The organism is Collinsella sp. AF39-11AT, from assembly GCF_003474585.1.
Classification (GTDB): Bacteria; Actinomycetota; Coriobacteriia; order Coriobacteriales; family Coriobacteriaceae; genus Collinsella.
In genome coordinates this window covers 1-107,365 of the sequence record NZ_QROG01000008.1, presented here as the reverse complement: position 1 = coordinate 107,365, position 107,365 = coordinate 1, and the positions used below count along the sequence as shown (strand labels likewise).

87 protein-coding genes, 4 tRNA genes, 1 other RNA gene, 2 pseudogenes and 1 riboswitch are annotated in these 107,365 nt (G+C 60.8%); of the genes and pseudogenes, 77 read left to right on the top strand and 17 right to left on the bottom strand.

The window, feature by feature from the left end:
- The first annotated feature begins 151 nt into the window (after positions 1–151).
- From argF to DW037_RS04915, 29 genes are all read left to right on the top strand, one after another.
- Positions 152–1,147, top strand: coding sequence for an ornithine carbamoyltransferase (gene argF / locus DW037_RS05055; RefSeq protein WP_117584234.1), 996 nt, complete (start codon positions 152–154; stop codon positions 1,145–1,147).
- 138 nt (positions 1,148–1,285) lie between these two features.
- A complete protein-coding gene (locus tag DW037_RS05050; protein ID WP_369831459.1) occupies positions 1,286–2,773 on the top strand; it encodes a YfcC family protein in 1,488 nt (495 codons plus the stop codon).
- Between the two features lie 714 nt (positions 2,774–3,487).
- Complete coding sequence (locus tag DW037_RS05045) at positions 3,488–4,969, top strand: DUF1846 domain-containing protein (RefSeq protein WP_117630079.1); 1,482 nt, start codon at positions 3,488–3,490, stop codon at positions 4,967–4,969.
- A gap of 256 nt (positions 4,970–5,225) precedes the next feature.
- The gene (locus tag DW037_RS05040) at positions 5,226–5,564 is read left to right on the top strand and encodes a hypothetical protein (protein WP_040358312.1); all 339 of its coding nucleotides are present in this window, start codon (positions 5,226–5,228) and stop codon (positions 5,562–5,564) included.
- Between the two features lie 178 nt (positions 5,565–5,742).
- Positions 5,743–7,404: a CTP synthase gene (locus tag DW037_RS05035; RefSeq protein WP_117584233.1), complete on the top strand. Its 1,662-nt coding sequence runs from the start codon at positions 5,743–5,745 to the stop codon at positions 7,402–7,404.
- 2 nt (positions 7,405–7,406) lie between these two features.
- Positions 7,407–8,348, top strand: coding sequence for a site-specific tyrosine recombinase XerD (gene xerD, locus DW037_RS05030; RefSeq protein WP_117584232.1), 942 nt, complete (start codon positions 7,407–7,409; stop codon positions 8,346–8,348).
- Positions 8,349–8,810: 462 nt separating this feature from the next.
- Positions 8,811–9,245, top strand: a complete 435-nt coding sequence (locus tag DW037_RS05025; RefSeq protein ID WP_006234269.1) for a division/cell wall cluster transcriptional repressor MraZ — start codon at positions 8,811–8,813, stop codon at positions 9,243–9,245.
- A 20-nt stretch (positions 9,246–9,265) separates the two neighbouring features.
- Positions 9,266–10,231, top strand: a complete 966-nt coding sequence (gene rsmH / locus DW037_RS05020; RefSeq protein WP_117584231.1) for a 16S rRNA (cytosine(1402)-N(4))-methyltransferase RsmH — start codon at positions 9,266–9,268, stop codon at positions 10,229–10,231.
- A 90-nt stretch (positions 10,232–10,321) separates the two neighbouring features.
- The gene (locus tag DW037_RS05015) at positions 10,322–10,792 is read left to right on the top strand and encodes a hypothetical protein (protein WP_117584230.1); all 471 of its coding nucleotides are present in this window, start codon (positions 10,322–10,324) and stop codon (positions 10,790–10,792) included.
- Positions 10,793–10,974: 182 nt separating this feature from the next.
- Positions 10,975–12,675, top strand: a complete 1,701-nt coding sequence (locus DW037_RS05010) for a penicillin-binding protein 2 (protein WP_338134613.1) — start codon at positions 10,975–10,977, stop codon at positions 12,673–12,675.
- A gap of 128 nt (positions 12,676–12,803) precedes the next feature.
- A complete protein-coding gene (murF, locus tag DW037_RS05005) occupies positions 12,804–14,228 on the top strand; it encodes a UDP-N-acetylmuramoyl-tripeptide--D-alanyl-D-alanine ligase (protein ID WP_117584228.1) in 1,425 nt (474 codons plus the stop codon).
- Positions 14,229–14,231: 3 nt separating this feature from the next.
- Entirely contained in the window at positions 14,232–15,251 is a 1,020-nt protein-coding gene (gene mraY / locus DW037_RS05000; protein WP_006234262.1) for a phospho-N-acetylmuramoyl-pentapeptide-transferase, read from the top strand.
- A gap of 9 nt (positions 15,252–15,260) precedes the next feature.
- Complete coding sequence (gene murD / locus DW037_RS04995) at positions 15,261–16,667, top strand: UDP-N-acetylmuramoyl-L-alanine--D-glutamate ligase (RefSeq protein WP_089571580.1); 1,407 nt, start codon at positions 15,261–15,263, stop codon at positions 16,665–16,667.
- A 36-nt stretch (positions 16,668–16,703) separates the two neighbouring features.
- A complete protein-coding gene (gene ftsW, locus DW037_RS04990; RefSeq protein ID WP_055251664.1) occupies positions 16,704–18,197 on the top strand; it encodes a putative lipid II flippase FtsW in 1,494 nt (497 codons plus the stop codon).
- Positions 18,187–19,302, top strand: coding sequence for an undecaprenyldiphospho-muramoylpentapeptide beta-N-acetylglucosaminyltransferase (gene murG / locus DW037_RS04985; protein ID WP_117584227.1), 1,116 nt, complete (start codon positions 18,187–18,189; stop codon positions 19,300–19,302). The genes ftsW and murG overlap by 11 nt, the downstream gene beginning before the upstream one ends.
- Positions 19,303–19,399: 97 nt before the next feature.
- Positions 19,400–20,818 (top strand): UDP-N-acetylmuramate--L-alanine ligase, encoded by a 1,419-nt coding sequence (gene murC, locus DW037_RS04980; protein ID WP_117584226.1) that lies wholly within the window; start codon positions 19,400–19,402, stop codon positions 20,816–20,818.
- A 5-nt stretch (positions 20,819–20,823) separates the two neighbouring features.
- The gene (gene murB / locus DW037_RS04975; protein ID WP_117584225.1) at positions 20,824–21,735 is read left to right on the top strand and encodes a UDP-N-acetylmuramate dehydrogenase; all 912 of its coding nucleotides are present in this window, start codon (positions 20,824–20,826) and stop codon (positions 21,733–21,735) included.
- Positions 21,736–22,159: 424 nt separating this feature from the next.
- Positions 22,160–22,948: a cell division protein FtsQ/DivIB gene (locus DW037_RS04970; protein ID WP_231501570.1), complete on the top strand. Its 789-nt coding sequence runs from the start codon at positions 22,160–22,162 to the stop codon at positions 22,946–22,948.
- 199 nt (positions 22,949–23,147) lie between these two features.
- The gene (gene ftsZ, locus DW037_RS04965) at positions 23,148–24,302 is read left to right on the top strand and encodes a cell division protein FtsZ (protein WP_055251674.1); all 1,155 of its coding nucleotides are present in this window, start codon (positions 23,148–23,150) and stop codon (positions 24,300–24,302) included.
- A 210-nt stretch (positions 24,303–24,512) separates the two neighbouring features.
- On the top strand, positions 24,513–25,313 hold the full coding sequence (locus DW037_RS04960; RefSeq protein ID WP_117584224.1) for a polyphenol oxidase family protein: 801 nt from the start codon (positions 24,513–24,515) through the stop codon (positions 25,311–25,313).
- Positions 25,310–26,146: a phosphate ABC transporter substrate-binding protein gene (locus DW037_RS04955; protein WP_099431531.1), complete on the top strand. Its 837-nt coding sequence runs from the start codon at positions 25,310–25,312 to the stop codon at positions 26,144–26,146. The genes DW037_RS04960 and DW037_RS04955 overlap by 4 nt, the downstream gene beginning before the upstream one ends.
- Before the next feature lies 1 nt (position 26,147).
- Positions 26,148–27,074, top strand: a complete 927-nt coding sequence (pstC, locus tag DW037_RS04950; protein WP_117584223.1) for a phosphate ABC transporter permease subunit PstC — start codon at positions 26,148–26,150, stop codon at positions 27,072–27,074.
- A gap of 3 nt (positions 27,075–27,077) precedes the next feature.
- Complete coding sequence (gene pstA / locus DW037_RS04945; protein WP_055251684.1) at positions 27,078–27,983, top strand: phosphate ABC transporter permease PstA; 906 nt, start codon at positions 27,078–27,080, stop codon at positions 27,981–27,983.
- Positions 27,984–27,995: 12 nt separating this feature from the next.
- Positions 27,996–28,799: a phosphate ABC transporter ATP-binding protein PstB gene (gene pstB / locus DW037_RS04940; protein WP_089571588.1), complete on the top strand. Its 804-nt coding sequence runs from the start codon at positions 27,996–27,998 to the stop codon at positions 28,797–28,799.
- 92 nt (positions 28,800–28,891) lie between these two features.
- The gene (locus tag DW037_RS04935) at positions 28,892–29,749 is read left to right on the top strand and encodes a PhoU domain-containing protein (RefSeq protein ID WP_117584222.1); all 858 of its coding nucleotides are present in this window, start codon (positions 28,892–28,894) and stop codon (positions 29,747–29,749) included.
- A 119-nt stretch (positions 29,750–29,868) separates the two neighbouring features.
- Positions 29,869–30,606, top strand: coding sequence for a YggS family pyridoxal phosphate-dependent enzyme (locus DW037_RS04930; protein ID WP_117584221.1), 738 nt, complete (start codon positions 29,869–29,871; stop codon positions 30,604–30,606).
- Positions 30,607–30,666: 60 nt separating this feature from the next.
- Positions 30,667–31,389 carry a cell division protein SepF gene (locus DW037_RS04925; RefSeq protein ID WP_089571591.1) on the top strand — a complete coding sequence of 241 codons (723 nt, stop codon included), beginning with the start codon at positions 30,667–30,669 and terminating at the stop codon, positions 31,387–31,389.
- A 15-nt stretch (positions 31,390–31,404) separates the two neighbouring features.
- Entirely contained in the window at positions 31,405–31,692 is a 288-nt protein-coding gene (locus DW037_RS04920; protein WP_040358293.1) for a YggT family protein, read from the top strand.
- A gap of 61 nt (positions 31,693–31,753) precedes the next feature.
- Complete coding sequence (locus DW037_RS04915) at positions 31,754–32,428, top strand: DivIVA domain-containing protein (RefSeq protein ID WP_006234242.1); 675 nt, start codon at positions 31,754–31,756, stop codon at positions 32,426–32,428.
- Between the two features lie 165 nt (positions 32,429–32,593).
- On the opposite strand, the gene DW037_RS04910 is transcribed toward DW037_RS04915, so the two are convergent.
- The 3 genes from DW037_RS04910 to DW037_RS04900 all read right to left on the bottom strand — a co-directional run bounded on the left by DW037_RS04910 (position 32,594) and on the right by DW037_RS04900 (position 35,148).
- Positions 32,594–33,124 carry a nitroreductase family protein gene (locus DW037_RS04910; RefSeq protein WP_117584220.1) on the bottom strand — a complete coding sequence of 177 codons (531 nt, stop codon included), beginning with the start codon at positions 33,122–33,124 and terminating at the stop codon, positions 32,594–32,596.
- Between the two features lie 283 nt (positions 33,125–33,407).
- Positions 33,408–34,031 carry a DUF47 domain-containing protein gene (locus tag DW037_RS04905; RefSeq protein ID WP_117584219.1) on the bottom strand — a complete coding sequence of 208 codons (624 nt, stop codon included), beginning with the start codon at positions 34,029–34,031 and terminating at the stop codon, positions 33,408–33,410.
- 67 nt (positions 34,032–34,098) lie between these two features.
- Entirely contained in the window at positions 34,099–35,148 is a 1,050-nt protein-coding gene (locus tag DW037_RS04900) for an inorganic phosphate transporter (RefSeq protein ID WP_117584218.1), read from the bottom strand.
- Positions 35,149–35,398: 250 nt separating this feature from the next.
- On the opposite strand from DW037_RS04900, the gene DW037_RS04895 reads away from it, so the two are divergent.
- The 4 genes from DW037_RS04895 (at position 35,399) to DW037_RS04880 (ending at position 38,536) form a co-directional block, all read left to right on the top strand.
- A complete protein-coding gene (locus DW037_RS04895) occupies positions 35,399–35,737 on the top strand; it encodes a hypothetical protein (protein WP_117715971.1) in 339 nt (112 codons plus the stop codon).
- 84 nt (positions 35,738–35,821) lie between these two features.
- Positions 35,822–36,517, top strand: a complete 696-nt coding sequence (locus DW037_RS04890; RefSeq protein ID WP_117584216.1) for a Bax inhibitor-1 family protein — start codon at positions 35,822–35,824, stop codon at positions 36,515–36,517.
- A 141-nt stretch (positions 36,518–36,658) separates the two neighbouring features.
- Positions 36,659–37,798 (top strand): TIGR02452 family protein, encoded by a 1,140-nt coding sequence (locus tag DW037_RS04885; protein WP_117584215.1) that lies wholly within the window; start codon positions 36,659–36,661, stop codon positions 37,796–37,798.
- Between the two features lie 78 nt (positions 37,799–37,876).
- On the top strand, positions 37,877–38,536 hold the full coding sequence (locus DW037_RS04880; protein ID WP_117584214.1) for an SGNH/GDSL hydrolase family protein: 660 nt from the start codon (positions 37,877–37,879) through the stop codon (positions 38,534–38,536).
- A gap of 252 nt (positions 38,537–38,788) precedes the next feature.
- Here the strand turns inward: DW037_RS04880 and thiD are convergent, their stop codons facing one another.
- Complete coding sequence (thiD, locus tag DW037_RS04875; protein ID WP_117584213.1) at positions 38,789–39,619, bottom strand: bifunctional hydroxymethylpyrimidine kinase/phosphomethylpyrimidine kinase; 831 nt, start codon at positions 39,617–39,619, stop codon at positions 38,789–38,791.
- Positions 39,620–39,797: 178 nt separating this feature from the next.
- Positions 39,798–41,132: a phosphomethylpyrimidine synthase ThiC gene (gene thiC / locus DW037_RS04870; protein ID WP_099431544.1), complete on the bottom strand. Its 1,335-nt coding sequence runs from the start codon at positions 41,130–41,132 to the stop codon at positions 39,798–39,800.
- A riboswitch (TPP riboswitch) is annotated at positions 41,125–41,240 on the bottom strand. (Overlaps the previous gene by 8 nt.)
- 63 nt (positions 41,241–41,303) lie before the next feature.
- Between thiC and DW037_RS04865 the strand changes: the two genes are divergently transcribed.
- Positions 41,304–41,825: a hypothetical protein gene (locus DW037_RS04865; RefSeq protein WP_117584211.1), complete on the top strand. Its 522-nt coding sequence runs from the start codon at positions 41,304–41,306 to the stop codon at positions 41,823–41,825.
- A 23-nt stretch (positions 41,826–41,848) separates the two neighbouring features.
- On the opposite strand, the gene DW037_RS04860 is transcribed toward DW037_RS04865, so the two are convergent.
- Entirely contained in the window at positions 41,849–42,658 is an 810-nt protein-coding gene (locus DW037_RS04860) for a YaaA family protein (protein WP_117584210.1), read from the bottom strand.
- A 103-nt stretch (positions 42,659–42,761) separates the two neighbouring features.
- Positions 42,762–44,159 (bottom strand): aminopeptidase, encoded by a 1,398-nt coding sequence (locus DW037_RS04855; protein WP_117584209.1) that lies wholly within the window; start codon positions 44,157–44,159, stop codon positions 42,762–42,764.
- 166 nt (positions 44,160–44,325) lie between these two features.
- On the opposite strand from DW037_RS04855, the gene polA reads away from it, so the two are divergent.
- The gene (gene polA / locus DW037_RS04850; RefSeq protein ID WP_117584208.1) at positions 44,326–47,076 is read left to right on the top strand and encodes a DNA polymerase I; all 2,751 of its coding nucleotides are present in this window, start codon (positions 44,326–44,328) and stop codon (positions 47,074–47,076) included.
- 211 nt (positions 47,077–47,287) lie between these two features.
- Here the strand turns inward: polA and DW037_RS04845 are convergent, their stop codons facing one another.
- Positions 47,288–48,115, bottom strand: a complete 828-nt coding sequence (locus DW037_RS04845; protein WP_117629407.1) for a Cof-type HAD-IIB family hydrolase — start codon at positions 48,113–48,115, stop codon at positions 47,288–47,290.
- A 554-nt stretch (positions 48,116–48,669) separates the two neighbouring features.
- On the opposite strand from DW037_RS04845, the gene DW037_RS04840 reads away from it, so the two are divergent.
- The 4 genes from DW037_RS04840 (at position 48,670) to ndk (ending at position 52,638) form a co-directional block, all read left to right on the top strand.
- Positions 48,670–49,896: an argininosuccinate synthase gene (locus DW037_RS04840; RefSeq protein WP_055251721.1), complete on the top strand. Its 1,227-nt coding sequence runs from the start codon at positions 48,670–48,672 to the stop codon at positions 49,894–49,896.
- A gap of 233 nt (positions 49,897–50,129) precedes the next feature.
- A complete protein-coding gene (locus DW037_RS10610) occupies positions 50,130–50,300 on the top strand; it encodes a hypothetical protein (protein WP_158551645.1) in 171 nt (56 codons plus the stop codon).
- 118 nt (positions 50,301–50,418) lie between these two features.
- Positions 50,419–51,849 carry an argininosuccinate lyase gene (argH, locus tag DW037_RS04835; RefSeq protein WP_117629408.1) on the top strand — a complete coding sequence of 477 codons (1,431 nt, stop codon included), beginning with the start codon at positions 50,419–50,421 and terminating at the stop codon, positions 51,847–51,849.
- A 384-nt stretch (positions 51,850–52,233) separates the two neighbouring features.
- The gene (gene ndk / locus DW037_RS04830; RefSeq protein WP_055251725.1) at positions 52,234–52,638 is read left to right on the top strand and encodes a nucleoside-diphosphate kinase; all 405 of its coding nucleotides are present in this window, start codon (positions 52,234–52,236) and stop codon (positions 52,636–52,638) included.
- A 175-nt stretch (positions 52,639–52,813) separates the two neighbouring features.
- Here the strand turns inward: ndk and rpiB are convergent, their stop codons facing one another.
- Positions 52,814–53,281 (bottom strand): ribose 5-phosphate isomerase B, encoded by a 468-nt coding sequence (rpiB, locus tag DW037_RS04825; RefSeq protein WP_117629409.1) that lies wholly within the window; start codon positions 53,279–53,281, stop codon positions 52,814–52,816.
- A 270-nt stretch (positions 53,282–53,551) separates the two neighbouring features.
- On the opposite strand from rpiB, the gene DW037_RS04820 reads away from it, so the two are divergent.
- Complete coding sequence (locus DW037_RS04820; RefSeq protein ID WP_118372922.1) at positions 53,552–54,871, top strand: serine dehydratase subunit alpha family protein; 1,320 nt, start codon at positions 53,552–53,554, stop codon at positions 54,869–54,871.
- On the opposite strand, the gene DW037_RS04815 is transcribed toward DW037_RS04820, so the two are convergent.
- Entirely contained in the window at positions 54,868–55,626 is a 759-nt protein-coding gene (locus DW037_RS04815; protein WP_118372921.1) for an HAD family hydrolase, read from the bottom strand. The genes DW037_RS04820 and DW037_RS04815 overlap by 4 nt on opposite strands.
- A 315-nt stretch (positions 55,627–55,941) precedes the next feature.
- Here DW037_RS04815 and rpsA point away from each other — a divergent pair, with 315 nt between their 5' ends.
- The 3 genes from rpsA (at position 55,942) to DW037_RS04800 (ending at position 58,514) form a co-directional block, all read left to right on the top strand.
- Complete coding sequence (gene rpsA / locus DW037_RS04810; protein WP_022095232.1) at positions 55,942–57,108, top strand: 30S ribosomal protein S1; 1,167 nt, start codon at positions 55,942–55,944, stop codon at positions 57,106–57,108.
- 324 nt (positions 57,109–57,432) lie between these two features.
- An RNA gene (rnpB, locus tag DW037_RS04805) (RNase P RNA component class A) lies at positions 57,433–57,794 on the top strand.
- 81 nt (positions 57,795–57,875) lie between these two features.
- Positions 57,876–58,514, top strand: coding sequence for a YigZ family protein (locus DW037_RS04800; RefSeq protein WP_199578320.1), 639 nt, complete (start codon positions 57,876–57,878; stop codon positions 58,512–58,514).
- Positions 58,515–58,581: 67 nt separating this feature from the next.
- Here DW037_RS04800 and DW037_RS04795 read toward each other — a convergent pair whose 3' ends face one another.
- Complete coding sequence (locus DW037_RS04795; protein WP_055251626.1) at positions 58,582–59,028, bottom strand: C-GCAxxG-C-C family protein; 447 nt, start codon at positions 59,026–59,028, stop codon at positions 58,582–58,584.
- Positions 59,029–59,258: 230 nt separating this feature from the next.
- On the opposite strand from DW037_RS04795, the gene DW037_RS04790 reads away from it, so the two are divergent.
- The 4 genes and pseudogenes from DW037_RS04790 to DW037_RS04775 all read left to right on the top strand — a co-directional run.
- Positions 59,259–60,542, top strand: a complete 1,284-nt coding sequence (locus tag DW037_RS04790; RefSeq protein WP_118372919.1) for an O-acetylhomoserine aminocarboxypropyltransferase/cysteine synthase family protein — start codon at positions 59,259–59,261, stop codon at positions 60,540–60,542.
- Positions 60,543–60,683: 141 nt separating this feature from the next.
- Entirely contained in the window at positions 60,684–61,988 is a 1,305-nt protein-coding gene (locus tag DW037_RS04785; RefSeq protein WP_118372918.1) for an MFS transporter, read from the top strand.
- Between the two features lie 157 nt (positions 61,989–62,145).
- Complete coding sequence (locus DW037_RS04780) at positions 62,146–62,724, top strand: xanthine phosphoribosyltransferase (RefSeq protein ID WP_117765859.1); 579 nt, start codon at positions 62,146–62,148, stop codon at positions 62,722–62,724.
- Positions 62,725–62,877: 153 nt separating this feature from the next.
- Positions 62,878–63,186 (top strand): annotated as a pseudogene (locus DW037_RS04775) (peptide chain release factor-like protein); the annotation flags it as partial.
- Positions 63,187–63,300: 114 nt separating this feature from the next.
- Here DW037_RS04775 and DW037_RS04770 read toward each other — a convergent pair.
- Together DW037_RS04770 and DW037_RS04765 are read right to left on the bottom strand one after the other, a co-directional pair.
- A pseudogene (locus DW037_RS04770) lies at positions 63,301–64,236 on the bottom strand (diacylglycerol kinase family protein); the annotation flags it as partial.
- Between the two features lie 86 nt (positions 64,237–64,322).
- On the bottom strand, positions 64,323–65,744 hold the full coding sequence (locus DW037_RS04765; protein ID WP_199578318.1) for a chloride channel protein: 1,422 nt from the start codon (positions 65,742–65,744) through the stop codon (positions 64,323–64,325).
- A 210-nt stretch (positions 65,745–65,954) separates the two neighbouring features.
- Here DW037_RS04765 and glp point away from each other — a divergent pair, with 210 nt between their 5' ends.
- From glp to DW037_RS04630, 28 genes are all read left to right on the top strand, one after another.
- Positions 65,955–67,217: a gephyrin-like molybdotransferase Glp gene (gene glp / locus DW037_RS04760; protein WP_118372917.1), complete on the top strand. Its 1,263-nt coding sequence runs from the start codon at positions 65,955–65,957 to the stop codon at positions 67,215–67,217.
- A gap of 10 nt (positions 67,218–67,227) precedes the next feature.
- Positions 67,228–67,707: a molybdenum cofactor biosynthesis protein B gene (locus DW037_RS04755; protein ID WP_117629420.1), complete on the top strand. Its 480-nt coding sequence runs from the start codon at positions 67,228–67,230 to the stop codon at positions 67,705–67,707.
- A 205-nt stretch (positions 67,708–67,912) separates the two neighbouring features.
- Entirely contained in the window at positions 67,913–68,785 is an 873-nt protein-coding gene (gene modA, locus DW037_RS04750) for a molybdate ABC transporter substrate-binding protein (protein WP_117629421.1), read from the top strand.
- A gap of 68 nt (positions 68,786–68,853) precedes the next feature.
- Positions 68,854–70,296 (top strand): molybdate ABC transporter permease subunit, encoded by a 1,443-nt coding sequence (gene modB / locus DW037_RS04745; protein WP_233505672.1) that lies wholly within the window; start codon positions 68,854–68,856, stop codon positions 70,294–70,296.
- Positions 70,297–70,299: 3 nt separating this feature from the next.
- Positions 70,300–71,370 carry a sulfate/molybdate ABC transporter ATP-binding protein gene (locus DW037_RS04740; RefSeq protein WP_117629423.1) on the top strand — a complete coding sequence of 357 codons (1,071 nt, stop codon included), beginning with the start codon at positions 70,300–70,302 and terminating at the stop codon, positions 71,368–71,370.
- A 429-nt stretch (positions 71,371–71,799) separates the two neighbouring features.
- On the top strand, positions 71,800–73,083 hold the full coding sequence (locus DW037_RS04735) for a double-cubane-cluster-containing anaerobic reductase (RefSeq protein ID WP_118372916.1): 1,284 nt from the start codon (positions 71,800–71,802) through the stop codon (positions 73,081–73,083).
- A 155-nt stretch (positions 73,084–73,238) separates the two neighbouring features.
- Positions 73,239–74,402 (top strand): double-cubane-cluster-containing anaerobic reductase, encoded by a 1,164-nt coding sequence (locus tag DW037_RS04730; RefSeq protein ID WP_117629425.1) that lies wholly within the window; start codon positions 73,239–73,241, stop codon positions 74,400–74,402.
- A gap of 154 nt (positions 74,403–74,556) precedes the next feature.
- Positions 74,557–75,321 (top strand): acyl-CoA dehydratase activase, encoded by a 765-nt coding sequence (locus tag DW037_RS04725; RefSeq protein WP_117629426.1) that lies wholly within the window; start codon positions 74,557–74,559, stop codon positions 75,319–75,321.
- Positions 75,322–75,391: 70 nt separating this feature from the next.
- The gene (selD, locus tag DW037_RS04720; protein WP_117629427.1) at positions 75,392–76,441 is read left to right on the top strand and encodes a selenide, water dikinase SelD; all 1,050 of its coding nucleotides are present in this window, start codon (positions 75,392–75,394) and stop codon (positions 76,439–76,441) included.
- A 59-nt stretch (positions 76,442–76,500) separates the two neighbouring features.
- Entirely contained in the window at positions 76,501–77,127 is a 627-nt protein-coding gene (gene yedF, locus DW037_RS04715) for a sulfurtransferase-like selenium metabolism protein YedF (protein ID WP_117629428.1), read from the top strand.
- A gap of 18 nt (positions 77,128–77,145) precedes the next feature.
- The gene (locus DW037_RS04710; protein ID WP_117629429.1) at positions 77,146–77,397 is read left to right on the top strand and encodes a DUF3343 domain-containing protein; all 252 of its coding nucleotides are present in this window, start codon (positions 77,146–77,148) and stop codon (positions 77,395–77,397) included.
- On the top strand, positions 77,394–78,533 hold the full coding sequence (locus DW037_RS04705) for an aminotransferase class V-fold PLP-dependent enzyme (protein WP_117629430.1): 1,140 nt from the start codon (positions 77,394–77,396) through the stop codon (positions 78,531–78,533). Before DW037_RS04710 ends, DW037_RS04705 begins: the two co-directional genes overlap by 4 nt.
- Before the next feature lie 66 nt (positions 78,534–78,599).
- Positions 78,600–79,958 carry a branched-chain amino acid transport system II carrier protein gene (brnQ, locus tag DW037_RS04700; protein WP_117629431.1) on the top strand — a complete coding sequence of 453 codons (1,359 nt, stop codon included), beginning with the start codon at positions 78,600–78,602 and terminating at the stop codon, positions 79,956–79,958.
- 91 nt (positions 79,959–80,049) lie between these two features.
- Positions 80,050–80,126 (top strand) — tRNA-Pro (locus DW037_RS04695).
- 6 nt (positions 80,127–80,132) lie between these two features.
- Positions 80,133–80,206 (top strand) — tRNA-Gly (locus tag DW037_RS04690).
- A gap of 116 nt (positions 80,207–80,322) precedes the next feature.
- Complete coding sequence (locus tag DW037_RS04685) at positions 80,323–81,159, top strand: formate/nitrite transporter family protein (RefSeq protein ID WP_117629432.1); 837 nt, start codon at positions 80,323–80,325, stop codon at positions 81,157–81,159.
- A gap of 186 nt (positions 81,160–81,345) precedes the next feature.
- A complete protein-coding gene (selA, locus tag DW037_RS04680) occupies positions 81,346–82,803 on the top strand; it encodes an L-seryl-tRNA(Sec) selenium transferase (RefSeq protein ID WP_158571938.1) in 1,458 nt (485 codons plus the stop codon).
- Entirely contained in the window at positions 82,800–84,764 is a 1,965-nt protein-coding gene (gene selB / locus DW037_RS04675) for a selenocysteine-specific translation elongation factor (protein ID WP_117629434.1), read from the top strand. The genes selA and selB overlap by 4 nt, the downstream gene beginning before the upstream one ends.
- 62 nt (positions 84,765–84,826) lie before the next feature.
- Positions 84,827–84,923 (top strand) — tRNA-Sec (locus tag DW037_RS10605).
- Between the two features lie 263 nt (positions 84,924–85,186).
- Positions 85,187–86,542 (top strand): NADP-specific glutamate dehydrogenase, encoded by a 1,356-nt coding sequence (gene gdhA / locus DW037_RS04670; RefSeq protein ID WP_117629435.1) that lies wholly within the window; start codon positions 85,187–85,189, stop codon positions 86,540–86,542.
- Positions 86,543–86,674: 132 nt separating this feature from the next.
- Positions 86,675–87,577: a xanthine dehydrogenase family protein subunit M gene (locus DW037_RS04665; RefSeq protein ID WP_199408869.1), complete on the top strand. Its 903-nt coding sequence runs from the start codon at positions 86,675–86,677 to the stop codon at positions 87,575–87,577.
- Entirely contained in the window at positions 87,577–90,408 is a 2,832-nt protein-coding gene (locus tag DW037_RS04660; protein WP_117629437.1) for a molybdopterin cofactor-binding domain-containing protein, read from the top strand. The genes DW037_RS04665 and DW037_RS04660 overlap by 1 nt, the downstream gene beginning before the upstream one ends.
- Before the next feature lie 140 nt (positions 90,409–90,548).
- A tRNA-Leu gene (locus tag DW037_RS04655) sits at positions 90,549–90,632 on the top strand.
- Between the two features lie 88 nt (positions 90,633–90,720).
- Positions 90,721–92,022 carry a trigger factor gene (gene tig, locus DW037_RS04650; RefSeq protein ID WP_233505673.1) on the top strand — a complete coding sequence of 434 codons (1,302 nt, stop codon included), beginning with the start codon at positions 90,721–90,723 and terminating at the stop codon, positions 92,020–92,022.
- Between the two features lie 163 nt (positions 92,023–92,185).
- Positions 92,186–92,806 carry an ATP-dependent Clp protease proteolytic subunit gene (locus DW037_RS04645; RefSeq protein ID WP_022095182.1) on the top strand — a complete coding sequence of 207 codons (621 nt, stop codon included), beginning with the start codon at positions 92,186–92,188 and terminating at the stop codon, positions 92,804–92,806.
- A 1-nt stretch (position 92,807) separates the two neighbouring features.
- Positions 92,808–94,214, top strand: coding sequence for an ATP-dependent Clp protease ATP-binding subunit ClpX (gene clpX / locus DW037_RS04640; protein ID WP_117629438.1), 1,407 nt, complete (start codon positions 92,808–92,810; stop codon positions 94,212–94,214).
- Positions 94,215–94,498: 284 nt separating this feature from the next.
- The gene (locus DW037_RS04635; protein WP_117629439.1) at positions 94,499–97,195 is read left to right on the top strand and encodes a valine--tRNA ligase; all 2,697 of its coding nucleotides are present in this window, start codon (positions 94,499–94,501) and stop codon (positions 97,193–97,195) included.
- Between the two features lie 280 nt (positions 97,196–97,475).
- Complete coding sequence (locus tag DW037_RS04630) at positions 97,476–98,819, top strand: folylpolyglutamate synthase/dihydrofolate synthase family protein (protein WP_117629440.1); 1,344 nt, start codon at positions 97,476–97,478, stop codon at positions 98,817–98,819.
- Positions 98,820–99,168: 349 nt separating this feature from the next.
- Here the strand turns inward: DW037_RS04630 and DW037_RS04625 are convergent, their stop codons facing one another.
- From DW037_RS04625 to DW037_RS04610, 4 genes are all read right to left on the bottom strand, one after another.
- Positions 99,169–100,257: a Xaa-Pro peptidase family protein gene (locus DW037_RS04625; RefSeq protein ID WP_117629441.1), complete on the bottom strand. Its 1,089-nt coding sequence runs from the start codon at positions 100,255–100,257 to the stop codon at positions 99,169–99,171.
- 467 nt (positions 100,258–100,724) lie between these two features.
- Complete coding sequence (locus DW037_RS04620; RefSeq protein ID WP_117629442.1) at positions 100,725–101,123, bottom strand: DUF1667 domain-containing protein; 399 nt, start codon at positions 101,121–101,123, stop codon at positions 100,725–100,727.
- A gap of 4 nt (positions 101,124–101,127) precedes the next feature.
- Complete coding sequence (locus DW037_RS04615) at positions 101,128–102,417, bottom strand: NAD(P)/FAD-dependent oxidoreductase (RefSeq protein WP_255413690.1); 1,290 nt, start codon at positions 102,415–102,417, stop codon at positions 101,128–101,130.
- A 76-nt stretch (positions 102,418–102,493) separates the two neighbouring features.
- Positions 102,494–103,957 carry an NAD(P)/FAD-dependent oxidoreductase gene (locus DW037_RS04610; RefSeq protein ID WP_117716001.1) on the bottom strand — a complete coding sequence of 488 codons (1,464 nt, stop codon included), beginning with the start codon at positions 103,955–103,957 and terminating at the stop codon, positions 102,494–102,496.
- Between the two features lie 786 nt (positions 103,958–104,743).
- On the opposite strand from DW037_RS04610, the gene DW037_RS04605 reads away from it, so the two are divergent.
- Both DW037_RS04605 and thrS read left to right on the top strand, forming a co-directional pair.
- On the top strand, positions 104,744–105,175 hold the full coding sequence (locus DW037_RS04605; RefSeq protein ID WP_118288965.1) for a zinc ribbon domain-containing protein: 432 nt from the start codon (positions 104,744–104,746) through the stop codon (positions 105,173–105,175).
- 229 nt (positions 105,176–105,404) lie between these two features.
- Positions 105,405–107,168, top strand: coding sequence for a threonine--tRNA ligase (gene thrS, locus DW037_RS04600; RefSeq protein WP_118372914.1), 1,764 nt, complete (start codon positions 105,405–105,407; stop codon positions 107,166–107,168).
- The last annotated feature ends 197 nt before the right edge of the window (positions 107,169–107,365 follow it).

The window sequence follows — 107,365 nt, the reverse complement described above, 5'->3', positions numbered from 1 at the left end:
CGGCCCGCGCTGCATGAGCATGCCCTTCTGGCGCGAGGACCTCTAAGTCTTTCCGTTTCCGGTGCGGTCCCCCTACAACCGCACCGGTTTCGCCCGTCAAACGGGCAACACTAATACTTACGTAATTCATTTCTTCGAAAGGATTTGAACCATGGGTGTTAACCTCTCCGGCCGTAGCTTCCTCAAGCTCCTCGACCTCACCACCGAGGAGATCGAGTACCTGCTCAAGCTCTCCAAGAACTTCAAGGACATGAAGCGCGCCGGCGTTCCTCACCGCTATCTCGAGGGCAAGAACATCGTTCTGCTCTTCCAGAAGACCTCCACTCGTACCCGCTGCGCCTTCGAGGTCGGCGGCATGGATCTTGGCATGGGCGTCACCTACCTCGATCCCGGTTCGTCCCAGATGGGCAAGAAGGAGTCCATCGAGGACACCGCCCGCGTTCTCGGCCGCATGTATGACGGCATCGAGTTCCGTGGCTTTGCCCAGGACGACGTCGAGGAGCTCGCTGCTAAGTCTGGCGTGCCCGTATGGAATGGCCTGACCACCGAGTGGCACCCCACCCAGATGCTCGCCGATATCCTGACCGTCCAGGAGAACTTCAACTACGACATCAAGGGCAAGACCCTCGTCTTCATGGGCGACTGCAAGAACAACGTCGCTCGCTCCCTCATGGTCGTCTGCTCCAAGCTCGGCATGAACTTCGTGGCCTGCGGCCCCGAGGAGTGCATGCCCGCTGACGACGTCATCGAGGCCTGCAAGCCCATCGCTGAGGCTAACGGCTGCACCATCAAGCTGACCACCGACGTCAAGGACGGCGTCACCGGTGCCGACGTTCTCTACACCGACGTGTGGGTCTCCATGGGCGAGCCCGACGAGGTCTGGGCCGAGCGCATCGCTCAGCTCACTCCGTATCGCGTTACCTCCGAGGTCATGGCTATGGCCAACCCGGGTGCCATCTTCCTGCACTGCCTGCCCAGCTTCCACGACACCAACACCACGATTGGCGCCGAGAAGTGCGAGCAGTTCGGCATCACCGAGCAGGAGGTCACCGACGAGGTCTTCGAGAGCCCCGCTTCCAAGGTCTTCGACGAGGCCGAGAACCGCATGCACACCATCAAGGCTGTCATGTACGCTACGCTCAAGTAAGAGCATCTAGCATCTCGCTCGGGGTGCATTGCTGCGCACCCCGAGCGCTTTTGTCTGGTAAAAATCTCGCACCGAGCGACATGCACGGCACGGAAGAGCCGCTTCGGGCGAGATCAGTAAATGATTTATGAAGGGGGGATGAGAACTATGACTGAGACCGCTAAGAAAAAGCGCGGTATGCCTTCATCGTTCACCATTCTTCTTGCTCTGCTGGCAATCGTCGCGGTTGTTACCGTTATCGTCTCCGGTACGTCCGGTGGCGCGGTTACCGCTGCCCGCTTGAGCGATTTCTGCACCGCCCCGGTCAAGGGCTTCGCTGACGCTCTGCCCGTCTGCCTCTTCGTTATGATCCTCGGCGGCTTCCTCGGCATGATGACCGAGACCGGCGCCCTGGACAACGGCATTGCTGTTCTGGTGCAGAAGCTTAAGGGCAATGAGATCATGCTCATTCCCGTGCTGATGTTCATCTTCTCCCTCGGTGGTACCACCTATGGTATGTGCGAGGAGACCGTTCCCTTCTACGCCCTGCTCGCCGCCACCATGATGGCTGCTGGCTTCGACCCCATGGTCGGCGCTGCCACCGTCCTGCTCGGCGCTGGCTGCGGCTGCCTCGGCTCCACGGTTAACCCGTTTGCCGTCGGTGCTGCCGTTGACGCTCTGACTGGCGTTGGCATTGAGGTCAACCAGTCCATCATCATCGGCCTCGGTGCCGTCCTGTGGATTGTTACCACTGTTATGTCCATCCTCTTCGTCATGAGCTATGCCAAGAAGGTCAAGGCTGACAAGGGTTCCACCATCCTTTCGATGCAGGAGCTCAAGGACGCCGAAGAGGCTCACGGCAAGGCTGCTTCCGAGGTTCACAAGGAGGTCAAGCTCACCGGTCGTCAGAAGGGTGTTCTGATCGCCTTTGCCTTCACCTTCGTCGTCATGATCGTCGGCTTCATCCCGCTGGCCGACCTTAACGAGGGCGTCGCCAACTTCTTCGATGCTGGCGCTGTCTATGACGCCGACGGTAACGCCATCGTTCAGGGCTGGTCTGCCCTGATCACCGGCCTGCCCATTGGTCAGTGGTACTTCGACGAGGCTTCCACCTGGTTCTTCCTCATGGCTGTCCTGATCGGTATTATCGGCGGCCTGTCCGAGAAGCAGATCGTCAACACCTTCATCACCGGCGCTGCCGACATGATGTCCGTTGTCCTCGTCATCGCCCTCGCCCGTGGTATCTCCGTCCTCATGGCTAGCACCGGCCTCGACGTCTACGTCCTCGACGCTGCCGCCAATGCTCTGGCTGGCCTGTCCGGCGTGATCTTCGCTCCCATGAGCTTCCTGGTCTACTTCGGCCTGTCCTTCCTGATCCCCTCGACCTCCGGTATGGCTACTGTCTCCATGCCCATCATGGGACCGCTGGCTGTTAAGCTCGGCTTCTCGCCCGAGGTCATGGTCATGATCTTCTCCGCCGCCATCGGTGTCGTGAACCTGTTCACCCCGACCTCCGGCGCCATCATGGGCGGTCTTGCTCTGGCCAAGATCGAGTGGACGACCTGGCTCAAGTTTGCTCTTAAGCTCATCGTCGCTCTCTCCGTCGTCTGCGCCATCATCCTGACCGTCGCTTGCGTGATGCTCTAAGTACCCCTTGGGTACCCCACGGAAACCATGACGATCCTGTAAAGGATCACCTGGTCATCGTCTGTCCGGTGGGGTAACCCCACCGGTAGACTCCTACCTTTAGCCTCCTCCCGTTCCGTGCGCGGGAGGGGGCGACTTGCGTTCCGGCGTTTTACCAAACGCCGGAACCGGTCGACGCTGCGCGCCGCCCAGGACGACAATTTGTCATTCAAAAGGCAAGGCATGACCAAAAGGTCTATGCCTTGCCTTTTTCATGCCAACTTGTACGTCCTGGACGGCGCTCGCTGACTTATGCTCATCCTGCGGCGCTGCCTTTGTTGGTGTAAAGGTGTCAGATTGCTTTGCGCCATGCCCTCCTCTTTCACGTCACCTTGCTCGCTCTGGTGGGCTTTCGCTGACTTATGCTCAACCTGCGGCGCTGCCATTGTTGGCGCAGGGGGCGGCTTGCTCGCTCTGGTGCCTGTTCGCTGTCCGTTCTCTGCCCGCGACGTTTCTGCTGTTGGTGCAAAGGGGTCAGGTTACTTTGCGCCAAAAGGGGAAGTTGCGGTGGAATAGTTCCCGTTTGGCCGTCTTGAGGGGTTAAACAGGAGCTATTTCACCGCAACTTATCGATGGCGTGTTTGGTTGGTGCCTGTTGATGGCCTGGGCATCGGGGAGGGCAGGCTCCGTTATAATCGCCTAAGACATTAAATGGAAACGGGACGGGAGCCATATATGCGCCAGGGTTTCGACAACGCGAAGTATATCGAGCTGCAGGCCGCTCATATTAAGGAGCGCATCTCGCAGTTTGGCGGCAAGCTGTATTTGGAGTTTGGCGGCAAGCTGTTTGACGACTATCACGCGAGCCGCGTGCTGCCGGGTTTTGAGCCGGACAGCAAGTTTCGCATGCTCAAGAGCATAGCCGACGACGTCGAGGTCATCATCGCCATTAACGCGAACCACATCGAGAAGAACAAGGCTCGTGGTGACCTTGGCATTACCTATGACGAGGATGTGCTGCGCCTGGTTGACCTGTTCCGCGGCAACGGCTTTGCTGTCGCGGCCGTGGTCATCACCCAGTACGCCGGCCAGCCCGCTGCCGATGTGTTCCGCAACCGCCTGAACGCGCTCGGCATTCCCGCCAAGCTCCACTATCCCATCGAGGGCTATCCGCACGACGTCGACCTGATCGTGTCCGACGACGGCTATGGCAAGAACGAGTTTGTCGAGACCACCCGTCCGCTCGTCGTCGTGACGGCGCCCGGTCCTGGCTCGGGCAAGCTCGCCACTTGCCTCTCGCAGCTGTATCACGAGCATAAGCACGGTACCGCCGCCGGCTATGCCAAATTCGAGACCTTCCCGGTCTGGAATCTTCCTCTGACGCATCCGGTCAATATTGCCTACGAGGCCGCCACGGCTGACCTCGACGACGCCAATATCATCGATTCGTTCCACCTTGAGGCCTACAACAAGACCACGGTCAACTACAACCGCGACGTCGAGGCCTTCCCGGTAGTTCGTGCCCTGATGGAAAAGATCCTGGGCAAGAGCCCCTACCAGAGCCCTACGGACATGGGCGTCAATATGGTCGGCTTTGCCATCACCGATGACGATGCCTGCCGCGACGCTTCCAAGATGGAGATCGTCCGCCGCTACTTTACCGCGGTCGAAAATGTGCGCCGTACCGGCGTGGGCGATGAGCAAGTCGACCGTCTCAAGATTATTATGAAGAAAGCCGGCATCGATAAGAACTACTCACCGGCGCGCTCGGCGGCCCTCACCAGGGAGCAGCTGACGGGTGGTCCCGTGGGTGCCATGGTCATGCCCGATGGCTCCGTGGTGACCGGTAAGACCTCCACGCGCCTGGGCGCCGCAAGTTCGCTCATTATGAACGCCCTCAAGCATGTCTCGAGCGTCGACCTTGAGCTCGAGGTCATTAGCGATGAGGCGATCGAGCCCATCAGCAAGCTCAAGACGCATTTCCTGGGCAGCAAAAACCCGCGCCTCCACACCGACGAGACGCTTATGGCGCTGTCGATCACCTCGGCCACGAGTGAGACGGCCGCTCGCGTCCTTTCGGGCCTGGAGCAGCTGCGCGGTTGCGATGCCTTCTTTAGCGTGATTATCTCGCCGACGGACGAGACGGTACTGCGCAAACTGGGTATCAACGTGTGCTGCGAGCCCAAGTTTGAGCGCCGCGGTTTCTTCCATCGCTAAGTTTGAAGCACCGCGGTAATTGCATTGCATTTTGGCCGTATCGGGTTAGCGCCCGGTACGGCTTTTTGATCAATAAAGCGTCTATTTCGGCGAAAAATAGCTGTTTACCTGCCTAGAAACAATTTGAGCGGTATACAATAACCGTAACTGTTTCATCCTTAGCGGGATGCCGCATGATGGATATTACCTGCCATCGTGAGGTGTGTCGGTCGCGCACGGCGCGTTAGATGCTCGTGCTCGGTTTGAGGAGGCTGCTATGGCGGGCAAGGGTCGTGCGAGTGTCAACGATATGAAGCGTGTCGAGGTGCTGGTGTTGATGGAGATCGACCAGCAAACCGAAGACAATGGCGGGCCGTATGGTTTCTCGCGCAAAACGCTTGCCGAGCGCGTGGGGGTTTCGCCGTATCGTGCCCGCGCGGCAATCGATCGCTTGGATTCCGAAGGCATGATTGATGTCGTCTCGCGTTATAGCGACGACGGCGGTCAGCTTGCAAATGGCATTTGCCTCACCGAACGTGGCGAGTGGTATCTTGAGGGCGTCCGTACCGGCATGCTCGTTCAAGAAATGCTTGAGGACGAGGTTGCTGATCGATAGCAGCATGTAACCCTTGCCATAGCGACGCCGCCTGGGAAACCGGGCGGCGTTTTGTTTCAAGATTGAGAAATGCAATCGCACGCGAGAAAAATTGCGGACGGTCCGCGGCGCGAGTATTACAATGAAGACCCGTAAGATGTGGATAAACAACTTCTACGGGAAGCGCAGGTAACTCAATATGACCAAGCATGTGTTCGTAACCGGTGGCGTGGTTTCGTCCCTGGGCAAGGGTATCACCGCGGCCTCGCTGGGCCGTCTGCTCAAGTCGCGTGGCTACAAAGTAACGATGCAGAAGGCCGACCCGTATCTGAACGTCGACCCCGGTACCATGAGCCCGTTCCAGCATGGTGAGGTCTTTGTAACCGAGGATGGTTACGAGTCCGACCTGGACCTGGGTCATTACGAGCGCTTTATTGATGAGAACCTGACCCGCGATTCCAACTTTACGACCGGTGCCATCTACAAAAGCCTAATCGCCCGCGAGCGTCGCGGCGACTTTTTGGGCGGTACCGTGCAGGTGATTCCTCACGTCACCAATGCCATTAAGGACAAGTTTCGCCGCATCGAGGAGCAGACCGGCTCCGATGTAGTCATCACCGAGCTGGGCGGCACGATCGGCGACATCGAGTCCCAACCGTTTGTCGAGGCCATCCGTCAGTACCGCAAGGAGGCCGGCTCCGAGAACGTCTGCTACATCCACGTGTCGCTCGTTCCCTATATTGCCGCCGCCCACGAGGTCAAGACCAAGCCCACGCAGCATTCCGTCAAGGAGCTCCGCAGCTTTGGCATCCAGCCCGATATCATCGTGCTGCGCTCCGACCACCATATCGATGACGCTATCCGCGGAAAGATCGCAAGCTTCTGCGACGTCGACACCGATTGCGTCTTTACCAATGAGGACTGCGCGAGCATCTACGACGTGCCGCAGCTGCTTGCCGAGCAGGACTTTGACCTGCGTATTTGCGAGCGCCTGGGCCTGGACCCGCGTGAGCGCGACATGAGCGAGTGGAATGAGTTCCTGCGTAAGCAGAACCATGCCAACCATCACGCCGATAAGGTTAAGATTGCCGTCGTGGGTAAGTACACGCAGCTGCCCGATGCGTACCTGTCGGTTATCGAGGCCCTGCACCATGCGGGCGTCTTCTACGATCGCCATGTGGACGTCCAGCTGGTCGACGGCGAGAGCCTCGACGAGCAGAATGTCTCCGAGGTTCTGGGCGACGCCTCGGGCATCCTGGTCCCCGGCGGCTTTGGCAAGCGCGCCCTGGAGGGCAAGATCCTCGCGGCCGAGTTTGCCCGTGAGCACAAGATTCCGTATCTGGGCATTTGCCTGGGTATGCAGGTGGCCGTGTGCGAGTTCGCCCGCAACGTCGTCGGCCTTGCCGGCGCCAGCTCCTCCGAGTTCGATCCGGACGGCCCGTTTAGCGTCATCGATCTGATGAGCTCGCAGGAGGACGTGACCGAGAAGGGCGGCACCATGCGTCTGGGCGCCTATCCGTGCAAGCTCGCCGCCGATACCCTCGCTCGCGAGGCATATGGCGAGGATCTCGTCTACGAGCGTCACCGTCACCGCTTTGAGTTTAACAACGCCTTCCGCGACCAGCTTGAGGACGCCGGTTTGGTTATCTCGGGTCTGTCGCCCGACGAGCGCCTAGTCGAGATGGTCGAGCTGCCGCGCGACGTGCATCCTTGGTATGTGGCAACCCAGGCTCACCCCGAGTTCAAGAGCCGTCCGACCAACCCGCAGCCGCTGTTCCGAGAGTTCGTGCGTGCCTCGATCGGTCAGCACGAGGGTGTCGATCGCCTGCAGGTGACGCCCATGAACCTCGCTACGGACTAAGGGTGCCGGCGAACAAAGAACATACCGAAGCTACTCCCTCGTCGCTCGCCGTGGCGGCGGGGGAGTATCTCGATTACCTCGCGGTCGAGCGGGGTTTGGCGCGCAACACGATTGCGGCCTATCGTCGTGACCTGACGACGTACTGCGCGTATCTGGAGCGGGCGGGCATCATGTCTTTTGATGAGGTGACTCGTCAGGTCGTGGAGGGCTTTGTCGCCGACCGTCGCGATGGGGGCTATTCCGATGCCTCGGTGGAGCGTGCGCTTGCGGCCGTGAAGGGCCTGCATGCCTTTTTGGTGCGCGATGGGATTGTGGCCCAAAATCCAACGGCGGCGTTGCGCCTGCCTAAAAAGGCTGAGCGTTTGCCGGAGTATCTATCGGTGGAGGATGTCTCGGCGCTGCTCGATCAAGACTTCCCCGAGGGCGAGATGGGCTTGCGCGACCATGCCATCTTGGAAGTGCTCTACGGATGCGGCTTGCGTGTGAGTGAGTTGGTGGGGCTCGATGTGGGCGATATCCATATCGACGATGGCTTTGTGCTCGTTCGCGGTAAGGGCTCAAAGGAACGCCTGTCCCCGTTGGTGGGAAGCGCGGCGCGAGCTCTGACGCGCTATATAACTAAGGGGCGTTCTCGCTTGGCGGCCCATGCCCACGGAACCGAGACCTCGGCGGTCTTTTTAAATAAGAACGGCCGCCGTCTGTCGCGCCAGGGCATCCATGCCATCTGTGAGCGCTACGGGCGCCAGGTGGGGCTGGTGGGACTCCATCCCCATACGCTGCGTCACTCCTTTGCCACCCATATGCTTGCGGGCGGTGCGGACCTCCGTGTGCTACAGGAGATCTTGGGACATGCCGATATATCGACCACGCAGGTCTACACGCATGTCGATCGTACGCAACTGACCGAGGTCTATCTGGCGGCGCACCCGCTGGCACATCGTTAACACATCGCTGGCCTGCATATCTATAGGTATTTGGGGACGGGCCCCAGATTGCCGCGGCGTGCTTTTGCGCGCGCATGGGCAATCTGGGGCTCGTCCCATTTTTCGCTAGACACCGACGCGGCGGTGGGCCGTGTGTACCGTGGGTGGGGGAGTTTGGGGGCGATGTGAACGGCGTGTAAAGGGACGTAAAAATCGCCTCAAGGTCAACTTGAAGGTTGAGGTTCGCGGGCGTGGTTCTACAGGTGGCATCCCGCCTTTGCTGCAAACACAACATATTGTGTTTTCGAACATATGCTCGGGGGTGTTTTACAACATATTGGGGGTGGAATGGTGGGGAGGGGTGGGGGAAGGGGTGGGGAAAGGTGTTGAAAAATGGGGCGGTTCCCCATATTATTGATGACGTCGACAGGCGGGGGGGTTCCCCGCGTACGTGCCATCTGAGTAACCGAGGGGAGGGCGCACATGGGAATGACTGGTGCATATGAGCGCAATCTCGATGCAAAAGGTCGTCTGTCCCTGCCTGCACCCCTTCGCGAGGAGCTTGGAGAGCACGTTCGCGTGTTCAAAGCCCTGGATGTCGATGCTCTGTACGTGTTCTCTGCCGAGGCCTTCGATAAGTGGGTCGAAGGACTCTTCGCGGGTCGTGAGGGCCACGAGGGTTTTAACCCGCGCGACATCAACGACCAGAAGCTCATGAGGGCGATCAACAAGCGCACCACGTCGATGGACGTGGACAGCGCCGGTCGTATCGGTCTTTCTGAGTCTCTCCGCAAGCAGGCGAACCTCGACCGCGAGGTCACGGTTGTGGGCAACTACGACCACCTTGAGGTTTGGGATCGCGCCGCGGCCGATGAGGACGATGACGATGAGGCCCTGCTGGACCTCTTCTTCTCGTAAGGGCAAGGCACGGGTAACGGATGGAGCGTGGGATCTTGACACAAGAATATCGGCATGAACCTGTCATGCTCGGCGAAGTGCTTGAGTCGCTGCAGCTAAAGAGCGGCTCCGTCGTCTGCGACTGCACCCTTGGCGGTGCCGGCCATTCGGTAAAGATGGCCGCGCAGGTGGGGGAGACCGGCCTTTTGCTCGGCGTCGATCAGGACGACATGGCCCTCGAGGCCGCTGGCGCCCGTCTGGACCGCGAGGTTCCCGGCGTACCGCACCAGCTGCTGAAGGGCAACTTCGGCGACTTGGACGAGCTGCTTTGCTCGGCCGAGGTGCCCGGGGTCGATGGCTTCCTGTTCGATTTGGGCGTTTCGTCACCGCAACTCGATATCCCTGGCAGGGGCTTTTCGTATAACGAGGACGCCCCATTGGACATGCGGATGGATCCGGGCAATAACACCTTAAACGCAGCTGAGGTCATCAACACCTATAACGAACACGACCTCGCCCGGATTCTACGCGTCTACGGCGAAGAGAAGTTCGCCTCGCAGATCGCGCGCGAGATCGTGCGCCGCCGCGAGCAAGAACCGATCGAAACCACCGGCCAATTTGTCGAGATCATCAAGGCGGGTATCCCAGCTGCCGCTCGTCGGCATGGTGGACACCCGGCCAAGAAAAGTTTCCAGGCCATTCGCATCGAGGTCAATCACGAGCTCGATGTGCTCGAACGAGGGCTTGATGCCGCCACCAGGTGGCTCAACCCGGGCGGACGTATCTGCGTCATTTCGTATCACTCGCTCGAGGACCGTATCGTAAAGAACCACTTTAAGGAGATGAGCCAGGGGTGCACGTGTCCGCCGGAGATTCCGGTGTGCGTGTGCGGCAACGTGCCGATACTCAAGGTCATCACCCGCAAACCCCTGGTTGCCCAGCCTGATGAGGTTGAGCGCAACCCTCGGGCGAGATCAGCCAAAATCCGCGTGGCGCAGCGTCTGTAGGCGCGACCGCGCGATATTGGACCTCCCGCTCGCACCATAAACGAAGCTTAAACACACTACCAACGTACTCGGGATGGGAGGCGGCATATCATGGGCTACAACACTTCAAACGCAGCACTCGCCTATGATATGAACGCCATGCCCGCCTATCGTGAGACGCCGCAGGCCCCCGTTGCTCCCCGTGAGCAGCGCACGCCGCGCTTTGATGTCTACACGGGCGCGGGCCGTCAGGCAAACCAGGCGGTAAGCCCGGTTTTCATGAGCGTTCTTAAAACGTTTTGCATCATTGCGGCTATCTTCATGACGATCGGCGTCGCCCGCGTGGCGCTCGCCGGCGTTACGGCCCAGGTGCTCAACAGCAACGCCGAGCTTACCAACACGCTCGAAAAGGCGACCGATGAGAGCTCCGACCTGGAGGTCATGCATTCGGTCTATGGCGCCGACACGCGCATTCGCGACCTTGCGGGCGCTTATGGCATGGTGGAGCCCAGCGAGAGCGTTACACTTGACTTTTCGCAGGATGCAGCCGCGGGCGCCAACGCGACCGCGACCGCTCAGTAGCAAGACGGTAGCTGAGTATGACAAATGACTATCGCCGCGGTTCCGATGGGGGCCGCGGTTCTGGACGTCCCTCGTCGCGGGGACGTTCTGGTTATCAAGGAACGGGTCGGCAATCTTACAACGCCGGGCAGTCCCGTGGCAACGACCCGGCGTCGCGACTTCGCGGCTCGGGCGGCCCTCAAGTGCATAACACTAGGTCGCGCAAGAGTTCGTCGACCGAATGGCTCACAGGCACGCCGCTGCCTCGCCGCAAAGCCGTCATGGGATTCATTGGGCTTGGCTTGGGCTTGGGCGTCTTTCGCCTTGCCGACTATCAAATTGTCGAAGCCGATAAACTGCGCGAGCGTGCCGATGCGCGTCGCCTGCTTGCGCAGACCCTCTATGCCAAACGTGGCACCATCTACGACCGCAACGGTAACGTGCTGGCGTCGTCGGTCGAATGTCGCAACATCGCTGTGAACCCGCAGCTTGTCGAGGATGTTGACAAGACGGTGTCGGCGCTGGTCAAGGCAACTGGAATCGATAAAAAGACCTGCCGCAAGCTCGTTGAGTCCGATGGAACCTGGGTGTATATCAAGCGCCAGGTGGACGAAGACGATGCTGTGGCGCTGGAGAAGAAGAACCTGCCCGGCGTGCTTTTTGAGCAGGCCATGAAGCGCGTATATCCATACGGCAATCTGGCATCGCAGGTGCTGGGTGTAGTGAATGTAGACAACGACGGCTTGACTGGTCTCGAAAAGCAATACAACAAGCTTCTAACCGGCACGAACGGTTCTCTCGTACGCGAGCGCGCGAGGGACGGCAGCTATATCGCGGGCGGTGCCTATAAAAAGGTGGCTGCGGTCGACGGCGTTGATCTCGTGACGACGCTCGACGTCAATATCCAGCGTGCGGCCGAGGATGCCCTGGCAGAGGCTGTCGAGAAGACAAAGGCCAAGAACGGCTCGGCGCTGGTCACCGATCCTACGACAGGCGAGATCTTGGCAGCCTGCTCGTATCCGACCTACGACCAGACCAATTTGGAAAACGCCAAGACCGAGGATATGAACCTGCGCCTGGTCACCGACGCCTACGAGCCCGGCTCGGTCTTTAAGACGCTCGTGGCGGGCGCCGGCTTCGACTTGGGTGTCGTGCGGTCGAGTACGTCGTTTGAGGTGCCGGCGAGCATCAAGGTGGGCGACGATACCGTCACCGATGCCGACAAGCGCGACTACGCCATGACCATGGATGTGCGCGAGATGATGCGCCGTTCGTCCAACGTGGGATTTGTCCTGGTGGGGCGCAAGATCGGTGCCGACGACTTTGCCGCCTATGTGGACAAGTGGGGCATCGGTCACAGCTCTGGTGTCGATTTTCCGGGCGAGAGCCTGGGCATCGTCAAGGAGCGTGACCAGTATGACGGCGCCACGCTGGGCTCGATGAGCTTTGGACAGGCGCTGTCTGTCTCACCGATTGAGATCGCACGTGCCGTGGGCGGCATCGCCAACGGCGGCGTGATGATGACCCCGCACTTCTATAAGTCCAGCAAAGGCGACGAGAAGGACTGGGGCGAAGGCGAGCGCGCGATTTCGGAGGACGCCGCATCCCAGGTGACATCGTGCATGCAGACGGTCGTGTCGGAGGGAACGGGCGTTGGCGGCGCGGTTGACGGCTATGACGTGGCGGGTAAGACCGGTACGGCCGAACGTGCCGACGAGAACGGCGGCTACCTCAAGGAGAACTACATGTCGTCCTTTATGGGCTTTGCACCGGCACAATCGCCCAAGGTGCTGTGCTATATCACGCTCGACGGAACGCCGAGCGGCTCAGATGCCGCTGCGGTGCCGTTCCAGTCCATTATGGCCAACGCGCTCGACGTGCTGGGTATCCCACACACGAAGTAGGGGGTTACAATCTTTGGGGCGTGGTTTGTTGTCCCATATGAGGGGTGTTCACATGCCCTGCACCACGCATGCGCGGCGCTGGGATACAATACGCCGATAGCATTATTTAGGTTTACAGGGGAGCTGCAATGATAGAGATCGCCGTCAACAACCTCGCGGCCGCAACAGGGGCCCGAACCGTGACGGGAGAAGTCGATCGGGTATGCCGCGGGTGCGTTATCGACTCGCGCCAGGTCGAGGAAGGGACGATTTTCGTCGCCTTTCCCGGTGAAAACGTCGACGGCAATGATTTTGCTTCCCGTGCCGTCCAGTCGGGTGCCGGCGCCGTCGTGATGACGCGTGAGCCCGAGGCCGAGCTGGTCTCGCTGGCGCAGGACAAGGGCTGTGCCATCTTGCTGACCGATGATCCCGAGGAGTTTCTGCTGCGTTTGGCGCACGCGTATCGCCTGGAGCTTGGCTGCCTGGTCGTTGGCATTACCGGTTCCATCGGCAAGACGACGACCAAGGACGTTCTCGCCGCTGTGCTCGCCAAGCGCTATCGTGTCTGGGCCACCAAGGGCAATTTCAATAACCTGATCGGCATGCCGCTCACGGTGCTTTCCGCTCCGGCCGATACCGAGGTCCTGGTGCTCGAGATGGGCATGAATCATTTCCACGAGATCGAGCGCCTGTCCCAGTCCGCCAATCCCAACCTTGCCATCGTGAGCAAGATCGGCACCTCTCATATCGGCATTTTGGGCAGCCGCGAGAACATCGCCCGCGCTAAGGCCGAGATTGTCCAGGGCATGTGCGCCGCCGGCGACTATTTGCCGCTGCTGGTTTTGGGCGGCGAGGACGATTTTACGCCGTTCATTCGCGATACGTTCGCCCAGCCTGCTGGTATCGACGTGATGCTGGCCGGTGTCTCTGACGATGATGAGGTCCGCGCCCGCGACGTTCGCGTTGATGACGAGGGCCGTCCGGTCTTTACGCTCGATTTTGGTCAGGGCGAGACAATCGATACCATGCTTGCCATCCCCGGCGTGCAGTCCGTTCCTAATGCCGTTAAGGCCGCCGCGGTTGCCTATCGCCTGGGCGTGACGCCCGAGCAGATCGATGCTGCCTTTAGGGGTCTTACGATCACCGGGCACCGCCAGGAGATCAAGCGCGCCAAGAGCGGTGCACGCATCATCGACGATTCCTATAACGCCAGCGCCGAATCGATGGCAGCCGGCCTCGATCTGCTGTGCTCGCTTTCATGCACGGGGTCTCGCATGGCGATCCTGGGCGAGATGGGCGAGATGGGCGATGAGGCTCCTCGCATGCATGAGCTCGTGGGCGCCTATGCCGCCGCCAAGAAGCTCGACATGCTGGCGTGCGTGGGTGGTGAGCTGGCCCAGCTTATGGCCGATGCCGCGCGCATGATGGGCATGGACGAGGACCGCATCCAGGTGTTCTCCGATTATCAGCAGGTGCTCGACCGCATGGGCGGCGCGCTTGAAAAACATGATGTTGTACTGGTCAAGGGTTCCCGCTTTGTTGAGCTCGACCGCTTTGTGGAAGGTGTGTGCTAGCCCATGTTCGGCAATCCCTCGTATCCAACGTATCAGGCTTTTTTGGGGCTTGGCATCGCCGCAGCCATTGCGCTGCTGCTCATGCCGTGGTGGATTAAGCTGCTCAAGGTCGAGGGTATCGGCCAGCAGGTTCGTGCCGACGGCCCCAAGCGTCATTTGGTTAAGCAGGGAACGCCCACCATGGGTGGCGTTGTCATCCTCGTCGCGATCTCGCTGACCTGCCTGCTGATGGGCAAGCTCACCACCGAGCTCGTGCTCGTGCTGCTCGCCACGCTGGCGACCGGCGTGCTGGGCCTGATCGACGATCTGACCTCCGTTACGCATGGGCGCTCGCTCGGTCTGACGCCGCATGCCAAGATGATCGGCCTAACCATTATCTGTGTCACCTTTACGGTGCTTGCCGTCAACTGGTGCGGCGTCGCCCCCGAGATTCGTTTTCCCGGCGGCCTGACGATCGACCTTGGCGTGCTTTCGACCACCATCTGCGGCCTTTCGTTCCCGTGGCTCTATATTGTCTTTTGCTGGCTGATGATCGCTGGTCTTTCCAATGCCGTGAACCTGACCGATGGCCTTGACGGTCTTGCTGGCGGCACCTCCATGATTGCCATGCTCGCCATGGCTGCCATGGCGTTTTTGCACGGAGACGTGAACCTGTCCATCTTCTGCACCGCGTGTGCCGGTGCCTGCTTGGGCTTTCTGTGGTTCAACTGCTATCCGGCGAGCATCTTTATGGGCGATACCGGCTCGCTTGCTCTGGGCGCCGCGTTTGCCTGTACGTCCATCATGACTAACACCGAGGTCGTCTCCCTCATCATCGGCGGCCTGTTTATCGTTGAGACTCTGTCGGTCATGATTCAGGTTGTCTACTTCCACTTTACGCACAAGCGCGTCTTCCTTATGGCGCCCATCCATCATCATTTCGAAAAGAAGGGCTGGGCCGAGACCAAGGTCGTCATCCGTTTTTGGATTATCGCTGCGGCCTTTGGTGCCGTTGGCCTTGCTCTGTTCTTCCAGTTGGGATAGTGGTCTTTCATGCCTCTTGCTGATGTCTTTAGCCTGCTCGTTTTGGGTCAGGGCAAATCCGGTCTCGATGTCGCCCGCTGGGCGCTGGCACATCCAGAGCGCGTAAGCGCCGTTACCGTGTATGGCGGCGGCACCTCTGAGCCCAATGACGCCACGCGTGCGCTCGAGGCTGCTGGCGCGTCGTTTGTCTATGGGACCGAACAGGTCGAGGGCGCCTATGACGTATGCGTGACGTGCCCGGGCATCTCGGAGTTCTCGGGCTTCTTTAAGGCCGGGCGCGAGCATGCCGCCCAGATTATGGGTGAGCCCGAGTTTGCCTATCGCCTGTCGCCCGATAACTGGATTGCCATCACGGGCACCAACGGCAAGACGACCACCACGTCGCTGACTGATTATCTGCTCAAGGCTGCCGGCGAGGCCAGCGTAGCCGTCGGCAACATCGGCGAGCCGCCGGTCAACGAGATTGACGGACGAGCCCACAACGAGTGGTTTGTGGCTGAGCTCTCGAGCTATCAGATTGCTACGACCACCGAGCTCCACCCTCGCGTGGCGGTGCTGCTCAACATCACTCCCGACCACTTGGGCTGGCATAAGAGCCATAAGAACTATGCGCTTGCCAAGATCAAGCTGTTTGACAATATGGTCGATGACGATCTGGTGGTTGTCGACGTCGAAGACGCCGGCATTCACGAGTTCGATGAGTACATCTATACGCCGGGTCGCCGCATCTGCAAGGTCGCTTTTGACGAGCCCGAGGGTGCAGATGCCGCCTTTGTGCGCGACGGCAAAATGGTCGTGCGCCTAAAGGGCGTCGAGACTCAGCTTGTCGCCACGTCCGAGCTCAAGATCTCGGGCCATCACAATGTCATCAATGCCTTATGTGCCGCCACGGCTGCTCTGGCCGTCGGTGCCGATGTCGATGGTGTCCGCCGCGGTCTGGCCTCGTTCCAGCCGCTCGAGCATCGCGTGGAGCCGTGCGGCGAGATTGACGGTGTGCGCTACGTCAACGATTCCAAGGCGACCAACACCGACGCGGTCGAGAAGGCGCTGACGGCATTTCCCGATGACGACGTGATCTTGCTGCTCGGCGGCCACGATAAGGGCACGCCGCTCACGGACTTCGCGCGCGTTGTTATGGATAACGTGCGCTCGGTCGTCTGCTTTGGCGATGCGCGCGAGCGCTTCACCGCCGCTATGGACGAGGCCGATGTCGATGGCGATGTGGATATCGCCCAGGCGGATGACCTACGCGATGCCGTGGACGTTGCTCGTTCGCTGTCGAGCCGTGGCGACGTGATCTTACTTTCTCCTGCCTGCTCTTCGTTCGATGAGTTCTCGGGCTATGAGGAGCGCGGCCGCGTGTTTAAGGACTATGTGGCCCAGCTTGCCGCTGCAGCGAAATCGCAAATGGAATAGGGGTTGCCGGTGAGAGAGGAGAGCCCCCGACAAGGTATGAGGAGGCCCGACTCGGACCGTGCTTCCTCGCGGCGTAGCACACCGCGTTCCGGTCGCGGCGGGCAGTCGTTTAGCGAACGCTATATTGCCGGCGTTCCCGCCCGCATCATGCGCCCCCGTCTGATATTCATGGCCTGTCTGTTTATCTTGGTGTGTTTTGGCCTGCTGATGGTGTACTCGGCGTCTTCGGTCGAGGCGCTGCACGAGAATGGCTCAGCGACGTTTTTTCTGGGTCGACAGGCTGCGTTTGCCGTGGTCGGTGTTCTGGCGCTGATTGCCATCGTGCGCGTTTTGCCGGACAGCTGGTTTGGGGAGGATGTGCTCAGGATCTTCCTCATAGGCATGATAGGGCTACTGTTTCTGGTGTTCTTGGTGGGCAGCGGCAGCCGTGGCGCCACGCGCTGGCTCAACATCGCCGGCATTCAGTTCCAGCCTTCCGAGTTTTTAAAGCCATTTGCCATTGCGTATTCGGCCATCATGCTTGATCGCTTTTTTTCGCCCGGTGGCAACATCAACGAATTCCTTCGCAAGATGGGCATCTACCTGGGCATTCCGCTCTTTCTGATCTTTATCCAGCCCGATTTCGGTACCGTCCTGATCATCCTGCTGACCCTCATGTGCATGGCGTTGTTTGCGGGTCTCGACCCCAAATTTATCATCGGCGTGATAATCTTCGGCATTCTCGTGATCGTGATTGCGCTTGTTGCAGAGCCGTACCGTATGGTGCGTATTCAGGTTGCCTTGAACCCTTGGGCCGACGAGTATGGTGACGGCTATCAGGCCACGCTTGCCATCATGGCCTTTGCCTCGGGCGGTCTGTTCGGCCGTGGCATCGGCAACTCAACCATGAAGTACTCGTATCTGCCCGAGGCGCACAATGACTACATCCTGGCCATCATTGGCGAGGAAGTCGGTTTTGTCGGAACCGTGCTGTTCTTCTTGGTGTTTGCGATGCTGATCTACTCGGCGTTTCGCATTGCCGAGCAGGCGACCGATCGTCGGGGCGCGCTCATGGCGTCTGGCTCCGCGGTCATTCTCGCGGTGCAGTTTTTGATCAATGCGCTGGGCATCCTCAACGTGTTTCCCATGACGGGCAAACCGTTGCCGTTTATTAGCTACGGCGGTTCGTCGATTATTGTGTCGCTTATGCTTGCCGGTCTGATCCTGCGCGTTTCGTACGAGAGCGCCCGTCGCGATGAGTACGACCGTCGCCGCGAGAGCTTTGCCGTTATGGATGAGAGTACCGCCGGCGTGCCCCACGTACGCGGCGAGCGATCTTCGCGTAACGGCTTTACCGTTCTGGATGGCTCTGCGACCGAGCCGGCAGCCCGTCCGCGTCAGCGAACGGCGCCGCAAGGTCGTCCGCAGCGCCCCAGCCCTCGCAGCGCGGGCGGCGGATATAATCGAATCGATTTGAACTCGGACCCGTCGGCGCGTTTGCGCACCGACGACCAGGGACCGCGTGTACGAAGGGACTACCATGACCGATAAGATGACCGTTGCTATTGCAGCCGGCGGCACGGCAGGACACATTAACCCCGCGCTCGCTTTGGCCGAGGAGCTGCATGACCGTGGCCACCACGTTGTGTTCGTGGGCCAGTCGCGCAAGCTCGAGGGTCGTCTGGTCCCCGAGGCTGGGTTTGATTTTGTGCCCATTACGGTCACGGGCTTCGACCGCTCCCGTCCCTGGACGGCGCTGACCTCGCTGTGGCGTGTCAACAAGGCCAAGCGTGCGCTCGCCAGTCATTTCTCAAAGGTCGGCAAGCCCGATGCTGCCATCGGTTTTGGTGCCTATGTCGAGGTTCCGCTGCTGGGGTGGTGCAAGGGCGCAGGCGTTCCGTATCTGCTACATGAGCAGAACTCTGTTCCGGGCCTGGCCAACAAGATGATGAACTCCCACGCCGCTCGCGTGTGCATCTCGGTGCCGGCAGCGCGCTCGGTCTTTGAGCGCGAAGGTGACCCTGACCACGTGCTCATGACCGGCAACCCCGTACGTCGCTCGGTGATCGAGGGCGATCGCGCTCGCGGCCGCAAGGCACTTGGCGTTCCCGAGGACGCTACGCTGCTGCTCGTCTTTGGCGGTTCACTCGGCGCCCAGCACCTCAACGAGCGCGTGGCTTCGCTCAAAAACGAGCTGCTTTCGCGCAAGAACCTCTATGTGTTGCATTCGACGGGTGCCGACGGCTTTGAGGAGACCGAGCGCGCTTTGGCGCTGACGCTCGAGGAGGCGAAGCGTTACCGCGTCCAGCCTTACATCGACAACATGGGCGACATGCTGGCTGCTGCCGATTTGGTGCTATCGCGTTCGGGAGCATCGAGCGTGGCCGAGATCGCTGCGCTCGCCGTGCCTTCGGTGCTCGTGCCGTACCCGCATGCGACGGCCGACCACCAAACCACCAATGCCCGTTATCTGGTCGACGCCGGGGCCGGCGTGCTCTGCGCCGATGCCGATATCGACGGTTCTGCCTTTGCCGATGAGCTGCTGCACCTGGTCGATGACGCGGCGGCGCGCGACGCCATGCGTCAGGCGGCGCGTGGTCTGGCTCAGGATAGAGCCGCCGCTCTTCTGGCGGATGCAGTAGAGGGTTTGCGTTAGTTAGACGGGATATCTTCGGTCGCCCTCGCGCTGATGCGGTAGGTGCGGTACAGTTAACGGGTTACAGGCAGTGTTTACGCAAGGAGTACACGAGCACATGGCTGATTCCCAGACTGCAACCTCCGCGCCCGAGTTTAAGAGCGCCCACTTTATCGGTATCGGCGGCGCCGGCATGAGCGGCATCGCCCTCGTTCTGCACGAGCGCGGTTATGCCGTTACCGGCTCCGACCTTAAGACGTCACGTTATATCCGCCAGCTTACCCGCGCTGGTGTGAAGGTGCATGTGGGCCATGAGGCCGCCACGATCGACGAGGTCAAGCCCGACGTGGTTGTTGTCTCCACCGCTATTCCGGAGTCCAACCCTGAACTCGTGCGCGCTCGCGAGCTTGGTATTCCCGTGTGGCCCCGTGCCAAGATGCTCTCTGCTTTGGGTCACGGCTACACCACCGTCGCTGTTGCCGGCACGCATGGCAAGACCACCACGTCTTCGATGTGTGCCACCATGCTCGACCGCATGGGTCTGGATCCGAGCTTCCTGATCGGTGGCATCGTCGAGGGCTATGACACGAACGGCAAGAACGGCTCGGGCGACTACTTTGTCGCCGAGGCCGACGAGTCCGACAGCTCCTTCCTGTTCCTGAACCCCAACGTAGTCATTGTGACCAACGTCGAGGCCGACCACCTCGATCACTACTCGGGTATCGAGGAGATCGAGGCAACTTTCGCCAAATTCATGAGCCTGGTGGGCGAGGACGGCACCGTCATCGTCTGCGGTGAGGACCCGCATCTGGTCGAGCTCGCCAAGTCGACGGGCCGTCACGTGCTTTCCTACGGCTTTGCCGAGAGCAACGACATCGTCTGCATGCACCCGGATGTCAAGGGCATCCAGAGTGACTTTATCGTTCGCTTTGAGGACGGCACTGAGCGCGCTGTGGAGATCAAGAGCAATCCCGGTCGCCACAACATGCTCAACGCCACGGCGGTGCTCACCGTCGCCCATGTCCTGGGCCTTGACATCGACGCCGCCGCCAAGGCGCTCTCGAGCTTTGAGGGCGTCCGCCGTCGCTTTACCCACGTGGGCGATATCAATGGCATCACCGTGGTCGATGATTACGGCCATCACCCCACCGAGATCAAGGCGACGCTTGCTGCCGCTTCGTCGCTGGGTTACAAGCACGTCGACGTCGTGTTCCAGCCGCACCGCTATTCGCGCCTGCAGGCCCTGTGCGAGGACTTTGCCGATGCATTTGCCAATGCCGATAAACTGCTGCTGATTGATGTGTTCTCGGCTGGCGAGATGCCCATTCCGGGTGTCACCTCTAAGATGCTCGCCGATACCGTGCGCGCCAAGCATCCTGGCAAGGAGGTCGTGTACTGCTCCAGCCGTCTTGAGCTCAATCAGGAGCTCGAGCAGATGGTGGGCGAGGGCGACCTGCTGCTCACCATGGGTGCCGGCGACGTTACGACCGTCGGTCCCGAGTTCATTGAGTATCTGACTGCCAAGAAAGACGCTTAAGTCTAATGGGTCTGTTTAACGCCGTCATGGCGCTCTCGGGCATGATCGACACGGATGTGATCGAGGACGAGCGCCTTGCGCGTCATACGAGCTATCGTATCGGCGGCAAGGCCGACCTCTTTGTGACGTGCCATAGCTATCATGCCCTCCGCCGCGCCGTGGCGGTGCTCGATCGCGAGCAGGTGCCGTGGGTCATCATCGGCAAGGGCTCCAATCTGCTGGTTGCCGATGGCGGTTATCGCGGTGCCGTCATTTCGCTCGGACGTGAGTTCCAGCGCACGGTTGTTGCCGATGACGGTTGTACGCTGACGGTCGGTGCGGGCGTGATGTTTGCGCGCCTGGTCAACGATGCCCTGTCGCGTAGCCTCTCGGGCCTTGAGTTTGCCGTTGGCATTCCTGGTTCGGTCGGCGGTGCGATATCTATGAATGCCGGCACGCGGACCGAGTGGATTGGCTCGCTGGTTGAGGATGTCGTAACGTTTGACCCGGCATCCGGTATCAAGCATTATGCGGGGTCCGAGATCTCTTGGGGCTACCGCGAATGTAGCCTTCCCCGCAATGAGATCATCCTCGAGTGCGTGCTCAAGCTTAAACCGGCGCCCAAGGCCGACATTCGCGAGCGCATGGAGCGGTACCTTACAAGGCGCAAGCGTACGCAGCCCATGGGTCGCGCATCCTGCGGGTCTGTCTTTCGCAACCCGCCCGATGCGAGTGTGGGCAAGCTTATCGAGGATTGTGGATTAAAGGGTTTTTCGATTGGCGGCGCGGAAGTTTCGCCCGTTCACGCTAATTTTATCGTTAATAACGGAACTGCCACGGCCGATGACGTTGCCGCGGTTATCAGACATGTGCACGGAAAGGTGAGGGAGGCGTATGGCATCGAGCTCAGACCGGAAGTTAAATTCCTCGGCTTCTAGAGCATCGAAACCCACCTTCCGCCGCGCCGGAGGGCGTTCCGGCGCGCCTGCCAAACCTCAACGCAATACCGTCGCGCACTCTAAGTCTGTCAGGCATGCTCGACAGACCAGTCGTCCGGTCGTCGGCTCGCAGCTCGGTAATCGTCCGGCCGCAAAAAAGTCCTCGCGTCCCTCGGTGACGTCAAAGCCTGTTATGGGCGCCAAGCCTGCCCGTCCCATGGCAGCTCCCAAGCCCTCGACGGGAACTAAAGCGGCGCGTCCAGGTCTCACGCTGGGCGCATCGAAACCGCGCTCGCTGACATCGGTGCCGGCTACCGCCAAGAAGCCTTCGAGTAAAAAAGGTTTCAACCCGTTATCTTCACTTGGAGCGATGGCAAATAAAACATCAGATGCCGCTTCTGTCGTTACAGGCAAAGGCAAAATCGTGGGCGGCGTTCTGGCCGTCTTGGCCGTGCTCGTCGTCGTTGCCATCGTGGTGATCAACTCTGGACTGTTTACTGCCACTGATATTCAGATTCAAGGCAGCGAGCATGTGACGAAGCACGATGCTATCCAGCTGATCGACTTGCCCGAGGGAACGTCGCTTTTTAACGTCGATCCCGACCAGATTACCGAGGATCTCAAGCAGAACCCGTGGGTTTCGGGCGTGGATGTCCAGCGCCAGTTTCCCCATACGCTTATCATCACGCCGACGGAGCGTAAAGTTATCGCCATTGCGTATATCAGCTCCGACGACCTTGCCTGGGCTATCGGAGACGATGACACCTGGATCGCCCCGCTGTCGACGTCGGTCGAAGTGGACGACCAGGGCAACGTCATCACGACAGGGCAGGGCTCAAATACCTTGACCGGAATCGATGCCGCGCTGGCGCTCGCCAAGCATTATGGCGCGGTGTTATTGACTGATGTCTCGGCGGATGTCGCTCCGGTTTCCGGCCAGGCGGTGAACTCCAAAGCCGTTAAGGCCGGCCTGGATTATGTGCGTGGTTTTTCGAGCGAGTTCTTGGGACAAGTCAAGGATATTTCCACGCCTTCGGTCGAAGCCATCTCGGCAAACCTCAATAACGGCATTGAGGTGTCGCTGGGCGATTCGGACGATATCGCCAAGAAGGAACGCGTAGTCACCAAGTTGCTTTCGCAGGTAGAGGGCGTAACGTATATCAATGTGCGCTCTCCGGGCAACTACACATTTAGGAATGCTCCGACCTCGTAGCGCTGGTTGATGCTTTGTTGAGGGGCCATACCACGCCGTTTATCTGGTTTGTTTGGTTTTCACGGTCAATTATTTGACTGATACGTTCATAATGTGCAAACATAATACGGTTTACCTTTGCATTTACTTTCAACCTGAAGGTTAATGTGCGCAGGGGTCGACCCATGCTATGGCTATAACCTTTGTTCGGAGGACCGACATGCACGAGACAGAGATCAACAACTACCTTGCCGTCATTAAGGTGGTCGGCGTCGGCGGCGGCGGTACCAACGCGGTCAATCGAATGATCGAAGAGGGCATCCGCGGCGTCGAGTTTGTTGCCATCAACACCGATGCTCAGGCACTCGCGATCTCTGATGCCGATATCAAGGTGCACATCGGCACCGACCTTACCCGCGGCCTGGGCGCCGGCGCCAATCCCGAGGTTGGCCGCAAGGCTGCCGATGAGTCCCGCGACGACATCGCCGAGGCGCTCGCTGGCGCCGACATGGTGTTTATCACCTGCGGCGAGGGCGGCGGCACCGGTACCGGCGCTGCTCCCATCGTTGCCGATATCGCGATGAACGAGGTCGGCGCACTGACCGTCGCCGTCGTGACCAAGCCCTTCACCTTCGAGGGCCGCAAGCGTAAGAAGAGCGCCGAGGAGGGCATCAAGACCCTCTCCGATTGCGTCGACACCATGATCGTCATTCCTAACGATAAGCTGCTCGACATCGCCGAGAAGAAGACCACCATGCTCGAGGCCTTCGCGATTGCCGATGGCGTCCTTTCCCAGGGCACCCAGGGCATCACCGACCTCATCACCGTCCCCGGTATCATTAACCTGGACTTCGCCGATGTTAAGACCATCATGAAGCAGGCCGGTACCGCCATGATGGGTATCGGTACCTCTTCTGGGGATACTCGTGCCGTCGACGCTGCCCAGCAGGCCATCTCCAGCCCGCTGCTCGAGAGCTCCATCGATGGTGCCACGCGCGTGCTGCTCTCCATCGCCGGTTCCAAGGACCTGGGCATCCAGGAGATCAGCGACGCCGCCGACGTTGTCGCCAACGCCGTCGACCCCGAGGCCAACATCATCTTCGGTACCGTTGTCGACGAGTCCCTGGGCGATCAGGTGCGTATCACCGTCATCGCTACGGGCTTCTCCGACTCCAACGTCAACCGTCAGGATGAGCTCTTTGCTGCTCAGCAGTCTCAGAGCAAGGCCGCTGCCTCCGCTGAGCCGCAGCGCACCGCCCCGGCTGCCAGCCCGGCTCAGGCAGCTCCGACCCGCAACGTCGGTGGTACCGAGCTGCCCAACTTTGGCAACGACCAGTTCGAGCTTCCCGACTTCCTGAAGCGCGGTAGCTTCTAGTTCGTTTTTCTCAACGACCTGCACGGGGTGTGTCCATTTGGATGCACCCCGTTTTGTTTCTCGTTTGTAAACGAAAGCCTCCAATCTCCTTACGTTCCCTTTACGTTTGGTCCCTACCGCTGCGGGTATCCTTTTAAGGAAGTATGACAGCCGTATAAACGCGGACTGCGCGGCGACGCCGCGGTACTTGTGTTATTAGGAGGCTTTAGTATGGCAGCACGTGCGGACAACGTTTCGCGTGTCGACCATGATGGAGTTACGTTGGTGGAGGGCGCGACATCCGATGTCCGCTTTGCCTTTACCGAGCGCACCGGTGGCGTTTCTGAAGATGCGTACTCCTCGCTCAACCTGGGCTCGCATGTAGGCGATGACCCCTTTGCTGTTCAAGAAAATCGTCGTCGAGCGCTCGAAGCTATGGGCGCCACTGAGTGTGAGCATAATCTGCTCGTGCCCAATCAGGTACATGGTGACCATATCGTTACGGTGACTTCGAACGGTGCCGACGATCTTGAGGCTGTTCGCGAGCAGATTGCCGAGGGCTGCGATGCCATCGTCTGTACGGCTCATGACGTGCCCGTGCTGCTCTGCTTTGCCGACTGCGTTCCCGTGGTGCTGGTGGCCCCTGGCGGATTTGCCGTGGTGCACTCCGGTTGGAAGGGCACGATTGCACGTATTTCTGCCAAGGCGTGCCAGGCGCTTTGCGATGCTGCCGGCTGCGATGCGAGCGACGTTTCCGCCTATATCGGCCCCCATATCTTGGCTGACGAATATGAGGTATCCCAGGAACTCATGGACCGCTTTGCCGCCGAGTTTTCGTGCATCGATGCGGGCGCTTCTCGCATGCTCGATCTATCTGCCGCCATTCGTGAGGCGTTGGTAGATATCGGTGTGGACGCGGATAATATCGTGGATACCCAGCTTTCGACTGTGCGTCAGAACGACCGCTTTTATTCCTACCGTAACGAGGACGGCACCTGTGGGCGCCATGCTGCGATCGGCGTGATGCTATGAGAAAGATCGTATCGGTCCTGAGCGCCGCTGTGCTTACGCTTACGCTGTGCGCCTGTTCTTCGGGATCTTCTACCTCTTCCATTACCGTGGCCGGCTCCACGACCTGCCTTCCTATCGCCGAGATTGCGGCAGAGGGCTTTAAGGAGGAGACCGGCATCGACGTGCTCGTTTCCGGTTTGGGCTCTTCCGCTGGCATCGAAGCCGTCAGCGCTGGCACGGCCGATATCGCCAGCTCCTCCCGTGGACTCAATGCCGACGAACAGGATCTGGGCCTGACTCCCATCGTCATTGCCCACGACGGTATCGCGGTCATCGTGAACGACGATAACCCGGTCGATAACCTCTCGACCGAGCAGCTCCGCGATATCTATGCCGGCAAGATTACTAATTGGAAAGAGGTCGGTGGCGAGGACCTGAAGATTCAGGTCATCAACCGAGACGAGGCGTCTGGCACGCGTGAAGCATTCCGCACCATCGTGATGGACGGCACCCCGTTCGATCGCCGCTCCGCCGTTCTTTCGGGCACGGGCCAGGTGCGCGACGTGGTATCTCGTTCGCGCGGTGCCATTGGCTACATTTCGCTGGGCTTTGTCGATAGCCTCAACGCCAAGACCTCGGTCAAGGCCGTCTCGGTCAATCATGTTGAGGCGTCCGAGAAGACGGTCGCGAGCGGCGGCTATCCCATCTCACGCGACCTTTACTTCTTTGTGAAGGGTGCGCCTTCGCAGCAGGCGCAGGATTACATCGACTATGTGACGTCCGAAAAGATGGACAAGCAGATTCGCGAGGCGGGCTTTATCCCCGTCACCAACGACGAGAAGGGGAGTGAGTAGCATGGAAGCACAGGAAAACTCCCAGACTGAGCGGAATGTTCAGACGCCCAAGAAGCGCGAGCTGGCGCTCGTATCGCGCAGTACCTATATCAAGGAGAAGGCGCTGCAGTGGATCTTCTTTGCCTGCGCGTTCTTGGCGGTCGTTACCGTCATCCTGATTTTTGTCTTTACCACGTACTCGGCGCTGCCCGTCTTTACCGACATCGGTCTGGCGGACTTCTTTAGCTTTACGTGGGCGCCCTCTGAGGGTCACTACGGCATCGTGTCGCTGCTTGCCGGCTCGGGTCTGGTGACCGTCGGTGCACTCGCCATGGGTGTGCCCCTAGGCGTGGGCACGGCCGTGTATCTGGTCGAGATCGCCAGCAAGCGCGTGCGCAAGCTCATCAGCCCTGCCGTTGACCTGTTGGCCGGCATCCCTTCTATCATCTATGGCTTCTTTGGCATGATCATCATCCGCCCGTTTATCGCACAACTGACCGGCGGTCTTGGTTTTGGCGCGCTGACGGCGTGGTTCGTGCTCGCCATTATGATCGTGCCCACCATCACGACGCTTACCATCGATGCTCTCAATTCCATTCCCATGGGCATTCGCGAGGCATCGTATGCCATGGGCGCCACCAAGTGGCAGACTATCTATAAGGTCGTGTTACCTGCCGCCAAGCTGGGTATCGTGGATGCCATCGTGCTGGGTATGGGCCGTGCCATCGGCGAGACCATGGCCGTGCTCATGGTCGTGGGTAACGCCCCGGTTATTCCCGACAGCATTGCGAGCCCCATCTCGACGCTCACGAGCCAGATTGCGCTCGACATGAGCTATTCCTCGGGTCTGCATCGCTCGGCGCTGTTCGGCATGGGCGTGGTCCTGTTTATCATTTCCGCCACGCTGGTGGGCATCGTCCGCCTGGTTTCCAAGAAGAAGAGGGGGTAGGCTATGTCCGATTCCGTTGACACGACGGTCGATACGACCTCGTCGCGCGAGCGCATCAAGCGTGCCCTTTCCCACGGCAAGAAGGGTCGCATCAACAAGGACCTGTCCAACAAGATCATGCTCGGCGTATTCCGCGCGGCTGCCTACATCACCACGCTGGTGCTGGTCGCTATCATTGCCTATGTGGTCATTAACGGCCTGCCGCATATCTCGCTCGACTTTATCTTCGGTTGGCCCCAGGGCGTCAACGCCGAGGGCGGTATTTGGCCCACGATCGTCTCGACCGTCTATGTGACGGCGCTCGCCATGCTTATCTGCACGCCGATCGCTGTGCTGGCAGCCGTCTATCTGGCCGAGTACGCCAAGCAGGGCAAGATCGTCGAGCTCATTCGCTACGCTGCTGACGCTTTGGCCTCGGTGCCCTCCATCGTTATGGGCCTGTTTGGCTACGCCTTGTTTGTCGAGGCTATGGGTCTGGGCCTTTCGATGGTCTCGGCCGCTCTGGCGCTTGCGCTCTTGATGCTTCCCATCGTCATGCGCACCACCGAAGAGGCCATTCGCGCCGTTCCGCGCTATATCCGTTGGGGCGCGTATGGCCTGGGCGCCACCAAGTGGCAGGTTGTCTCCAAGATCGTGCTTCCTTCTGCCTTTGGCCGTATTGCCACGGGCATTGTCCTTGCCATCGGCCGTGCCATTGGCGAGACCGCCGTGGTGCTCTACACCATGGGCCAGGCCATCAATCTACCTATCTCGCCGCTCGATTCCGGCCGCCCCATGACCGTTCACCTGTACCTGCTTGCCAACGACGGCATCAACATGAACGCAGCCTACGGCACCGCGCTCTTGCTGATGGTGATCATTCTGGCCTTCAACCTGTTTGCGCGCTTCCTGTCGCGCAAGCGTCGCTAGTTAAGGAGTCCCATGTCCGTTTATCAGTCCGCTCCCACGCTGGAGCAAGCGGCCATTACGGCCAAGGATTTCAACTTTTGGTACGGTGACTTTCATGCGCTGACGGGGCTCGACCTCAACATCGCCAAAAACGCCATCACCTCCTTCATTGGCCCTTCGGGCTGCGGCAAGTCGACGTTTTTGCGCTGCATCAACCGCATGAATGACCTGATCGAGGGTACGCGCGTCGAGGGCACCATGACGCTCGACGGCAACGATATCTATGCCGAGGGCGTCGACCCGGTCGACCTCCGTCGCCGCGTGGGCATGATTTTTCAGCAGCCCAACCCGTTTCCCAAATCCATCTACGAGAATGTCGCCTTTGGCCCTCGTCTGCAGGGCGTGACTAGCAAAAGCGACCTCGATGACATCGTGGAAGAATCGCTCAAGCGCGCCAACCTCTGGAAAGAGGTATCCAATCAGCTCAACAAGGATGGTTTGGCGCTCTCGGGCGGTCAGCAGCAGCGTCTGTGCATCGCGCGCGTGCTTGCGGTGCAACCCGATGTCCTCCTGATGGACGAGCCCTGCTCCGCCATCGACCCCACGTCCGTCTCTAAGGTCGAGGATTTGATGGCCGAGCTGGCGCCCGAGATGACGATCATCATCGTCACGCATTCAATGCAGCAGGCAGCTCGTATCAGCGACTACACCGCATTCTTCTTGCAGGAAGTTGCCGGTGAGCCTGCCACGCTCATCGAGTATGGTCAAACCGACGCGATCTTCACCAGCCCGGTGGACTCGCGGACGGAAGACTATATCACCGGCCGCTTTGGCTGATCGGTGCGACTAGTCCCAAGCCGATCGGACCTGGTCCGGTGCGTATTCACTGTGCGGGCGGCATGACCGCACCCAACTGATTGGAGTGAACCATGCGTAAACTGTTTTCCCGTCAGCTCATCGAGGCCCGCCACGAGATGCTGAGCATCTACGAGGCCGTCGATCTGGCCCTCCACGATGCCGTTAAGGCCTATGTGACCGACGACCGCAAGCTCGCCACCAAGACCAAGAAGCGCACGCTTTCGATTGACGCACGCTGCGCCAACCTGGAGGCCGTCTGCTACAACCTGATTGCCACGCAGTCACCGGTCGCCTCCGACTTCCGCCTGCTTCAGACGATCATCTACGTCGACTTTAACCTGCAACGCATGACCGATAAGGTCCGTCAGATCTGCCGTGCCACGCGTCATATGATCAAGGCCGACATCTCGCTGCCCAAGGAGCTTGTCGGCACGGTCGAGGCCGAGGCTGAGGCCGTCTACCAGGTGCTGGGCTCTTCGCTTTCTGCGCTCGTCACCAACGACATGTCCATCATCTGCAACTTGGCCGTCGAGGACGAGCCAGTGCACGCCGCCTACGAGAAGTTCTTCCGCACCTTTAACCGTATGGATACGGGCGACTTTATGGACGACGACAGCAACTATGACGACCTGCGCCGCGCCATCATGGTTTCGCGCTACCTCGATCGCATCGCCTCGATTTCCATCGATGCCGCCTGCCGCCTGACCTTCCTGCTGACTGGTCAGCGCATGAATGCCGGCGATATCGCCCGCACGGACGAGGACGAGCTCGAGAGCATGCGCGTGCCTTCGGGCGAGGGCGTCATCATGAGGCCCGCCGTCGATGCGCGCTACGTTGCCAAGGTGCCCGTTAACGAGGTCAGCGAGGGACTTCGCTACCTGCTCGATCATCTTGAGGACGAGGACGATGACGAGGACGACGAGGAGTAAGTAATCCCGTTCGTCGAAAGATTGTAAATACCTAAGTGAGCGCGGCCTTGCACATGCGGGGCCGCGCTCTTGCGTTAGCATGGGACTACTTGTTTGGCCGTCAGCGGAGGCGATTGGCAATGGATAACTATTTGGACTTGATGCGCGCTCGCCGCGAGCAGATTCTGGAACGTTTTTATGCGGCGCTCGATCGCGCAGGCCGTCCCCACGACGCCGCGAGCCTCATTGCCGTGTCCAAGACCGTTGGTGTCGATGAGACCGTTGCCGCCATCCAGGCGGGGTATCGCCATTTTGCCGAGAACCGCCCGCAGGAGCTGGTTCGCAAGCTCACGGGTCTGGCGGAGCATCCGGAGCTGCCCGAGGTGCGCTTCGATATGATCGGCAACCTGCAGACCAATAAGATCAATGCGGTGCTGGGCTCAGCCGAGCTGATTCACTCGGTGGGTTCGCTGCATCTGGCGCAGGCGATCTCGAGCCGTGCTGTCCGCAAGATTGAGGCAGGCGAGCTCGCCGGCCCCCAGCGTGTGCTCATTGAGGTCAATGTGAGTGGTGAGGAGTCGAAGGGAGGCTTTTCGCCCGATGAGATTCGCGCCGCCGCGGGTGAGCTTGCGGAACTTGAGGGAATTTGCGTGCAGGGGCTTATGACTATGGCGCCCCGGGGGAATAAGGATGTGGCACGCCGCACCTTTGCGGGGCTTCGTGAGCTGAGGGATGAGCTGGAGGCGGCGCATCCCGATTTGAACCTGCCTGAGCTTTCCTGCGGCATGAGCGAGGACTTTGAGCCTGCCCTTGAGGAGGGCTCTACGCTCGTTCGCCTGGGCAGGGTAGTATTTAGCCCGGAGTTTGCAGTAAAATAAGGCTCTGAAGTGCGCACTGATTATCGGGGCGCCTGCACTAAACCGCGAGAGGACACAACCATGGGCTTCCTTGACGAGATTAAAAATAAGATGCACCTGGGCGGCCAGCAGGGTTACGACCAGGGTTATGGCCAGGACGACGACTACGGCTACGATGACGGCTATGACGATAGTTATCAGGGCAACGGCTACGGCGGTGCTTCGGGCGAGGGCTTCTACACCCAAGACGAGCCGAGCAACGGCCTGCTTGGTCAGACGCGCCGCGGTGAAGCTGAGTCGGTTGCCGTGTATACGCGCTCCGGTCAGCTGGTCGGCGATGACTCCCGCCATGCCACGACGTATAACCCGCCTTCGCGCTCGCAGGACAGCGTTGCGAGCGGTTATCGTCCTGGTGCCTATGACACGCCGTCGAGCTACGCCGAGAACACCCGCGCCCGTGCCGCCGCTGCACCCGCGCCTGCACCGAGCGATGCCTCGGCCTATGCGAGCAATATCATCAACGCCACGCCGCAGCTGCCGGCCTATGTCCTGCGCCCCGAGAGCTATGACGACGTGGAGACCGTGGTGCGCCGCGTTCGCACCAAGCAGCCTGTCGCACTGATTTTTGTGGGCGTACGCACCGAAGTTGCCAAGCGCGTCTTGGACTTCTCTTACGGCTTTGCCTGCGGTCTGGGCGCCACGGTCAAGGAGGTGGGCGACCGCGTGTTCATGGTGCTGCCCGCCGGTTGCGAGGTCAAAGATTCCGATCTCAAGAAGCTTCGTGCCGACGGCTACCTTAAGTAAAGACAAGACGAGGAGATTCCCATCAACATCTACACTATCGTCCAGCTGGTCAACACGCTGTTCAACTTCTATTCCACGCTCATTGTCGTCTACTGCTTTATGACGTGGATTCCCATGAAGCAGGGTGGTTTGCTTCAGGATATTGCTGCGGTGCTCGATAGCGTGTGCGGTCCGTGGCTCAACCTGTTCCGTCGTTTCATCCCGCCGATGGGCGGTATCGATTTTTCGCCGGTCGTTGCGATTATTGCGTTGCAGTTGGTGCAGAGGCTGGTTCTGCAGCTTCTTATAGGTATACTCGTATAGAACTGACTTAGTAACTTACGTCGGGCGTGTAGCGCCGAGGCGATGAAAAAGGAGACTTGTTATGGCTATTACCCCTGCAGACATCCAGGCTCAGACTTTCTCTGAGGCCAAGCGTGGCTACGATCCCGCCGAGGTCGACGTCTTCTTGGAGACGCTGTCCTCCGAGGTTGACGCTATGCTCGCTAAGATCGTCGACCTTAAGGGTCGCCTGACTGCTACCGAGCAGCAGCTTGCCGATGCGCAGGCTCAGCTTGCCCAGGCTCAGGATGCCACCGCCCAAGCCGTTCCTGCCGCCCCCGTGGCTGCTCCCGCCCCTGACTTCTCCGCTCAGGAGCGCCAGATTTCCGCTGCCCTGATCGCTGCCCAGCAGACCGCTGAGACCATCGTCAACGATGCCAACGAGAACGCTGAGCGTATCCGCAACGAGGCTGACGCTAAGGCCCGCGAGGTTATCCGCCAGGCTCTGACCGAGAAGCAGGCCGAGCTCGAGGAAATCGATCGTCTCAAGGCTTCCCGCGAGGAGTTCAAGGCCGAGTACCTCAAGCTCATCCAGCACTTCATGGACGATGCCCAGAACTCCTTCCCGGCCGACCTCATGGCCTCCACGCCGGTCGGTTCTGCCGCTTCTCCTGCGGTGACTGTTCCCGCTGAGCCGCTGCCCGTCGCTGACCCGGTTGTCCCCGTGGCCGATCCCTTTGCCCCGATCGACAACTTTGCTGCCGACGACCTGGACTAACATTCGGCCTACAATTTAGTGCCTAGAAAGGACCCGCAGCTTGCGGGTCCTTTTTTATGACTGTGCCGGGGTGCGTAACATAAAAAAACCGAGCCCTGCACATAGTGGCGCAGAACTCAGCGACGGGTGAGCGGTCAAGGGTAGATTTTAAGGTATGTCCAAAAACTACTTGAGGAGGAAGTTGGAGAGGGGAATAGTGCGGGCCTCGCGATGCTCGGGATCGGCGATGTGGTCGGCGGGATAGCCACAGACGAGCATGTGATAGGGATAGACGCCCTTGGGCAGATTGAACTGCTCCTGTGCCACCTCAGGCTTAAAATGGCATACCCAGCACGTTCCTAGGCCCTGCTCGGTGGCCTCCATCATCATCTGATCACACACGATGGACGTATCGATTTCACTGGAATTCATCTGGTCATACGGGCGTACCCAAGCATCATCGGTAACGCAGCAAATAAGGAAGATGAGCGGAGCGCCAAAGATAGACCCATCACGAGCAAACCGAGGCTGACAAGCAGCAGCCTTCTCCAACAGCTCAGGCGTATCCAGCACCATCACACGGGCTGGATGATTATTACAAGCAGAAGGAGCAATACGCCCAGCCTCAACAATGGCATCCACCACAGCCTGCTCAACAGGACGGTCCTCAAAAGAACGACAAGAATACCGACCACGAGCCAGATCCAAATAAGACATACAAGCCCTCCTAAAATTAAAAATCAAACAAACCAAAAGTAACCCAAAGAGTACCCAAAGCAGCAATCAGCCAAACGCTCATCAAGGGCCAAAGTGTCCGAACGGATACCAAAGGTCCCTTCAGCCAAACCCCCATCGCGCTAAATCTATCAGCCAAAGTTCCCAATGGTGGTACGTAAGGCGAAGGGCCGGCCACGGTTTACTTTCGAACGACTCTGCAAAGCAGCCGGAGTGAGAAAGCAAACCGTGGCCGGCCCTTCGCCGCCGGGACACGTACCCCCAATTAACTGTTCTTCATGACAATCGAATCCACGACATCGGCCACATTCTCGCAGCAGTCGGCGCAGTACTCCAGGAAGGCGTACACGTCACGCCAAGCGATGACCTCGAGCGGGTCCTTGCCGTTAACGTGCAGGTTACGCATGGCGTTGATATAGAGCTCGTCGGCCTCGGACTCGATGGTGTTGATCTGGATGACGAGCTCGCGCAGCGTTTTGGACTTGCGGTAGTTAGGCAGCTCGACCATCAGGTCTTTCATGGCGCGGCAGGCGTCGGTCACCTTGTGGGCGATCACGATGGCATCGGGATGGATGCTCTGGATGTTGGTGAAGTAGACGCGCTGCACGACGCCCTCGATACGGTCGAGCACGGTGTCGAGCGAGCAGCTCATCAGGTCCAGATCCTCGCGCTCAAGCGGGGTGATAAAGGCGGTGAGCAGGGCGTCCTCAAGCTCATGGTGCTTCTTGTCGGCCGCATGCTCGATCGCATGCATCTTGTCGAGCATATCGTGAATCTTTGCGGGATCGAAGTTCTCGAAAATCTTGATGAGCAACTCTGCGGCCTGGACAGCAAGGTCGGCGCAGGCGACGTAGTTGTCAAAGTAGAACGAATCGGGTTTCTTTGCCATGGGTGGGTCCTTTCGAGGTGAAGACGGGTGGGCGAAGTGTTGCGGTCCAGATGGACGTTCGGTTTGACTAGAGGAACATCATGAACAGCTTGGCCATGACAAAGCTGATGAGTCCGCAGGCGGGGAAGGTGAAGAACCAGGTGAACATCATGTCCTTGACGACGCCGAAGTTGATGGCCGAGAGGCGCTTGACGGCACCGACGCCCATGATGGCGCAGGTCTTGATGTGTGTGGAGGACACGGGGATGCCGGTAAGGGTGGCAAGCAGCAGGTTCGCGGCGCCCGCCAGGTCGGCGGAGAAGCCCTGGTACTTTTCGAGCTTGACCATGCTCTGGCCAACGGACTTGATGATGCGCTCGCCGCCCACGCTGGTGCCGATGCCCATGGTGGCCGAGCATAGCAGCATAATCCAGATGGGGATGCCGGCATCGCCGACGCTCGTCTGGCCGCTGGCAAAGGCCACGCCTAAAAAGAGCACGCCGATGAACTTCTGTCCATCCTGCGCGCCGTGCATAAAGCTCATGGCCGCAGCGCTCGCGATCTGAGCGTATTTAAAGAAGACATTGGCACGTCGCCTGTTGGCGGCGGCGAAAAGAATCGAGACGAGCTTGCACAGGACCCAGCCCATGACAAAGCCCAGACCGATGGAGAGCGCCAGGCCGTAGATGACCTTCATCCACTCGTGGACGTTGACGCTGCTCGCACCGCCGAGGGCGATGGCGGCACCGGTCAGGCCGGCGATAAGGCTGTGGCTTTGCGAGGTGGGGATGCCAAAACGCGACGCTGTGGCGCCGTAGACGACGATGGAGAACAGCGCCGCGCACAGACAGGCGAGCGCCATGGTGCTGTTTCCTCCAAAGTCGACAATATGGGAGATGGTGTTGGCGACGCTCGCGTTAAAGTGCGTCATGATGAGCACGCCAAGGAAGTTGAATGCGGCACTCATGAGAATAGCGGCGCGGGCGGGCATGCAACGCGTAGTGACGCAGGTCGCGATGGCGTTGGGTGCGTCGGTCCATCCATTGACGAAGATGGCGCCGAGCGCGAGGATCACGGTGACGGCAAGGACTGGGTTCGACACAAGTTGGCCGAGGAAGGTTGAGAACGTTACGTCCATATATGGGCTTTCTCGAAGTTTGCAGGCACGTTACAGAAACATGATAAATCGTATCACCTCCTGCGGGTTTCTTTACCGAGTTCTGATGGGAGCAGTGAATTTTTTGGCACTAAAAATGAATATTAGCCCTGTTGACCGTGGGTGTTCTTTTTGCTAACACACCATGAGGACACGTGCGCGCGCCCCAACACCCCAAAACCACAGCCTGTTCGCTTTACAACATGCAAACATGCGTTCGATAATAGGAGGCATGGAATATCGACAGACAGATGGCAAAACTCGGCGCGTGCACAAGCAGTATGTGGACGTCGTGGCTCGCATCCTCGCGGGCGGACAGGTCGTGCCGGTCACCGTCTGCTGGGTCGACGGTCGTTGCTTTACGATTGACGAGATTGTCTCGACCACTGGGTTTGGCCTGACGGTTCACGGCATTCGTACGGCAACCTATAAGGTGCGTTTTGGCGGGCACGCGACCGAGTTGTATCTGGAGGACCAGGCGCGCGAACGGCCGGACGGCTCGCAGGCCCACGTGATGCGTTGGTGGGTCTGGGCGTTTGACCGCACGCTCGAGGGCGAGCGCCGTAGGTAGGGACGCACGGCGTTCGGGTACAATGGTAGGAATCTTGTCATCTGCTGCGCCGTCATTCGCGGCGCTTTTTGAAAGGACGAAGCTATGAACGATATCCAGGGCTATCAGAACGGCCCCGTCGAGACCGGCGCAAGCCGCGCCAAGGAGATGTCGCCGCGCGCGTACAATCTCGCCATGTCTGCCCTGATCTTCTTGGGCTTTTGCGCCATGGGCGCCGGCGCCTACTTTACGAGCACCATGTCGTTTGCGCGCATGATGATGAGCGGGGCCGCCCTGCCGCTGGTTTTTGGCTCGTTTATCCTGACCATTGTCGGCATCGTCATGATGTCAGCTGCCGCCAGCAAGCAGTCCGTGGGCCTGTCCCTTGTGGGCTACGTAATCTTTGCGAGTACCTTTGGCCTGACCGCGTCGTTTGGCCTTGCCAACTACGACCTGCCCACCATCAACACTGCCTTTATCGCCACGGCCGCCATCACCTTTGTCTTTGGCGCCTTGGGCGTGACGTTCCCCAAGTTTTTCCAGCGCGTATATGGCATCGGTTTTGGCATTCTGCTCGCCACGATTCTGGTTGAGATCGTGCTGATGTTCATGGGCGTCTCGCAGACCATCACCGACCTGATCGTGATCGTGGTGTTCGCCGGCTTTATTGGTTACGACACCTATGTTGCCACGACGGTGCCACCCACGCTGCCCAATGCGGTGCTCATGGCGTCCAACCTGTTCGTGGACATTATCAACGTGTTCCTGCGCATCCTGAACATCCTCGGTCGTCGCGACTAGCGCGGGGGATTGCAGCGTTTCTTGTCGGACGCGGTAAAACGATGCGAAAGGCGGTCCTGCGGGGCCGTCTTTTTTGTGCGCGGCGGGGTATCATGGATGGGAAAAAGCCGATAGCGGCAGCGACAGGAAAGGTGGCCACGTATGGCAGACGTCGACAACAGGAACCGTAACCGCAGGCCCAACCGCGCGGGACAGCCCAACCCCAAGCGCGAGGCCCGCGCCAAGGCCGCCGAGCGTCACGTGGCAACTGTGTCCGAGGCGTGTGCCAAGGATATCGAGCGCTCGCTTGCCGGCGTTCGCGAATTCGACGGTATGCCTGCCGGCTTTGTCGCGGCGATGAAGGCCAAGGCCCAGAAGGCTGCGGCTGCCGAGGAGCCGGTTGCCGAGGAGTCTGAGTCCGCTGAGGTTGCGTCCGCCGAGGCTGAGGTTGCGTCCGCCGAGGCTGAGGTTGCGGCTGAACCTGCGCCCGCAGAGGAGACCGACGAAGTCGAGTCCGCGCCTGCTGCTGAGGAGCCCGCTCCGGTCCTGCCCGAGGTCACTGTGCTTGATGCCTCCGCCACGCAGGCAATCCTCGATAACGGTCGCGGCTATGCGCAGTTCTGCGACATGGCCGTGCTCGCCTTTGCCTCGTTTACCAATCCGGGCGGTGGATATATTCAGGGTTATCTGGGCCAGGAGGCCACGCTGTGCGCCGATTCGTATCTGTACAACGTTCTCGATAAGCAGCGTAAGTGGTACGGCGAGAACCGTCGCCGCAACATCAACTGCGAGCTCTACCGCAACCGTGCGCTGGTGGTGCCTGCGGTGCGCTTCGACCGCAACCACGTGCATGCATACGCCGACGTGATCGTGGCCGCCGCGCCCAACGTTAGGCGCGCCCGCCAGGAGTATCGCGTGAGCGACGATGCTCTGCTGGATGCCCTGCGCGACCGCATCCGCTTTGTCCTTGCCATCTGCGATGAGCTTGGTCGCGAGAAGCTCGTGCTGGGTGCTTGGGGCTGCGAGAACAACGGCTTTGATGCCGAGGCCGTGGCCGAGCTCTTCCGCAAGGAGCTCGCGTCGGGCGACTTCAAGGTCAAGCAGGTCTTCTTTGCCGTGCCCTCTACGCGCTGGGATGAGGACTTTGCCAAGTTCGAGCACGTGCTGGCAAACTTCCCCGAGCGCAACGAGGAGTCCTATGCCCAGGTTGCCGCCCGCGCCGCAGCCGCTCGCGCCGCCGAGCAGGCCCAGACAGCAGTCGAGGATGATGAGGACGAGGATGACTGGCGCAAGTACCTGTAAGCGGTGCGCGCGATGTGATATGCCAAGCCGACGGGAGGGGTTGCCCCCGTCGGCTTTTTACTGAATGAGGAGCTCAAGATGAAAAACGTTCTGTGCTTTGGTGACAGCAACACCTATGGCTATGATCCGGCGGGCATGCGCGACGGTACCGCGGTGCGCTATGCGCAGGATGTGCGCTGGTGTGGCGTGGTCCAACGTGACTTAGGCGAGGGCTGGCATGTAATTGAAGAAGGCCTCAACGGCCGCACGACGGTACGCGACGACATGTGCCATCTGGACACTAACCTCAACGGCATTCGCGCGCTTCCGATGCTGCTCGAGGCCCATAAGCCGCTGGACGCCATTGTGATCATGCTGGGCACCAACGACTGTAAGACGGTCTTTAACGTGACAGCTTCCGATATCGCCCGTGGCGCCATGGCGCTGATTCGCGCCGTCCGCGCGTTTCCGTGGACCGACGCTGCGCCTTGCCCGCGCATCCTGCTGATGGCTCCTATCAAGATCAAGCCGCAGATCGCCGATGTATATATGACCGATTTTGACGAGCGTTCCGTCGAGGCATCTGAACATTTTGGCGAGTACTATGCGCACGTGGCCGAGCAGTTTGGCTGCGACTTTTTGAATGCCGCCGAGTTTGCCGAGCCGGGCGATATCGACTATCTGCATATGATGCCCGAAAGCCACGAGAGCTTGGGACATGCCGTGGCAGCCAAGCTCCAAGAGATGCTCGGTGAGTAGCACGGCCCCAAACCACCACAGAGTTCCCCTTGCGGGGGCTTGTTTCGTTTGTTTGTCTTGATCTGTAACAGTTCCAAGGCCGAAAACGGGCTAGATGTTACAGATTAAGATTATTTAGGTCGATATCGATTGTTTGTCTTGATCTGTAACATCTAGGGTCGATTTTGCCGAGTTACTGTTACAGATCGAGATGTTTGTGGGAGCCACCGCAAAGGTGCCTGTCCCCTTTGCGGCGGTTTTGGGCTGCGAATCTTAATATTGCCACATGTGATTGACGGGGCCGGAGCCTTTGCCCATGTTCAGGCCGGCGGCCAGAGCGCCGGTTAGGTAGGCCTTGCCGCCGTTGACGGCGTCGGCAAGATCCATGCCCTGGGCCAGCGCGCAGGCGATGGCGGACGAAAGCGTGCAGCCGGTGCCGTGTGTGTTGTCGGTCTCGATGCGCTTGTGGCGGAACCACGTGGTGAGCGGATCGCCCAGATGGTTGCCCTCGTCATCGAGTGGCGCGGGTTCGGCCAATACATCGTTAGCCTCGTTGACAAGATGCCCACCCTTAACGAGGGATGCGCAACCAAAGCGGCGGGTGAGGAGCATGGCAGCATTTTGCTGTGTGCGCTCGGAGTCGACCTCGTAGTCAAGCAGGGCCATGGCCTCGGGAATATTGGGCGTGATGACGGTTGCTAGTGGGAACAGGCGGCGGGTGAGCGCCTCGGCGGCATCTTCGGTAATCAGCCGTGCGCCCGAGGTGGCTACCATGACGGGGTCGACGACCACGTTTGTCGCGTTCCAGGCGCTCAGGCGGTCGGCGATAACCTCGATAATCTCGGCAGAGGAAACCATGCCGATCTTGACGGCGCTGGGGCGGATATCGTCAAATACGGCGTCGATCTGCGCAGCGACGATATCAGGGGAGATATTCTGCACGGCGGTGACACCGAGCGTGTTTTGTGCGGTGATGGCGGTGATGGCCGTCTCGGCATACAGGCGGTGCGCCGTGATGGTCTTGATGTCGGCCTGAATGCCGGCGCCACCGCTGGAATCGGATCCTGCGATGGACAGGACGGCAGGTACCTTACTGCGATCCATGTTTGCTCCCTTGTTCGGTCGGAATCAAATGGGTCTTTAAGCCAGCATTATAAAGATGCCCGGGCCGACTCTATGTCGAACCCGGGCGGGCGATGCAATCTTTACGCAAATGTAAGCAAATGTTCACACGTCAACAATTGACGAACACCATGTTACCGATTGTGGCTCCGGTGACGAGTTAGTCCTCCATGCCGAGGTCGATCGTCGTGCCTTCGAACACCTTGTTAACGGTGCGGACGGCGCACATCTTGCCGCACATGGTGCAGGTGCCCTCGGTGGCGGCGGGGGATTCTTCGTAGCGTTTCTTGCCGGTGACCGGGTCGAGAGCACACTTCCACATGGCATCCCAGTCGAGCTTGCGGCGTGCCTGGCCCATCTTGTCGTCCATGTCGCGGGCGTGCGGTACCTTCTTGGCGATATCGGCGGCGTGCGCGGCAATCTTAGTGGCCATGAGGCCATCGAGCACGTCCTGGGCGTTGGGCAGGCACAGGTGCTCGGCCGGCGTCACGTAGCACAGGAAGTCGGCACCGGAGCTGGCGGAGATGGCACCGCCGATGGCAGCGGTGATGTGGTCGTAACCCACGCCGATATCGGTCACCAGCGGCCCGAGCACATAGAACGGGGCGTTGTGGCACAGGCGCTTCTGCAGTTTCATGTTGGCGGCGATCTCGTCGAGCGCCATGTGACCCGGGCCCTCGACCATGACTTGGACGCCGGCGGCCCAAGCGCGCTTGCACAGCTTGCCCAGCTCGATCATCTCGGCGGTCTCGGTGGCGTCGTTGGAGTCGTAGAGGCAGCCCGGGCGGCAGGAGTCGCCGAGCGAAATCGTCACGTCGTACTCGTGGCAAATCTCGAGCAGCTCGTCAAAGTACTCGTAGAAGGGGTTTTCGTTGCCGGTGACCTCCATCCAGCCAAACAGCAGCGAGCCGCCGCGGCTCACGATGTTCATCAAGCGGCCGGTCTCCTTAAAGGTCTTGGTGACCGACTTGTTGATGCCGCAGTGGATGGTCATAAAGTCCACGCCGTCCTCGGCGTGCGCGCGCACGACCTCGAACAGGTCATCCTTGGTAAGCTTGACCAGCGGCTTTTCCATGTAGCCGATGGCGTCGTACATGGGGACGGTGCCCACCATGAGCGGCGTCTCGTCGATGAGCTGCTGGCGGAACTGGCGCGTCTTGCCCGAGTTGGAAAGGTCCATGATGGCGTCGGCGCCAAAGTCCTCGGCGATCTTGACCTTCTTCCATTCCTCGGCGGCATCGGCTTTATCGCCCGAGATGCCCAGGTTGACGTTGACCTTAGTAGACAGGCCCTCGCCGACACCAAAGGCGCGCATGCCTTTTTTGATGTGCACGATGTTGGCGGGAATGGCGATGCGGCCGTCGGCCACGCGCTCGCGGATGTACTCGGGGTCGCGATGCTCGCGCTCGGCGACTTCCTTCATCTGCGGCGTGATCTGCCCGGCGCGGGCGAAGTCGATTTGCGTGACGAGCTTGGGCTCGGTCTGTGTGCTCATTGGCACGGCTCCCTTCGTTGGCATTACCCATATCAGGTTTGCGGGTCAGGGCGGGCGCGCCCAGTCTCAGCCTGCCGTCTTGTCCTGCAAGCTCCCCGTTTATGTAATGGGCTCAAGTATAGCTCGAATGGGTACGATTGGCCTAACGAGCGTGCCTGTGGGGAGGCGAACATGGAAGACAAGCATCTATATCGAGAGACGCAATGGGATGTATCGGCCGAGGAAAGCCGTGCGCACCATGGCCTTGTCGCGATTGGTTTTGCGGTGCTTGCCGTGCTGGTGATTGCCTTTTGTATCTGGACGTTTGGCGGTCACGGCGGCGCTGCATGGGAGTTCGAGGCTGATGATAGCCTACCGATTATGACGGTGAGGAGTACTGGCGGTAATGCCAATACGCTCGCCGTTCCAGGCGACTATTGGTATCCGCGCGACGAGTTTGTGCAGCTGCAGTTGAGTGGTGGGTCGATTCCTGGTGAAGAAATCGAACGCGTGACTTACGACGTGGCGCTTAAAACGCTGACGGTGCAGCTCAAAGACCGGGGAGACGTCCCCACGACCATGGATATCGCCCTGACGGAATGGCGTCTGGAGCCTCCTGCGGGTGTTACGGTGTCCGAGGTCGAGCACGTAAAGATTACTTATCAAGATGGCTCGACGAGCGAGATTGCAAAGGCCGATGGCTTGGCGGAGTAACGGGGTGTTTGGAAACGGTGGGCCTATTGTGCCCGCGCGTTCATGAAAACCAGGGAGTCTTTGTCTGAAAGCTCGGGGATGTGACGATAGCCGATGTTGAATGCGGTAAGTTCGCTTGTATCCTCGAGCTTGTTTTCTGCCATCCACCGCACCATGGCGCCGCGCGCCTTTTTGCTGGCGGTCGAGCGCTGGATGGGCTTGCCGTTGCGGATGCCTTCGCCAAAGAGGCATGTGACGACCGTGGCGTCGCCCGCGAGGTGGGGCAGAACGGCTTTGGCATACTCTACGCTGGCGAGGTTGACGATCGTGGTGTTTGAGCCTGCCGGGGCGATAGCCCGCGCGAGCTTGTCGCTCCAAAACGCGTAGAGGTTTCGGGCATCGTCGACGGCGAGCTTCGCGCCCATCTCCAGTCGATACGGTTCAACGGCATGAAAGGGGCGTGCGCATCCGTAAAGGCCCGAGAGGATCCACAGATGGTCTTGCAGCCATGCGAGCTGTGCGGCATCCATGACCTCGGGCGCCATGCTCTGGTATTGAATGCCGTGATAGGACATGACGGCAGGGGAGAGGTGACGGGCGAGTGCGGGATTGTCAAGATCGCCGTTATTCAGGATGGGCCGGAACTCACGCAGGGTGTTGAGGCAAGGTCCCAGCAGTTTGTCACTCACGTTCCACAGCGCCTGCAGGCCGCCGCTGCCTTCATTCCGCTCGATATCTAGCAATGCGCGGTGGAGGCGAGCCGTCTCGTGCGCAGAGGGTGGAATGCCCTGGACTTCAAAAGCATCTTGGGCCGCGCGCATTTGCTTGGCGGGCGAAATGATGACCTGCAGCATGGACTCTCCTCTGCCAAGAAGGAAGTTGCGGTGGAATACGGTCTGTCTTGGCCGTTTATGGGCCAGTTTAGTCCGTATTTCACCGCAACTGATGAAGGGTCGGTTAGGCGCGCTCGAGGAAGGCCTTGTAGCCGCGATAGGCCTCGTAGATATCGGCCTTGTTAGCGACCTCCCACAGGGCGTGCATGGACAGGACGGCAACGCCGGAGTCGATGACGTTCATGCCGTACTCGGCCATGATGTAGGCGATGGTGCCGCCGCCGCCCGCGTTGACGCGGCCGAGCTCGCAGGTCTGGAAGTCAACGCCCGCCTCGTCCATGATGTCGCGGATGAGGGCCACGTACTCGGCGTCGGCGTCGTTGGAGCCGCCCTTGCCGCGGCTGCCCGTGTATTTGTTAAAGCACAGGCCGCGACCCATAAAGGCTGCGTTCTTGGTCTCGAACTTGCCGGCGTAGCCCGGGTCAAAGCCGGCGGACACGTCAGAGGAGAGCATGCGGCTGCGGGCGAGTGCGCGGCGCAGGGCCAGCGGGCTGCTCTCGCCGGCGAGCGTCATGATTTCGGCGACGGTGTTCTCGAAGAAACGGCTCGTCATGCCGGTGGCACCCACGGAGCCGATCTCCTCCTTGTCGACGATGAGCGTGATGCTCGTGCGCTCGACGTCTGCCACGTTGATCTGAGCGAGCATGGAGGGGTAGGCGCAGACGCGGTCGTCGTGGCCATAGCCCAAGATCATGGAGCGGTCGAGACCCATGTCGCGGGCGGGGCCGGCGGGCACGACCTCGATCTCGGCAGAGAGGAAGTCCTCCTCCTCGACGTCGTACTGTTCCTTGAGGATGTCCAGGAACATCTGTTTGACGGGCTCCTTGGGGGCGTCCTTGTCGTCCTCGTCAAACTTGACGGGGCGGCCGCCCACGATCACGTCGAGGATCTCGGCGTCGACGGCGTCCTTGGCGGGCTTGGCCATCTGCTCGCTCGAGAGGTGGATCAGCAGGTCGGAGATGGTAAAGACCGGATCGTCGGCCTTGTCGCCGATGTTGATGTCGACGGTGGTGCCGTCCTTTTTGCAGATGACGCCTACGAGCGCGAGCGGGGAAGCGACCCAGTGGTAGCTCTTGACGCCGCCATAGTAGTGCGTGTCGAGATAAGCCATGTCGCCGGCCTCGAAGGCGGGGTTCTGCTTAAGGTCCAGGCGCGGCGAGTCAACGTGGGCGCCCAGGATGTTAAAGCCCTGCTCGAGCGGGGCGGTGCCCAGGTTGACGAGCATGAGGTCCTTGCCGTGATTGGCGGCGTACACCTTGTCGCCGGCCTTGAGCGCGCGTCCCTCGGCGATCACAGTCTCCAGGTCGACGTATCCCGCCTCCTCGGCCATCTTGATACCGGTCTTGACGCACAGGCGCTCGGTCTTGTTCTCGCTCAAAAACTGCTTATAGCCGCGGCAAAGCTCCTCGAGCTCCTCGACTTGCTGTGGCGTGTACTTTTTCCATGCGCAGGGACGCTCCATGACGCAGGCTCCTTTCGGATCGATCGTGCTGGTTGATGTACCGTGAGCCATCGTATCACGCGCGGGCTCACGGTGGCGGGGGAGCTTGATGTGCGGTGGCCGCGGGGCGGGGAGCGTGTAAACTGGAGTGAGCAAACCGTGCCCAGTCCAAAGCGAGGTATTTAATATGTCTGACAAGCGCCGCACTTTTGCCGTTATCGACGGCAACTCGCTCATGCACCGCGCCTTCCACGCCGTGCCGCCCACCATGAACGCGCCGGACGGTCGCCCCACCAACGCGATCTTTGGCTTTCTGAACATGTTTCTTAAGATGATCGATGCCTTTAACCCCGACGGTGTGGTCGTGGCGTTTGACAAGGGCAAACCGCGCGTGCGCATGGAGATGCTGCCGCAGTATAAGGCGCAACGCCCGCCCATGGACCCCGATCTGCATGCGCAGTTTCCGATGATCAAGGAGCTGCTCGGTGCGCTCAATGTGCCGATTCTGCAGTCCGAGGGCTGGGAAGGCGATGACATCCTGGGCACTATGGCGCGCCTGGGCGAGCAGGCCGGCTGTGACATGCTGCTGGTGACCGGCGACCGTGACATGTATCAGCTTGTGACCGAGCACGTTAACGTGGTCTCGACTCGCAAGGGCCTGTCCGACGTGGCGATCATGACGCCCGAGAGCGTAGACGACCTGTATCACGGCATTACGCCGGCGCTCGTGCCCGATTTTTACGGTCTGAAGGGCGATACGTCGGACAACATTCCCGGCGTACCGGGCATCGGCCCCAAAAAGGCGAGTGCGCTCATTGCACAGTACGGCAGCCTGGACGAGGTCATTGCGCACGCTGACGAGGTCAAGGGCAAGATGGGCGAGAACCTGCGTGCACACATCGACGACGCGCTGCTGAGCCGTAAGGTGGCGACCATCCGCACCGATGCGCCCGTCGAGCTCGACTTTGACGCAACGTCCTTCCCGGCGTTTTCTGCCGACGAGGTGTCCGCGGCGCTGGGCACGCTCGGCATCACGGCCATGCAGAACCGTTTCCTCTCGCTGATTGGCGGCGAGGGTGGGGCTGCGGCCGCTGGCAGCGCGTTTGAGATGCCTGCCGTTTCGCGTGCCGCCGCCGGCGATGCCGACGCGCTTGGCGCCGTTGCGGCTGAGGTCTCCCGCGCGATTGATGCCGGCGAGTGGGTCGCCGCCGTGGTGGACGACGACAAGGAAGAGGGCGCGCTCTTTGGACTGACGCGCACGCTGTGGCTGGCGACGTCCAAGGGCCTGTTCGCGCTCGAGGAGGGCGACAGCGGTGCGGCGGCTGAGGTTGAGGGCTTCAACTTCGTCCGCGGCGTGATCGCTGGCGTGCTCGCGCGCCTGTTTATGGAGGGCCGTGTGGCGAGCCCGGATATGAAGGCGCTGCTGCATGAGCTTTCGCCCATTGATTCTTCTGAGCCCGAGCTTATGGATCCGCTGGCCGTCGATTCCACGCGCATCTTCGATACCGTGGTCGCCGCCTACCTGCTGGATTCCGACCGCTCCGAGTTTGATGAGGCGTATCTGGCTGATACCTATCTGCAGATGGCGCTGCCTGCGGCGCGCGGCGCGGAGGGTGCCGGCGAGCACGCTCCTGTTCCCGCTGCCCGCACTGCGGCCCTGACGCTGACGCTCGTGGCGCCGCTGCGCGACCGCATGGCCCGTGAGAACGCTGCCAACGTGTTCGATGGCATCGAGATGCCGCTCGTGCCGGTGCTTGCCAAGATGGAGCGCGCGGGCATGCTCGTGGATCCCGACCGCCTGCGTAATCTGTCCGAGGGCCTGGCGACCCAGATCACCGAGGTCGAGCGCAGCATTCGCGACCTAGCGGGTGATGAGACCTTTAATATTGGCAGTCCCATGCAGCTGTCGCATGTGCTCTTTGATGTGATGGGGCTTCCGACCAAGGGCCTCAAGAAGACTAAGCGCGGCTACTATTCGACCAACGCCAAGGTGCTGAGCGACCTTGCGCGTGACCACGAAATCGTGCGTCTGATCTTGGACTGGCGTGAGAAGTCTAAGATCAAATCCACCTATCTGGACACCCTGGGCCCGCTGCGCCGTGGTGACGGCCGTGTGCACACCACGTACAACCAGACCATCACGGCGACGGGGCGTCTGTCTTCGAGCGACCCCAATCTGCAAAATATTCCGACTCGCTCGGAGCTGGGGCGTACTGTCAAGACGGCGTTTTCGGCAGGCGAGGGAAGCGTCTTTTTGGCGGTGGACTACTCGCAGATCGAGCTGCGTCTGCTGGCACATCTTTCGGGTGACGAGCACTTGGTGCGCGCCTTTAACGAGGGCGAGGACTTCCATGCCGAGACGGCCGCGCGCGTGTTTGGCGTGCCGGTGTCCGAGGTGACGCCCGACTTGCGCAGCCGCGCCAAGGCCGTGAACTTTGGCATCGTGTATGGTCAGCAGGCCTACGGCCTGTCGCAGTCGCTGCATATCTCGATGGCCGAGGCACGCGACATGATCGACCGTTACTACGAGGCCTACCCGGGCGTGCGCACGTTCCTCGACAATGTGGTGGCACGTGCCAAGCAGACGGGCTACGCCGAGACCATGTACGGCCGCCGTCGCCATATTCCTGAGCTCAAGGCCAAAAACCCGCAGCTCCGCGGCTTTGGTGAGCGCACGGCCATGAACCACCCCATGCAGGGTACCGCCGCCGACATCATCAAGATCGCGATGGCCCGCGTGAGCCGCCGACTGGAAGAAGAAGGCTTTGCCGCTCACATGATCCTGCAGGTACACGACGAACTGGACTTTGAGTGCCCCGTCGACGAAGTCGAGCGCCTAACCACCATGGTCCGCGACGTCATGGAACACGTCGTAGACCTCCGCGTACCGTTGATCGCCGAAGCCAGCACCGGCATAACCTGGGCCGACGCGAAATAGGGAAGCACTCCGTAAGGCAAGCTCGCCCAAGACGCAAGCCCCCACATACTTAAGATTTGGGACAAACACTACTGATTAATTTGTCCCACAGTAACCAAAACAGAGGGGAGCCCCTCCCAACAAGGAGCTCCCCTCTGCTCAAATCATTTCAGCTAAGTATCTAGACACTCAAGACGCCATCTTGGCGCCCGGCTGGGTCCGACGAGCCCCGTTAACGAGCCGCCAAGATGGCGTCGATGAGCGTCAGTACGCCCCCGTCGTTGTTGCTCGGAATGCGCCATTTGGCATGCGCGTTCATGTGCTCCTCGGCATTGTCCACGATAAAGCTATGCCCGACGCGCTCCAGCATGGGGATGTCGTTGTACGTATCGCCCACGGCAGCGGCGTCGGCGATATCGATGCCCAGGCGCTCGCAGAGATGTGCTACGCCCGACCCCTTGTCGACGCCCAGGTTCATAAAGTCGATCCACTCGCGGCCAGCATTGGTGACATAGAGTCGGTCCGAGAATGCCGGGCTGTAGTCCTCGCGAAACGCTGGCTCGGCATCGTAGGCGGGGAAGAAGATCGAAATCTTGTTAGACTCGATGTCAATGCCCTCAAAGCTATCGACGTAGTTGATCGTGTTGTAGTAGACGCTGATCTCGTCGTGGTATTGATGATCGCGGGCAAGTACATAGAACTCGTCGAAGCAGCACAGGACGGGGACAGCGCGCGAATCCTCCGAGGCGCGGCTCAAGACCTGCTGATACAGCGCCACGTCGATAGTGCTCTTATAGATATAGTTGCCGCGGTAGATAACGCACGCGCCGTTATCGGGGCAAAAAGCGATGCGGCTCTTGATGTCCTCAAACATCTCCTCGAGTTTGGGGGCGGGGCGTCCGCTGGCGGGGCAGAACACGATGCCAGCCTCGGCGAGCTTGTCCAGGCGCTCGTCGAGGCCCTGAGGCAGCACGCGCTCGTCGGTCAGTAACGTCTTGTCCATATCGACAGCGAGAATCTTAATGTTGCCGATGTTGGCGTCTGATTCGTAAGTCTGCATAAAACGCGCCTTTCGGTTTCCAGAATGTTTCGGGTGATTGACCCTCTACTTGATAGTCGGGCGTATTTTCGCAGGATTGGCGCATATTTGCATCATCATTCACAAAGTAATGAAAAAACTTTTCAGAAATTTGAATTTGTCGCTTGTACAGCAGGCACTTTAGCGTAATATAGCGACCATCGAAAACGGAGACGGAAAAACAACCGCTTACCGAGGAAAAGGTACCGTTTACGATATTAGAATTGCGCCCGGCGATAGGTGAAAGGAGAGGCAGATGCAGTTCGTAAAGATTATCACTACTGCAGACAATGCCATCCGACGCCAGCGCGCAATTTCCCGACGACGATAACAATCGTCTCTGTCCGCATGGGGCTAAATGCCCCAACAGAGTCATTTTGAGGTCGTTGGGTTTTAGCACGACATTGCTGCATGTTTCTAGGGCATGCTGTGCCGCTTTTTGCTATTTAACCTGATATTGCACGGTTTTTTGACCTCGAAATGACTTGCAACTGACCGATGTTCTAACTAGCTACCAAGGGCGAAAGGAAACAGCCATGAGCAAGGAAAAAGTCGTTCTCGCATATTCCGGTGGTCTTGATACATCCGTATGTGTCAAGTGGCTCCAGGACGAGAAGAATCTCGATGTCGTTTGCGTCTGCGGCAACGTGGGCCAGGAGGAGACCGGCTTGGATGCCAAGAAGCAGAAGGCGCTTGACCTGGGCGTTCTCGATTGCCAGGTGCTCGACCTGCGCGACGAGTTCTCCGATGAGTTCCTGACTAAGGCCATCGCCGCAAACTCCATGTACGAGAACAAGTACCCGCTGCTCTCCGCGCTGTCTCGCCCGCTGCTCGCCAAGAAGCTTGTCGAGGTCGCTCACGAGTTTGGCGCGACCTACGTCGCCCACGGCTGCACCGGCAAGGGTAACGACCAGGTTCGTTTTGAGGCTGCCGTCAAGGCCCTCGACCCCGAGCTTAAGGTTATCGCCCCGGTTCGCGAGTGGGATCTGAAGTGCCGTCCCGATGAGGTTGCCTATGCTCACGCCCACAACGTGCCGGTTCCCGAGGGCGCCAACGACAACCCCTACTCCATCGACGACAACCTGTGGGGTCGCGCCATTGAGTGCGGTCACCTGGAGGATCCCTGGAACGAGCCGCTCGATGACGCCTGGGTTATGACCAAGAACCCCGAGGACGCGCCCGACACCCCGACGTATACCGAGATTGAGTTTGAGGCCGGCAAGCCCGTCGCCGTCGACGGCAAGAAGATGAAGCTCTCCGAGATCGTCATCGCCCTCAACAAGATCTCTGGTGACAACGGCTTTGGCCGTCTCGACCTGGTCGAGGATCGTCTGGTGGGCCTCAAGAGCCGTGAGTGCTATGAGGTTCCCGGCGCCCTGACGCTCATCACCGCCCACAAGGCACTTGAGGACATTTGCGTCGAGGGCGACCTGCTCAAGACCAAGATCAAGCTCGAGCAGGATTGGGCCACCGCCGTGTACAACGGCCAGTGGTACAGCCCGCTCAAGAACGCGCTCGATGCCTTTATGGCCGATACCCAGAAGTTCGTGACCGGTACCGTCCGTCTGAAGTTCTTTAAGGGCAACTGCCATGTCGTCGGTCGCAAGAGCCCGTTTAGCCTGTATGACTACGGTCTGGCTACCTACGACCGCGACACCACGTTTGACGAGAAGGCCAGCGCCGGCTTTATCGAGATCGATACGCTGTCGCTCAAGACGTGGGCAAAGGTCCAGGGTCCCAGCTCCGCTGCCGCCCAGGCCTAGCGCCTCCTTCCCTTGGTATCCGCGCGGCCCATCCGCGTGATACATAACGGGCGCACGGGGTCCCTACCTTTCGTTATGCTTGCTGACACTTCTTAACATCGGTGGCCCCTACGTTCCGCCCGCATAAATGATGCCGCGTCTACGGCTGAGTCCGAGCCCCGCCGGGGTTGTCCAGCGGGGCTCCTTCTATCAATTTGGCGGCTCTGTGCCTATATATATGAGGAGTATCCATTATGTTCAACGCTATCGCGCATGCCTTGCTTGCCCTCGCGCCCGAGTTCGATGCTGCAAAGGTCGAGGATGTTCCTATGAGCCTGAAGGCCTGGATCGATGGTTCGCAAGGCAACATCCGGAGGGAGACGTTGGGCACCAAGTGCCTCGTGCGTCACTTCTTTGCATATTAGCTACATGGCCCCGTGCACGGTGGGGAATGTGTAAAACTTGCGGTTGAAAAATCGCTTTAGCGACATGGCTCATTGCTTTGGGCGCTTGTTTTGGTATTTGGAGAAAGGGGACGGTTCCATGGCTCTTTGGGGCGGTCGTTTTGAGGCGGGAGTGGCCGAGGTCACGCAGGAGTTTGGCGCGTCGCTGCCGGTTGACAAACATCTCTATAAGCAGGATATCGCCGGTTCTAAGGCGCATGCCAAGATGCTGGCGGCCCAGGGCATCATCAGTGCCGAGGACGAGCAGGCGATTGCCGAGGGCCTGACCGGAATCGAACAGGATATCGATGCCGGCAACTTCACCTTCGATATCAACGATGAGGACATTCATATGTCCATCGAGAGCGAGCTGACGCGCCGCATCGGCGAGGCCGGTAAGCGCTTGCATACCGGGCGTTCGCGCAACGACCAGGTGGCGACCGATACGCGTCTGGGCGTCAAGGCGCTGGCCAAGGAACTCATGGAGGCCAATCTTGAGCTGCGCCATGTGCTGGTGGATGCGGCCAAGAAGTACGACAAGGTGATTCTGCCGGGCTACACGCACATGCAGCATGCTCAGCCCGTGCTGCTGTCGCATCATCTGCTGGCGTATTCCTGGATGTTCGCGCGCGACTTTACACGCCTGAAGGCTGCCTTTGATGCCGCTGACAACTGCCCGCTGGGTGCTGCCGCTCTTGCCGGTACGAGCTATCCGCTCGATCGCCAGATGACAGCTGCCGAGCTTGGCTTTGCGGGTGTGATTCCCAACTCGCTCGATGCGGTTTCCGACCGTGATTTCCTGCTCGATTTGCATTACGCCGGCTCCGTCATGGCCATGCACCTGTCGCGTCTTTCCGAGGAGATCGTGGTGTGGTCGAGCTCCGAATTCGGCTTTATCACGCTTTCCGACTCGTATTCCACCGGCTCGTCCATCATGCCGCAGAAGAAGAACCCCGACTTTGCCGAGCTTATCCGCGGCAAGAGTGGCCGAGTCTATGGCAACCTGGTGCAGCTGCTTGTGACCATGAAGGGCCTGCCGCTCGCTTATAACAAGGACTTGCAGGAGGACAAGGAGGGCGCGCTCGATACCGCTCACACGCTCATGCAGTGCCTGTCGGTTATGGCCGGCATGATCTCGACCTGGACTGTCAACGAGGACGCCATGGCGCGCGAGTGTGGTGTGGGCCACTTGGCAGCCACTGATGTTGCCGATTACCTGGCAAAGCGCGGCCTGCCGTTCCGCGAGGCACATGCCGTGGTGGGTCATCTTGTCCTGATGTGTGAGAAGCGCGGCTGCAATCTTGAGGACCTGCCGTTTGAGGTGTTTCAGGAGGCAAGTCCGCTCTTTGAGCGCGACATTACCGAGGCACTCGACATCCCGTCGATTGTCGCCGCGCGCACGACCGAGGGTGGTACCGCCCCTGCTGCCGTTGCCGTGCAGTTGGGAAGCGCCGAGGCGCAGCTCGCGGCCGATGAGGGTGTGTTTGGCTCGTTATCCAAGGTCGTCGAGATGGGCCACGGGGCAAAGTAGAGGTTTGGCTGAAGACGTATTGTCCATTTATTGATAAATCGTTTTAGCTTTACGGGCGTCTGCTGATGCGGGCGCCCCTATTTTGCTGCTATGGGGGAGGGGCTTGTCGAGAACTTCTGTAGGACCTTTGGGCAGGTTGTGAAGGGGGTACGTTCGCGGGTGGCAACCGACCGCCCGCTCTGTTCCATGTGGTTGATGAGCGGTCGGATGGTACTCTAATCGGGCTTCGAAACAGAAGTGACATATATGGAGCGCTTTAATAAATTGCAGCGTTTCAATAAACAGCTTTTTGTTTAACTGCAGCTAAAACTCTGTTACGATGCAGTCCAGGCGGGTGCCGGAATGGGACTTGGGCACGCGCGAACCTACTTGAAAGGCTACCTTATGGCTATCGAGAAGACCTTCATCATGATTAAGCCCGACGCGGTGCGCGATCGCAAGATCGGCGAGATCGTTGCTCGTATTGAGCGTAGCGGCCTTGTCATCGAGCGCATGGAGATGACCACGCTCGAGCGCGCTACCGTCGAGGAGCACTACGCCCATCTGGCCGACAAGCCCTTCTTTGGCGGTCTCTGCGACTTTATGACGAGCGGTCCGGTCGTCAAGATGGTCGTTTCCGGTCTCTCCGCTGTTTCCAAGATGCGCACCCTTATGGGCGCTACCAACCCGCTTGATGCTGCGCCCGGCACCATTCGCGGCGACTTCGCTGTCGATGTCAACGCCAACGTGATCCACGGCTCCGACTGCCTGGAGAACGCCGAGATCGAGATCAAGCGCTTCTTTGGCTAAACCAGCTTTGACTCCTTAAAGCTGTTAGCGTGTGGCTTGGGCGCCGCGGAATTCCAACCGCGGCGCCCTTTTATTCCGGTAGATTTTTGGTAAACGCATAGAAAACTACTAAAGAGCCCCGTCCGGATGTTTCTTCCGGGCGGGGGCTGGCGCTAGCGTATGGCTTTGTAAGTCTTTAGGCCTCGTCGACAATCTTTAGTCCGCGGGTCTGGTCGATCTCGTTGAGGAGATTGACGCGACGCTCGTGGCGGCCGCCCTCAAACTCGGCGTCGAGCCATTCGTCGACAATCATCTTGGCGAGCTCGGAGCCCACGACGCGGGCGCCAAAGGCCAGCACGTTGGTGTTGTTGTGCATACGGGAGAGCTTGGCGCTGAAGGGCTCGGAGCACACGACGGCGCGTACGCCCTCGACCTTGTTGGCAGCCAGGCTAATCCCGACGCCGGTACCGCAGATCAAGATACCCAGGTCGACGTCACCGTTGGCCACGGCCTTGCCCACCTTGTAACCGGCGATGGGGTAGTCGAAGCTCTCGGAGGTGTCGGTGCCATAGTTCACGACCTCGCAGCCGCGCTCCTTCAGGTGCTCGGAAATGATGTTCTTGAGCTCGACGGCGGCGTGGTCGTTACCGATACCGATCTTCATGAGTGGTTCCTCTCTGGTCCGTGCGGCGGAATTGCTAAAGGTTTTACCGCGTTCGACTGCATGATAGCGCGACTTTTGTGTAAACGCTCGGGCGTTTTTTGGTCAAACGCTTTAGCATGCAACAAGACCTGCTTTTCATGAATGAATGCCGCCAGTTTGTGCTTGAGCGCCGTCCGCCGGAACCGTGGTTGCGGTTTTTGATGCATTGTTATCAAATAAAGGAGCTAACTTTTTTGAGAGTCCAGCCCGTTATGCAAGCAGGAGATACCTATGCCTACCGATTCCATCCGTGATGCCGCGTTTTGCGATGTTTTGAACCGCGAGCTTGTCTGTGCACTCGGCTGCACCGAGCCCATTGCCGTTGCCTATGCAGCGGCGCTGGCGAGCCAGACGCTCGGTTGCGAACCCGATCATATGGATGTTGCCTGCTCGGGTAACATAATCAAGAACGTTAAGAGCGTGACCGTGCCCAACTCGGGCGGTATGCACGGTATTGAGGCCGCGGCCGTGCTGGGCGCCGTGGGCGGTGACGCCAAGAGCGCGCTCGAGGTGCTCGAGAGCGTTAACGATGAAGACCGCGCTCGTGTGGCCGAGCTCCTCGCCGACGCTGGCTACTGCGATGTGTCGCTTGTCGAGGGTGTGCCCAACCTCTACATCAAGGTGACTGCGACGGCCGGGGGCCATACCGCGGTCGTCGAGATTACCGATCACCACACTAATGTCACGTGCCATACGCTCGATGGTATTCCGGTATGCGGCAAGTCGGCGGGGGAGTGCGCCGCCTGCGCCGAGCGCGTGGTGGCCGAGCGTGCGGCAGATAACGCCGATACGCCCATGTCCATTGATTCCATCATCGACTTTATCGAGGACGGTGACATTGAGGGCGCCCGCGCTGCCGTTGAGCGTCAGATTGAGCTGAATGGCGCAATCAGTGCCGAGGGCCTTGCGCACGCTTGGGGCGCCGAGGTGGGTCGTACGCTGCTAGGTGCTCGTGCCGATGACGTCGCCTGCCGTGCCCGTGCCCGTGCGGCCGCCGGGTCCGACGCCCGCATGAACGGTTGCGCGCTGCCGGTCGCCATTGTGTGCGGCTCGGGCAATCAGGGCATTACCTGCGCGCTGCCCGTTATGGAGTATGCCGAGTATCTGCGCTGCGACCACGATCGCCTGGTGCGCGCCGTGATGCTGTCCGATCTTATCGCTGTGCATATCAAGAGCTATATTGGTGCGCTCTCGGCGTTTTGCGGTGCTATTTGTGCCGCGTGCGGCGCCGGCGCTGCGATTACCTGGCTGTGCGGTGGTACGCGCGAGCAGATTGGCGCGACGGTCTCGAACACGCTCGGCAACGTTGGCGGCATCGTGTGCGATGGCGCCAAGGCAAGCTGTGCCGCCAAGATTTCCGCTGCCGTCGATGCGGCGATTTTGGGCCACGATATGGCCATGCAGGGCCGTGGCTTCCGTGCCGGCGAGGGTTTGATCCAGGATACCGTCGAGCAGACGATTGCCAGCATGGGCTACGTGGGCCGTGTGGGCATGAAGGACACCGACGTCGAGATCCTCAACATCATGATCGGCAAAACCCAAGTGTGCTAGGACAGTTCGTCGGCTACTTGGTGTTCGTAGAAGGCTTCTACTACGGCGTTAAAGTCGCGGGCGAAGCCTTCCATGGTTCCGCGCCAGGTGATTCGGTTGGGCTTGCCCTGGCCTACATAGGCAGTCTGAATGCCGCAGGCGGGGCTAGGGAAGTCGCGTTTGGGATCGTTGCCCACCATAAGGACCTCGTGCGGTTCGAGCCCCATCACCTGAAGCTGCTCTAGATAGTAGGTGGCATCAGGCTTGCAGCGGGTGGCGTTTCCCATGTGCGTGACGAGCTCAAAGGGGGCGTCGGCCAGGTCGCCCCAACCCATGCGGCACTCGATGGCCCCCTGGGGAAAGCTGGGGTTGGTAAAGAGCGCGCAACGCAGTCCAGCGTCCTGTACGGCCTGAAGCGCGGCGTGTGCGCCCGGCATGGCATGGGCGTTGATGAGTTCGTCATTCTTGTACGGAAGAACTTCGCGGTCGTAGTAGGTAAACGCCTCGTAGATAAGTGGGTCCGAGAGGCAAATGCCGCATCGGCGCTCGACCTCTTCTTGGTAAAACTCAAGATTGGTGCGATTGTCCGTGCTGCTGCGGCGATTGGCGTTGAGGTCGACCAGGATGGTGCCGAGGCGTGCCATCGTGCCACCGCGGCTGCGGCGCCCGATATCCGCGAGCATCGAAGAGACATCCTTAAAATAGCGAAGGATGAACGCGTTGAGGTTGATGCTAAGAAGCGTTTCGTCCATATCGAAAACGACTGCTTTGAGCACGCGGGCACCTTTCTCGAAAAATCGATCTAGAATCGTTGGCTCCGGATACTTTACCCCAAAGCCGAATGCCTGGCTGGTTATCGTCAAGTTGCGGAGACGTGTGTTCATAAGATTACGAAAAAGTCTCCACACGAGTAAAAAATCGCAGTTCACGCTTGAAATCGAACTCATTTCCCCGTAACCTATACGAACGTGATTGCATAAGCGTCACATTAGTATCTGTCGGCTCCCGAGTGTTCCTAAACGTTGTGTGCTTGTCGCACCCTTCTGTAGGTCCTAGCAATCGGGGCCCCGTAGTTCGAAAGGGGTCCACCTTTGAGTGAGATTCAGAACTCGTCCATTTTCTCTCTTGACGATGTCAACGAGGAGGAGATGAACAACCTCATCGACGGTACGATTACCGACTTTGATGAGGGCGATCTCGTTAACGGCACTGTCGTTAAGATCGAGCATGACGAGGTGCTCGTTGACATCGGATTCAAGTCCGAGGGCGTTATCCCGGTCCGCGAGCTGTCCATCCGCAAGGACGCTAATCCTGCAGACATCGTTGCACTCGGTGATCCCATCGAGGCTCTGGTTCTCCAGAAGGAGGACAAGGACGGTCGTCTGGTCCTGTCCAAGAAGCGTGCCGAGTACGAGCGTGCTTGGAACCGCATCGAGGAGAAGTTCAACTCCGGCGAGAACGTCGAGGGCGAGGTTATCGAGGTTGTCAAGGGCGGCCTGATCCTCGACATCGGCCTGCGTGGCTTCCTGCCCGCTTCCCTCGTCGACCTCCGTCGCGTCAAGGACCTCACCTCTTACATGGGCACCCGCATCGAGGCCCGCGTCATCGAGATGGACCGCAACCGCAACAACGTCGTCCTCTCCCGTCGCGTCGTGCTCGAGGAGTCCCGTAAGGCCGAGCGCTCCGAGATCCTGTCCAAGCTCAAGTCTGGCATGCGTCTCCAGGGCACCGTTTCCTCCATCGTCGACTTCGGCGCCTTCGTCGACCTCGGCGGTATCGACGGCCTCATCCACATCTCCGAGCTCTCCTGGAACCACGTCAACCATCCTTCCGAGGTTGTCAAGGTCGGCCAGGAGGTCGAGGTCGAGGTTCTCGACGTCGATCTCAACCGCGAGCGCATCTCCCTGGGTCTCAAGCAGACCACCGAGGATCCGTGGCGCGCACTGGTCAAGAAGTACCCCGTCGGCGCTATCGTCGAGGGCACTGTGACCAAGCTTGTCCCGTTCGGCGCTTTCGTCGATCTGGGCGAGGGCATCGAGGGCCTGGTGCACATCTCCGAGATGGCCAACAAGCACGTCGATCAGCCTTCTCAGGTCACCCACGTGGGCGACAAGGTTCAGGTTAAGGTCATGGAGATCGATCTCGACCGTCGTCGTATCTCCCTGTCCATGAAGTCTGCTGCTGAGACTCTGGGCGTCGAGATCGAGGTTACCCCGCTGCCTTCCGAGAAGAAGGACGAGGAGACCGACGCCGAGTAATTCGGTTTGACGATCACTTGTTTTAAGGGATCCGTCCGTAATGGACGGGTCCCTTTTTGCATTTGGCGCCGAGATGCGCAATGCTGCCGGGCTGTCCACAGGCTATTGGATTGTCGGTGCATGAAAAAAAGCCGACATCCCGCCTCGGGGAGGAGGCGGGAACACACCGAGTAGACGGAGGGGTGCGGAGCGCGGTCGCGTCTCGACTGACGACGTTGCCCATCGACAGGACCATTGTAGCGCATGGCGGTTCTTGGTTTATCGTGTCGAGCGTTTGCGTTGTGCCATTGCCTGCGGTAACGGTGTGCTACACTCTTGCACTGCTGAGTGGGCCAGACGGTCGCGCGATGTGCTGCTTGCGGTACGCGTGAGGAAAGTCCGGGCTCCAGAGGGCGGGATGCCGGCTAACGGCCGGGCGGAGTGATCCGACGGAAAGCGCCGCAGAAAAGAAGACTCCCACCTGCGCCGCAAGGCGTAAAGGGAAAAGCTGAAACGGTGGTGTAAGAGACCACCAGCGTCGTGGCAACACGGCGGCTTGGCAAGCCCCATCCGGAGCAAGCGCGAATAGGAACGCTATGGGCCGGCCCGGTCCGCGTTCGGGTAGCGTGCGTGGAGCTGCATGGTAACGTGCAGACAAGATAAATGACCGTTCACGACAGAACCCGGCTTATCGGCCCACTTGGCATTTTTGTTACCCTGACAATCGGTACGGCCTTTGCCGTATTATTGAAGCTGTTCGTTGCTGCGCTTTATTTTGTTGAGGGGCTTTGTTGGACAGCTATTTTACTCTGCAATCGAATATTGAGGCTTCGGGCGAGTTTGTGGACCGCAAGAGCCGGTTTATTGCCCAGCTGGTCCATATTGAGTCCGAGGACGAGGCGAATGCCTTTATCGAGATGGTTCGCAAGCGTCATTACGACGCTCGACACAATGTTCCCGCGTGGATTTTGGTCGATGGACGCGAGCGCCAGAGCGATGATGGTGAGCCGAGCCGCACGAGCGGTATGCCGACGCTCGAGGTGTTGCGCGGTGCGGCGCTCAAAAATGTTTGCTGCGTAGTGACGCGCTATTTTGGTGGCACGCTGTTGGGTCCTGGTGGCTTGGTGCGCGCATATACCGCGGCGACGCAGGCGGCGGTGGCCGCGGCTCAGGAGGCCGGGCAGATCGTCGAGATGACAAGCGTCGTGCCGGTTGACGTGCATGTGGCCTATCCGCAGTATGAGCAGGTGCTTCGCTTGGCCCAGGATTCCGGTGCCAAGGTTTCGGATACCGAGTACGCGGATGCCGTGACACTTCATTTGGTGTTTAAGGCGGGGGAGCAGGAGTCGTTTTGCGCTAAGATGCGCGAGCTTATGGCGGGGCGCGAGGAGATTGAGGTCAGCACTCCCGAATTTGCCGAGTTCTAACGGCGACGGCCGGCGTGCTTTTGGACGGATCCCAAGCACACCGACCGTCGTTTTATGTCGCTGCCGTTTACTCGGCGAGCTGCTTTAGTACATCACAGGCGATTTCGACGGCATCGTCGATGCAACCGGGACAGCTGCGGAGCGGACCCTTGTCCGATCCGATGCCCTTGAGCGTGCCGCAGACGGTCGTCGTGTTCTTCTCGCCAAAGCGCTTGGCAATCTCGCGCGACAGCTTGTAGGTCTGGCCCTTGGTCTTCGGGTTTTCCATGCCATCGCTCATTACAAAGCCCATGATGGCCACGGCGCCCGAGATGGCGCCGCAGGTCTCGGTCATACCGCCCATGCCGGCGCCAAAGCCCTCGGTGAGGGTAAAGGCGACCTGGGGGTCGAGCCCGACAGCGGGCGCGAGCGTGCAGGCGACGGCCTGGGCGCAGTTAAAGCCACGGGCGTGGTATTCGGCAGCCTGAGCCTGACAGGCGGTGATGTCGAGTTGGGCCGTATCGATTTGCTTCATCGTTGTCTCCTTGGTTACGGTGTACCCGCCTATGGTACCCGTGACGGGGCATGTAATCATCGAGAGCTTCATGTATGCCTCGTTTTTATCTATCGAGCAAATGCCCAAGGCTTGAGATAAATACCTCTGATCAATTTGTCCATTAACCTACCTTGGGGATGGGTTGAGAGGGGTGCAGGGTAGCGGTATCGTGAACCGAATAAAACGTAACCCAGGCAAGGGAGCTAGATATGAGCGAGCAGACCATCGGAACTACATGTGTTCAGGGCGGCTATCACCCGGGAGATGCCGAGCCGCGCCAGGTGCCCATCTACCAGTCCACCACGTGGAAGTACGACACGTCCGAGCACATGGGCAAGCTGTTTGACCTAGAGGAGTCGGGCTACTTCTACAGCCGTTTGCAGAACCCCACGTGCGATCTCGTTGCCGCCAAGATCTGCGAGATGGAGGGCGGCACCGCTGCGATGCTCACGAGCTCGGGCATGGCTGCGAATTTCCTCGCGATCTTTAACGTGGTCGGTGCCGGCGATCATGTGGTCGCGAGCTCTGCCATTTACGGCGGTACGTATAACCTGCTCGCCCACACCATGGGCCGTATGGGCGTGACCTGTACGTTCGTCGCCCCCGACTGCACCGACGAGGAGCTTGAGGCAGCCTTCCGGCCCAACACCAAGCTCGTCTTTGGCGAGACGATCGCCAACCCCGCCCTTGCCGTGCTCGATATTGAGCGCTTTGCCAAGGCCGCGCATGACCACGGCGTGCCGCTGATGGTCGACAACACCTTCCCGACACCCGTGATGTGCCGTCCCTTTGAGTGGGGCGCCGACATCGTTACGCACTCCACCACCAAGTACATGGATGGACATGCTGCCTACCTGGGCGGCGTGATCGTTGACCACGGCCAGTTTGACTGGATGGCCCATGCGGATAAGTTCCCGGGTCTCACCACGCCCGACGAGAGCTACCACGGCGTGACGTATGCCGAGAAGTTCGGTCGCGAAGGTGCCTTCATTACCAAGGCCACCGCGCAGCTCATGCGCGACCTCGGTCCCATGCAGAACCCGCAGGCGGCCTTCTTCCTGAACAGCTCGCTCGAGAGCCTGCATGTACGCATGCCGCGTCATTGTGAGAACGGCCTGGCCGTTGCCAAGTTCCTGCAGAGCCATCCCAAGGTACGCTTCGTGAGCTATCCGGGCCTGGAGGGCGATAAGTACTATGACATGGCTCAGAAGTACATGCCCAACGGTACCTGCGGCGTTGTGAGCTTTGGCTTTAACGGTGGTCGCGCGGCGGCCGAGACCTTTATGAAGAGCCTTAAACTTGCCCAGATCGCCACGCATGTGGCTGACGCCCGCACCTGCTGCCTGCATCCCGCTAATGCCACACACCGCCAGATGAACGATGAGGAGCTCATCGCCTGCGGCATCTCCGCCGATATGGTGCGCCTGTCGTGCGGCCTCGAGGATACGGCCGATCTGATTGCCGACCTTGAGCAGGCACTCGAGCAGTGCTAGGCTAGCGTTCGCATAAGGCGCCGATGCTGGCAGAAAGCTTCGGCGATCTTTCGTTCCGATTCCGTAGGCGGGACCCCAATCGCGACTGTTTGTAGGCGATTGGGGCCCCGTTTTTGCGTTGCGCCACTCGAAAGGATGGATATGGAGAAAACCGCAGAGCAGCTGCGCCGCGAGCACATTGCCCTTGAGGGCGACACCCATGGCAAGAACAAATGGGCGATTCTGTTTACCGTGCTCATCATGACGTTTATGTCGTGTCTGGATTCGACCGTCGTGACCGTGGCGTTGCCCGTGATGCAAAAGGAGCTGGGCGTGGGCCTCGACCGCATCCAGCTGGTGAGCTCGGTGTACCTGCTTGCGACATGCGTGGCTATGCTGCCGTTTGGCCGCTTGGGCGACGTGCGCGGCAAGGTGGGCGTATTCCAGCTGGGCGTAATCGTTTTTACGGCTGGCTCGCTGCTTTGCGGCCTTTCGAGTTCGCTCGAAGTTCTTATTCTGGCACGCATTGTGCAGGGCGTCGGCTGCGCAGCGGCCATGGCCAACAACATGGGTATCATCACCGAGTCGTTTCCGGCGCGCGAACGAGGCCGTGCCATGGGTATTCTCGCGACCTTCGCGGCCCTCGGCATGATGTGTGGCCCCGTACTCGGCGGCGTGCTGGTGGCAAGCTTTCCCTGGGAGAGCATCTTCCTCATCAACCTGCCCATTGGCGTCATCTCGTTTATCGTGGGGTTCTCCACGCTGCCGCATGTTAAGCCGGAGGCCGGCGAGCGCCCCATGTCCCTGATCGAGGCTGCTCGTCGCTGCTTTGCAAATTCGGCCTTCACCATCAACCTCGCCTGCATGCTCATCGTGTTCGTTGGTATTGGCGCATCAGAGTTTATCCTGCCGTTCTATTTTCAGGACGCCCACGGATTTGGTTCCGACATTTCCGGATTGCTCTTTTTGGCGCTGCCGATGGTGAATGCCTTTATCGGCCCGCTTTCGGGTACGGTTTCGGACCGTGTTGGCTGCGAGGGTCCCACGGCGGTCGGCCTAGGCGTGTACGTATGCGGTCTTTTTGCGGTAAGCACGCTCGACGAGTACTCTTCCATCCCTGTGATCGTGTGCTGCGTCGCGTTTATGTCGTGCGGCACGTCGATTTTCCAGAGCCCCAATAACTCGCTGTATATGGGCTCGGCTCCGCGCGAGGCACTCGGCTTTGCAGGTAGCTTGGGCAGCTTGGCGCGCTATGCGGGCATGGCGCTGGGTATTACGGCAGGTTCGCATATCCTCTATGGGCAGATGAGTGTGGCGATGGGCGAGGCCGTGACCAGTTTTGTTGCAGGCCGTCCGGATGTATTCCTATTCGGCTTTCGCTCGGTGTTCTACGTGCTTATGGCTGTGGCCGCTGTGGGCTTTGCGCTTGCCATGGTGCGTTTGGTGAAGATGCGCGCCCGCCATTAGCGTGTTGGGAGGCTGTCTGCCACGATTCGCGCCGTCCCAAAAAGACTGGTTTGTGGTGCGATGCGGCTTGTGGGGCGGGCGGGGGTCGGTCCGTGGTAGACTATCGAACAACGTTTATTAATCGCGCGGTATCGTTGCCGCGAGAAGGGGTTGCGCCATGCAGGAGCTTGAGGATCGTATTCGCCATGACGGCATCGTAAAGGCCGGTAACGTCCTTAAGGTTGATGCCTTCCTCAACCACCAATGCGACGTTGAGCTGTTCGACCACATGGGCGCCGAGTGGGCCCGTCTGTTCGAGGGCGTCGAGATCAACAAGATCCTGACGATCGAGGCTTCGGGCATTGGCATGGCTTGCATTGCAGCCCAGCATTTTGGCGGCGTGCCGGTGGTCTTTGCCAAGAAGGCACAGTCCATCAACCTCGACGGCGAGCAGTATGCCACGACCATCTACTCCTTTACCAAGCAGAAGGAGTACCCGGTCATCGTCGGCAAGCGCTTCCTGTCCGAGGGCGACAAGGTCCTGATCATCGACGACTTTTTGGCCAACGGCTGCGCGCTCGAGGGTCTTATCAAGATCTGCGAGGCTGCAGGTGCCGAGGTATCCGGCATTGGCATTGCGGTGGAGAAGGGCTTCCAGGGCGGTGGCGATAAGCTCCGCGAGCGCGGCTTCCGCGTTGAAAGCCTAGCCCGTATCGCCGATATGGACTGCGATACCGGCGAGATCACCTTCGCCTAAGCGCGCAACACAAGCGATTGGTATGCGATGTGACAAAGGGACTTTCCCTTTGTCACATTTTTTATGAGGGGAGGTGTTGATATGGATGAGAACAAGATGGGATGGCGCGAGTATGCGCGCTATGCCGCGATGGCGGCCGAAGAGTTGGCGCGCGATTGCGAGGTTCAGGTGTTTCGCGCGACGGGTCCGGGCGGACAAGGCGTGAACACGACGGACTCGGCGGTGCGCATGAAGCACGTGCCCACAGGGATTACCGTGACGGCGCGCGAGAGCCGCAGCCAGTTCCAAAATCGCGCGAGCTGCCTGCGCAAGCTGCGCGCTGAGCTTGAGCGTCGTGGCCGTCCGCCGCGCCGTCGCGTCAAGACCAAAGTGCCCCAGCGATCGCGCCAGCGCAGGCTCAACGACAAGCACTTCAATGCGATTAAAAAGGCTAACCGTCGCAAGCCGGGCGGGGAGGAATGATCTTCTCAATAAGTTGCGGTGAAATGGGGACTGTTTCGCGGCTTTAACTGCATAAACAGTCCCTATTTCACCGCAACTTAGGTGGGGTTGGCGGGTTGGGTGCCAGACTTGGAGGGCGCCGGGTAGGATGTCGACTTCGATGCGCGAGGCGACGATGGGCTCGCCGTCGGCCTGGATGGGGTAGTCGGGCTCCTCAAAAGTTAGCTCGGCATGGCGGCAGCGGCGCATGCGAACCGGTGGCAACTTGGTATGGTGGCCGTCCTTGGCCGAAAGGAACATAGGCAGGGCTACCGCGCGAGGGACGGGGCCGCAGGCGTAGCAGACGTCGAGCATGCCGTCGCAGGGGTCGGCATCGGGGCAGATGCGATAGCCCGAGCCATAGGTAGGACCAAGCTGAATCGCCATGATGATCGCCCTCACGCGCTCGGCGGGCGCGCCGTCAAAGCTGACTGTCATGGGGTAGTTGCGATAGCGCAGGCCAAACTGCTCAAGTCCCGAAAGGGTGTAGAGCGGAGCACCCGTCAAGCCGGTCTTTTTGCGCAGCTCGGTGGTGCCAAGGCCGATGGCGGCATCAATACCGACGGAGAGCGTCTGGTCGTAATACTCGACGATCGCCTCGCCGCTGCCGCTCGCAGGGCTCCACGAGCGAATGCGCCCGATGTCCTGACGCTGCAGCTCGCAGGTGAGCAGCGCGCCAAAATCCTTGCCGGAGAAATCGTCGATGCCGAGCGTCTGGGCAAAATCGTTTCCGGAGCCCACGGGCAGGACGGCAAGAGCGGGGCGGGCGTCCTCCTTTTGCGTCATAAGCCCGTTGACGACCTCGTGAATCACGCCGTCGCCGCCAAGGGCGATAACGGTGCGATAGCCCTGAGCCTGCGCGGCCAGCTCCTTGGCGTGTCCCATACGCTCGGTCAACACCAGGTCAAACTGGGATGCGCGTGCAGTCATGTCCAAAAAGCGCTGCAGGCGCTCGGCAACTTCGCGCGCCGCACCCGACTGGGCGGCTGGGTTGGCGATGATGAGCGTGCGACCAAAATCAGTTGCGTGCATGGGGCGACTCCCGGCGTGTGACATGACAGTGCGGTCGCGCTCAGGTTGAATTGCCCCCGATTGTGGCTGCACGGCGATTATTACATCTACTCTATCAGGTCGTTGTGGCGCTCGATAGCATCCGCTACCGTACCGCCCTCATCCACAATAAGCGAACGGCGCTTGGGCGAGATAATGCGCTGGGCGGGGTACACGCCGCGGTGTCCGCCGGTTAGGTAGCTGATAAAGGCCACGATGACAAAGAACCCGGCGGCCGTGCCGTGGAACAGGTCGATGGCCATCATGCAGGTGGTGATGGGCACGTTGAGGCCGGCGCAGAATACGCCGAGCATGCCGAGAGCCGCCAGAAAACTGGGGTCAAGCCCGGTAAGGCAACCGATCCAGCCACCGAGTGCCGCACCGATGCCAAACAGGGGCGTGACCTCGCCGCCTTGGAAGCCCGCGCCCAGGGTAAGCGCTGTGACGACCAACTTGATGGCTGCGTCCGCCAGGGTGGTGTTGCCTGCAAATCCGGCGCCGGAAAGCCACGTGGAAAGGCCGGCGTAGTCCCAGGCGTCGAGGAGGGCATAGGCGGCCAAAACCACGAGTGCGCCTATGAGTGCGCGGACGAGGTAATTGGTGATAAAGCGATCGTACAGGCTTTTGACGGTTCGAACCGACCAGGCAAAGAGGCGTGCCGTCAGGCCGAAGAAAATGGCGCTGATAACAACGATAACGACCGTTTTGGGCGTCATGGCGGGAACGTTGGCGATGACATTCGCCTCGTACTCGGTTCCCAGGGCGAGTGATGTAAAGTAGCCGGTAAACGACGCGACCAGGCAATAGATGCCCGCGGTGTAGTCGATCTTGCCGATAAAGCACATCTCCATGCCAAAGAAAGCTCCGGCAAGGGGCGAGCCGAATACGCCGCCAAAGGCCGACGAGATTCCGGCGAGCATGAGGTCGTGGTGGTCATGCTTTTTGAGGTGGGCGAGGCTCGAGATGTTGCTGGCGATGGTGCCGCCAATCTGCACCGCGGCCCCCTCGCGACCGGCCGATCCACCCGTTAGGTGCGTGAGTGTGGAGCAGACGAAGGTGAGGACGGCCATGCGCATATGGATGAGGCGTGTGCCCAGAGCGGAGTCGATGATCAAGTTGTTGCCTCGTTTGGCGGCAAGGCCGTGGTTTTTGTACACCCATGCGGTGGCAACGCCCACAACGGGAAGCAGCGTGTAAATCCATGCATGGTGCTCGCGATAGTCGGTCGCGATATTCAGCGAGGCCAAAAACGCCCAAGCGGCAACGCCCATGGCGAGCGAGACGATGACGACGAGTACGAGCAGCTTGGCGCTCGCGAGTAGGTTGCGGGCGTTGCGGCGCGTGTCGGCAGCCAAGAGATGCTCGGAGCGGGTGAGTTGATGCCTGCCTGCCGTGATGACGTCGTTAAGGGAGAAAAAACCGCCGTCGTCGAGCGGCTGGGAATGATCCTGCGCCTCGTTTGCGCTTTCGGGTTTGTCGGTAAAAGCCATACGTTCCTCTTTTTGGTTGCAACGCAAGCATTATAAAACGCGGTAAACGCGACGAGCCGGTGGGTTGGTTTCCATTCTGTTTCGCGGCCTGCAACCGACAGGTGTATTTGCGGGTACAGGCCGAGTCGCGGTCGTGCGTCGGGGGATTATACTGAGACAAGCATAAAGAATTGGCGCCCCTGTTGTGCGCCGTGGCATTAAGAGGTGCATATGGCAGAGAAACTCATACCGCTGGAGGATGCGCAGTCGATTGTTTTGTCGCACGTTGCTCCGACGGATCTCATCGAGGTCCCGGTATGGCAGGCGGCTGGTTTTCCCTTGGCCGAAGACGCGGTGGCCGATATCGATATCTCGCCGTTTGCCAACAGCGCCATGGATGGATATGCCGTGCGTGCCGACGACCTCGCCAAAGCGTCCTCCGATACGCCCGTGACGCTTTCCGTCGTGGGGCACGAGGCGGCGGGCCATGTGTTTGAGGGCGCGATTGGCGCGGGCGAGACCGTCCGTATTATGACGGGTGCACCGGTGCCCGAAGGTGCGGATGCCGTTGTGAAATACGAGGTCGTCGAGGTGCTCGACGGCGACGGCAACGAGGGCTCACACGTGAGCTTCTCGGCACCGGCTAAGGTGGGGGAGAACGTTCGAGCTGCAGGCGAGGAGGCCCATGCCGGCGATGTTGTGATGCACGCTGGCGAGGTTGTGGCCCCGGCCGGCGCCGGTTTGCTGGCGAGCGCCGGTTACGCGAACGTTAGAGTGCACGCCGCCCCGCGTGTGGGCGTTATCTCGCTGGGCACGGAGCTGGTCGCGCCCGGCCAACTGCCGGCGCGTGGGCAGATTCGCGATTCCAATTCCTCGGCGTTAATGGCCGAGGCACTCGATGCTGGGGCCGACCCGGTGTTCTACGGCTTTGCGCCCGACGACGAGCGGGCGATTGCCGAGCTGGTGCACCGCGCCGCGCAAGAGTGCGATTTTGTCATTACGAGCGGTGGCGCCTCTGCGGGCGACTACGACTACGTGACGGCGCTGGTTCGGCGCGAGGGTGAGGTGCTGTTCGATCGCATTTCGTTGCGTCCCGGCAAGGCCATTACGTTTGGCCTGCTCGGCGGCAAGCCCTATCTGGGGCTTTCGGGCAACCCCGCGGCGGCCTATGTGGGCTTTGAGATGCTCGCCCGCCCGGCGATTCGCAAGATGCGCGGCTTTGCCGAGGGTGCGCGTCCCGTGCAGCAGGCGGTTCTTATCCACGGCGTGAAGAAGCGACAGGACCGACGCTTCTATGATCGCGCCACGGTTGCGCGCGATGCGCAGACGGGTGAGCTTACGGTCACCGAGGCGCACAGCCAGAACTCGGCGCTGCTCGGAACCATGCAGCGTGCGAACTGCCTGTTGCGCATCAACGAGGGTCCGTGCGATCTTGAGCCGGGCGACGTCGTGGATGTCGTCCGAGTCGATCTGCCCGAGGGCACCGTGCTGTAGGAGGAATGCTATGGAGCTGAAGATATCGATCGTGATGTGCTCGGATACGCGCGATCTTGCCCAGGACGAGGCTGGAGCCGCACTCGAGGAACTTATCGAGGCGCAGGGCTGGACGGTCGCCTCGCATGTGGTCGTGCGCGACGACGTCAGCGAGATCGGTGATGCCATTGTGGAAGCCGCCGATGAGTGCCACGCCAATGTCGTGCTCACCTGCGGCGGCACGGGGCTTTCGATGCGCGATGTGACGCCCGAGGCGACGCGTGCCGTCTGCGAGCGCGATGTGCCGGGTATTGCAGAGGCAATCCGTGCGTACTCCATGACCAAGACGCGCCGCGCCATGCTCTCGCGCGCCGTGTGCATGCAGCGTGGGTATACGCTTGTCATCAACTTTCCGGGATCCACGAAAGCGGCCCGCGAAAGCTGGGAGGCCGTGAGCGATCAGCTGGAGCATGCGGCCCAAATGACGGCGGGCGGCGGGCATGCCAAATAAGCGCACTACCTGCGGCGGAGTAACCCTACGGGCTGCTCCGCCTTTTTTATGCAGCGACGGTGCGGGCCGTCTCGCGGTTATTGGTAAAAGAAAATTATCGGGCGAGAGCTATTCATCATAAACATTATTCGCGTGAAAGTATAATCTAGTAACAGAACAAAGCTCGCGGCGGGGCGCCCGGGTGTAGTCTTCGAAAGGGTTGAACATGTTCGATATGGTTTCTCGCCGCGGATTCGTCTCGCTTTCTGCTGTCGCCGCTGCCGGTCTTGGGCTTGCCGGCTGCTCCGGCAACAAGGAGCCTGAGTCGACCGGTTCCGATGCCGGCTCCGCCAAGATTTCGTCCAAGAAAGCTGTCGAGCTGCAGGTATTTGCCGCCAACTCGCTCGAGAAAGCTCTGCCCGAGGTTCAGAAGCTCTACACCGATCAGACCGGTACCACCTTTGCCGACACGCAGTTTAAGGCCTCCGGCGACCTCGTCGAGCAGATGCGTGCCGGCGCCACGGCCGACGTGCTCATCACTGCTTCCAAGGGCACCATGGATGACGCTGAGACCGCTGAGCTCGTCGACGCCGACACGCGTGAGGACATGTTCGTCAACGACCTCGTGATTATTCGTGCCGAGGGCTCCGGCACCAAGGTCGAGGCCATCGCCGACGTCGCGAACCTGGACGGCAAGATCGCCATTGGCGACGCCAAGACCGTCCCCGCCGGCAAGTACGCCAACCAGGCCTTAGCTTCTGTGGGTCTCTACACCGGCACCGAGGGCGACGACGGCGAGTATGCACCCGAGCTTGCCGACAAGGTGGCCCTGGCCGACAAGGTCGGCACCGCTGCGTCTTACGTCTCTACGGGCGACTGCGTGGCCGGTTTTGTCTACAGCTCCGATATCTTCCGCTATGACGGCATCGAGGAGGCCTTCGTGTGCCCCGAGGATTCGCACAAGCCCATCGTGTACCCGGGCGCCGTTGCCGAGAGCTCCGAGCACGCCGACGAGGCCAAGGCGTTTATCGACTTTTGCCTGTCCAACAAGAAGGCTCAGAAGATTTGGGCTAAGTACGGCTTTGAGCTTTCCGAGTAGTGCGGCTTGGCGCGATAATCCCATCGTTTTGTGTTTCACTCCGTCCTTGTATTCGCTTGGAGCTTTTCGTGCTTAAAAGATTCCGCATGCTTGTCGCCTGTGCTTTGACCTTCGCGCTTTGCTGGGTGCCGGGATTTGCGTTTGCTGGGGACGCTGAGGACGGGGCCCAGGTTGCTGCGACCGCTCATGGGCTTCCCTATGGAATCGAGGGTTTTGAGCGGTTGGCCAAGGGGACCGCTCGTGCCATGGAGGGCCAGCCAGAGGGCTACCGGTTTCCCGTTGACGAGGACGTGGACCTTGTAGTGGCGCCTGCTGCCGATCGCGTTGTGGTGTGGATATCGCCCAAGGCGGTCGAGAAGTACGGATTGGATCCGCAGGATAACGAGTGCGTATTGGGTCTCAAGGCCCTCGTCTGTGAGCTCGACAGCGCAAACTGCATGGGAGGTGCGCGGCTGGGGGACGTGGATCTTCCTTGGTATGTCACGGCGGAAACAACGTTTAATGCCGGCGGGTATACCTATGGCTTTGATGTGCGTGGTGCGGATGGGGACCGCTATGTGGTGATTGCATCGGCCTCGGGTGATGCCAAGGGCGGCGCGCGTTGGCTTGATAGCGCTCAAATGGTAGAGGCATCGTCTGTCGTGTTGCGGGATGAGCAAGGGCCGTTGACCTCTCTGGCTTCCTTTTTGGGCGACATCGACTATCGCCCGTTTTGGGTGTCCATTAAAACGAGCGGCCTTGCCCTGCTGATCTCCTTTGCGCTGGGCTTGTTTGCCGCGTGGAAGACTATGGGTACCTCGAGTCGCATCAAGGGCCTGCTCGATTCGGTCTTTACGATTCCTATGGTGCTGCCGCCCACGGTCTGCGGCTTTCTGCTCCTCATGCTGTTTGGCCGCTCGACCGGGGTGGGCCAGTGGCTCATCGCACACGGCATCTCGATCGTCTTTACCTGGCCCGCGGCGGTCATTTCGGCCGTCGTTGTGTCGTTTCCGCTGGTCTACCGCACGGCGCTCGGAGCCTTTGAGAGCCTTGACACGCAGATGCTCGATGCCGCGCGAACCCTGGGATGGTCCGAGCGTCGCATCTTTACCAAGCTTATGATGCCGCTTGGCTGGCCCTCGATTGCCGCCGGCGCGGTGCTTGCCTTTGCCCGCGCGATGGGCGAGTTTGGCTGCACCCTGTTCTTTGCAGGCAACTATGCCGGCATTACGCAGACCATTCCCATTGCGATTTACTTTGAGTGGATGGGCGGCAACACGTCGGTGGCCCTCTTTTGGGTCGTGGTCGTAATTGCGTTCAGCTTCCTGGTCATTCTGTTCATCAACATGTATACGGCGCATTCGCAAAAGTATCGCGAGCGTGGTCTCTCCCGTGCAGAGCGCAAGCAGGCCAAAGATCTCGCCGGACAGGGCGATTCGCTCGACCCGGTCGGCGGCGATGCGCTGCGTATCGATCGCGAGGCGTTGGCCGAGCTTATGCGCGATGACACGGTCGCAAAGGGAGGTCGATAAGCCATGTCGCTCGTTTTGGATATTAAGAAACGTTATTCCGGGTTTGTGCTCGACATGCAGCTTGAGGCCGGCGAGGAGCGCGTGGCGCTGCTGGGCGCCTCGGGTTGCGGCAAGAGCTGCACGCTGCGCTGCATTGCCGGTGTGGAGACGCCCGACGAGGGCAAGATCGTCGTCAACGGCGTGACCTTTTTTGACTCGGCCGCGGGCATTAACCTGTCGCCCCAGGAGCGAAAATGCGCCCTACTGTTCCAAAACTATCAGCTGTTTCCCAACATGACGGTGGCCGATAACGTGTGCGCCGGCGTAAAGGATGCGGGCGACGCTGCGGCGCGCAAGCAACTTGCCGAGCGCTACCTGAGTATCTTTGGACTGGCCGACTTTGCCGACCGCTATCCCGCGCGCCTCTCGGGTGGCCAGCAGCAGCGTGTGGCGCTTGCCCGCATGGTGGCGGCGCATCCCGGCATCTTTATGTTCGACGAGCCCATGAGCGCACTCGATTCCTATCTTAAGAGCGCCCTCGAACAGAACATGCTCGACCTGTTCGATGTATGCAACCGCACCGTGCTCTACGTGAGCCACGACATCGACGAAGCGTGCCGCCTGTGCGAGCGTATCTGCGTGATGCATGACGGGCATGTTGAGGAGATCGGCTCCGTCGAGGACGTGGTCCGCCGTCCGCAGACGCTGGCGGCGCTGCGCCTGACGGGCTGCAAGAACACAAGCCGGGCGCGCAAGATCGGCGACGAAGAAGTTGAGGCCCTCGACTGGGGCATGACCTTTAACGTGGGTCGCGAGGTTCCCGATAATGTGGCGTACCTGGGCATTCGCGCAAGCTACTTCCATGTTGACAATCGCGCGGAGCGGGGTCGCAACAGCTATGATTTGCACGTGGCCCGAGTGAGCGATTCACGCTTTGAGCGCCTGGTGCTGTTGGACGTGCCGCGTGCTGATGCGCCCACGCGTCTGCAGTGGAAGGTCAACAAAGTGAACGTAGCTGCCGACGGGCTGCCGCAGGCCGACGAGACCCTGCGCATGCACTTCGATGCGAGTAAGATCCACTTGGTTTGTCGATAGCGCCGGGTAATGCCGTCGGGGATATAAGCCTCGGCGGCTTTGTCTTGCCGTTCGCCGAATGAAGGATGACAAACTCTTATCAATCAAGATAATTATTTATTAAACGACGGCACACGAGGCTGTCGTACGAATGTCAACGGTGTTCGCATGGTCGATGACCGTTGATATAGTTGACCTTATCTTGTAAAGGAGGGTGCGCACATGCCGCAGACGACATACATTCGCCGCGTTGCCGCGCGTGCCCTGTATATGGCTCGGAGCCGCATATGAGCAGGTATGTTCACGGCTCCGGGAGAGACGACGCACAACTAAATAACCGTCCGCAAGGCAGGTTCCCTAAAATTCCGGGTTTAAGCACGGCCGGGCAATCGCCGTCCGTCGTGCATCGATACCGCCGTTATCCGTTTTTGGTTCGAGAGGGGAACCGTCATGGCTGAAGAATTCGATTTCCATCCGATGTGGGAGAGCCTCGGCATGAATCTTGCCGACCACGACATGCTGCTGGGCGCCGTGGGCCAGATGTACGGGGACATGTTCCTGTCGCAGAACAACCGCCCCAAGTCCACGTCCTACCTGGATTTTGTCGCCACCAACATCCACAGCGGCCGCATTAAGGAGATGCTCGACAAGAAGGAAGCCGGCGAGGCCACCAAGATCGTGGGCTCGTTCTGCGTGTACGTGCCCGAGGAGATCGTGCTTGCCTGTGACGGCATTCCCGTTGGTCTGTGCTCGGGTGCCGATTGGGCAACGGACAAGGTCGAGGAGCACTTGCCGCGCAACACTTGTCCGCTTATCAAGAGCTTTGCCGGCTTTAAGCTGGGTGAGGTCTGCCCCTACATTGAGTCGAGTGACTTGGTGGTAGGCGAGAACACCTGCGATGGCAAGAAGAAGGCCTACGAGTTCTTTGCAACGCAAAAGAACATGTACGTCATGGATATTCCCAACGTGCACGACGAGTCGACGCTCGTGACCTGGAAGGCCGAGGTCAAGAAACTCGCCGCCAAGATCGAGGAAGAGTGCGGCGTCACGATCACGCCTGAGCGTCTGAAGGCCGCCATCCACGCCGTCAATGAGAAGCGACGTGCCCTGCAGCGCCTTGCTGCCACGCGCGCTGCCGACCCTGCACCTATTAGCGGTCTCGACAGCCTACTGACCGTTCAGGCCGCCTTTATGGACGACACGCCGCGTCTGACCGGAGCCATCAACGATATGGCGGCTGAGTGCGAGCAGCGTGTCGAGGCTGGCGAGGGCGTGGCGCCCAAGGGGACCAAGCGCATCCTGTACACCGGCACGCCCATGGCCGTACCCAACTGGAATCTGTTCAACCTCATCGAGAAGGCCGGCGGCGTCGTGGTGGGCGAGGAGTCCTGCACGGGTTCGCGCTATTACAAGGACTTGGTCGATGAGTCCGGTGAGACGGTTGACGAGATGCTCGATGCTATCGCCGAGCGCTACTTTAAGATCAACTGTGCCGTCTTTACGCCCAACGACCAGCGTATGAAGGACATTGTCCAGATGGCCAAGGACCTGCACGCCGACGGCATCGTCGACGTGGCCCTGCAGTTCTGCACACTCTACGAGATGGAGTCGTTTGCCGTGGAGAAGGCCGCCGAGGAGGCCGGCATTCCGTTTATGCACATCACGACCGACTACGCCGGCGAGGACGCAGGCCAACTGCAAACCAGGATCGAGGCTTTCTTGGAAACCATTTAGGACTATCCGTCCTGGTGGCTTCCCCAGGCACCCGATCTTGCCGTTCAAACCGTTGATTGCGTACCAGAAGTACGCGGCGCTCTTCTTTCACGGCAACCTCGGGCACCTGGGAAAGCCGTTTCCTTGGTTGGTTAAAAGGTTTGTTAAGGAGTTATATGTCGGAAAAAACTGAGCAGCCGTTGCCGCGCACGTTTGAGGAGTTCAACGAGCAGCGCAAGGCCGCGTTTATTCGCGTCAAGGATTACAAGCAGGCCGGTAATCGCCTGATCGGGTATCTGTGCAGCTATACGCCGCTCGAGATTATCGATGCCGCGGGGGCTGCGAGCGTGGCGCTGTGCGGCACGTCCGACGAGGTGATTCCCGAGGCCGAGAAGGTGCTGCCGGCAAACCTCTGCCCGCTCATCAAGTCGACCTACGGCTTTGCCTACTCGCAAAAGTGCCCGTTTACGTACTTCAGCGACATGATTATCGGTGAGACCACCTGCGACGGCAAGAAGAAGATGTACGAGCTGCTGGGGGAGCTCAAGCGTACGTACATTCTGCACCTGCCGCAGGGTCGCGATCGTGCCTATGAGCGTGAGGGCTGGTACGAGGAGTGCCGCCTGCTCAAGGAGGAGCTCGAGGGTTTCTACGGCATCACGATCACCGACGACGACCTGCGCGCCGCCGTGCGTCGTCGCAACCGCCTGCGTGCCGCCCAGCTCGAGATGTTTGCGCTCCAGGCCAACCAGCCGGCGGCCATGAGCGGCGTCGACCTGATGAGCACCATGTTCGCCGGTACGTTCAGCTTTGATATCGAGGCCTATACGGACCAGCTCGAGCAAAAGGTTGCCAAGCTGCGCGAGGCCTACGAGGCTGGAGAGCGCCCGGTCGCGGCAGATGCTAAGCGCATCCTGATTACCGGCTGCCCCGTGGGCGGCGTGATCAACAAGATCGGTCGCACCATCGAGTCTAATGGCGGCGCGGTCGTGTGCATGGACGATTGCTCGGGCGAGCGCACGGCGGCCATGATGATCGACCCGGACGCGCCCGATATCCTGCGCGCTATCGCCGACCGCTACCTGGACATTAACTGCTCGGTCATGACACCCAACGACGGCCGCATGGAGAACACGCTGGCCATGTGCGAGAAGTACCACGTCGATGGCGTGGTGGAGAGCGTGCTGCAGGCGTGCCATACCTTTAACGTGGAGAGCGCACGCATGCAGGAGGCCGTCGAGGGTGCGGGCATTCCGTACATGAAGATTGAGACCGATTACAGCAACGGCGACATGGGCCAGATTGAGACCCGCATCGCTGCCTTCATCGAGACCCTCTAGCTTCCTCAGGCACCGGATCTTGCCCCTCAAACCGTCGCTTGCGTACCAAAGTACGCTGCGCTCCTCTTTCGGGGCAACCTCCGGCACCTGAGAAACCTAGAGCTAAGGCGCCTGAATGCGCCGCTGTCTTTGATGTTTGGATTAGGAGAGAGCCATGATAGGGATCGGGATCGATATCGGGTCTACGGCGGCTAAGGCTGCTGTGGTCGATGGCGCGGGTTCGGTGACGTGGACGTGCGTGCAGCCAACCGGGTTCTCCTCGGTCGATGCGGCCGAGCGTCTGCGCGGTGAGCTCGCCGCAGCCGGCTATGACGTGGCGGGCGACGATGCTCGCGTGGTCGCGACTGGCTACGGCCGTGTCGCCGTGCCCTATGCGCATAAGGTCGTGACCGAGATTACCTGCCACGGTACCGGTGCCGTGCACCTGTTTGGCGATCACGGCACGGTGATTGACGTGGGCGGCCAGGACACCAAGGTCATTCAGCTTAAAAGTGGCCGCGTGGCCAAGTTTGCCATGAACGACAAGTGCGCCGCCGGCACGGGGCGCTTTTTGGAGATCATGGCCGACCGCCTAGGCATTTCCCAGCAGCAGATGGCAGACCTCGCCCGCACCGGCGAGCCTACCAAGATCAGCAGCATGTGCACGGTGTTTGCCGAAAGCGAGGTTATCAGCCTGATCGGTCGCGGTGAGCCGCGCGAGAACATTGCGCGTGGCGTGATCGATAGCGTGGTCTCGCGCGTGGCGACCATGGCCGGGCAGGCCGCGGGCGCCCCGTACTACCTGACCGGTGGCCTGTGCGAGAACGCCTTCGTGGTGGAGCGGTTGGGCGAGCTGCTGGGGTCGCCGGTGACCACCTCGCCCCAGGCTCGCTTTGCCGGTGCCATCGGCGCGGCGATTCGCGCACAGGCGCTCGATTAATGCATCGGCCGTGGGCCTGCATTCATGCGTATACTGGGAGGAAATGATTGACCGATGAGAGGAGGTATCGATGGCTGACGATCAGATTAAGCTCACGTCTATGACTGCCGCGAGCGGTTGAGCCGCTAAGTTGGCTCCTGGAGCCCTCGCCCAGGTCCTGGGCGACTTACCCAATGTGCATAACGACAACCTGCTCGTGGGGTTCGATACCTCCGACGATGCTAGTGTTTTTCGTGTTGGCGAAAACCTGGGCCTCGTGCAGTCCGTCGACTTCTTCCCGCCGATGGTCGACGACCCGTTCCTGTTTGGTCAGATCGCGGCGGCCAACTCGCTGTCGGACATTTATGCCATGGGTGGACGACCGAGCCATGCCATGAACCTGCTGTGCATTCCCAGTTGCCTGGGCGTCGAGGTCGCAGGTGAGATTCTGGCGGGTGGCGCCGATAAGTGCGTCGAGGCGGGTTGCTCCATCGCGGGCGGCCATACCATCAACGACGACGAGCCCAAGTACGGCCTGTCCGTGAGCGGCTTTGTCTCGCTCGACCGCATGCTCGCCAACAGCGGCGCGCGCGCTGGCGATGTCCTGCTGCTGACCAAGGCGATCGGCTCTGGCATCATCACCACGGCCATTAAGGGCGAGCTCATCGAGCAGGACGAGGCCGCAGCCATGTTCGACTCGATGCGCACCCTCAACGAGGCCCCGATTCGTCTGGCCGAGGGCCTCGAGCTTCACGGCTGCACCGATGTCACGGGCTTTGGCCTGATCGGGCACGCGTGCGAGATAGCCGAGGGCTCAGGTGTGCAGATTGAGCTTGTGTCGGGGGCGGTGCCGCTCTTTGACCAGGTGCTCAATATGGCGCGTCTGGGCATTATCCCTGCCGGCGCCTACCGCAACCAGGATTTCTTTGGCCCGCGCGTGGCGGCCGACGATGACCTGGAGCCGGGAATGCTGGATGCGCTGTACGATCCGCAGACCTCGGGCGGCCTGCTCATCGCAGCGCCTGCTGCCGATGTGGATGAGCTCGCCCGCCGCCTGCATGCCGAAGGTCGCGTTGCCGCCACAATCGGCCGCGTGTGCGAGGCGGTGCCGGGTGGTCCTGCCGTTCACGTTGTGCATTAAGGAAAACCGTTTATGCGACCGTCTACTGTTCTGGGCGGTCCCTTTTGAAAGGATTTGCTATGTCTACCAAAATTGAAGTCAATGCCATGGGCGATGCCTGCCCGCTGCCCGTCGTCAAGACGCTCAAAGCTCTGAAGCAGCTTGATGGCGAGGGTGCTGTGGTGACCTCGGTCGACAACGAGACGGCCGTCAAGAACATCTCCAAGATGGCACAGGAAAAGGGCTGCACGGCCTCGGTCGAGAAGGTCGCCGATGCCGAGTGGCACGTGATCGTGGCGACCGCCGGCGCCGTTGCCGTGGCCGATCCTGAGCAGGACGGCGCCGCTTTCTGCGACGCCAGCGCCGGCAAGGGCAAGCTGGTCGTGGCCGTCTACACCGATTGCATGGGTCGCGGCGACGATGAGCTGGGCCACAAGCTCATGAAGGCCTTTATCTTTGCCGTGACGCAGCAGGAGGAGCTGCCCGCCACGATGCTCTTCTACAACGGCGGCGCCAAACTCACCGTCGAGGGGTCGCCGGTGCTTGACGACCTCAAGGGCCTGGCCGAGCAGGGTGTCGAGATCCTTACCTGCGGCACCTGCCTCGACCACTTTGGCATTAAGGACCAGCTTGCCGTGGGCGATGTCACGAACATGTACGTGATCGTCGAAAAGATGGAGCAGGCCGGCCGCGTCGTGCGTCCGTAGCGCCTGGGTGGGATTGCCATGAGAGAAAAGCGCCCGGCGCTTGTCATCACGTTTCCCACCACGGCGGCCGCCATGGGCTGCGAGTCTCTGTGCCGTGAGCGTGGCCTTCCCGGGCGAACGATTCCCGTACCCGGAGAGGTTGCTGCCGGCTGCGGCCTGGCATGGAAAGCCCTGCCTGAAAATGAACCACTGCTGCGAAGCGAGCTTGCCGCGGCGGACGTTCCCACCGAGGGCTTTACTGTGATCGATATGTGGGAGGTCGTGCGATGATCTACCTGGATAACGCGGCGACGACCATGCACAAACCTCAGGCGGTCATCGATGCCGTGGTGCAGGCGATGTGCTCGCTCGGCAATGCTGGGCGAGGCGCCACGTCGGGTGCGCTCGACGCGGCGCGCACCATCCACAGCTGCCGCACCAAGCTTGCGCGCTTGCTGGGCTGCCCGCGGGTGGACCATATTTGTTTTACGCCCAACTCCACGGCGGCGCTCAACACCGCCATCAACGGCGTGGTGCGCCCCGGCGATCGTGTGGTCACGACGGTGCTCGAACACAACTCCGTGCTGCGTCCGCTCAACCGCCTGGCGGCAGAGCAGGGCGTGACTGTTGAGCATGCGGGCTGCGACGCGAACGGCGTGCTCGACTACGACGAGCTCGAGCAGCTGGTCACGCCGGGCACGCGTGCCGTGGTGGTGACACACGCCTCCAATGTGACCGGCAACGCGGTCGACATTGCACGCGTGGCTGCCATGGCCCATGCGGCCGGCGCGCTTGTGATCGTCGATGCCTCGCAGTCTGCCGGCACGGCGCATATCGATATGCAGGTCATGGGGCTCGACGTGGTGTGCTTTACCGGCCACAAGGGGCTCATGGGCCCGCAGGGGACCGGTGGCCTAGCCGTGGCGGAAGGCATTGACGTGGCTCCTTGGGCCATGGGTGGCACGGGCGTGCGCAGCTTCGATGCGCTGCAGCCGCAAGAGTGGCCCACGCGTCTTGAGGCGGGCACGCTCAACGGTCACGGTATCGCCGGCCTTTCCGCCGGCCTCGACGTTATCGAGGCCCAGGGCGGGGTAGAGGCGATTGCGGCACGCGAACGTGCGCTTGCCGAGCGCTTCCTCGTCGGCGTTCGCGACATTCCCGGCATTGCGCTCTACGGTGCGTTTGACCAGCCCGTGCGCTCGGCGATCGTTTCGCTTAACGTGGGCGATATCGATTCGGCCGAGGTCTCGGACGCGCTCATGCAAGGGTGGGGGATTGCGACGCGCCCCGGCGCCCACTGCGCTCCGCTCATGCACCGCGCACTGGGGACCGAGCGCCAGGGTGTCGTTCGCTTCTCGTTTGGGTATTTCAACACGGACGAGGAAGTCGACACCGCGATTGACGCTCTGCACGATTTAGCCTGCTAAAGCGTATATACTTGCGGGACGGGTCTTTTGCCCGTCCCGTTTTGTTTCGACCCGAAAGGTGGTCCTATGGCATCATCCGCCCCGCGCGGTCTGCGCTCCGACCATGTCCTCACCGTCGGCATCGCCCTGTTCTCGATGCTCTTTGGCGCCGGCAACCTCATTATTCCGCCGCTGCTGGCGCTGCAGGCGGGCTCTGCCACGCCGCTCGCCATGCTCGGCTTTCTGATTGCCGCCATCGGCCTTCCCGTCATGGGCTTTATTGCCGTGGCACTTGCCGGAACGGCGCGCGAGCTTGCCGGTCGTGTGCACCCCAAGTTTGGCGAGTTTTTTGTCGCGGCGGTGTATCTGGCTATCGGTCCGTGTCTGGCCATTCCGCGCACGAGCTCCACGGCCTTCGAGATGCTGGTGCCGCTGCTGCCCGAGGGTGTCTCGCTCGGCACGGCCCGCCTGGTGTTTGCCGTCGCCTTCTTTGCCGTCGCCTTTGTGCTCACGCTGCGCCCGGGTGTCATTACGCGCGTGCTCGGCCGCATTACGGGCCCCGCGCTCATCGCCCTTATCGTATTGGTCGTGGGCGCTGCCGTGGTCTCGCCGCTGGGTTCCGCTGCCGCGCCGCAGGCTCCTTACGATGCCGGTGCCGCCGTGCAGGGCTTTTTGACCGGCTATCAGACCATGGACCTGCTCGCGTCGCTCGCCTTTGGCATCATCATCGCCGAGACCATCCACGAGCTGGGCGTTACCGACGACAAGCGCGTGGCCTTCGAGATTTCGCGCTCCGGCGTGATCGCTGGTGTGCTCATGGCCATCATCTACTGCGGTCTGGCGCTTGCCGGCACGCAGCTGAGCACCGTGATGCCCGATGCCACCAACGGAGCCGCCATCCTCGCCCGCTCGGCCTCCATGCACTTTGGCCTTGCCGGCACGGTCGTGGTCTTTGCGATCTTCTTCCTCGCCTGCATGAACGTATGCATCGGCCTCATCAGCTGCTGCTCGCGTTACTTCTGCGAGACGTATGTGGTCGAAGGGGGAGCAGAGGCTTCCGAGGAGGCCATGCGCCGTCCCTTTGCGATACTCGCCTTTGTGTTCGCGGCGTTTTCGTGCGTGCTCTCAAACGTGGGCCTCGACGTGATCCTCATGTTCTCGGTGCCCATGCTCAACGCCCTGTACCCTGTTGCAATTGTTCTGGTGCTTATGGGCCTAGTGCACGGTTTTTGCGACGCGCATCCGCAGGTGTGGGTCTGGGTCGGCGGCGTTGTCGCGGTGCAGAGCGTGATCACCTCGATCCGCGACGCGTTCTTTGCAGGCGTGTGGCTGCCGTTCGATGCGCTGCCGCTGGCCGACATTGGAGCCGCATGGGCGCCGGTTGCCGTGGTGGCGTTTGTGATTGGCCTGCTCCACAGCCGGTTTGTCGCACATTCGAGGAGCTAGGGTATCGTCGCTTGCACAGGCGGGGAGTCTCCCCTATAATTTCCTTCGCTTTGGGACACGCAAGGTTTAGACCTTAGCTGCTCAACACCTTCGGGACGTGGCGCAGTTTGGTAGCGCGCCTGCTTTGGGAGCAGGATGTCGCAGGTTCAAATCCTGTCGTCCCGACCATATCTTGCGGGCGTAGTTCAATGGTAGAACCCCAGCCTTCCAAGCTGATGACGCGGGTTCGATTCCCGTCGCCCGCTCCAAGTAATTTGCAGGTCAGAGGTACGTTTACTTCTGACCTGTTTTGTTTTGACCGTCCGACGCGGGGCCTTTGCATTGGCAATGCTCGTCCCTGCTGATTAGGAAAGAAGTGACTGACATGGCAGATTTCAAGGCAGAATATCCCACCCCCGATTGCCTGGCGCCCGCCGCGATCGAGGCCAAGACTGAGGCCGCCGGCGTTACCAAGGCTAACCTGCCGGTCTCGAAGGCCTTTTTGCTCGCTATGTTCGCCGGTGCGTTCATCGCCTTTGGCGGCCTGTTCTTCACGGTCTTTCTGAGCGATGCGTCCCTTGGCTGGGGCGCTCAGCGCTTTGTAGGTGGCCTTGCTTTTTGCCTGGGGCTGGTGCTCGTGCTTATTTGCGGCGCGGAGCTGTTTACCGGCAACTCGCTTATGGTCTGCGCGCTTAAGAGCAACAAGATCACGCTCGTCCAGATGCTCAAGGCTTGGGCTATTGTGTGGATCGGCAATTTTGCCGGCGCCCTGTTCGTTGTCTTTTTGATTTACATGGCAGCTATTTACAAGCTCAACGGCGAGGCCGTCGCCAACGCCATGGTGAGCGTCGCCGCCGGTAAGGTTACGATCGACGCCGTTACCATCTTCTTCCGCGGCATTCTGTGCAACATCTTTGTCTGCCTGGCCGTATGGATCGGCACTGCCGGCAAGACCGTGGTCGATAAGGTCGTGGGCATTTTGCTGCCCATTGCCGCCTTTGTGGCCTGCGGTTTTGAGCACTGCGTTGCCAACATGTACTTTTTGCCCATGGGTATTTTGATGCACTCCTGCGGCTATGGAGCCGATGTCGCTGGCGCCGATGCCCTCAACGCTGCCGGGTTGGCGCTCAACCTTACGGTCGCCACGCTGGGCAATATCGTGGGTGGCGCCCTGATCGTGGCGCTGGGCTACTGGTTTATCTACGCCAATAAGGAGGCCTAAAGCCACCAAGCCATAACCGACCAAAAAGGGACAGGTTTATTTTGGCAGGTTTTAGACGAGGCGCTTCGACGTCTTGTCACGAGCTGCCATAATGGACCTGTCCCTTTTGCGTGCGCGCCGGTATTTATTTGCCCGATGACGATCGCGGGGGACCAGCTTTTTATTGAACATGTCGAAAGGCTTTTCATGAGCGACTGCGAATCCATGTCTGCCGAGGTGCGCGGCCGCCTGCGTTCCATTCCCGCCGTTCACGAGCTGCTTGCCGAGTGGCCGGTCATGAAGGCTGCTGGCGATGCAGGCGACACGATGGTACGCGAGGCGATTGACGCCGAGCTCGATGCCGAGCGCGCGGCGATTCGCTCCGGCGCCCCTGCAAGGAACAAGCGCGAGCTCGCCTTGGCAATTGAGCAGCGGACCCATCGCCTGTCGCTGCCGACCCTGCGCCCTGCCGTCAACGCGACGGGCGTTGTGATTCACACCAATCTGGGCCGTGCTCCGCTTGCTCCCGCAGCGGTGCAGGCGGTGGCCGATGTCGCCCGCGGCTACAGCACGCTTGAGTATGACGTCGCGACCTGTGCCCGTGGGGGCCGCAAAGAGCATGCCGCGCGTCTGCTGCGCACGCTCACGGGGGCGCAGGACGCCCTGGTTGTCAACAACAACGCCGCGGCGGTGCTGCTGGTGCTTGCCGCGCATGCAAGCGGCAAAGAGGTCATCGTGAGCCGTGGCGAGCTTGTCGAGGTGGGCGGCAGCTTCCGCATTCCCGATATCATGGCGGCTTCGGGTGCCAAGCTTGTCGAGGTGGGCTCCACCAACCGCACGCATCTGGATGATTACCGAAGCGCCATTACGCCCAATACGGCGATGATCTTGAAAGTTCATCCTTCTAACTACCGTATCGAGGGTTTCCACGAGGAGGTTTCCGCGGCGGAGCTTTCTGCGCTGGCGCATGAGCACGGGCTGTTACTGTACGAGGACCAGGGCTCGGGCGCTTTGCTTACAGATGAGGTGCTCGTCGATGCTGGGGAGAAGCCCACGTCCGCCTCGCTTTGCGCCGGCGTTGACGTCGTCTCGTGCTCGGGCGACAAGCTGCTCGGCGCCTCGCAAGCGGGCATTATTCTCGGTAGCGCCCAGGTAATCGCCGCCTGTGCCTCGCATCCGCTTATGCGCGCGCTTCGCCCCGGCAAGCTCACGCTCGCGGCGCTCGAGGCCACTTTGCGCCTGTATGTGACCGGATCCGATACAGCGCATCGGGAGATCCCGGTGCTCAACATGCTTTCCGGCGCGCCGGCTCCGCTCGAGCGTCAGGCCAAGCGCCTGCATGACCGCATGCTGCGCAAGCTTCGCGAGTCTCAGTGTGAGGAGGCGGTGGAGCTGCAGGTTGTCGAGGGCGTGTCTGCTCCGGGCGGCGGTTCGCTGCCGACCGTCGAGCTCCCAACTTTTTGCGTTGCCGTCTGTCCCGTCGATGGGCGTCTATCCGCCGATGGCCTAAAGCGCGCTATGGTACAGGAGCCCGATACGCCGGTTGTGACGCGCGTGCGGCACGACCAGGTGCTTTTTGACGTTCGCACGCTTTTGCGCGACACCGACCTTGACCTGTGTGCGTCTGCGTTGGCGGATGCCGTGCGGGCAGGTTTGCGTCGATGACCGCGCGCGAGCTTGTCGAATGTCCCGTTATCGTCGGAACGGCAGGACACGTCGACCACGGAAAGTCGGCCCTTATCGAGGCGCTGACCGGCAAAAATCCCGACCGTCTGGAGGTCGAACGGCGCCGAGGCATGACCACTGAGCTCGGCTTTGGCGAGCTCGAGCTTCCCAGCGGCAAGCTTGTCGGCTTGGTCGACGTACCCGGGCATGCGCACTATCTGCGCGCCATGGTGCAGGGCGCCACCGGCGTGGACGTTGCGTTGCTGGCGGTTTCGGCCGTTGAGGGCGTGATGCCGCAGACCCGCGAGCACGTTCGGGTTCTGGAGCTGTTGGGTGTGACGCGCATGGTCGTCGCACTCACGATGCGCGATTTGGCCGACCACGAGATTGCCGCGCTGGCGGAGCTCGATGTCGAGGCGTTTCTGGACGGGACCGTGTTTGCGGGTGCCTCTATAGTGCCGGTGTCCTCCAAGACGGGCGAGGGCCTGGACGAGCTGCTTACGACGCTCGATAACACGGTTTGTTCGTGCTGGTCGGAGCATCTGGAGGCGACCGCTGGCTCGGGCGCCGCGCCCCGTCTTCCCATCGACCGTTGCTTTAGCATCCGCGGCACCGGAACCGTCGTGACGGGTACGCTGCACGACGGTCCCGTTTCGGTTGGCGATGAGCTCGTTGCGCTGCCGTCGCAAACGCGCTGTCGCGTGCGCGGGGTGCAGGTTCACGGGGATACCCAGTGCGCGGTTCCCGGCCAGCGCGTCGCCCTGAACCTGGTGGGCGATGGCGTGGCGGGCCTCAAGCGCGGCGAGATGCTCGGCGTCGAGGGTCGCGTGGGCCAGACGCTGCGCTTTTTGATGCAACTGACATATGTGGGGCGCGATGGCGTGCGAGCCGGCGTTCTTGCTTCGGGTACACGCGTGCACGTTATGGCGGGCACGGCTGAGGTGCTCGGCCGCATTATGCTTTTAGACGACGAGCCGCCTATTGCGGTCGGCGAGACGCGTGTGGTGCAGGTGCGCCTGGAACGGCCGCTGCCGTTGCGCGCCGGCGATCATGCCGTCATTCTGTCGTATTCGCCGATTTCGCTGCTTGGCGGCGGACGCGTCCTGCTATCGCGCTGTCGCCGCGCGCGGGTCCTGTCGGCGGGGGAGCGCGCGTTGTATGCGGCGCTTGAGTCCGGAGATGTCGCGGACGGCGTACACGCGTGGCTGGCGCTGCAAACGCTGCCTGTTGCTGCTGCCGGTGTTGCCGCAGCGCTCGATCTTGTTACCGGCGAGGTCGAGATCGTTTTGCGTGGGCTTGTGGACCAGGCTGCCGTGTGCGAGCTTGCTGCGGGCGGTGCGGTGCTCTACGCAGATGCCTCGGCTCTCGATGCTGCAATGGATGTGCTGGCTGCGGCCTTGTCCTCCATGCACGCGGCGGCTCCCAAAGAGATCGGCTTTACGTCCGGTGCGGTCGCGCACGCGGCTTGGCCGGGCGCCGGTAACGATGTCGCGATGGCACTTATTGCCGAGGGCTGTGCACGTGGCGTGTGCGCCGTCGACGGTGCCGAGGTGTTCGACCCGCATTCCGCCGCCGCGGCGATACGCGTGGTGCGCGAGGCTGGCCAGCGTATCGTGGCCCTGCTGGATGAGGCCGGTCTTAATGCGCCGACGCTTCCCGAGGTGAGCGAACAGTTGCAGCTCGATCGCGACACCATGACGCGTGTACTGCGCGAGCTTTCGCTCAACCACTCGATCGTTAAGGTCGAGCGCGACGTTGCCTTGTCCGCCGCTGCCGAGGCCCATGCGCGTGAGGTTGTTGCGACGGCTATCGAGGCTGCTGGCGGCGCCGCCACCACGAGTGTGCTGCGCGAAGCCCTGGGCGTGTCGCGCAAACGAACCATTAGCATCTTGGAGCACCTGGATGCCGTGCGCTTTACAGTACTCGACAAGGAGTCCGGCGGTCTGAGATCGCTGCGTTAGCGGTTTCCGCATCGCTCTTTTCGGTTGTGGTCTGTTGGGTTTGGTAAAATACCGCCACGTTTGGGAGCGGATGGGCTCCGGTGGGCCCCGCGGTCTTCAAAACCGTTGTGAGGCGTGCAAAACGTCTTGGATGTGTTCGATTCACATCCGTTCCCGCCAACGCATCTCGCCAAAACCACCACAAAGGTGCCTGTCCCCTTTGTGGTGGTTTCGAAACGTGCGGGAAACAGCTTCGAAACACGCGATTTGCTCGTCAGGCGGTCAAAAAGCTATCTACCTGCATCGTAATCAAAATGAAACATCCGCTCGTTGCCTTATTCGTAACTTTGTAGCAACAGTGCGATATTATCCATACTCGATAAAGCTCACGGCGCATGGGGCGCCGCGAACGACACCTTTCTTTTCCATCAATTGGAGGAAGCATGAGCTACACGCAGAAAGTTCTCGACGAGCTCAAGGCCCGCTATCCCGAGCAGCCTGAGTTCATCCAGGCCGCGACCGAGATCCTCGGCACCATCCAGCCGGCGCTCGACGCCCATCCCGAGTACGAGGAGGCCGCCCTACTGGAGCGCCTCGTCGAGCCCGAGCGCATCGTTATGTTCCGTGTTCCCTGGGTCGACGACCAGGGCAAGGTCCAGGTCAACCGCGGTTACCGCGTCGAGTTCAACTCTGCCATTGGGCCCTACAAGGGCGGCCTGCGCTTTAACCCGACGGTCACCCTGGGTATGCTCAAGTTCCTGGGTCTGGAGCAGATTCTTAAGAACAGCCTGACCACCCTTCCCATGGGCGGCGGCAAGGGCGGCTCCGACTTTGACCCCAAGGGCAAGTCCAACAACGAGATCATGCACTTCTGCCAGTCCTTCATGACCGAGCTCTACCGCCACATCGGCCCCAACACCGACGTTCCCGCCGGCGACCTGGGCGTTGGCGGCCGCGAGGTTGCCTACATGTTCGGTCAGTACAAGCGCCTGACCAACGAGTGGACCGGCGTCCTCACCGGCAAGGGCCTCTCCTTTGGCGGCTCGCTCGCCCGTACCGAGGCCACCGGCTACGGCCTGGTCTACTTTGTGGACGAGTACCTCAAGAGCCGCGGCGAGTCCTTCGGGGGCAAGAACGTCGTCGTTCACGGTTCCGGCAACGTTGCTATCTATGCCGTCCAGAAGGTCTCCCAGCTCGGCGGCAAGGTGCTGGCCTGCTCCGACACCCACGGCTGGGTCGAGGATCCCGACGGCATCGACTACACCGTGCTCGAGCACGTCTACAACAAGAAGCGCTCCGGCCACGACAAGGGCGTTACGCTCGCTATGTACGTCGACGAGAAGCCCAATGCCGTGTGGCACGAGGGCGACGGCCGCGGCGTGTGGCAGCTTCCCTGCGACATCGCGCTGCCCTGCGCTCGCGAGAACACGCTGCTGCTTGAGGACGCCCAGGCGCTCGTCGCCAACGGCTGCAAGGTGGTCGGCGAGGGCGCGAACATGCCCACGACCATCGAGGCCACGACCTACTTCCAGGAGAACGGCGTCGTCTTTATGCCCGGTAAGGCTGCCAACGCCGGCGGCGTGCTCGTGTCCGGCCTGGAGATGAGCCAGAACGCCGAGCACCTGTCCTGGACCTTCGAGGAGGTCGACGGCAAGCTCGAACAGCTCATGCGCGGCATGTTCCACAACGTGGACGACACCGCCAAGGAGTACGGCGAGGAGGGCAACTTTGTCATGGGCGCCAACATCGCCGGCTTCCTGAAGGTCGCCGACGCCATGCTCGCCCAGGGTGTCTGCTAGATTCAGCTCGACATAGCATTGATGAGGCTCCCAGCTATTTCGGCTGGGGGCCTTTTTCTGTGGCGGCGAGGGTCGTGCGTCCTCGTTTGGTACACTAAGAGGTACTGGACAAGTGAAGAGATGGGGGAGAACGTGCTCAAGTTCGGTACCTACGTCCGTGTTGGAAACGCGGCCGAAGCCTATGAGCTCTTGCAGAAGAACCGCAACAACAAGATTGTGGGCGGCGGCATCTGGATGCGCCTGGGATCGCGTCGCGTGGCGACGGCGATTGACCTTTCGGCCTGCGGACTCGATCAGATCGAGGAGACCGAGACCGAGTTTCGCATCGGTGCCATGTGCACCCTGCGCCAGCTCGAGTGCCATGCCGAGCTCAACGCGCTCGTCAACAACGTATTTGAGTTTGCCGTTCACGACATCGTGGGCGTGCAGCTTCGCAATACCGCCACGGTGGGTGGCAGCATCTACGGCCGCTTTGGTTTTTCGGACGTGCTTTCCGCCTTCCTCGCGCTCGATTCCTATGTTGAGCTGACGGGCGCCGGCCGCGTGCCGCTCGCCGAGTTTGTGAACATGGGCTATGTGCGCGACGTGATCGAGCGCGTCGTGGTCGTTAAGCACGATTACCGCGCGAGCTACGAGGCCGTGCGCAAGGCCGCGACCGACTTCCCCTCTCTAAACGTTACCGCCGCCTGGTGGGATAACAGCTGGCATGTCACCGTGGGTGCCCGCCCGCTGCGTGCGACCCTGCTGCAGGGCGAGGCATGCGGCCTCGAGAGCGAACAGCCTTCCGAGGACGAGCTGCGCGCCCTGGCCGCGTCCGTGCGCGCGCTGAGCTATGGCACCAACATGTGGGGCTCGGCCGAGTACCGCCGCCGCATCTCGGCCCCGCTGGCGATTCAGGCCGTGCGCCGCGCCGCCGGCATCGAGCTTTCGGCCGCGCTTGCCCGCGAGCTCGAGGGCGTGCAGATTCCCAAGCACGCCACGGACGAGTATTCCTGCCGCCGCGTGCCCGGCGTCGATTCTAGCGAGGTGCGCTAATGGCTGCCAAACTCATCGATCTTTCCTTTACGCTCAACGGCCGCAAAGTCAAGGTTCAGATTGCCCCCGACACCATGCTCTTTGCGCTGCTGCGCGAGCAGGGCTGCGCGTCGGTGCGCTGTGCCTGCGAGACCACCAACTGCGGCCTGTGCACGGTGTGGCTCGATGGCGACCCGGTGCTGAGCTGCTCGGTTCCCGCCGCCCGTGTTGAGGGCCGCTCGGTCACCACGCTCGAGGGCCTCAAGGCCGAGTCTGAGGCGCTCGCCCGTGCGATGGCTGCCGAAGGCGCTGAGCAGTGCGGTTTTTGCGCCCCCGGCCTCATCATGAACGTGCTGGCGCTCGCCCGCGCCGCCAAGGAGGACCCGAGCCTCGTCGCCACGCGCGAGGAGCTCTCGCGCCAGCTGGCCGGCAACCTCTGCCGCTGCAGCGGCTACGAGAGCCAGCTGCGCGCCATCGTCCGCTTCCTTAACGAGTCCGGCGTGCAGGTGGGCTTTGAGATGCCCGAGCTGCCGGTCAACGACACTAGCTGCGACGGTGTCTCGTACAAGCAGATCACCCATAAGCAGCCTAAGAAGGACTCGAAGGCCCTGCTCGAGGGCCGTCCCGTCTACACGGGCGATATGGTGCCCGCCGGCGCGCTCATCGTTAAGCTCAAGCGCAGCCCGTATGCCCGCGCCAAGATCTGCTCCATCGACACGTCTCGCGCCCTGAAGGTGCCGGGCGTCGTGGGAGTCTACACCTATGAGGACGTGCCCAAGCGCCGCTTTACCATCGCCGGTCAGAGCTATCCGCAGCCGAGTCCCTACGACCGCTTGATCCTCGAGAACCTCGTCCGTTACCAAAACGAAGAGGTGGCGATCGTCGCCGCCGAGACCGAGGAGGCCGCAGACAAGGCGCTCAAGCTCATCAAGGTCGACTACGAGGTGCTCGAGCCCCTGCTCGACTTTACCCAGGCGCTCGATAACGACATCGTGGTCCACCCCGAGGGCGACGTGACCTTTATGTTCCCGCAGGGCGGCGATGTCCCGCGCAACCTGGTGTGCAGCGGTACCAGCGATTTTGGCGACCTTGACGAGGCCTTCGCCCAGAGCGACATCGTCTTTGAGCGCACCTACACCAGCCAGGCCACGCAGACCGCGCCCATGGAGACCTTCCGTGCCTTCGCGACGACTGACGCATTCGGACGCATCTCGGTGACCACCTCTACGCAGGTGCCCTTCCACGTGCGCCGCATGGTCGCGCAGTCGCTCGACATTCCGCAGTCGCAGGTGCAGGTCATTAAGCCGCGCATCGGCGGTGGCTTTGGCTCCAAGCAGACGGGCTGCTGCGAGATCTTCGTTGCGTTTGTGACGCAGCAGACCGGCCGTCCGAGCTACTGCTGCTACACCCGTGAGGAGACCATCACTGCGGGCAACTCGCGCCACCAGATGCAGATGACCGTTAAGCTGGGCGCCATGAACGACGGCACCATCACGGCCATCGACCTGCACACGCTGTCCAACGCCGGCGCCTATGGCGAGCACGCCACCACGACGATCGGCCTTTCGGGCCACAAGAGCCTGCCCATCTACAACCACGTGAAGGCGAGCCGCTTTAGCTGGGACGCCGTCTACACCAATACCAACCGTGGCGGTGCGTATCGTGGCTACGGTGCCACCCAGGGCCAGTTTGCCGTGGAGAGCGCCGTCAACGAGCTCGCCGACATGCTGCACATGGACCCCGCCGACCTGCGCCTTAAGAACATCGTGCGCGAGGGCGAGATCATGCCGCAGTACTACAACGAGAGGCTCAACGCCTGCGCGCTCGACCGCTGCCTGCTGCGCGCGATGGATATGATCGGTTGGCGCGATAAGCCGCTGGCCGTCGATCTGGGCGACCGCGTGCGCGCCCTGGGCTGCGCGCTCACCATGCAGGGCTCGGGCATTTCCAACGTGGACATCGCCGGCATCGACATGCGCCTGGAAGAGGACGGCTTCATTACCATCGGCACCGGCGCCACCGATAACGGCATGGGCGTCGACACGATCCTGGCGCAGATTGCCGCCGAGGAGCTGGGCGTGGAGAGCTCGCTGATCGTGGTGCGCGGCGTGGACACCGACGTGTCGCCGTTCGACGCCGGCTCGTACGCGAGCTCTGGTACCTACGTGACGGGCCTTGCCGCCAAGAACGCCGCGACCGAGCTGCGCGAGAAGATTTGCGCCAAGGCCGCTCAGATGTGGGACGTTGACGCCGCCGACGTGGTCTTCGACGGCCAGTACGTGCGCCTGTCCGACGAGCGTGCCGCTCGTGAGCAGAACCGCTACCTCACGCTGCGCGAATTTGCCAACCTATGCGTCAAGAACATCGCGGGCGGCGACGCGCTGACCTCGCACGCCTCTGCCTGCCTGCCCGTTTCGCCCCCGCCGTTTATGGCCGGCATTGCCGAGGTCGAGGTCGACAAGGCCACCGGCAAGGTGACCGTGGTGGACTACGCGGCGGCCGTCGACTGCGGCACCGTGATCAACGAGGCGCTCGCGCGCGTCCAGGCCGAGGGCGGCATTGCCCAGGGTATCGGTCATGCGCTCTACGAGATCGTCGAGCACGACGACCGTGGCCGCCTGCGCACCGGCAACTTTATGAGCTACAAGCTGCCCACGCGCCTGGATATCGGCAGCATTCGCGTGGCCTTTGAGCCGAGCTACGAGCCGACGGGTCCGTTTGGCGCCAAGTCGATCGGCGAGGTCGTCATCAACACGCCGCTCGCCGCCGTGGCCTCGGCCGTCGCACACGCCACCGGCCACCAGGTGCGCTCGCTGCCCATCACACCGGAGAAGGCTCTGCTGGGGGAGTAGCGGGTCATCTAACAAGTCGTAGTTGGCGGGACGGGACAACTCGCCCCGCCTTTTGCACTCGTGGTGAGGTCGTGAGCCTGTAAAAGGTGTGCGTGCGCTTGTCGTTCGTATCTGCTATCATTCCTAGTCTGTGCGCTCATGCGGGCGTGGCGGAATTGGTAGACGCGCCAGATTTAGGTTCTGGTGGGATTCCCGTGAAGGTTCGAGTCCTTTCGCCCGCACCAACGCATCTGCGTCGGCTCTGGCCGTCGCGACACTTTGTTGCATAAAGGTACCAGCACCTCAGATAAGCTGGGCAGTATGAGGAGGAACGTGTTGAACATCACCGCTTCTGACGTCAAGGACGCCAAGCTCACCGCTACGGTCACCATCCCGGCCGCCGACGTCGACGCCGCGATCAAGAAGGCCTACAAGGACACCGCCAAGAAGTACCGCTTCCCGGGCTTCCGTGCCGGTAAGGCTCCCCGTCCGGTCATCGACTCCGCTCTTGGCGCCGAGGCTACCCTCGCTCAGGCCACCAACGACCTGATCGCCGCCAACGAGCCCGCCGTCCTCAACGAGCTGGACATCGTCCCCACCAAGAACGGTGACTACAAGGAGCTCGACCTCGCCAAGGATCACGAGGACTACACCTACACCGTCGAGTTCTCTCTGCGTCCTGCTGCTGAGCTCTCCTCCTTCGACGCTGTCGAGATCGAGATGCCCCCTGCGGAGGTCACCGAGTCCGAGATCAACAACCAGGTCGAGATGCTCCTCAACTACCGTGCCACCTTCGAGGACGTCGAGGGTCGCGCCGTCGAGGCTGACGACTATGTGACCGTCGACCTCAAGGCCGTCGAGAACGCCGACAACTTTGCCGCCGAGGGTCGCATGCTCATCGCCGGTAGCGACAGCAACCCCAAGGAGTTCAACGAGGCCCTGATCGGCGCTAACGTTGACGACGTCAAGACCGTCACCTGGACCGACGAGGTCGAGGAGGGCGAGGAGGCCGAGACCCACACCGTCGAGGTCACCGTCAAGGGCATCAAGGTCCGCAACACCCCCGAGCTCACCGACGAGCTTGTCAAGTCCGACTTCGGCTTCGACAGCATCGACGCCATGCGCGACGCCATCAAGATCGAGATCGAGCAGGACAAGGCTTCCCGCCTGCCGGCCGAGAAGGAGAACCGTTGCGTCTCCGCTCTCGCCGAGCGTCTGCAGCTCGACGAGATGGACGCCGACTACGAGCAGTCCGTCTTTGAGGAGCTTGGCCAGAACTTCCTGTCCAACCTCGCTGCCCGCGGCATGACGCTGGACACCTGGCTGCCCGCTTCCGGCCTGACCATGGAGCAGTTCATCGGCGACCTGCATAAGCAGGCCAACGACGTTGCCCGTGAGTCCCTGGCTCTGGACGCCCTCGCCCGTGAGCTCAAGATTGAGGTCACCGAGGACGACATCAACGCCGAGTTCGAGAAGGCCGGCGTCAAGGACGTCGAGGCTTCCAAGGCCGAGTTCATCGCCGATGGCCGCATGCCTGCCGTCCGTGAGTCCATCCGTCGCTCCAAGGCCGTCGATCACCTGGTCGAGAACGCCAAGGTGACCGAGGTCGACGAGACCGCCAAGGACGCCGAGTAATTCTCGCCACCTTGTCCACGAGCGCATGCATGCGCCCGTGATGGGGTAAAGTTATAAGCCGGTTATCCGGTTGCTTCGTACGGTGCCAGCCAATGCATAGCATGCGGGCACCGTACGTTTATCTAGAACCAATTTGGTCCGCAAGAGAGAAATGGAGATGCGTATGATCGCTAAGTTCGATTCCGCCCTCGTGCCATACGTTATCGAGCAGACGCCGCGCGGCGAGCGCAGCTACGATATCTATTCGCGCCTGCTCAACGATCGCATCATCTTCTTGGGCGAGGAGATCAACTCCGTCAGCGCCAACCTGGTCGTTGCCCAGCTACTGCATCTTGAGAGCCAGGATGCCGAGAAGGATATCTCGCTCTACATCAATTCGCCCGGCGGCGAGGTTTACTCCGGCCTGGCGATTCTTGACACCATGAACTTTATCAAGCCGCAGGTCTCCACCATCTGCGTCGGTATGGCTGCGTCCATGGCCGCCGTGCTGCTTTCGGCTGGCGCCAAGGGCAAGCGCTTCTGCCTGCCGCACTCCAAGGTCATGATTCACCAGCCCAGCGGCGGTGCCCAGGGCCAGCAGACCGAGATCGAGATCGTTGCCGAGGAGATCAAGAAGACCCGTCGCGAGCTCAACCAGATCCTGTCCGATGCCTCGGGCCAGCCCATCGAGAAGGTCCAGGCCGATACCGAGCGCGACAACTACCTGACCGCTGCCGAGGCCCTCGACTACGGCCTGATTGACCGTATCGTCACCTCTCGCGATCTCGCCGCGAAGGACGCCTAGGATGGCAGGAAACATGCAGGACAACTTTGACGAGAACGGCAACCCCATCCGCTGCTCCTTCTGCGGAAAAGAGCAGGGCCAGGTCCGACGCCTCGTAAAGGGCCCGACCAACATCTTTATCTGTGACGAGTGCGTCGCCGCCTGCTCCGAGATTCTGGAGGAGTCGCTGGCTTCGGACTTTATGGACGCTGCCCGCAATGGCAAGCTGCCGGGCTTCCTCAATGACCACGGCCAGGCTGCCGGGCAGCCCGCTGTGGACCCCGAGACCGAGGGCTTTGAGCTCGAGGACGACCGCCAGGTCATCACGCACGTGCCGACGCCGCACGAGATCTATGACGAGCTTTCGGCTTATGTCATGGGCCAAGAGGACGCCAAGCGCGCCATGTCGGTTGCCGTGTACAACCACTATCGTCGCGTGATCGAGGGCGGTGCTGCGCTTTCGGCCTTTGACGACGGTTTGGACTCGCAGCTTGACGATGACATGGACGAGGTGGAGCTCGCCAAGTCCAACATCCTGCTGCTCGGTCCCACCGGTACCGGCAAGACCCTGTTGGCCCAGACGCTCGCGCGCATCCTCGAGGTGCCGTTTGCCATCGCCGATGCCACCGCGCTCACCGAGGCTGGTTACGTTGGCGAGGACGTGGAGAACATCCTGCTCAAGCTCATCAATGCTGCCGATGGCGACATTGAGCGCGCTCAGGTGGGCATTATCTACGTGGACGAGATTGACAAGATTGCCCGCAAGGCCGAGAACCTCTCCATTACCCGCGATGTCTCGGGCGAGGGTGTGCAGCAGGCGCTGCTTAAGATTCTTGAGGGCACGGTGGCCAGCGTTCCGCCTACCGGTGGCCGCAAGCATCCCCAGCAGGAGCTGCTGCAGATCGACACGACTAACATCCTGTTTATCTGCGGCGGTGCCTTTGTGGGTCTGGACAAGATCATCGCCGACCGCGTGGGCAACAAGGGCGTGGGCTTTAACTCCGAGATCGCCGGCCCCACCTCGGTCGACGAGAACGACCTGCTGCGTCAGGTGCTCCCGCAGGACCTCAACGCCTTTGGCATGATCCCCGAGTTCGTGGGCCGTACGCCCGTTGTCACCCAGACGCAGGCGCTCGACGAGGACGACCTGGTGTCGATTCTGACCGAGCCCAAGAACGCCGTGGTGCGTCAGTACCGCAAGATGTTCCAGCTCGAGGACGTTGAGCTTGAGTTTGAGGCCGCGGCCCTTCACGAGATCGCCCGTATGGCGCTCGCCCGCAAGACCGGCGCCCGCGGCCTGCGTTCCATCTGCGAGGACGTGCTTCAGCAGACGATGTTCGACCTCCCCAGCGAGGAGGGTGTCGCCAAGGTCATCGTGACCGAAGCGGCGGTTAAGGGCGAAGAACAGCCCCAACGCATCTACGGGTAAACCTGCCAAAAACGTGCTTGCAAATAGCCTCCGACCATCCGCGGTCGGAGGCTATTTTATATATACGCAAAACACCCAACTACCTGTGTTATTCTGTGTGTTTGGTTAAGCCTCAGCGAAGTCATATCAGACTGAAGTAATCGATACCTAAGGCGCGTCCGCCTGCTTGGTTTTCGTAGATTCCGCACGAGCCGAAGAGCACTTAATGTGCTCTTCGTGCGAGCCAGGACCTGACCGAGCGAAAACCAAGCAGGTGGACACGCCGGCGGGACAGGGAGAGATATATGGAAGAGATGCCCAAGAACTACGATCCGTCGACCAACGAGCCGGCGATCCTGCAGAAGTGGCTCGACGGCGGCTACTACAAGCGCCGCGAGGGCGTGGGCGACTGCACCGTCACCATTCCGCCTCCCAACGTGACCGGCAAGCTCCACATGGGTCACGCCACCGACGACTCCATCCAGGACGCCATCATCCGTATGGCCCGCATGCGCGGCAAGTCCACGCGCTGGGTGCTGGGCACCGACCACGCCGGTATCGCTACGCAGACCAAGGTCGATAAGAAGCTCAAGAGCGAGGGCATCAGCCGCTTGGAGATCGGCCGCGACAAGTTCGTCGACGCCTGCTGGGACTGGACTCACGAGTACGGCGGCATCATCGTCGAGCAGATTAAGCGCATGGGCTGCTCCGTCGACTTCGACAACGAGCGCTTCACCATGGACGAGGACTATGCCCAGGCCGTGCGTAAGGTCTTCTGCGACTGGTACCACGACGGCCTGATCTACCGCGGCAAGCGCATCGTCAACTGGTGCCCCAACTGCACTACCGCTATCTCGGACGACGAGGCTGAGTACAAGGACGAGAAGGGCCATCTGTGGCACCTGCGCTACCCGCTGACCGAGCCGGTCAACGGCCAGGACTACATCGTCGTCGCTACCACCCGTCCCGAGACCATGCTCGGCGACACGGGCGTTGCCGTCTCCCCGAAGGACCCCGAGAAGGCCGCCTTTGTGGGCAAGACCGTCATGCTGCCGATCGTCAACCGCGAGATTCCCATCTTTGAGGATTGGCATGTCGACGCCAACTTTGGCTCCGGCTTCGTCAAGGTCACCCCGGCCCACGACCCCAACGACTACGCCATGGGTCAGGCCCACGACCTGCCGCAGATCAACATCTTCGACGAGCACGCGGTGGTCGTCGAGGGCTACGGCGAGTTCACCGGCATGAACCGCGACGAGTGCCGCGAGGCCGTCATCAAGTGGTTCGACGAGCACGGCCTGCTCGACCACGTCGAAGAGCTCGACCACTCCGTCATGCACTGCTACCGTTGCGACTCCGCACTGGAGCCGTGGCTGTCCGAGCAGTGGTTCGTGGCCGTCGATAAGCTCAAGGGGCCGGCGCTCGACGCCGTCAACTCCGGCAAGGTCACCTTCCACCCCGCGCGCTGGACGCAGACCTACACCACCTGGATGGAGAACCTCAAGGACTGGTGCATCAGCCGCCAGCTGTGGTGGGGCCACCGCATCCCCGTGTTCTACTGCGAGGACTGCGGCTGGGAGGACGCCCTCACCGAGGACACCGACGTGTGCCCCAAGTGCGGCGGTCATCACGTGCATCAGGACGAGAACGTGCTGGACACCTGGTTCAGCTCGCAGCTGTGGACCTTCGCCACGCAGGGCTGGCCGCAAAAGCCGGAGCTGCTCGAGGGGCATCACCCCACGACGGCGCTGGTCACCGCGCGCGACATCATCGCGCTGTGGGTCGCCCGCATGGTCATGAGCTCGCTGTACTTCCTGGATGAGGTGCCGTTTAAGGACGTCGTCATCTACCCGACGATCCTTGCCAAGGACGGCAGCCGCATGTCCAAGTCCAAGGGCAACGGCGTTGACCCCATGGACCTCATCGGTATGTACGGTGCTGACGCCATGCGTTACAACCTGCTCACGCTGTGCACTAACAACCAGGACGTCAAGTTCGACGCGAACATCGATAAGAAGACCAAGAAGCTCATCGACAGCCCGCGCACCGAGCAGGCCAAGAGCTTTGTGACCAAGATCTGGAACGCCAGCCGCTTCCTGCTTATGAACATGGAGGGCTACACGCCCGGCGAGCCCGTCGTTGAGACGCCGGCCGACGCCTGGATGTTCAGCCGCCTGGCCAAGGCCGTGAAGATGGTCACCGAGGGTATTGAGAAGTACACCTTTGGCGACATGGCGCGCGGCGTGCAGCAGTTCTTCTGGAACGAGGTCTGTGACTGGTACGTCGAGGTCACCAAGGCTCGCCTGAAGGGCGAGGGCCGTCTGCAGGCGCAGCGCAACCTGATCTTTGTGCTTGACACGTCCATTCGCCTGATGCACCCGCTCATGCCGTTCGTGACCGAGGAGATCTGGGACAACATGCCGGCGAGCGTGCTCGATCTGGACGCCGAGGGCAACGTGGACCGCGCCGAGGCGCTCATGATCGCCAAGTGGCCCGAGCCCGCCGACTACGCCAAGTATGTTGACGAGGACGCCGAGCGCGCGTTTGAGCTGTGCCGTACCGTCGTGTCTGCCGCCCGCGCCACGCGTTCGCGTTATCGCTTGAGCCCCAAGGCCGAGCTCGACGTGGTCGTGCGCGCCGGTGCCGAGGACATCGAGAAGCTCGAGAGCTTGCGCTCCACGATTGAGCCGCTGGCAAACACTGCCTCGCTGGTCATGGGTACCGACGTCGAGAAGCCGGCTGCGAGCATTGCCGTGGTCGATAGCGGCGTCGAGGTCTTTGTGGTGCTCGAGGGCAAGGTCGATCTTTCGGCCGAGAAGGCACGCCTGGAGAAGGAGATCGCCGCGGCCCAGAAGGAGCTTGCCGGCTGCGAGAAGACGCTGTCCAACGAGGGCTTTGTGGCCAAGGCCGCGCCCGCGGTGGTCCAAAAGAAGAGGGACCGTGCAGCTGAGCTCAAGGAGATCCTGGCGGCGCTGACCTCGCAGGTTGCTGACTTCTCGTAAGCGGTACTGGGGGACGCGGTTTGGGGCATTGCTCGCTACTGCGGACAGTCCTGCGCAAGACGGACAGCACATTAAGTGCTGTCCTTTGCGTGCGGAACTTGCGGCGAGCAAAGCGTCGGGCCGCTCCTAGTGCGGTTACGTGGTTGTTTGCATCTGGCGTGTTAGGGCCACTTGGTTGTGGCCTTGATCTCGCTGCAAGCGGATAGAGGCTGATATTGTCAACGCGAGGGGCTCATTCTTTTTGGTGGGCCTCTTTTTCTGTTATGGGGGACTTTGGGTTATGGCTAAGCGTTCTGGGTCGTATGTCGTTCCTTTCTCGTTTGAGTTGCTTTCGTTTGATGAGGCTGTTGGGCTGGCTGCTGATACGGGGCGGATTTCTGGGGATGCTGGTCCTCTGCTCGAGACGGTTGTCGATATGCTCGATGAGCTGGGGCGTCCGGACGAGTACTTTGATTGCATTCAGGTTGCCGGTACTAATGGCAAGACTTCGACTACGCGTTTTTCGGCTGCTATTCTTCGCGGCGAGGGGCTCAAGACCGCGCTGTATACGTCGCCGCAGCTGGTGCGCTATCCCGAGCGCATGGAGGTCGATGGGCGCGTCGTGAGCGATGAGGCCTTTGCTCGTGGCGTTTCTGCCGCCGTCGAGGCGGGGCATCGCGTGAATGCCCGTCGTGTGGCGGCGGGGGAGCGCGCCTATACCATCACGCCGTTTGATCTGTTGACGGCCGCCGCGCTTGTAGTGTTTGCCGAGGCTGCGGTGGATGTTGCCGTGCTTGAGGTTGGCATGGGCGGACGCTGGGATGCTACGAGTGCGACCGATCCCGTGGCCGTCGCCATTACGGGCATTGGACTCGACCATACGAAGGTCCTGGGCGATACGCTCGAGGCCATCGCGGGGGAGAAGGCTGCGGTTATTAAGCCTGGGCGCCTGGTTGTTTTGGGCGAGGGTACGCATGAGGCGAGCGTTCAGCGCGTGATGGATGCCCGTTGCCGTGAATGCGGTGTGGTGCCGCTCGTGGTGAGTCACGCCACGACTAAAGTGCCGGCGCATGTGGGCGACACGGTTGAGTTTAGCTGCACCACGCCGCGTGCGATTTATACGTCGAGCATGGTCAAGCCGGCCTATCAGCCGCAGAATGCCGCGTGCGCGATTATGCTTTGCGAGGGGTATCTGGGTCGTGAGCTCGACCACGATGCGCTGGATGAGTCGCTTATGGGTTGCCCCACACCGGGTCGCTTTGATGTGCTGGGAACCGATCCGCTTAAGTTGATTGACGCCTGTCATAATCCCCAGAGCTGCGAGAACTTTGTGAGCGCGCTGGACGAGATCGATCCGTGCGTGGAGAACCGCCCCACGCTGCTGTGTGCCGCGCTGGCCGATAAGGACGTGGCGGGTATCGTTGACGTTCTGGTTCCGGCATTCCCCCGCGTGGTCGTGACCCAGACCGATTCCGATCGCGCCCTGCCGGCAGAGGAGCTCGCCTCCCTGGTGGACGCCGACAAGCTCGCGGGCGTGTACCCCAGTGTATCCGAGGCCCTCGCGGCTTTCGATGCCGCGGGCGAGCCTTTCGTAGCAGCCGGTACCATCACCCTAGCCGGCGAAGTAGCGGGGCTGCTCCGTTAACCCATCCCCTCATCAGTTGCGGTGAAATACGGACTGTTTTACAAGCCAGAAGCCTCAAACGGTCCGTATATCACCGCAACTCAAAAGCAGTCAATTTGGGACGGGGCTTTTTTGGCTGCCCTGCGCCTCGAGTTGACTTGCTCGCCACGAAATGGGCCTATTTACTACGTTTGACCGGTAACCCTCGACCATACCGAGAATTGCGAAATCAAAACCGCAGGTAAAGGGCTTGCCAGTTTTGCGAAAACACGGGTATGGTCGACCCACGCGGGCTAAACGTAGTAGATAGGCCGTTTTTGTGGCGGCATTCATGTGATGCGGCAAAGGGACAGCCCCTTTGCCGCATTGCCTAGTCTAAGCGGACCGGATCGTGGGGGTAGGCGTTGAGAATCTCGACGCCGTTCTCGGTCACCAGGGCTAGGTCCTCGATGCGGACGCCGGTGTGACCGGGGAGGTATATACCCGGTTCGATAGAGAACGTCATGCCCGGCTCTACGACCTGCTCGTTGGCGAGCGAGACATCGCCCGGCTCGTGGTCTTGCAGACCGATTGAGTGACCCAGACGGTGCGTAAAGTACTGCCCATAGCCCGCATCCTCAATCACGTCGCGTGCGGCGCGGTCCAAGTCGCACATACGAACGCCCGGCGTGATGAGCGCCTCGGCGGCCTCGTTGGCGCGGCGCACGATGTCGTAGACGTGCGCGGTCTCCTCGTCCGGCTGGCCCCAAAAGAACGTGCGTGTCATGTCCGAGCAGTAGTTGTGACGGCGTCCGCCAATGTCGAACAGCACCACGTCGCCATGCTTGAGCACGGTATCGTCGGGTTCGTGATGCGGGTCGCCGGCGTTGGCGCCAAAGCTCACGATGGGCGGAAAGCTAAAGCCCTCGCAGCCGTGCTTGCGGTACAGGCCGAGCATCTGGTCGGCGATTTCGCGCTCCGTCACGCCCTCGTGGACGAGTTTGATGGCATCGGCCATCACGGCGTCGTTGGCGGCCGAGGACACGCGCATAAGCTCCTGCTCGGCGGCATCCTTGTAGGTGCGCGCGGCGGTGACGGCAAAGTCACCCAGGAAAAACTCGCTTGCGGCGTGGTGCTCTATGAGCGGCATCAAAAAGCCGGAACGCATGACAGTGTCGACGCCAAGCGGCTTGGCTGGGTCGATCTCACTCGCGATGGCGTCGGTCACGACGTCGGTGTCGTTGTGGTAGGCCACGCGGGCATTGTCGTACTCGGGCAGCTGATGCAGGGCGTTAATCAAGATTACCGGCTCGGCATCGCGTGCGAGCAGCACGCCGCAAAAACGCTCGAACATATCGGCATAAAAGCCGGTCAGGTAATAGATCGACCACGGGTCGTTTACGAGCAGCTGCGCGCCGGGGTGCTGAGCCTCGAGCGCATCGAGCACGCGCGCCACACGCTGGTCATCGACATGTGCCATACATCGTCCTTTCGCTAGGTTGCCACCATGGTATCCCCAATGCCGGCGTAGTCAATTTGGGACGGGGCTATTTTAGCTGCATCAAACATGCGGAATGATAGGTAAAAGTAGTCATAAGAGGGTCGTCCCAAATTAGCTGCTTTCAAAACTATGGCGGATTACGGGGCTGGACCTGTATTACTTGACCATGGGAAAAATCGCGAAATTAAAACCGCAGGTAGACGGCTTATCAAAAATCGAAAAATGCCGGTATGGATGGGGGTCTCCGAATCAGCCCCGTAATCCGGCATAGTTTTGAAATGGCACTAAAGTAGGCACAATCTAAATATCGATCCCAAGGCAAGTTGCGGTGGAATAGTTCCTGGATGCCGGGGTTTTGGCGGAAATCAGGAACTATTTCACCGCAATTGAGGAGGGGCGGGGTGGATGGCGGGGTAGCTAAAAGAGCCCCGTCCCAAATTAGCTGCTTAGGCTGGGTCGATGTCCATGCTGGCGATGAGGTCGATGCCCGTGTTGAGGGGGTCTTCCAGAACGACGTCGCCCATGCGGATGGGGGCCTCGACGACCACGCCGCGGATGAGGTCCATCGCCTGGGCATGGAGTGCCAGCGGGATGGCTTCGGCCGTGCGCACGGGCAGCAGCGCCTCGTCGCCGCCGGATACGGCAACGGTGGTGGTGAGCACGCGCATGGGACAGGTGAGCTCCTGATGTGCAAACTTATCACCGCGCGGGCAGCTGTTGCCGGTTACGGAGCGTACCTCTACCACGGCGCCGTCTGCGCTGCGCTCGACCTCCACGGTCAGGAGGCACTCGGAGGGGCAGGTGGTGCAGTTGAACTGCAGCGTTTCAATCGCGTTTGTGCTCATGACTCTACGCCTCCTCAACGGGGTCGACGGACAGGACTATCTCGCTAACGCCCAGGTCGAGTGCGCGCTGAATTACCTTTGCCGGTAGTGGGAAGCTCTCCATTACGCTCGGTTTAAACGGGCGGACCTTGCCTGCAAACAGCTCCTCGTCGCCTGCCAGAATGCGCACGCGGGCAGCATCGACCGGCCGACGTACGCGGAAGTTGAGCTTAGTGAGTGACACGGCCGTGATGCGTCCCGGCAGTGCGTAGCCTGCGATGCCAGCGGGGGAGACCGTGAGCTGGCAGCCCGCGCCCGCCACTCCCGCCGCGGTGCCGACAGCCCCCAACGCCCACGCCGCCGCAGCCGCACCGGCACGTTCGGACTCGGTCGTCACGTTGTCGGCCAGGTCGTGCACGTGCAGCACGTTGCCGCAGGCAAATATGCCCGGCACGCCCGTCTGCAGGCTCTGGTCCACCACGGCACCGCGCGTACGTGGGTCCAGCTCCACACCCGCGGCAACCGAAAGCTCGTTTTCGGGAATCAGGCCCACCGAAAGCAGTAGCGTGTCGCACGGAACAACACGCTCGGTCCCCGGAATGGGTGCTAGGTGCTCGTCGACCTGACTCACCTCGACGGCCTCCACACGATCGTGCCCGATCACACGCGTGACCGTGGTAGACAGATGCAGTGGAATGCCAAAGTCTTCCAGGCAGTTCTTAACATTGCGACGCAGGCCGTTGGCGTACGGCATGAGCTCGTACACACCCTCGACGGAAATCCCCTCGAGCGTGCAGCGGCGCGCCATGATCAGCCCGATGTCGCCCGAGCCCAAAATGACGGCGCGCGAGCCGGGTTTGAGGTTCTCGATATTGATGTATCGCTGCGCTAGGCCGGCCGTAAACACGCCGGCGGGTCGGCTGCCGGGGATCTTGATCTCGCTGCGCGTGCGCTCGCGGCAACCCATGGCAAGGACGACCGCGCGCCCGATGAGCTGCAGCATACCGGTGGGGCTCATGAGCGTGACGGTGTGGACCGCGGCGTCTTCCGCGGACTCGCCCGAATCAACCCCTATCACCATGCTGTCCAAGAACAGCGCAATGTTGGTCGCGCGCACCTGGTCGATAAAGCGATGCGCGTACTCGGGACCGGTGAGTTCCTGCTTAAAGTGCGACAGTCCAAAGCCCGGGTGAATGCACTGTCGCAGGATGCCGCCCAGATGCTGCTCGCGCTCCACGATGGCCACGTGCGCGCCGGCCTTGTGCGCGGCAAGCGCGGCTGCCATACCGGCGGGGCCGCCTCCGATGACGACCACGTCGAAGGTCTACGTCGACACTGGCGCTGCGGTTCCGGTCTCCGCGCGTTCGTCGCGCATATCAAACGTCGCCATCCTAGCGCACCCCCTTTAGCGGTCCCTCGACCAGCCAAGATCCGGCATCCTCCAACAGCACTTCGCTGGGGTCGCAGCCCAGCTCGCGGGCAAGGATCGCAACCACGCGGCTCTGGCAAAAGCCGCTCTGGCACCGACCCATGCCCGCACGGCAGCGCCGCTTGACGCCCTCGACCGAAACCGCACCCGGGCGGCGTCGAATCGCGGCCACGATCTCGGCCTCGGGCACCGTCTCGCAGCGGCAGACGATCTGCCCCCATGCGGGGTCGGACTCAATGAGCTCCTCCTTGCGTGCAAGCGGCGCACGGTCGAAGTCGTCCGGCGCGTGTCGAATCGGATCCCAATCGGCCCGTTCGCGCAAAGCAACGCCCGCCTCGCGCATCACGTGCTCCATGCGCTCGGCAATGGCCGGCGCGCTCGCCACGCCTGGCGACTGAATGCCCGCCGCCTGGAACAGGCCTGGCACCACGGCGGACTGCCCAATAAAGAAGTCGTTTGTTCCCTTGATGACCGGACGCCCGCCGGCAAATGCGCGTACCACGCGACGCGTGTCCAGATCGGGCACCAGCTTGCGTGCTCCCGTCAGCAGCGCGTTCACATCGCTTGCGTAGGTCTGCGTGTCGCCCGGCTCGCGCACGGCAGCCGTCGCGGTGATCACGGTGTTGCCGTGGACCGTGCCCGTGACGATTACGCCCTTGGACACTGGCGTGGGCACGGGGTAGAGCGGCATGAGCGCGCGCGGCTCCTTGTCCAGCACCACGATGTTGCCCTGGCGCCAGACCATCTGGAACTCCTCGGCGCCCGCCATATGCGAGATGTCCGCTGCACCGTTGCCCGCGGCGTTGATCAGATAGCGGCAGCGCACATCGCCGACAGGCGTCACCAGCGTAAAGTGCGCAGCCCCGTCGGTAGCCTCGCCGCCGGCAACCTCAATTGCTTCCACCGGAGCCGACCGAATAAACGTCACGCCGTTGGCCACGGCGTTCTCCAGCGCAGCGATGGCGACCTCAAACGGATCCACAAAGCCAGTGGAGGGACACCACAGCGCGCACGTCGCCTCGGCACTCGCGCGTGGTTCCAGCTCGCGGATGCGCTCGGGGCCGATAATCGACAGTTCGGGCACGCCGTTGGCCACGCCATTCTGGCGCAGCTTCTCCAGGTGTGCGCGGTCTTCGTCGTTAAACCCCAGCACCATCGACCCGGTGCGGCGGAACAAAAATCCAAGCTCCTGGGCCCACGTGCCATATAGCTCGCAGCCGCGGGCGTTGACCTGCGCCTTTACGGTGCCCGGCGCCGGATCGTAGCCGGCGTGTACCAGGCCGCCGTTGGCCTTCGATGCGCCCAGGGCGACATCGTTGGCCGCCTCGACCACGCAAATGGTCAGGTCATAGCGCGCGAGTTGCCGCGCAATGGCACACCCGGTGATGCCCGCGCCCACAACCGCGATATCAAACGTTTCTGTCACAGTGCCTCCCAGACAAGTTGACAGGCTGTCAATAGGACTATGCTACGGTCTGCAGACCCCCAGTGCAGCGGCAATGCGGCGAACAGCCCCACTGCATCCGCCAACGGCAGGCGTGGGCCGGCTCAGCACGGATGCCGGCCACGTTAGAACGCGAGATCTTCCCGCCCAACCTCGCGGTCTGCGCCGTTACCTGTTACAGATTGAGATGTTGAGTCCACAGGCGCACGTTCTTCTCGATCTGTAACAGTAAGAACTGTTTTTGGGTTCCAGATGTTACAGTTCGAGATTTAAGTTGGGGAGAGAATGGTTTGTCTCAATCTGTAACATCTGGGACTGTATTTGCCGAGTAACTGTTACAGATTGAGACATTCGGTGCGGACGGTTTTCTTTGTCTCGATCTGTAACAGTTAGCTGAGGATTTGGGTTCTAGATGTTACAGATTGAGACAAACCTTCCGACGGATTTTGAAGGTCTCGATCTGTAACAGTAAGAGAGGAAATTCGGCCTCAGTTGTTACAGATCGAGATTGAAGCCAGCGAGGGGATGTTTTGTCTCGATCTGTAACATTTGGACCCGATTTTGCCGAGTAACTGTTACAGGTCGAGATTGAAGTCGGGGAGGGACCCCTGTGTCTCGTTCTGTAACATCTAGACCCGGATTCCACTCCTGCCTGTTACAGATTGAGATGTTTGTGTCCGCACCAGCCCCGCCCCTAGCCGTGGTCCCATATAAACAAACCCCGTGGTAAACTTGACCGGACTGTTAATATTCCGAAAGGTACCCGTAATGTCCAAGTACATCTCCGAGCTCATGTCGCCGCAGCTTATGGGCGTCGTCTATGCCTTCGTTGGCTTTATCGTCGCCCTGTATGTGCTGTCGGTCGTCTATGTGTTCATCGACGCTCGCCGCCGCGGCGCCAGCGCCTACGTGGCATGGGGCATCATCGCCCTCATCCCGTTTGTGGGCCTCATTGCCTACCTGGTCCTGCGCCCGCACTCCTACGCGTCCGACCGCGAGGAGCAGGAGCTGGACATGGCGCTGCGCGAGCGCCAGCTTGCCCAGTACGGCACCTGCCCGCAGTGCGGCGCGCCCATCGAGAAGGACTTTGTCGTCTGCCCGGTGTGCGATACCCAGGTTCGCAACGTATGCCCCAGCTGCCATCGCCCGCTCGATGCGCACTGGAAGGTCTGCCCCTACTGCCGAACTCGCATTCAGTAACGCATCCATCGCCGGGCCGGCCGCAAGCCACGGGCACCGCGCGTCCCGCGCAAGCCACACGCGCAACCCGCCCCCACACGATGAAGCATGCGTAGAAAATCGCCCGCCGTGCCATTAAGGTGCGGCGGGCGCTTGTATACCAAGGCAACCTGCCTATAATGATGCAAGTTAAAACGCCGAGCGCATCGCACGCACTTGCATCAGGCATCCGAGAGGAGAAAACATACCCATGAAGGCACTCTACAATGACGGTTCGGTGGCCGAGCTCCCGCAGGACGAGGTCACGCACGTCATCCGCCACTCCGCCGCGCACATCATGGCGCAGGCCATCAAGCGCCTGTACCCCGAGGCCGACTTTGCCTACGGCCCCGCGACCGACAACGGCTTCTACTACGACGTCGACCTGCCCGAGGGCGTCAAGATCAGCGAGGACGACTTCCCCGCGATCGAGGCCGAGATGAAGAAAATCGTCAAGGAGAACCTCAAGTTCTCCGTGTACGAGAAGCCCCGCGCCGAGGCCATCGCCCTTATGGAGGAGCGCGGCGAGAAGTACAAGGTCGAGCACATCGGCGACCTGGACGACGACGCCCGCATCACCTTCTACCAGCAGGGCGACTACATCGACATGTGCGTCGGCCCCCACATCTGCTACACCAAGGCCCTAAAGGCCTTTAAGCTCACCGGCGTCTCGGGCGCCTACTGGAAGGGCGACAAGGACAACAAGATGCTCACCCGCATCAACGGCGTCGCCTTTGCCACCAAGGAAGAGCTCGACGAGCACATGCACATGCTGGAGGAGGCCAAGAAGCGCGACCACCGCAAGATCGGCCGCGAGATGGACCTCTTTATGATGCGCGATGAGGCTCCCGGCTTCCCGTTCTTCCTGCCCAACGGCATGATCCTTAAGAATACGCTGCTGGACTACTGGCGTGAGATTCACCACAAGGCCGGCTACGTGGAGATCTCCACGCCGCTCATCATGAACAAGCAGCTGTGGAAGACCTCGGGCCACTGGGACCACTACAAGGACAATATGTACTCCACCGTCATCGACGACGAAGAGTACTGCATTAAGCCCATGAACTGCCCGGGCGGCGTGCTGGTGTACGCCTCCAAGCCTCACTCCTACCGTGAGCTGCCCATCCGCGCCGGCGAGATTGGCCTGGTGCACCGCCACGAGCTGCGCGGCGCCCTGCACGGCCTGTTCCGCGTGCGCTGCTTTAACCAGGACGATGCCCACCTGTTTGTGCGCCCCGACCAGCTGACCGATGAGATCGTGGGCGTGGTCAACCTCATCGACTCCGTGTACCAGAAGTTTGGCTTTAAGTACCACGTTGAGCTTTCCACCCGCCCCGAGGACTCCATGGGTTCGGACGAGGACTGGGCTCGCGCCGAGGAGGGCCTGCGCACTGCTCTGGAGAAGCTGGGCATGGACTACGAGGTCAACGAGGGTGACGGCGCCTTCTACGGCCCCAAGATCGACTTCCACTTGGAGGACTCGCTCGGCCGTACCTGGCAGTGCGGTACCGTGCAGCTTGACTTCCAGATGCCGCTCAACTTTGACCTGGAGTACGTGGACGCCGACGGAACCAAGAAGCGCCCCATCATGCTGCACCGCGTGTGCTTTGGCTCCATCGAGCGCTTCATCGGTATTCTGATCGAGCACTTTGCGGGCAAGTTCCCCACCTGGCTGGCCCCCGTGCAGGTCAAGGCACTTCCCGTCTCTGAGAAGAGCCGCGACTACGCCCACGAGGTGTGCGCCAAGCTGGAGGAGGCCGGCATTCGCGTGGTCTGCGACGACCGCGACGAGAAGATCGGCTACAAGATCCGCGAGGCCCGCAGCATCGACCGCGTGCCCTACATGCTTATCCTGGGCGAGAAGGAGGTCGAGGCCGGCAACATTTCCGTCCGCGATCGCTCCAACGAGACCGTCCCGATGAGCGTTGACGAGTTCGTTGCGAAGGTGACTGAGGAGATCAAGACTCGCGCCTAGCACAAACCATACAAGAATTAACAAAGGCGATCGTCCTCGCGGGCGGTCGCCTTTTTTGTTGTCTATAGAAGAAAAGCCGCTGGTTAGGGCGGCTTTTTTGTTGTGCAAAAAGGTACAGGTTTTTGTAGAGGCGTATGGAGATGTGTCTGTGGTTGATTTTCAATCTCAACGCAACAGCCTGAACGGACCCCGCGTTT

What these genes read in the sequence shown, in the direction of transcription:
- mraY (WP_006234262.1), top strand. Translation starts at nt 14,232, where the DNA reads ATGTTCGGCAATCCCTCGTATCCAACGTATCAGGCTTTTTTGGGGCTT.
- DW037_RS04605 (WP_118288965.1), top strand. Translation starts at nt 104,744, where the DNA reads ATGTCCAAGTACATCTCCGAGCTCATGTCGCCGCAGCTTATGGGCGTC.
- DW037_RS04635 (WP_117629439.1), top strand. Translation starts at nt 94,499, where the DNA reads ATGGAAGAGATGCCCAAGAACTACGATCCGTCGACCAACGAGCCGGCG.
- murF (WP_117584228.1), top strand. Translation starts at nt 12,804, where the DNA reads ATGATAGAGATCGCCGTCAACAACCTCGCGGCCGCAACAGGGGCCCGA.
- DW037_RS04685 (WP_117629432.1), top strand. Translation starts at nt 80,323, where the DNA reads ATGGCAGATTTCAAGGCAGAATATCCCACCCCCGATTGCCTGGCGCCC.
- thiC (WP_099431544.1), bottom strand. Translation starts at nt 41,132, where the DNA reads ATGAGCACACAGACCGAGCCCAAGCTCGTCACGCAAATCGACTTCGCC.
- rsmH (WP_117584231.1), top strand. Translation starts at nt 9,266, where the DNA reads ATGGAGCGTGGGATCTTGACACAAGAATATCGGCATGAACCTGTCATG.
- DW037_RS04935 (WP_117584222.1), top strand. Translation starts at nt 28,892, where the DNA reads ATGCGTAAACTGTTTTCCCGTCAGCTCATCGAGGCCCGCCACGAGATG.
- argH (WP_117629408.1), top strand. Translation starts at nt 50,419, where the DNA reads ATGGCTCTTTGGGGCGGTCGTTTTGAGGCGGGAGTGGCCGAGGTCACG.
- DW037_RS04790 (WP_118372919.1), top strand. Translation starts at nt 59,259, where the DNA reads ATGAGCGAGCAGACCATCGGAACTACATGTGTTCAGGGCGGCTATCAC.
- DW037_RS04905 (WP_117584219.1), bottom strand. Translation starts at nt 34,031, where the DNA reads ATGGCAAAGAAACCCGATTCGTTCTACTTTGACAACTACGTCGCCTGC.
- gdhA (WP_117629435.1), top strand. Translation starts at nt 85,187, where the DNA reads ATGAGCTACACGCAGAAAGTTCTCGACGAGCTCAAGGCCCGCTATCCC.
- DW037_RS04865 (WP_117584211.1), top strand. Translation starts at nt 41,304, where the DNA reads ATGGAAGACAAGCATCTATATCGAGAGACGCAATGGGATGTATCGGCC.
- DW037_RS04755 (WP_117629420.1), top strand. Translation starts at nt 67,228, where the DNA reads ATGGAGCTGAAGATATCGATCGTGATGTGCTCGGATACGCGCGATCTT.
- DW037_RS04725 (WP_117629426.1), top strand. Translation starts at nt 74,557, where the DNA reads ATGATAGGGATCGGGATCGATATCGGGTCTACGGCGGCTAAGGCTGCT.
- DW037_RS04780 (WP_117765859.1), top strand. Translation starts at nt 62,146, where the DNA reads ATGCAGGAGCTTGAGGATCGTATTCGCCATGACGGCATCGTAAAGGCC.
- ndk (WP_055251725.1), top strand. Translation starts at nt 52,234, where the DNA reads ATGGCTATCGAGAAGACCTTCATCATGATTAAGCCCGACGCGGTGCGC.
- DW037_RS05040 (WP_040358312.1), top strand. Translation starts at nt 5,226, where the DNA reads ATGGCGGGCAAGGGTCGTGCGAGTGTCAACGATATGAAGCGTGTCGAG.
- DW037_RS04890 (WP_117584216.1), top strand. Translation starts at nt 35,822, where the DNA reads ATGAACGATATCCAGGGCTATCAGAACGGCCCCGTCGAGACCGGCGCA.
- thrS (WP_118372914.1), top strand. Translation starts at nt 105,405, where the DNA reads ATGAAGGCACTCTACAATGACGGTTCGGTGGCCGAGCTCCCGCAGGAC.
- clpX (WP_117629438.1), top strand. Translation starts at nt 92,808, where the DNA reads ATGGCAGGAAACATGCAGGACAACTTTGACGAGAACGGCAACCCCATC.
- pstC (WP_117584223.1), top strand. Translation starts at nt 26,148, where the DNA reads ATGGAAGCACAGGAAAACTCCCAGACTGAGCGGAATGTTCAGACGCCC.
- DW037_RS05015 (WP_117584230.1), top strand. Translation starts at nt 10,322, where the DNA reads ATGGGCTACAACACTTCAAACGCAGCACTCGCCTATGATATGAACGCC.
- DW037_RS04820 (WP_118372922.1), top strand. Translation starts at nt 53,552, where the DNA reads ATGCCTACCGATTCCATCCGTGATGCCGCGTTTTGCGATGTTTTGAAC.
- DW037_RS05035 (WP_117584233.1), top strand. Translation starts at nt 5,743, where the DNA reads ATGACCAAGCATGTGTTCGTAACCGGTGGCGTGGTTTCGTCCCTGGGC.
- polA (WP_117584208.1), top strand. Translation starts at nt 44,326, where the DNA reads ATGTCTGACAAGCGCCGCACTTTTGCCGTTATCGACGGCAACTCGCTC.
- DW037_RS04880 (WP_117584214.1), top strand. Translation starts at nt 37,877, where the DNA reads ATGAAAAACGTTCTGTGCTTTGGTGACAGCAACACCTATGGCTATGAT.
- murC (WP_117584226.1), top strand. Translation starts at nt 19,400, where the DNA reads ATGGCTGATTCCCAGACTGCAACCTCCGCGCCCGAGTTTAAGAGCGCC.
- DW037_RS04860 (WP_117584210.1), bottom strand. Translation starts at nt 42,658, where the DNA reads ATGCTGCAGGTCATCATTTCGCCCGCCAAGCAAATGCGCGCGGCCCAA.
- DW037_RS04930 (WP_117584221.1), top strand. Translation starts at nt 29,869, where the DNA reads ATGGATAACTATTTGGACTTGATGCGCGCTCGCCGCGAGCAGATTCTG.
- DW037_RS04625 (WP_117629441.1), bottom strand. Translation starts at nt 100,257, where the DNA reads ATGGCACATGTCGATGACCAGCGTGTGGCGCGCGTGCTCGATGCGCTC.
- glp (WP_118372917.1), top strand. Translation starts at nt 65,955, where the DNA reads ATGGCAGAGAAACTCATACCGCTGGAGGATGCGCAGTCGATTGTTTTG.
- DW037_RS04900 (WP_117584218.1), bottom strand. Translation starts at nt 35,148, where the DNA reads ATGGACGTAACGTTCTCAACCTTCCTCGGCCAACTTGTGTCGAACCCA.
- DW037_RS04630 (WP_117629440.1), top strand. Translation starts at nt 97,476, where the DNA reads ATGGCTAAGCGTTCTGGGTCGTATGTCGTTCCTTTCTCGTTTGAGTTG.
- ftsW (WP_055251664.1), top strand. Translation starts at nt 16,704, where the DNA reads ATGAGGAGGCCCGACTCGGACCGTGCTTCCTCGCGGCGTAGCACACCG.
- DW037_RS04620 (WP_117629442.1), bottom strand. Translation starts at nt 101,123, where the DNA reads ATGAGCACAAACGCGATTGAAACGCTGCAGTTCAACTGCACCACCTGC.
- ftsZ (WP_055251674.1), top strand. Translation starts at nt 23,148, where the DNA reads ATGCACGAGACAGAGATCAACAACTACCTTGCCGTCATTAAGGTGGTC.
- DW037_RS05050 (WP_369831459.1), top strand. Translation starts at nt 1,286, where the DNA reads ATGAGAACTATGACTGAGACCGCTAAGAAAAAGCGCGGTATGCCTTCA.
- DW037_RS04660 (WP_117629437.1), top strand. Translation starts at nt 87,577, where the DNA reads ATGGCTGCCAAACTCATCGATCTTTCCTTTACGCTCAACGGCCGCAAA.
- argF (WP_117584234.1), top strand. Translation starts at nt 152, where the DNA reads ATGGGTGTTAACCTCTCCGGCCGTAGCTTCCTCAAGCTCCTCGACCTC.
- modA (WP_117629421.1), top strand. Translation starts at nt 67,913, where the DNA reads ATGTTCGATATGGTTTCTCGCCGCGGATTCGTCTCGCTTTCTGCTGTC.
- murG (WP_117584227.1), top strand. Translation starts at nt 18,187, where the DNA reads ATGACCGATAAGATGACCGTTGCTATTGCAGCCGGCGGCACGGCAGGA.
- DW037_RS05025 (WP_006234269.1), top strand. Translation starts at nt 8,811, where the DNA reads ATGGGAATGACTGGTGCATATGAGCGCAATCTCGATGCAAAAGGTCGT.
- DW037_RS04740 (WP_117629423.1), top strand. Translation starts at nt 70,300, where the DNA reads ATGTCGCTCGTTTTGGATATTAAGAAACGTTATTCCGGGTTTGTGCTC.
- DW037_RS04730 (WP_117629425.1), top strand. Translation starts at nt 73,239, where the DNA reads ATGTCGGAAAAAACTGAGCAGCCGTTGCCGCGCACGTTTGAGGAGTTC.
- pstB (WP_089571588.1), top strand. Translation starts at nt 27,996, where the DNA reads ATGTCCGTTTATCAGTCCGCTCCCACGCTGGAGCAAGCGGCCATTACG.
- DW037_RS04785 (WP_118372918.1), top strand. Translation starts at nt 60,684, where the DNA reads ATGGAGAAAACCGCAGAGCAGCTGCGCCGCGAGCACATTGCCCTTGAG.
- murD (WP_089571580.1), top strand. Translation starts at nt 15,261, where the DNA reads ATGCCTCTTGCTGATGTCTTTAGCCTGCTCGTTTTGGGTCAGGGCAAA.
- DW037_RS05045 (WP_117630079.1), top strand. Translation starts at nt 3,488, where the DNA reads ATGCGCCAGGGTTTCGACAACGCGAAGTATATCGAGCTGCAGGCCGCT.
- yedF (WP_117629428.1), top strand. Translation starts at nt 76,501, where the DNA reads ATGTCTACCAAAATTGAAGTCAATGCCATGGGCGATGCCTGCCCGCTG.
- DW037_RS04765 (WP_199578318.1), bottom strand. Translation starts at nt 65,744, where the DNA reads ATGGCTTTTACCGACAAACCCGAAAGCGCAAACGAGGCGCAGGATCAT.
- DW037_RS04795 (WP_055251626.1), bottom strand. Translation starts at nt 59,028, where the DNA reads ATGAAGCAAATCGATACGGCCCAACTCGACATCACCGCCTGTCAGGCT.
- DW037_RS04960 (WP_117584224.1), top strand. Translation starts at nt 24,513, where the DNA reads ATGGCAGCACGTGCGGACAACGTTTCGCGTGTCGACCATGATGGAGTT.
- brnQ (WP_117629431.1), top strand. Translation starts at nt 78,600, where the DNA reads ATGGCATCATCCGCCCCGCGCGGTCTGCGCTCCGACCATGTCCTCACC.
- selB (WP_117629434.1), top strand. Translation starts at nt 82,800, where the DNA reads ATGACCGCGCGCGAGCTTGTCGAATGTCCCGTTATCGTCGGAACGGCA.
- selA (WP_158571938.1), top strand. Translation starts at nt 81,346, where the DNA reads ATGAGCGACTGCGAATCCATGTCTGCCGAGGTGCGCGGCCGCCTGCGT.
- DW037_RS04955 (WP_099431531.1), top strand. Translation starts at nt 25,310, where the DNA reads ATGAGAAAGATCGTATCGGTCCTGAGCGCCGCTGTGCTTACGCTTACG.
- DW037_RS10610 (WP_158551645.1), top strand. Translation starts at nt 50,130, where the DNA reads ATGTTCAACGCTATCGCGCATGCCTTGCTTGCCCTCGCGCCCGAGTTC.
- rpiB (WP_117629409.1), bottom strand. Translation starts at nt 53,281, where the DNA reads ATGAAGATCGGTATCGGTAACGACCACGCCGCCGTCGAGCTCAAGAAC.
- DW037_RS04645 (WP_022095182.1), top strand. Translation starts at nt 92,186, where the DNA reads ATGATCGCTAAGTTCGATTCCGCCCTCGTGCCATACGTTATCGAGCAG.
- pstA (WP_055251684.1), top strand. Translation starts at nt 27,078, where the DNA reads ATGTCCGATTCCGTTGACACGACGGTCGATACGACCTCGTCGCGCGAG.
- DW037_RS04840 (WP_055251721.1), top strand. Translation starts at nt 48,670, where the DNA reads ATGAGCAAGGAAAAAGTCGTTCTCGCATATTCCGGTGGTCTTGATACA.
- DW037_RS04925 (WP_089571591.1), top strand. Translation starts at nt 30,667, where the DNA reads ATGGGCTTCCTTGACGAGATTAAAAATAAGATGCACCTGGGCGGCCAG.
- thiD (WP_117584213.1), bottom strand. Translation starts at nt 39,619, where the DNA reads ATGGATCGCAGTAAGGTACCTGCCGTCCTGTCCATCGCAGGATCCGAT.
- DW037_RS04915 (WP_006234242.1), top strand. Translation starts at nt 31,754, where the DNA reads ATGGCTATTACCCCTGCAGACATCCAGGCTCAGACTTTCTCTGAGGCC.
- murB (WP_117584225.1), top strand. Translation starts at nt 20,824, where the DNA reads ATGGGTCTGTTTAACGCCGTCATGGCGCTCTCGGGCATGATCGACACG.
- DW037_RS04885 (WP_117584215.1), top strand. Translation starts at nt 36,659, where the DNA reads ATGGCAGACGTCGACAACAGGAACCGTAACCGCAGGCCCAACCGCGCG.
- DW037_RS04705 (WP_117629430.1), top strand. Translation starts at nt 77,394, where the DNA reads ATGATCTACCTGGATAACGCGGCGACGACCATGCACAAACCTCAGGCG.
- DW037_RS04710 (WP_117629429.1), top strand. Translation starts at nt 77,146, where the DNA reads ATGAGAGAAAAGCGCCCGGCGCTTGTCATCACGTTTCCCACCACGGCG.
- DW037_RS04845 (WP_117629407.1), bottom strand. Translation starts at nt 48,115, where the DNA reads ATGCAGACTTACGAATCAGACGCCAACATCGGCAACATTAAGATTCTC.
- DW037_RS04855 (WP_117584209.1), bottom strand. Translation starts at nt 44,159, where the DNA reads ATGGAGCGTCCCTGCGCATGGAAAAAGTACACGCCACAGCAAGTCGAG.
- DW037_RS04910 (WP_117584220.1), bottom strand. Translation starts at nt 33,124, where the DNA reads ATGTCTTATTTGGATCTGGCTCGTGGTCGGTATTCTTGTCGTTCTTTT.
- DW037_RS04735 (WP_118372916.1), top strand. Translation starts at nt 71,800, where the DNA reads ATGGCTGAAGAATTCGATTTCCATCCGATGTGGGAGAGCCTCGGCATG.
- DW037_RS04895 (WP_117715971.1), top strand. Translation starts at nt 35,399, where the DNA reads ATGGAATATCGACAGACAGATGGCAAAACTCGGCGCGTGCACAAGCAG.